A 113,313-nucleotide genomic window follows, 5' to 3' on the forward strand; every position below is an offset into this window, starting at 1 on the left:
GACCGTGAAGCGCTCACTGACGAACTGCGTGGACGGCACACGCGCGCGTGCCGCCACCGCTTGCGCGGCGCTCACCATCGCGGGCGGACCGCAAACGTAGAGATCGGGCGCCGCGCGTCCCTCTGCAAGTGCGGCGGCGAGCGCGTCGACGGGGGTGCTGTGCGAGCCTTGCCAGCCATCCCCCGCTTCGCGCACGCAAAGCTCGACGTGCAGTTGCGGCAGCGCCGCCCGAAGCGCGTCCAGTTCGTCGAGCAGGAACAGCTCGCTCTCGCGATTCACGCCGTAAAAGAGCCGCGCGTCGTTCATTTCGCCGAATTCGGCCATGCGGCGCAGCATCGAGAGCACGGGAGCGAGACCCGTGCCGCCCGCCACGAACCAGCGCGGGCGCAGGCTGTCGGCGATCAAACCGAAGCCGCCCTGCGGGCCGTGAACGGTGAGCACGTCGCCCGGCTGCGCCCGCTCGCGCAGATACGCCGAAAATTCGCCTTGCGGCCGCAGCCGGATAAGGAACTCGAGACGCCCTTTCCAGTTGCTCGTGTTGGCAAGCGAGAACGGGCGCTTCACGCCGCTCTCCGGCAACTCCAGCTCCGCGAACTGGCCCGCTTCGAATTCGGCGGCGCTGCCGCTCGTGTCGTCGGCGTCGAGCAGCAGTTCGAGACGGCGCGTGTCGTCGGCGATCGTTTCCAGCGCGGCGATGCGCGCGGTGCGCGCGGCGACCGGCTGCAGCAGCACCTTCGTGCCGTCGTACGGCGCGGCGACGCGCAAGTCGGCCGAAGGTCTCGTGCGGCACAGCAGAACCGCCTGCGGATCGCCGGACGGCAACGCGTCCGCACTGTGGTCGCCGAGCGTGTACGCCCCTTCGGTCACGGTGGCGTGGCACGCGCCGCAGCTGCCGCGCCGGCACTGCGAGGGCAGCGTGATATCCGCCGCCGCCGCCGCGCTCAGCACGTCCTGCCCCGGCTCGCACGCGAAGCCGAACGCCTGGCCGTCGCGCGTGGTGAGCTCGATTTGATAACTCATGACGTTCTCACCCGCGCTCAAGCGGCCTTGCGTGCGAGCGCCGCGGCGAGGTCCGCTTGCGCCTCGCCGATCGGCGAAATGCCGAACTGCTTGACGAGGATGTCGAGGACGTTCGGCGTGAGGAAGGCGGGCAACGTCGGTCCGAGATGGATATTGCGCAGGCCGAGCGCGAGCAGCGTGAGCAGCACCGCGGCGGCCTTCTGCTCGAACCACGACACGACGAGTGTGAGCGGCAGATCGTTCACACCGCAGTCGAAGGCCTTCGAGAGCGCGATGGCGATCTGGATCGCCGAGTAGCTGTCGTTGCACTGGCCCAGATCGAGCAGGCGCGGAATGCCGCCGATGTCGCCGAACGCGTGGCGGTTGAAGCGGTACTTGTTGCAGCCGAGCGTCATGACGACGGTGTCGTCGGGCGCGCCCTGCGCGAACTCGGTGTAGTAGTTGCGGCCAGGTGCGGCGCCGTCGCAGCCGCCGATCAGGAAGAAGTGGCGGATCTGGCCGGCCTTCACCGCGTCGATCACCTTGTCGGCCACGCCGAGCACCGTGTTGCGCGCAAAGCCGATGGTGATGGTCTCCTCCGGCGCCGTTTCGCGGAAGCCCGGCAGCGCGAGCGCGGCCTGCACGACCGGCGCGAACGCGTGATGTTCGAGATGGCGCACGCCGGCCCAGCCAACCGGCCCCGTCGTAAAGATGCGCTGGCGGTACTGCGGCAGCGGCTCGATCAGGCAGTTGGAGGTCATCAGGATCGGGCCGGGGAAGTTCGCGAAGTCCGATTGCTGGTCCTGCCATGCGCCGCCGTAGTTGCCTGCCAGATGCGGATAAGCCTTGAGCTTCGGGTAAGCATGCGCGGGCAGCATCTCGCCGTGCGTGTAGATCTGCACGCCGATGCCCCGGGTCGCTTCGAGCAGCGCCTCCAGATCGCCGAGGTCGTGGCCCGAGACGAGGATGGCTTTGCCCGCCGCCGGCGTCACGCGCACGGCAGTGGGTTCGGGCACGCCGAATCGCCCCGTGTTCGCCGCATCGAGCAGTTCCATCACCTTGAGGTTCAGGTTGCCGAGCGCGAGCGCATGTTCAAGGATATCGCCGGCCTGCGTGGGCTCGCTCGCGAGAAACACGAGCGCCGCCTCCACGCCCGCGTAGACCTCCTCGCTCTCGTAACCGAGCACGCGCGCGTGATGGGCATAAGCACACACGCCCTTGAGACCGTAGAGCACGAGCGCGCGCAGGCCCACGACATCCTCGCCCACCTTCGGCAGCCCGGCCCTGATGCCGACGAGCGCCGCCTGCGCCTGCAGTTCGGCGAGATCGTTGCCCGGTTGCCAGAGCGCTGCGCCGCCCGGCTGCGCAGCAGCGACGCCTTGCGCGAGCGCGAGCGCCTCGCAGGTCGACTTCACGCGATCGCGGTGTTGCGCGGCCTCGCGCAGCATCGCCACGAAACGGCTGGCGTTGAAATTGACGTTGGTGAGCGTTGTGAACAGCGCGTAGAGCATGAAGCGGTCGGCTTCGCGATCGGGGCTGCCGAGGCCGCGCGCGAGCGCGCCATACTGTGCGATGCCCTTGGCTGCGTAGATCAGCAGGTCCTGCAGATCCGCAGTCGTGGCGTCCTTGCCGCAGTTGCCCCTGGCCGAGGCACACCCCGGTGTGGCCTGGGTGCGGTCGGTCTGTTCACATTGATAGCAAAACACGGCTTTCTCCTTTTCCTTGTGGGGTGACGGCGCGAGCAGTCTTGTAAGATGCAGAGTTAATGCATCTTTTAAATGGTGACGCGCCGGCGGGAGATTTGCCGTGACAAAAATCAGAAAACGTGTCGCTCGAGGCGGAGAAGCGACTGTGTGCGCGAAAACGTCGCAGCGGGTCGGCGCTCGACTCGCCTGGTGCGCTGCGTACGCTCAATTCGCCCGGTCCACACGCACCAATGAAAAGCCCCGGCAAATGCGATCGGACGCCTTAGAACCATTCTGGATACCTTCCTGACGTAACCAGACCTGTGACCCAATCCCAACAAGGCTCACCAGCAGACGTAGCCTTTAGAACGCAAACAAATATCCCGTTTGAGGGCTGCTTGTTTACACCTTCGCCATTGTCTCGCGAACGCCCGCTCAGCGGGTGTTCGAGGCATTTTTGCTGTTGGTTCTGATGCTCTTGCAACCATATCTCTCGCTGGCACGAGGGGGTGCGGGGGAGGCGAGCAGAGCATTTATCCACAGGCGACTGCTTCAAGACACTATCTATCTGCGGATCAATGGGCGAAGTCGCCGTTTAGGTCTTGCTCTTCGTAGTAGTGGTTTGGGAATGCAGCAAGCCGGTGTGCCGCGGCGGCCCAGAGATCGCGGCTCGGCGTTCAAACAAACGGAGCCAATACCGTCGTGGGCTGCCCCATGAAGCCTCGCTTTCGCAAAAATTCACGCTCCCGTCAGCCCAAAAATCACCTTGTTTTTGGTCTATTTTTTGCCCCGTCAGGTCTGAAAAATTGTCCGCATTGAAATGACATAAGTTACGGTATATCACGCATTTAGAAATGGGTATCGATTACATAGCAATGTAAACTTAGGTCGGCATATCAATGTAAACGCATCCCGCTATATCAATGTAAGCCGTCCCGACATGTCAATGTAAAAGCTCGGCGTATTCCAAGGTAATTTTCGCGCCCCACCCCCACGATGTTATCCATGGCCACCTCTTCCAAGACCAAACAGTCCGCCAAGCTCGCGTCTGCACTCAAGGCCCTCAAGAAGCTGCAGGACAAGCACCACGGCGTTGTCGAGCACACGGACCTGACCGACGGGCAGCGCACCCTGCTCGTCGACACTGGCTTTCTGCGCCCGATCATGAAGGGCTGGTACTTCTGCAGTAACCCGGGCGACGGCGACGGCGAGTCGACGAGTTGGTATGCAACGTATTGGGCATTCATCTCGCGCTACCTGGGCAAGCGCTTCGCCAAGCGTTACTGCCTGAACCCCGAAGCTTCGCTGCTGCTGCACACCGGGAACACCACGATACCGGCGCAGGTGGTTGCGGTGGTCAAGGAAGGAAGCTCGTATTACCTCAACTTGCCCGCCAGCAAGTCCGTGTTCGTCTACGCCGACGAAAACCGCGTGCCCAAATCCCGGGTGGAGGTCCGCGGCCTGCAGGTGTGGCCCGTTGCCGAGGCGCTATGTCTGGTCGGCCCGCAGTTCTTCGTGAACAACGCGGCCGATGCGGAAATCGCGCTGATGCTCGTGCGAAATGCGAGTGAGGTTCTGACCACTCTCCTCGCTGACGACGGGAAGACCGCCGCGGCCGCACGGCTGGCGGGCGCGTTCACGTTCATGGGGCGTCCGGAGGAGACGAAACGCATCGTTGACAGCTTCGCCGCGGCGGGCCGGCCCATCAAGCCGGTCAACCCGTTCGAAAGGCAGGAGCCATCCCTCACGCCGAGCCGCCAGCGCTCGCCGCATGTGCTCCGGCTGAGCTCCATGTGGGCGACATGGCGCGGCACGGTGATAGCCGCGTTTCCGCCGCCGCCAGGGATCGGCCAGGACGCCGCTGGCTATCTGGCGCAGGTCGACGAGCGCTACGTCTCTGACGCGTATAACTCGCTGTCCATCGAGGGCTACCAGGTCACGGACGAACTCATCGAGCGTGTCGCCCGTGGAGACTGGGACCCTGAAGGCGATCCGGAACACGAGAAGGAAAAGAACACGCTTGCAGCGCGCGGGTACTTCCTTGCGTTTCAGTCGATCAAGGAGAGTATTGCGCGCCTTTTCGTCGGGGATAACGCCGGCGACATTGTGGAGCACGACCACCACAACTGGTACGCGCAACTTTTCGGGCCGTCGGTACAGGCGGGCATACTCGCAGCGCATCAGCTGGCGGGCTACAGGACAGGGCCGATTTTCATCCGCAACTCGATGCACACGCCTGTGCCGCGCGACGCGATCCTCGACTGCCTTGAGGCGCTCTTCGACCTGATCAGGGAGGAGCCGCACCCGGCGGTTCGAGCGGTTCTCGGGCATCACCTGTTCGTGTTCATTCACCCGTATTTCGACGGGAACGGGCGCATCGGCCGATTCCTGATGAACGTGCTGCTCGCGTCGGGCGGGTACCCGTGGACGGTGGTTCGTGTTGGCCGCCGCGGCGAGTACATGAAGGCGCTCGAACAGGCGGGTGTCGGCGGGGAAATCGCCCCGCTCGCGACGTTCATCGCCGAGGAGATGGCGCAGTGGTCGCTGACGCGCGAGTGACTCGCCGCCGATAGCTGGAGCACGCGGCGGGTCCCCGAACGATATTTGTAAAGTTGCATTCGCCCAGCACCGTATCACTATCGGGATGCTGGATCATCAAATGCAGCGCGTTGTCGGTGCTCATCTGTTGCTCCATGCCCTCGAGTCGGCGCTCCAGCGCAGCGACGGTGTAGAAGTCATCGGCACGCAGCGGCTCCCAGGAGGGCTGCAGATGACTCCGGTTTTTCGAGGTAGTAGGCGAGCAGAGCATTATTGACGTTTCCCGAAGGTAGACGCTTCGATAAACAGTAGGTCACCCGCCAAAAAACGCAAATAAGAGAAAAGCCTGTAACCACGAGGGCTACAGGCTTGTTGTTTACACTCTAAAAAAGGTAACCTTCAGAACGGAATATCGTCGTCCATCTCGTCGAAGCCGCCGCCAGCCGGCGCGTTCGAACGGCCGCCACCGGTGCCGCCGCCAGCACCGCCACCGCTCGAACGCGGCGCGCCGCCGCCCGAAGCGCGGCCGCCACCACGCGGCGCGGACTGCTCACGGCTGTAGCCGCCGTCGTCGCCCATGTCGCTGCCCATCGAGGCGCCGCCGCTGCGGCCGCCCAGCATCTGCATCTGGTCGGCGACGATTTCCGTCGAGTAGCGGTCGGTGCCGTCCTGCGCTTGCCACTTGCGCGTGCGGATGCGGCCTTCGATATACACCGACGAACCCTTCTTCAGGTACTCCGAGACGATCTCGGCCAGGCGCCCGAAGAACGACACGCGGTGCCATTCGGTCATTTCCTTGAACTCGCCGGACGCCTTGTCCTTGTAGCGGTCGGTCGTGGCGAGGCGAATGTTCGCCACCGCGTCGCCGCTTGGCAGATAGCGCACTTCCGGATCGGCGCCGAGGTTGCCGACGAGGATCACCTTGTTCACGGATGCCATGAATTTCTCCTGTTTGATTCCGTTGCGAGGAGCGGCCGCGCGGTGCGCGCCGGCGAGCGCCTGATGTGTCATGCGCCTTCGCCGGTCGCGGACCGCCTCCGCGAATTGCGTTGCTGTGAACCGCTGGTTCTAACTCAGGCTCGCCCGGGTCAAGCCCGCGTGGCTTCTGCCCGCTTGGGCGGCGCCTTCATATTGGCCGCGATTATAAGCCAGCACAAGACGAGCCCCGAGCACGTGTAAAAGACGGCGCTCGCGCCTTCGTGCTTGAGGATCCATCCGCCCACCACGCCGCCGAGCGCGAGCCCGATCGACTGCGTGGTGTTGTACACGCCCGTGGCCGCGCCCTTGCGGTTGCCCGGCGCGAGCTTCGACACGAGCGAAGGCTGCGAAGCCTCCAGGATGTTGAAGCCCAGGAAGTACACGAACAGCACGGCCGACACGATGACAAGTGTATGCGCGAGCGAGCCGAGCAAAAGCTGGCCGATCAGGATAAGACCGATTGCAGAAACGAGCACGGCCTTCATCTTGCCCCGCTTCTCCGCGACGATGATGGCGGGCACCATCATGACGAACGCGAGGCCCATGACCGGCAGATAGATCATCCAGTGCGACGCGACCGGCAGGCCCGCGTCCACGAGCAGGCGCGGCACGACGAGAAAGAGCGCCGTCTGCGTGGCGTGCAGCACGAGCACGCCGAAGTTCAGGCGCAGCAGCTCCACGTTGTGCAACACCTCGGCGAACGGGGCGCGCACGTGCACGGGCTTGCTGGGCGCGTCGGGCACGACCCAGATCACCACGCCCACCGCGAGAATCGAGAACACCCCGACCAGCGCGAACAGGCCGCTCATGCCGACCCAATGGAACACGATCGGCGCGCCGACGATAGCGACGGCGAACGACATGCCGATCGAGCCGCCCACCATCGCCATGGCCTTGGTGCGGTGCTCCTCGGCCGTCAGGTCGGCGATGAACGCCAGCACGGCCGACGACACCGCGCCCATGCCCTGGATCACCCGCCCGACGATGATCCACACCATGTCGTGCGCGCCCGCCGCGACGAAGCTGCCGATCGCGAAGATGACGAGGCCGGTGGCAATGACGGGCTTTCTGCCCACCATGTCCGAAACCCAGCCGTAGAAAATATAGAGAAGCGACTGCGTGACGCCGTATGCGCCGAGCGCGATGCCGACCAGCAGCAGGTTGTCGCCGCCGGGAATGGTTTTCGCGTACACGGAAAACACCGGCATGATCATGAACAGACCGAGCATGCGCAGCGCGAAGATCGCCGCCAGCGAGACGGTCGCGCGCAACTCGGGCGCGCTCATGCGTGAAGATGTAGCGGGTGAATTGGAGGACATCGGAGCGTTATGTGTTCGGACCGCAAGTGCCCGCACGTTTGTTGACCGGGACGCCCCCTGACGCGCCTCTTTCGAGGCCCTTGCACTTGCCGCTCCGGGCCCTTTCAAAGACCGTCAGCAAGCCGTAACGGCGGTCTGGAAAAGTCGTTATAGTAGCAGGTTTGGTTTCCCTTTCTCCCGCAGGTTCATGGAACAGATCCGTATCCGTGGGGCCCGAACCCACAACCTGAAGAACGTCAATCTGGACCTGCCGCGCCACAAGCTCGTGGTGATCACCGGGCTTTCGGGCTCGGGCAAGTCCTCGCTGGCGTTCGACACGCTCTACGCGGAAGGCCAGCGCCGCTACGTGGAAAGCCTGTCAGCCTACGCGCGCCAGTTCCTGCAGCTCATGGAGAAGCCCGACGTCGACCTGATCGAGGGTCTGTCGCCGGCGATTTCCATCGAGCAGAAGGCCACGTCGCACAACCCGCGCTCGACTGTCGGCACCGTCACCGAGATCCACGACTACCTGCGGCTGCTTTACGCACGCATCGGCACGCCCTACTGCCCGGATCACGAGATTCCGCTGGAATCGCAAAGCGTCTCGCAGATGGTGGACGCCGCGCTCGCCCTGCCCGAAGAAACGAAGCTGATGATCCTCGCGCCCGTGATCGTGGACCGCAAGGGTGAGCACGCCGAGCTGTTCGACGACATGCAGGCGCAGGGTTTCGTGCGCTTTCGGGTGCGCTCGGGCGGCGGCACGGCCAACGAAGGGGAAGCGAAGATCTACGAGGTGGAGTCGCTGCCCAAGCTCAAGAAGAGCGAGCGCCACACCATCGACGTGGTGGTCGACCGCCTGAAGGTGCGCCCCGACATGAAGCAGCGCCTCGCGGAGTCGTTCGAAACCGCGTTGCGTCTCGCCGACGGCCGCGCCATCGCGCTCGAAATGGACACGAGCCGCGAGCACCTGTTCAGCTCGAAGTTCGCCTGCCCGATCTGCTCGTATTCGCTGCCGGAGCTGGAGCCGCGCCTCTTCTCGTTCAACAACCCGATGGGCGCATGCCCCGAGTGCGACGGTCTGGGCCAGATCACGTTCTTCGATCCGAAGCGCGTGGTCGCGCACCCGTCGCTGTCGCTCGCGGCGGGGGCCGTGAAGGGCTGGGACCGGCGCAACCAGTTCTACTTCCAGATGCTGCAGAGTCTCGCGGCGTTCTACGACTTCGACATCGACACCGCATTCGAAGACCTGCCCGAGAAAGTGCGCAAGATCCTGCTCTACGGCTCCGGCAAGCAGGAGATTCCGTTCTCGTACATCAACGAGCGCGGCCGCACTTCGGTGCGCGAGCACGTGTTTGAAGGGATCATCCCGAACCTCGAGCGCCGCTACCGCGAGACCGACTCGGCCGCCGTGCGCGAGGAGCTTTCGAAGTACCAGAACAACCAGGCCTGCCCGCACTGCGAAGGCACGCGCCTGCGCCGCGAAGCGCGCTTCGTGCGCATCGGCGCGGGCGAGGAGGCGCGTGCCATCTATGAAGTGAGCGGCTGGCCGCTGCGCGACACGCTCGGCTACTTCCAGACGCTGCACCTCGAAGGTGCAAAGCGCGAGATCGCCGACAAGGTGGTCAAGGAAATCGTCGCGCGCCTCATGTTCCTCAACAACGTCGGGCTCGACTATCTCTCGCTCGAGCGCAGCGCCGAGACGCTGTCCGGCGGCGAGGCGCAGCGCATCCGCCTCGCCTCGCAGATCGGCTCCGGCCTCACGGGCGTGATGTACGTGCTCGACGAGCCGTCCATCGGCCTGCACCAGCGCGACAACGACCGCCTCATCTCCACGCTCAAGCATCTGCGCGACCTCGGCAATTCGGTGATCGTCGTCGAGCACGACGAGGACATGATCCGCATGGCCGACTACGTGGTCGACATGGGTCCGGGCGCGGGCGAGCACGGCGGCATGGTGATTTCGCAAGGTACGCCAGGGGAAGTCGAACACGATCCGGCCTCGATGACGGGCCAGTACCTCTCGGGCGCGCGCCGCATCGACTATCCCGACGAGCGCATCGAGCCCGGCGAGCGCCGCCTGCGCATCGTCGAGGCGCACGGCAACAACCTCAAGCACGTCACGCTCGACCTGCCCGTCGGTCTTTTGACCTGCGTGACGGGCGTTTCGGGCTCGGGCAAATCCACGCTCATCAACGACACGCTGTATCACGCCGTGTCGCAGCATCTGTATGGATCGTCGGCGGAACCGGCGCCGTTCGAGGCGATCGAGGGCCTCGAGCACTTCGACAAGGTCATCAACGTGGACCAGTCGCCGATCGGGCGCACGCCGCGCTCGAACCCGGCCACCTACACGGGCCTCTTCACGCCCATCCGCGAACTGTTCGCGGGCGTGCCGGCCGCCAAGGAACGCGGCTACGAGTCGGGCCGCTTCTCGTTCAACGTGAAGGGCGGCCGCTGCGAAAGCTGCCAGGGCGACGGCGTGCTCAAGGTGGAAATGCACTTCCTGCCCGATGTGTACGTGCCCTGCGACGTCTGCCACGGCAAGCGCTACAACCGCGAGACGCTCGAGATTCAATACAAGGGCCGGAACATCAGCGAAGTGCTCGACATGACGGTGGAAGCCGCCTACGAGTTCTTCAAGGCGGTGCCGGTGGTGGCGCGCAAGCTGAAAACGCTGCTCGATGTCGGGCTGGGCTATATCCGCCTCGGCCAGTCGGCCACCACGCTCTCGGGCGGCGAGGCGCAGCGCGTGAAGCTTTCGCTCGAGCTTTCCAAGCGGGACACGGGCCGCACGCTGTATATACTCGACGAGCCGACCACGGGCCTGCACTTCCACGACATCGCGCTTTTGCTCGAAGTGATTCACCGGCTTCGAGATCAGGGCAACACGGTGGTCATCATCGAGCATAATCTCGATGTAATCAAAACCGCCGACTGGGTCGTGGACATGGGACCGGAAGGCGGCGCGGGCGGTGGGCAGATCGTGGCCCAGGGGACGCCCGAACAGGTGGCGAAGTCGAAGGCAAGCTTCACGGGCCGCTATCTCGCGCCGCTGCTCAAGCGCCAGATCGCCGCGCTGGACACGGCCTCGGGCAAGTAACCCGCCAGGCGCTCTGACAACCGGGCCGGAAATTTAGCAGTAGAAATAGCTGCAGCAACAACGGGTCGGGGGCGCGTGCGCCCCCGAAGTTTGGAGACGGAAAATACCCAACATGGTCAAGCGCAACGAAGCGACCGAAGATAAACAGGTGCGCGACCTGCGGCCACGCCCGGTCAGGCTCACGAGCGACATGAGCCTGCCGAAGCTTTCGGCAGTGGAAATCGGCAGCTATGTGGCCGCGCTCGCCGGCATGCTGGCGGTGCTGCACCTGAACCTGCTCGGCGCACTGCTCGCGGGTATGCTCGTCTTCCAGCTCGTGCATACCATTTCGCCGCTCATCGAGCGGCGCATGTCGAGCAGCCGCGCCCGCTGGCTCTCCGTGGTGCTGGTTTCCATCGTGATCGTGGGCGTGCTCACGGGGCTCACCGTGGGCGTCATCGAACAGTTCGAAAGCGACGTGCCGAGCGTGCAGAAGGTCATGGCGCAGATGATGACGTTCGTCGACCAGGCGCGCGGGCGCATTCCCGAGTCCATCGCCGCCTATCTGCCCGTGGACGTCGCCCAGATGAAGCTCAAGGCGCTCGCGCTCATGCACGAGCACGCCACCCAGCTCGGCCAGGGCGGCAAGAACGCTGCGCGCATCTTCGGGCATATCGTGATCGGCATGATCATCGGCGCGATCATCGCCATTGGCGCGCAGAAGAACGCCACGCGGCTGCCGCTTTCCACGGCGTTCGTCGCGCGCGTGTCGCGTTTCGCCGACGCGTTCCGCCGCATCGTGTTCGCGCAGGTGAAGATTTCCGCGATCAACACGGTGTTCACCGGCCTCTTCCTCCTGCTCGCGCTGCCGTTGTTTCACGCGCCGCTGCCGCTCGCGAAGATGCTGGTCGTGGTGACCTTCGTGGTGGGCCTGCTGCCCGTGATCGGCAACCTGATCTCGAACACGCTGATCGTCGCCATCGCGCTCACCGTGAGTCTGCCCGCGGCGGTCACCGCGCTCGTGTTTCTCATCCTGATCCACAAGCTCGAATACTTCCTGAACGCGCGCATCGTGGGCGGCCAGATCGAGGCGCGCACGTGGGAGCTGCTGGTAGCGATGCTCGTGATGGAAGCCGCGTTCGGCATTCAAGGCGTGATCGCCGCGCCGATTTTCTACGCGTATATCAAGCGCGAACTGATTTATCTGCGGCTCGTCTGAGCCGCTTTCGCCAGGGCCCGCGCGCGGACTTCAACGCCCGCGCGGCTCGCCGGACACGTCGGTCATGCCGTCGTGCCCCATGGCGTAGATCGCCACCTGCACGCGGCTCGTGAGATTGAGTTTGCGCAGAATGTTGCGCACGTGAATCTTCACCGTGCTCTCCGCCAGGTCGAGCGTACGCGCAATCTCCTTGTTGCTCGCGCCGCGCGCCAACTCGCGCACGATGTCGCGCTCGCGCGCCGTGAGCGTCTCCGCGCTCGCGCGCGCGGTGCCGGTCGTGCCGGTCGACTGCGCGGGCTTGCGCATCTGCTCCACGAGCTTCGCCGTCATGTGCTCGGTAATGACCGGTTGGCCGCTCGCGGCCTTGCGGATCGCCCTGACGAGCGCGTCGGCGTCGATGTTCTTGAGCAGGAAGCCGCGCGCGCCCTCGCGCATCGCGGCGGTGAGCTCGTCGGCTTCCTCGGAGACGGTGAGCATCACGACCGCCGTGTCCGGCAGGTCTTCCACCAGCAGTTGCAGCGTTTCGAGCCCCGAGAGGCCCGGCATGTTCAGGTCGAGCAGGATGACGTCGGGCAAATGCTGCTTCGCGCGCTTGACGCCTTCCACGCCGTCCGACGCCTCGCCGACCACCTCCAGGTCAGGCTGGCGCTGCAGGAGCGCGCTCACGCCCGAGCGAAAGAGCGTGTGGTCGTCGATGAGCAGAATGCGTATGGTCATGGGGATCGTTGTCTTGTCGCGATGTCTTCCGGTTCTGATCGTAACGCCGTCGGCCAGGTTCGTTGGCCGCATTCACGCGGCCATGCGGCTCGCGGCGGGCAGCACCAGTTCGACGCGTGCACCGCGGCCCGGCGCGCTCTGCAGCGTGAGCACGGCGGCAAGACGTCTCGCGCGCTCATGCATGATGTGAAAGCCCACGTGCGATTCGCCGCGCGAGGCGATATCGGCGGGATCGTAGCCCACGCCATCGTCTTCGACCGTGAGGCGGAAGTCACGCGCGTTCACGACACTCACCTGGACGTGCAGCGCCTCCGCATGCTTGCGCGCATTCGAGAGCGCCTCCTGCAGCACGAAGAGTACCTGCAGCTGCTGGTCAGGCGGCAGCGGCGGCCCGTCTTCGTCGCGATAGTCGAGCGTCAGCTCGGCGTCCGACTGGCGGCGAAAGCGCGCCACGGTGTCCTCCACGGCGAGGCGCAGCTTGCCCGGGCCGAGCTTCGTGCGGAAATTCAGCAGCAGTTCGCGCACGTCGTCATAGCTTTCCTCGACGCCGCCCGCGAGCAGCGGCACGATCTCGCGGATCTCGTCGAGGTCGCCCTGCTGCGCCGCCCCATCGAGCAGGTGTACTTGCATCTTCAGGAAGCTCAGCCCTTGCGCGATGCTGTCGTGCAGCCCCTGGGCGACGAGATTGCGCTCCTCGGACACGGCGAGCTGGCGCCCGAGCGCCACGAGCCGCCGGTTCATGAGCGCGACGCCCAGGTGGCGGCCGAGCGTCTGGAGCAGCTGGACGCCCGACGGCGGAATCTCCCGCTCGCGCCGAAAGTGCAGCGAAAACGTGCCGAGCGTTTCGTTCTGCGCGACGATGGCCGACACCGCGACGCTCACGAAACCCGCCTTCAGGCAGCGCTGCGTAAAAGCCCCGCTCAGGCCGCTTTCTCCGCTTTCTCCGCCGGCCGTGTGCGCGCCTTGCTGCGCCATCAGGCCGAATACGACCGGCGCCTCGGCCGTGGCGCCCCCGCACGCACAGTCCGCCGCCGGCATGCACTGCTCCGCGCGCGTGATCGTTTCAGGCATGCCTTCCGAGACGAGCAGATGCAGATTGCCGTCGTCGGGTGAAACGACGCGCACCGTGCCGCCGTCGGCGTCGAATTCGCGCATCACGCGCGTGAGGAAATCGTGGCACAGGCTTTCCGCCGGGCCCGGCGTGTTGAGAAACGCCGCCATCTCGTAGAGCGTGGCGAGTTCGCGGTTCTGCGCTGCCAGTTGCGCGGTCTTGGCGTCCACGCGCTCGGCGAGGTCCTGATAGAGCGCCTGCAGCTCCGCGACCATGCGGTTGAACCCTTGCGTGAGATGACCGAATTCGTCGTACGTTTCGACCGGCAAGCGCGTGTCGAACTCGCGCGCCTCGATGCGCGCGAGCCCTTCCTGCAAACGCTGCACGGGCGCCACGAACCACTGGTAGAGCAAATAGACGATCGCTAGCGTGCCCACACACGAAAGCGCCGCGAGCGCGACCTGCGAAATGCGCAGCCAGGCGGTCTTGCGCGCGTTCTCGCGCTCGATCAGGCTGACGAGCCGGTTCGCCTCGTCGACGAAGCCGGGCAACAGGCCGATGTACGTCGAGGGCTCGCCCCCGCTGCCCGCGAGGTCGCTCAGCGCAGCGGGCTTGAGCGCCTGGTTCCAGGCGGTCGCGACGCGATCGAACTGTGCGTGGATGCCGGCATCGGCGGGAAGAAAGAGCGGCCGCGCCGGATCGCCGTCGCGCAATTCGCGCAGCGTCTCGTCGAGCTGGCGCATCTGGGCGTCGACTTGCGAAGGCTTGCCGGTGCGGCCTTCCCACAGTGCGATCGCCACCGCGTTCGCGCGCATGCGCAGGCTGCCCGCGTCGTTGATCGCGGCCGCGCCGCCCTCGAGCTGCCAGGAAAGCCAGAGCGTGCCGCTGATCATCGCGAGCACGAGCGCGAGGGCGACCGTGGAAAGCACAACGATGCGCGTAGAGAGCCGCTTCGGGAACGGCGCTTCCTGCGCACCGGAAGATCCGGCTGAGGCGGTTGCGGAATCGGAAGACGGAGTCATGGCCGGGACCGGGAATCGGCTGCGCCGAAACGGCGGCGCCTATACCGACATTATCTGACGGAGCGCCCCCGATCGCGCCCTATGTCGCGGTCTGCATGGCCAACTGCGACACTATGCGTCAGACGCGTGACTCCCGGGCGAGTCACGGTGAACTATATTGCGCGCCACGTGGCCTGCGCACATCGTGAAAAAAGCGGGGAAGGCGAGCGTGCTCGCTCCCCGCGAAGAACGGCCATCCCCACGGCCGTCCAGAGGCAAACGATGGCCGCTAGCGGCTGCGCACGAGCTGCCAGGCACGCGAGAGATAGGTGATCGAGGCGAACCCGCTCCACACGTGGACGAGCCGCGTGAACGGGAAGATCACGAATAGCGTCATGCCCATGAAGAGGTGCATGCGGAAGATCAGCGGCGCGTCTGCCACGAAGCTTGCGGCGTCGCCGCGGAACGTAACGATGTGCTGCGCCCAGGTCATGAGCCGCACCATCATCGCGCCGTCCATGTGGCTAGCCGATTCGCCGATGGTGCCCAGCCCGAGCAGCAGCGTGACGAGCAGCCACAACAGCAGCACCTTGTCGCCCACGCGCGTCACGGCCGAAACGCGCGCGTTCGAAAGCCGCCGGTGCAGCAGGATCGCGAGGCCCACCAGACACATCGAGCCCATCACGCCGCCCGCGACCATCGCCACGAGCTGCTTGACCGCGTGCGGCACGCCGAGCCAGTCCCACACGGCGACGGGCGTGAGCAGACCGAACAGATGCCCGAAGAAAAGCCCGAGCACGCCGACGTGAAAGAGGATATTGCCAAGCCGCAAATGCCCGCGATAGAGCAGCTGCGAGCTGTCCGCCTTCCACGTGTACTGCTCGCGCTCGAAGCGTGCGAGGCTGCCGAACAGGAAGATGGCGGCGGCGATATACGGATAGATGCCGAACAAAAACTGATTGAACGTGTTCATGGCGATTCCTTTGCGCAGGCAGCCAGAGTGGTCGCAGTGGTCGCGGCAAACTGCGCTCGCGGGTGGAATTGAACGACCTGCGGCGAGTTGCTCGCGCCGAACGCGTGCACGAGCGGCTCCACGCCGTCCGCGCCGGTGCCGAAGCGTTCGAGCGCCTCGTCCATGTCGCGCACGGGCGCGCCCACGAGCGGCAGCGGTTCGACATCGGTCAGCTCGCACAGCACCGTGAAGATGCCCGCGTAGGGGCTTTCACTTTTCTCGAGCTGATTGCCGAGCGCCGCGAGTACGTGAATCGCCTCGCCGAGCAGCGCGCTCGCCTCTTCCTCGCCAATCAGGCCGAGCACTTCGAGAAAGAGCGGCACGTAGTCGGGCAACTCGCTCGTCGCGACGTCGAGGCCATGGTTGCGGTATTCGTCGAGCAGATCGACCATCGCCTGGCCGCGTGCGCGGCTCTCGCCGTGCACGTGCTCGAACAAATGCAGCGAGTGGCGCGGATTGCGGTCGAACGTGGCCACGTACGTCTCCTGCGACTCGACGAGCGACTGCTCGCGCAGCGCCGCGATGAGCGGCGCCAGTTCGCGCACCGCGAATGTGCCGTTCGGCAGGGCTTCGAGCGCGGCTTCGATCTCGTCGAGCGCGTCGAGCAAGGGCTGCTCGGGATAATCGAGCAGCGCAGAGAGAACCGGATAAATCGACATGATGGCGTCCTCCCGCTCAAGCTTCAGACGGCGTTTTGCGACGCGACTTCGGCATATCGACATACACCACGCTGCCTTCGACCTTCGAGCCGAACAGCGAGCCTTCGGAAACGCCGCCCGAACACCCGTTGCCGAACGAGAAGCCGCAACTGCCCTTCTCGTTGAACGAGTCCTCGACCATTTCCTTGTGCGACGACGGCACGACGAAGCGGTCCTCGTAGTTCGCGATCGCCATGGTGCGGTACATGTCCTCGACCTGTTCGGGTGTGAGGCCCGCGCGCGCGAGAACCGCGTTGTCGTTCACGCCGTCCACGGCCTGGGTGCGCTTGTAGGCGCGCATCGCCAGCATGCGGTTGAGCGCCGAAATCACGGGCTTTTCGTCGCCGGCGGTGAGCAGGTTGGCGAGATAGCGCATGGGAATGCGCAGGCTCGCCACGTCGGGAATCACGCCGTCCATGCCGATATGGCCCGCGTCCGCGGCCGACTGGATCGGCGAAAGCGGCGGCACGTACCAGACCATCGGCAGCGTGCGATACTCGGGGTGCAGCGGGAACGCGATCTTCCACTCGACCGCCATGCGGTACACGGGCGAGCGCACGGCAGCGTCGAGCCAGCTCTGCGGCACGCCCTGGCGGCGCGCCTCGGCCTGGATGGCGGGATCGTGCGGATCGAGGAACACATCGAGCTGCGACTGATACAGATCCTGCGTCGATTCGACCGAGGCCGCCTCGCTGATGCGGTCCGCATCGTAAAGCATCACACCGAGATAACGGATGCGGCCCACGCACGTTTCCGAGCAGACTGTCGGCTGCCCCGCCTCGATGCGCGGATAGCAGAAGATGCACTTCTCGGCCTTGCCGCTCTTCCAGTTGAAGTACATCTTCTTGTACGGGCAGCCCGAGATGCACATGCGCCAGCCGCGGCACTTGTCCTGGTCGACGAGCACGATGCCGTCGTCTTCGCGCTTGTACACCGAGCCCGAGGGGCACGACGCCACGCACGCGGGATTCAGGCAGTGCTCGCACAGGCGCGGCAGATACATCATGAAGGTGTTCTCGAAGGTCGAGTACATCTCCTTCTGCACGTTCTCGAACAGCTTGTCGCGGCTGCGCGAGGCGAACTCGCCGCCCAGATCGTCTTCCCAGTTAGGACCCCAACGGATCTTGTCCATCTTCTTGCCGGTGATGACGGACACGGGGCGCGCGGTGGGCGGCGTCTGCGAGAGGCGCGCCTTCTGCAGATGCTCGTAGTCGTACGTGAACGGCTCGTAGTAGTCGTCGATGCCGGGCAGGTTCGGGTTGGCGAACAGGTTGGCCAGCACCTTGAGCTTCGGGCCCTGGCGCGGCTCGATCTTGCCGTTCGGGTTACGCACCCAGCCGCCGTTCCACTTTTCCTGGTTCTCCCATTCCTTCGGATAGCCGATGCCGGGCTTCGTCTCGACGTTGTTGAACCATGCGTACTCGACGCCATCGCGCGACGTCCACACGTTCTTGCACGTGACGGAGCACGTATGGCAGCCGATGCACTTGTCGAGGTTCAGGACCATCGCCACCTGGGCGCGGATTTTCATGATGCTGCTCCTTCCTTCATCGGGCCTTCCAGCCACTCGACCTTTTTCATCTTGCGCACGATCACGTACTCGTCGCGATTGCTGCCGACGGTGCCGTAGTAGTTGAAGCCATACGCGAGTTGCGCGTAGCCGCCGATCATGTGCGTGGGCTTGAGCACCGTGCGCGTGACCGAGTTGTGAATGCCGCCGCGCATGCCGCTCGTTTCCGCGCCCGGCACATTGATGATCTTTTCCTGTGCGTGATACATGAGGCACATGCCGCGCGGCACGCGCTGGCTCACCACGACGCGCGCCGTGAGCGTGCCGTTCACGTTGAACACTTCGACCCAGTCGTTGTCGACGAGCCCCGCTTCCTTCGCCTCGGCTTCCGAGACCCAGACGTGCGGGCCGCCACGCGAAAGCGTGAGCATGCGCAGGTTGTCCGTGTACGTGGAGTGGATGCCCCACTTCTGGTGCGGCGTGATCCAGTTCAGCACGAGTTCGTGCTCGCCGTTGGGTTTCGCGCCGAGCATCGGCGAGGTCGTCTTCGTGTCGATGGCGGGCTTGTAGTTGCAGAGGCCCTCGCCGAAGTCGAGCATCCAGCGGTGATCCTGATAGAACTGCTGACGGCCCGTGAGCGTGCGCCAGGGGATCAGCTCGTGCACATTCGTATAGCCGGCGTTGTAGCTCACCTCTTCCGATTCGAGCCCCGACCACGTGGGCGCGGAGATGATCTTGCGCGGCTGCGCCTGCACGTCGCGAAAGCGGATCTTGTCGTGCTCGCGGCCTTCGGCCAGATGCGTGTGATCGCGGCCCGTGATCTTCGAGAGCGCGTCCCACGCCTTCACCGCTACGTGGCCGTTGGTTTCCGGCGCGAAGGTGAGGATCATCTCGGCGGCGTCGATAGCCGTTTCCAGCCGCGGGCGTCCCTCGGCCACGCCGCGGTTCTGCTGGATGCCCGTGAGCTGTGCGAACTCGCCCACCTCGTGCACGGTGTTCCAGTTGATGCCCTTGCCGCCGTTGCCCAGCTTTTCGAGCAGCGGCCCAACGGAGGTGAACTTGTTGTAGATCTCGCGATAGTCGCGCTCGACGAGCGTCATCGAAGGCGCGGTCTTGCCCGGGATCAGATCGCATTCGCCAAGACGCCAGTCCTTCGGCTCGAACGCCTGGCCGAGTTCGCCCGGCGTGTCATGCATGAGCGGCGTGCACACGAGGTCCGTGCGCGTGCCCAGATGCGCGCCGCCGATCTCCGAAAACTTCTTCGCGATGGCCTTGTAGATCTCCCAGTCGGTCTTGCTCTCCCACAACGGCTGCACCGCCTCCGAAAGCGGATGGATGAACGGGTGCATGTCCGACGTGTTGAGGTCGTCCTTCTCGTACCACGTGGCCGAGGGCAGCACGATGTCGCCGTACAGGCACGTGGTGCTCATGCGGAAGTCGAGCACCGTGAGCAGGTCGAGCTTGCCTTCGGCCGCTTCGCGCACGTTCACTTCGGAAGGCCTGATCGCGTCGGCTTCGTCGCCGAACAGCGCGTTCTGCGTGCCGAGCAGGTACTTGAGGAAGTACTCGTGACCCTTGCCCGAGCTGCCCAGGATGTTCGAGCGCCACACGAACATGTTGCGCGGGAAGTTCGCAGGGTTGTCGGGGTCGTCGCAGGCGAAGTTCAATGCGCCCGACTTCAGCTGATCGACGGTGTACTGCACCGGCGGCACGCCCGCGCGCTGCGCAGCGTCCACGACGTCGAGCGGATTGGCGCCCAGTTGAGGCGCCGAAGGCAGCCAGCCCATGCGCTCGGACTTCGCGTTGAGGTCGAGCATCGACAGGTTCTTGTAGCGTTCGCGGTCCGCGCCCGGGCCGAGGATCTCGTCGAGGCTGACCTTCTCATGGCGCCACTGGCTCGTGTGGTTGTAGAAGAACGACGTACCGTTCATCTGGCGCGGCGGGCGCGACCAGTCGAGCGCGAACGCGAGCGGCGCCCAGCCGAATTGCGGACGCAGCTTTTCCTGGCCCACGTAGTGCGCCCAGCCACCGCCGCTCTGGCCGATACAGCCGCACATCATCAGCAGATTGATGATGCCGCGGTAGATCATGTCGTTGTGGTACCAGTGATTGAGGGCCGCGCCGACGATCACCATGCTCTTGCCGCGCGTGCGGTCGGCATTGTCGGCAAACTCGCGCGCCACCTGGATCACGAGCTTGCGCGGCACCGTGGTGTGCTTCTCCTGCCATGCGGGCGTACAGGGGACGTCGTCGTCATACGACGACGCGACGTTCGGGCCGCCAAGCCCCTGGTCGACGCCGTAGTTGGCCATCTGCAGGTCGTAGACGGTGGCGACCAGCACGCTCGTGCCGTCCGCCAGCGCCACGCGCTTCACGGGCACGCGGCGCGCGAGCAGCGCGCCATGTTCGCCGCCGAAGTACGGGAAGCCCACCTCGACCACTACGTCATGCTTGTCGATGAGCGACAACAGTGGATCGATTTCGCGGCCGCTGCCGCCGTCCTTCATTTCGAGGTTCCAGCGGCCCACCTTCTTGCCGCCGTCGTGCTCGCCTTCGCCCCAGCGGAAACCGATCGAGCCGTTCGGCGCGACGATGTCGCCCGTAGTCGAATCGATCGCGAGCGTCTTCCACTGCGGGTTGTTCGCTTCGTCGAGATTCGCGGCGAGTTGCGACGCGCGCAGGAACTGGTCCGGCACGAGCGAGCCATCGCGCTTCGCGAGCGTGACGAGCATCGGCATGTCGGTGTACTGCTTCACGTAGTCGCGGAAGTACGCGGACTTCGCCGTTGCGTGAAACTCCTTGAGCACCACGTGGCCCATCGCGAGCGCGAGCGCCGCGTCGGTGCCCTGCTTCGGCGCGAGCCAGATATCGCCGAACTTCACCATCTCGCCGAAGTCGGACGACACCGCCACCGTCTTCGTGCCCTTGTAGCGGACCTCGGTGTAGAAGTGGGCGTCGGGCGTGCGCGTTTGCGGCACGTTCGAGCCCCACACCATGAGATACGTGGAGTTGTACCAGTCGGCCGATTCGGGCACGTCGGTCTGCTCGCCCCACACCTGCGGCGAGGAAGGCGGCAAGTCGCAATACCAGTCGTAGAACGACAGACACGCCCCGCCGATCAGGCTCAGGTAACGCGCGCCCGCGGCGTACGAGACCATCGACATTGCCGGAATGGGCGAGAAGCCCATTACGCGATCGGGACCGTACTTGCCGATGGTGTAGGCGTTGGCCGCCGCGATCATCTCGGTGGCGGTGTCCCACCCGGCGCGCACGAAGCCGCCCTGGCCGCGCGCGCGCTTGTAGTGCGCCGCCTTCTTCGGGTCCTCGACGATCGAAGCCCATGCCTTGACCGGGTCGAGCGTCTTGCGCGCCTCGCGCCACATTTCGATCAGGCGCCCGCGGATCATCGGGTACTTCACGCGCTGCGCCGAATACACGTACCAGCTATACGATGCGCCACGCGGGCAGCCACGCGGTTCGTGATTGGGCAGGTCAGCGCGCGTGCGTGGATAGTCGGTCTGTTGCGTTTCCCACGTGATCAGGCCGTTCTTCACGTAAACCTTCCACGAGCACGAGCCCGTGCAGTTCACGCCGTGGGTCGAGCGCACGATCTTGTCGTGCTGCCAGCGGCTGCGATAGCCGTCTTCCCACTTGCGGTCCTCGTTCATTACCGCGCCGTGACCCTTCGAAAACGTCGACTTCACGCGCGACATGAACTTCAACCGGTCCAGAAAATAACTCATCAGGTTCTCCGGGACTGCTGCTGGAATCGATCGATCACGCCTGTCGCCGCCCGCTTGCGTGGCACGCCTGGCGACAGGCAGCCGTATCGTTCCGAGTATGGCGGGCAGGCGCGTGCCTGCCCATTCATCAACGGGAGAGTTCGCACTACTCCCAAAGGACTAGTTCGCTTCAGCAAGGTGTGGATGCGTTGCGGCGCGCGTAGAAGAACCACGTCACCACCGCGCACACCACATAAAAGCCGATGAAGCACACGAGCGCGCCGACCGGTGAGCCGGTCATTTCGAGCGACGAGCCAAAGCTCTTCGGAATGAAGAAGCCGCCGTACGCGCCCATTGCGCCCGCGAAGCCGAGCACCGCCGCCGACTCCTTGCCCGCTTCGGCGAGCGCGCTGCGCTGCACGTCATCACCGTTGCCCTTCGCGGCGCGTTGATGGTGCGTCAGGAAGATCACGGGAATCATGCGGAAGGTCGAACCGTTGCCGATGCCGGTGAGCGCGAACAGCACGACGAACATCGCGAGGAAGCCGGCGAAGCTGCCCTGTGCGCCGCCCAGCGCGCCGCCCGGCAGGAACGCAATCACGCCCATCACCGCGACGATCATCGCGAGGAAGGTCCAGAGCGTGACGCGCGCGCCGCCGAGCTTGTCCGAGATCCAGCCGCCGACGGGGCGCGTGAGTGCGCCGGCGAGCGGCCCGAGGAAAGCCCATGCAGTCGGGTTGATGGCGGGAAACTCCGCCTTCGTGAGCAGCGCGAGGCCGGCCGAGAAGCCGATGAACGAGCCGAACGTGCCGACATAGAGAAAACACATGATCCAGTTGTGCGCGCGGCGGAAGATCACGGCCTGCTCGCGGAACGAGGCCTTCGCATCGGCGATGTCGTTCATGCCGAACCACGCGGCGAACGAAGAGACGACGATGAGCGGAATCCACACGAAGCCCGCGTTCTGCAGCCAGATGCTGTGTTCGACGCCGTCCTTCACCCAGGTCTGGCCGTCGCCGAGCAGGCCGGCGAACACGGCCGTCGAGATGACGATCGGCGTGACGAACTGCACGAGCGAGACGCCGAGGTTGCCGATGCCCGCATTGAGGCCGGTGGCGAAACCCTTGCGCGCCTTCGGAAAGAAGAAGCTGATGTTCGCCATCGACGAGCTGAAGTTCGCCCCGCCAAGACCGCACAGCAGGGCGAGCACGAGCAGCGTCGTATACGAGGTGGACGGATCGCGCAGCGCGAAGCCCATGCCGAAGGCCGGGATCAGCAGGCTCGCCGTGGAGATCGCCGTGAAGCGGCGGCCGCCGAAAATCGGCACGAGGAACGAATAGAAGATGCGCAGCGTGGCGCCCGAAAGCGCAGGCAGCGCCGTGAGCCAGAAGAGTTCGTTCTTGGTGAAGTGAAAGCCGCCCTTGTCGAGATTGACGACCGTGACGCTCCACAGCGACCACACCACGAACGCCAGCATCAGCGCGGGAATCGAAATCCACAGGTTACGGGTGGCGATCTGCTCGCCGGAAGCCTGCCAGAACCGGGTGTTCTCGGGCTCCCATTGGGTCAGGAGATACTTGGACATGATTGTGCTCGTTCAGTAGGCGCCGCACATGCGGCGCGAGTTGGATCATTCGGAGTACGTGGTTTCCTGCGGCGCCGGCGTCGCGGCGCGAACCTTGCGCGCAAGCTTCGCGCTGCCGTGGGCGAGCGCTTCGGGGCGGAACGAGAAGTGCATGAACAGCAGGCTCACGAGGGTGGCGCCGAACATCAGCATGAAGCAGGTGGTGCGCACGCCCGTGAGGTCGACGAGCAGGCCGAACAGGATCGGCAGCACGAAGCCCGCGAGACCGCCCGCCAGCCCCACGACGCCGGAGACGGCGCCGATGTTGTCGGTGTACTCGTCGCCGATGAACTTGAAGACCGAGGCCTTGCCCACCGCCATCGCAATGCCGACGACGAACATCAGCACCGTGTAGAACACCGGTCCCGTGCTGATATGCAGACCGAGCGGGCCATGCGCGCTGTGGATCGTGAAGTCGGTCGGCGGGTAGCTCAACAGGAAGAAGCACGCGAGCGCGACCCACATCACGGCCCACGTCGTGCGATAGGCTCCGTAGCGGTCGGAGAGCCAGCCGCCTACCGCACGCAGCACGCCGCCGGGCAGCGAGAAACACGCGGCGAGAAACGCGGCATGCTCGATATCGAAGCCGTACTGGTTCACGTAGTACTGCGGCATCCACAGCGACAGGCCGACATAGCCGCCGAACACCACCGAGTAGTACTGCGCATAGCGCAGCACGCGCGGGTCGGCGAGCACGCGCAGCTGGTCCGCTACGCTCTCCTTGCCGGGCACGCGGTGCGCCGGGTTGCTCGCGGAGAACATCCAGAACAGCAGCGCGGTCGCGAGCATCGCGACGGCGTAGACCTTCGGTACGATGGTCCACGTGCCGGCCGCGACGATCAGCACCGGCGCCACGAACTTGTTGAGCGCGGCGCCCGAATTGCCCGCGCCGAAGATGCCCATGGCGAGACCCTGGCGCGACTTCGGGAACCAGCGCGCGACATAGGGCGTGCCGACCGAGAACGATGCGCCGGCGAACCCCACGAACAGGCCGAGCGTGAGGAATTGCCAAAGTTGCGTCGCGTACGAGACGAGCCAGATCGGCACGACGGTCACGAGCATGGTGATGAAGAAGACGATGCGCCCGCCGAAGCGGTCGGTCCAGATGCCGAGCGGAACGCGGGCGAGCGAGCCCGTGAGCACGGGCATCGCGGCAATCAGGCCGAACTCGGTATCGGTGAGGTGAAGCTGTTTTTTGAGCGGAATGCCGAGGATCGCGAACATCATCCAGACGGCAAAGCAGATCGTGAACGCAAAGGTACTCGAACCCAGCACGCGCCAGGCACGGCTATCGGCTACGGGTTCCGCCTGCGGGGATAGGGCGGCTTTCATGAATTTCCCTCTTGTCGTTTAGTTGACGTGACAAGAGTAGGAAAGACGAAAGGTGCGGACTATTCTCCGCAGGGAGTGCGTGACGATGCGCCACTAGAACTTAAGGAGTAGTACCGCGGGAGCGAGTTGGCGCAGAAGAAAAATCGCATGCATGCGAACGCGCCGGAGAGCAATAAGAATAGTTCGAAAAGCCGTAGCGTGTCATGAAACACGCTACGGCATGGTGTCGCACGTGACCAATCAATGATCAGCGGAACACGACCGTCTTGTGCCCGTTGAGCACGATGCGATGCTCCACGTGCCACTTCACCGCGCGCGCGAGCGTCACGCACTCCACGTCACGGCCAATGGCGGTGAGCTGGTCCGGCGTCATGTTGTGATCCACGCGTTCGACTTCCTGCTCGATGATCGGGCCTTCGTCGAGATCGGACGTCACATAGTGCGCCGTCGCGCCGATCAGTTTCACGCCACGATCGAACGCCTGGTAGTACGGCTTCGCGCCCTTGAAGCTCGGCAGGAACGAATGATGGATGTTGATCGCGCGGCCTTCGAGCGACTTGCAGAGCTGCGGCGAGAGGATCTGCATGTAGCGTGCGAGCACCACGAGATCGGCGCCTTCGCGGTTCACCACTTCGAGCACGCGTGCTTCCTGCGCGGCCTTGTCGGCCTCGGTGCCGCCGAGCAGCGGGAAGTGATGGAACGGAACGTTGTAGCTCGCGGCGAGCTGATAGAAGTCCTTGTGATTCGAGATGATCGCCGGAATCTCGATAGGCAGCTGGCCGGTGCGATAGCGGAACAACAGGTCGTTCAGGCAATGGCCGATCTTCGAGACCATGATGACGACGCGCGGCTTCACGTTCGCGTCATGCATCTCCCAGCGCATGCCGAACTCCTGCGCGAGCGGCTCGAACGCGCTGCGCAGGCCGTCGAGGCCCGGGTCGCCGCCCACTTGCTGGAAGTGCACGCGCATGAAGAACTCGCCCGTGTGGCTGTCGCCGAACTGGGCCGAGTCGAGGATATTGCTGCCGCGCTCGAACAGAAAGCCGGACACGGCATGCACGATGCCAGGCCGGTCGGCGCACGACAGTTTGAGGATGAAGCTGTGATCGGTCGACATGACCTTGGTAACTCCCGTCAATACTTTGGTGTTTCTAAAAGGGCTTTGGGGCTTTGCTAAAAGAACCGGCGCCCTTTCACAGCGTCGGCGGTTCGAAGATCGCGGCAATGCCCTCGCACGCGTCTTCGTCGATCCATTGGCGGCGCAACAGGCAGTCGAGCGTCGCGAGGCTCGCGTCCACCGTCATCTCGCCCTCCTCGATCCAGCGCGCGGCTTCGTCGATGCGCGCGAGGCGATGCTCGCCCACTTCGCCGTCCTGGTTGTGCGGCACGAAGTCGGCCGGGAGCACGAGATCGTAGATGAAGATCTGCTCGGCCTGCGTGCCTTCCGGCAGCGACTGCAGCACGTGCACGGTGCGGCCCGCGCGCGCCTCGCGCGCCAGCTCCTCGGCAATGCCCGCCTCTTCCCAGCATTCCTTCACGAGCGTGGCCTCGATGCCGAGGCCCCAGCCGATGCCGCCCGCCACGACGTTGTCCAGCATGCCGGGGTCGGTGGCCTTGGTGTCGCTGCGCCGCGCGATCCACAATTGCGGCGCGCCGGGCGCACCTACGCCGGCCGCACCGGAATCTGCGTATTCTACGACGCCGTTCAGATGCACCGCGTACGTCATCGTGCCGAAAAAGCGCGAGGCCGCGCGCTCGATAAAGGCGAGCGGCGGCGCATCGAAGGCGTTGCGGATCGCGTAGGTTTCGTTGCGCCAGCCCGGAATGTGCCCTTCCGCCGCGAGCGCGCCGATCACCGAGCCGAGCGCCGCGCTGCGCGTCGTGACGTTGTCGAAGTGCGGGGCGAGCGTCACGCGCGCGATGTGCGCATCGCCGTCGATTTCGAACACGTCGGGCCAGCGCGCGAGCAGCGCCACGTCGTTCTCGCGTATCCAGCCCACGCGCTCGTCGCCGATATGAAACGGCCGATGGGCGCCGGCATCGAAGCGCCGCGCGTCGGTAATGCAAGGCAAGGTCATCGATCAGGACTCCGTAGATCAGTCACGCAAGGCGACGCGAATGCCGATGGCGATGAAGGTGACACCGGCGAGGCGGTCGAGCCACACGCCCGCGCGCGGGCGGCGCTTCAGCCAGCCGCCGATCGTCCCCGCGCACAGCCCGAAGAGGGAGAACACCACGACCGTCTGCGCCATGAACACGAGACCGAGCTCGAGCATCTGCAGCGTGACGGGCTGCGCGCCATGCGGGTCGACGAACTGCGGCAGGAACACGACGAAGAACAGCGTCACCTTCGGGTTCATGATGTTGCCGAGCACGCTCTGGCGAAAGATCGCGGAGAGCGGCTGGCGCGGCTTGTCGCCGGCGGCGGCGAGGCCCTGGCTGCGCAGCGCCTTCACGCCGATCCACACGAGATACGCGGCGCCGGCGAGCTTGAGGATCTGGAACGCGAGCGGCGAAGAGCGCAGCACGGCGGCCACGCCGAGTGCCGCGAGCGTGGTGTGGAACGTCACGCCCGCGGCGAAACCGAGCGCGGCCACGAGACCGGCGGCGCGACCCTGCGAAATGCCGCGCGCGAGCACCTGGAGATTGTCGGGACCGGGCGCGAACGTGATGGCGATGGAGGTGGCGAGAAAGAGCGCGAAATTCGGCATGAGATCGACTCGTGACGGTGGGCGTTCGGGTTGTTTCAGTGGCCGCCGAAGGCGGTCACGGTGAAGAGCGGCAGGCCGGCATCGGTGAGCAGCTTCGAGCCGCCCAGATCCGGCAGGTCGATGATCGCGGCGCCCTCCACCACGCTCGCGCCGAGGCGTTCGAGCAGCAGCTTGCCGGCCATCATGGTGCCGCCGGTGGCGATCAGGTCGTCGACGATCACGACGCGGTCGCCCTTGCCGCAGGCGTCCTCGTGAATCTCGACGGTCGCTTCGCCGTATTCGAGCTTGTAGGTCTCGGAAACCGTCTTGTACGGCAGCTTGCCGATCTTGCGGATCGGAATGAAGCCCACGTTCAGCTCGTACGCGACGATCGGCCCGATGATGAAGCCGCGCGCATCGAGCCCTGCCACGTAGTCGAGCTTCGCATCGACATAGCGCTCGACGAACAGGTCGATCAGCACCCGCAGGCCCTTCGGATGGCCGATGAGCGGCGTGATATCGCGGAACTGCACTCCCGGCGCAGGCCAGTCGGGCACCGTGCGAATCAGGCTTTTCACGAACTGGGCGGCTTCGGCGCTCGGGTTCGCAGGTGCGTTGGACATGATTTCTCCGGGTAGTGGCTAGATAAAGAACGGCAGAGTGTTTTGAACGGGGCGCGAACCTTTGGCGCGGTCTCGCGATTGCGCCGACGACGGCGTATCAGGCCGCCGCCGCACCCGCGCCCGCCGCACCGGGCTTGCGATGCCGCGAAAGCCGCTCCTCGGCCTGCGCGAGCTGCTCGGGCAGACCGCGCAGCACGACGATGTCGGCCTCGCGCAGCCTGGTCGATGGGTCCGGTTCCACGCCGCGAATACCGTGGCGGCGGATCGCCGTCACCTCGACGCCGAGCTCGTACAGGCCCAGCTCGGCGAGCGTGCGGCCCACGGCGTCGGCGCGCTCGTCGACCGGTACGGATTGTAGCCGCACCTGCTCGTGACCGTCCTCGCCCACATCGTCGGTGCCGTGGAAGTAGCCGCGCAGGAGGCTGTAGCGCTCGTCGCGCAGTTCCTCCACGCGGCGCACCACGCGCCGCATCGGCACGCCCATCAGCACCAGCATGTGCGAGGCGAGCATCAGGCTGCCTTCCACGATCTCCGGAATCACCTCGGTCGCGCCCGCGGCGAGCAGGCGTTCGAGATCGGCGTCGTCCACCGTGCGCACGATCACGGGCAAGGTGGGCTCCAGCTCGTGAATGTGATGGAGCACGCGAAACGCCGATTGCGTATTGGCATACGTGATCGCCACCGCGGCCGCGCGGTGGATGCCCGCCGCGACGAGCGACTCGCGCCGCGCGGCGTCGCCGAACACCACCGATTCGCCTGCCGCCGCGGCCGCCGCCACGCGGTCGGGGTCGAGGTCGAGCGCGACGTACGAAAGGCCTTCGTATTCGAGCATGCGCGCGAGGTTCTGCCCCGCGCGGCCGTAGCCGCACACGATCACATGGCCGCTTTGCTTGATGCTTTGCGTGGCGATGCGCGTCATCATCAGCGACTGCTGCATCCATTCCGTCGAGGAGAGGCGCAGCACGATGCGGTCGGCGTTCTGGATCAGGAACGGCGCGGCGAGCATCGACAGCAGCATGGCCGCGAGGATCGCCTGGAGCAGCGTGGCGTCGACCAGATGCTTGTCGAGAATGAGGTTCAGCAGCACGAAGCCGAATTCGCCCGCCTGCGCGAGGCCGAGACCCGTGCGCATGGCCACGCCCGGCGAAGCACCGAAGATGCGCGTGAGCGCGGTGATGAGCACGGCCTTGAGCACGACCGGCCCGAGGAAGAACGCCGCCACCATGATGGGGTGCTGCCAGATCACGTGCGGGTTGAGCAGCATGCCCGTGGTCACGAAGAAAAGGCCGAGCAGCACGTCGCGAAACGGCTTGATGTCCTCTTCCACCTGGTGCTTGTACGGCGTTTCGGCGATCAGCATGCCCGCAATGAAGGCGCCGAGCGCGAGCGAGAGGCCGAACTTGTCGGTGATGAACGCGGCGCCCAGCGTGACAAGCAGCACGTTGAGCACGAACAGCTCCTGCGAGCGGCGGCGCGCGACCACGGTGAACCAGCGCGTCATGAACTTCTGCCCGACGATGAGCAGAATGCCGAGCGCGAGCACGATCTTCACGGCCGCCGTGCCGAGCGACTCGACGAGCGACGCCGACGAGCCGCCGAACGCCGCGATCACGATCAGAAGCGGCACCACGGCCAGATCCTGGAACAGCAGCACGCCGAGAATGTTGCGGCCATGCTCCGATTCGATCTCGAGCCGCTCGGAAAGCATCTTGCTGACGATGGCCGTCGACGACATGGCGAGCGCTCCGCCCAGCGCCACGCAGGCCTGCCACGTGATATGCACCCACGGCTCCAGCACGAGCCCGAGCAGGAGCGCCACCACGATCGTGCCCAGCACCTGCGAAAGCCCGAGGCCGAACACGGCGTGGCGCATGGCGCGCAGCTTCGAGAGCGAGAACTCGAGGCCGATGGAGAACATCAGGAACACGACGCCGAACTCGGCCAGGTTCTGCGCGCCATGCGTGTCCGGCACGATGCCGAGCGAGCGCGGGCCGACCAGGATGCCCACCGTGAGGTAGCCGAGCATCGGCGGCAGATTCAGATAACGAAACAGCACGACGCCAACTACCGAGGCGAGCAGCAGGAACAGCGTCATTTCCAGCGGGGAGATCATCGTGTGAAGCGTCCTCGTTCGTCTGCGTCGTTACGGGCGATGCAAATTCTGCCCCGCGCCGTGTCAATCATCGACGCAGGGGCGGCTAGGGCCTGTTTACATTAACAACGGGCTAATTGGGAAGGGCTACGGAGAAACGGCTGGGCAAGCCAGGCGGCTCGCGCACGGGTTTTGGGCGCTGGGGGCGCTGGCGCGGCGCGCAGACGCCTTTGCTATACTCCGCGGATGATAGCGAAAATCAATGGCGACCGGGCGCTGAAGCTCGCTCGCAACGTGCTCGACATCGAAGCGGACGCCGTGCGCGGGCTTCGCGACCGGCTCGACGACAACTTCGTCGGCGCGGTCGACCTCATCCTCAGCTGCCGCGGACGCGTGGTCGTTTCCGGCATCGGCAAATCGGGCCATATTGCCCGCAAGCTCGCGGCCACCCTGGCCTCCACTGGCACCCCCGCGTTCTTCGTGCATCCGGCGGAAGCGAGCCACGGCGACCTCGGCATGGTCACCGCCGACGACGTCTTCATCGGCCTGTCGAATTCCGGCGAATCCGAAGAACTCGTGGCGATCCTGCCGCTCGTCAAGCGCATTGGCGCGAAGCTCATCGGCATGACGGGCAATCGCCCGCAGTCGACGCTCGGCCAGCTCTCCGACGTGCATCTGGACGCCGGCGTGGAGAAGGAGGCCTGCCCGCTGAACCTCGCGCCCACCGCCAGCACGACGGCGGCGCTCGCGCTCTCCGACGCGCTCGCGGTCGCCGTGCTCGACGCACGCGGCTTCGGCGCCGACGACTTCGCGCGCTCGCATCCGGGCGGCGCGCTCGGCCGGCGCCTGCTCACCTACGTGCGCGACGTAATGCGCACGGGCGACGAAATTCCGAAGGTGCGCGACAACGTGACCGTGCGCGACGCCCTCTTCCAGCTCACGGCCAAGCGCATGGGCATGACGGCGGTCGTCAACGCCGACGACCACGTGCAGGGCATCTTCACGGATGGCGACCTGCGCCGTGTGCTCGAGCGCGTGGGCGATTTCCGCGACCTGCCGATCGCGCAGGTCATGACGAAAGGCCCGCGCACGATCGGCCCGGACCAACTTGCCGTCGAAGCTGTGGAACTGATGGAGCGCCATCGCATCAATCAGATGCTGGTCGTCGATGCCGAGGGCACGCTGATCGGCGCCCTCAACATGCACGACCTGTTCTCCAAGAAGGTGATCTGATGGCTACCCCACTCGACGCAACCGCGCGCGCCGCGCGTGTGCGCTTGATGATTTTCGACATCGACGGTGTGCTCACCGACGGTGGCCTGCTCTTCACCGGCGCGGGCGACACGATGAAGGCGTTCAACTCGCTCGACGGCCACGGCGCGAAGCTCCTGCGCGAAGCCGGCATCGACACGGCCATCATCACCGGGCGCCGTTCGGAGATCGTCGCCGTGCGCGCGAAGGAACTGAAGATCACGCATCTGTGGCAAGGCGTGGAAGACAAGCGCGTCGCGTTTGCCGAGCTGCTCTCGCAAACGGGCATTGCGCCCGAAGCGTGCGGCTACATGGGCGATGACTGGCCTGACCTCGGCGTGATGCTCCAGTGCGGGTTCGCGGCCGCGCCCGCGAACGCCCACCCGGACGTGCTCTCGCGCGCCCACTGGGTGTCCGACAAGGTGGGCGGCCACGGCGCCGTGCGCGAAGTCACCGACCTGATCCTGCGCGCGCAGAACCGCTACGACGCCCTGCTCGCCGCGGCCTGCGCGCCGCTCGCCGGGATGCCGCGATGAACCACCAGAAGTTCCGCCTCACCTCGCTCGTGCCGCTCGTGTGCGTCGCCGCGCTCGCCGGTTTCACGTGGTGGCTGCTGCAGGCCGTCCAGCCGCGCGAGAAGGAGGCGGCGCCGCGTCCGCTCACGCATACGCCCGACTATTTCGCCGACAACTTCTCGGTGTCCGAGCTCGACCAGTCGGGCGCCACGCAGTACCGGCTCACGGCCACGCACATGGTTCACTACGAGGACGACGAGAACAGCGACCTCACGAACCCGGCCGTGCGCGCGTTCCAGCCCGGCAAGCCGATCGTCACGGCCACCGGGCTGCGCGGCACGGTCAACGCCGACGCCTCGATCGTCAATCTGTACGACAACGCGCGCATTCTGCGCGCGGCCGGCGCCGGCGACCCCGAAATGCAGGCTGATTCCGAGCATTTCAAAGTGCTCGTGAACGACGATGTGATCCTGACCGAAAAGCCGGTTAAACTTCGACGCGGCCAGTCGGTCATGACGGCCACCAGCGGCATGAACTACAACAATGTCTCCCGGGTCATCCAGCTCTTCGGCAACGTCCGTGGAGCCATCGCCCCGGCAGACTCCGGCGGCTCGTCCTGAACGCCGGGCCGTCCACGCAAGGCACGATTGCATGAACGATTCGCTCCCCCGTCCACTGAACGGCCGTTCGCCCGACGCGCGCCGCGCACGCTTCGCGGCGCTGATGGCGCTCGCCAGCGCGCTGCTGTTCGCCGGCCTCGCGCCCGCGGCCCACGCCGAGCGCGCCGACAAGGACAAGCCGCTCAATATCGAAGCGGACAACATGACCTATGACGATCTGAAGCAGCAGACCGTCTTCACGGGCCACGTGGTCGCCACCAAGGGCACGATCCTCATCAAGGCCGACAAGCTCGTCGTCACGCAGGACCCGCAGGGCTACCAGTTCGCGACCGGCACCGTCGCGCCGGGCACGCCCGCCGACAAGCTCGCCTACTTCCGCCAGAAGCGCGAAGGCCTCGACGAATACGTCGACGGCACGGCCGAGCGCATCGACTACGACGGCAAGCAGGACCTCACCACGCTCACGACGCGCGCCACGGTGCGCCGCCTGCAGGGCCTCTCGACGGTGATGGATCAGGTCCACGGCAGCGTCGTCACGTACGACGGCCAGAACGACTTCTATACGGCACGCTCCGGCAAGGACGTCGCAGGCCCCGGCAACCCGGGCGGGCGCGTTCGCGCGATGCTCTCGCCGCGCAACACCACCACCGGCGCACAGCCGCCCGCCGGCGCCCCGGCCGCCCTCACGCCGTCCACCAAGCTGCAGGAAGCGCCGCCACAGTGAATACCGTCACCGCCACCCAAAGCTACGGCCGCCAGCTGGCCGGCAAGACGAGCACGCTCGTCGTGCGCAACCTGAAGAAGCGCTATGGCTCGCGCACCGTCGTCAAGGACGTGTCGCTCGACGTGAAGAGCGGCGAAGTGGTCGGGCTGCTCGGGCCCAACGGCGCCGGCAAGACCACCTCGTTCTACATGATCGTGGGTCTCGTGCCGCTCGACGCCGGCGAGATCGACCTCGACGGCCGCTCCATCAGCCTTCTGCCGATCCACAAGCGCGCGGCGCTCGGTCTTTCGTACCTGCCGCAGGAAGCCTCGGTGTTCCGCAAGCTCACGGTCGAGGAGAACATCCGCGCGGTGCTCGAACTGCAGGTCGACGGCAACGGCAAACGTCTGTCGAAAGACGTCATCACCGAGCGCACCGAAGCGTTGCTCGACGAGCTGCAAATCGCGCATCTGCGCGAGAATCCGGCCCTGTCGCTGTCGGGCGGCGAACGCCGGCGCGTCGAAATCGCGCGCGCGCTCGCTACCGACCCGAGCTTCATCCTGCTCGACGAACCGTTCGCGGGCGTCGACCCGATCGCCGTGCTGGAAATCCAGAAGATCGTGAAGTTCCTCAAGCAGCGCAACATCGGCGTGCTGATCACCGACCACAACGTGCGCGAGACGCTCGGCATCTGCGATCACGCGTACATCATCAGCGACGGCAGCGTGCTCGCGGCCGGCGCGCCCGGCGAGATCATCGAGAACGAGAACGTACGCCGCGTTTATCTCGGCGAGCACTTCCGCATGTAAGCCCCCGGGCGCGCCTCGCGCGCCCGTTCACCGCAGTCCCGCAGCGCCCACCCGGGCGCGCGCGACCGGCTGTCGCGTTTTTCCGGCCTCATCTTTCGCATTTCCCCGTGTAACTCCGCGGTATCGACCGTGCCCCCAAAACGGTGCATGGCAGGCCGGGCAGCGTCCCTGTTTGCGCACCAAATTCCGGGCACGCACCGGCGTGGCGCACGCTCGTTTTTGCGAATGCCCCGTGGTTTCGTCCGCGTGGCAAACTCTTTACAATGGTTCGCACACCGCCATGAAAGCCAGCCTCCAACTCCGCCTTTCGCAGCATCTTGCGCTCACGCCACAACTGCAACAGTCCATCCGGCTGCTGCAGCTGTCGACGCTCGAACTGCAGCAGGAGGTCGCGACGGCGATCTCGCAGAACCCGCTGCTCGAGAACGAGGACGACTGGATCGCGAGCCCGCTGCGCGTGGCCGCGGACGGCTCGGTCATCGCGCAGCCGCCCACGCCCTCCGGCGCCGAGCCGATGCAGGGCGCGAACAGTTCCACCTCGGCGTCCAACGGCAGTGGCGAGAACAGCGAGAGCGAGCCGCGCGGCGTGGACGAATACGACGGCCTTGGCAGCGACGCGAACGGCGACGCGAGCCAGTGGAACCTGGACGACTACGGCCGCTCGGGCAACGCCTCCGACGACGACGACCTGCCGCCGCTGCAGATCCACGAATCGACCACCACGCTGCGCGACCATCTGATGGCGCAGCTGCGCGAAACGAACGCGAGCCAGCGCGACCGCGCGCTCATCACCTTCCTGATCGAATCGCTCGATGAAGACGGCTACCTCAGCGCGACCTGCGAGGAAATTCTTGCCGACATTCCCGAAGAACTCGAAGTCGACGCCGACGAATTCAATGCGGCGCTCGCGCTGCTGCACAGCTTCGACCCTGCGGGCGTAGGCGCGCGCTCGGCCTCCGAGTGCCTCAAGCTGCAGCTGCTGCGCGTCAATGCGTCGCCCACGCGCACGCTCGCGCTCGAGATCGTGTCGAACTATCTCGAATTGCTCGCGGCGCGCGACTTCACGCGGTTGCGCAAGCAACTGAAGACGGGCGACGACGAGCTGCGCGATGCGCATGCGCTGATCCGTTCGCTCGAACCGTTCCCGGGTGCGTCGTATGGCAAGGCCGAAGCCGATTACGTGGTGCCCGACATCATCGTGAAGAGGGCCGGCCAGAACTGGCATGCGGAGCTGAACCCCGAGGTGGTGCCGAAGCTGCGCATCAACCACCTGTACGCGAATATCCTGCGCAACAACCGTGGCGATCCGGGCAGCGGTTCGCTGCGCCAGCAGCTGCAGGAAGCGCGCTGGCTCATCAAGAATATCCAGCAGCGCTTCGAGACGATCCTGCGTGTCGCGCAGGCTATCGTCGAGCGTCAGAAGAACTTTTTCGTGCACGGCGAAATCGCCATGCGCCCCTTGGTTTTGAGGGAGATTGCTGATACGCTGGGCCTACACGAATCTACTGTCTCGCGTGTGACAACCGGTAAATACATGCTGACTCCATTCGGGACACTTGAATTTAAGTACTTCTTCGGATCGCATGTATCGACGGACACCGGAGGCGCTGCATCGTCCACCGCCATCCGCGCCCTCATCAAGCAACTCATAGGAGCCGAGAACACCAAATCTCCTCTTTCAGACAGCCGCATAGCCGAACTGCTGGCGGAACAGGGCTTCGTGGTCGCGCGACGTACCGTTGCGAAGTATCGCGAGGCGCTGAAGATTCCGGCGGTCAATCTGCGCAAGTCTCTTTAGCCTGTTCCGGCTTTTACGGAGCAGGCGTTTTCCGGCCGCTACGCCCGTTGGCGGACATGGCCGGCCGAGTTAGCCCGCCGTCGCAGGCCTTTCGGGGAGCCGCGCACAGGCAGACAGTCGACCGGCATTGCCGCACTTCACGCGTCACGCGGCCATTAGCCTGGAGAAGCACTATGAATCTGAAGATCAGTGGACACCATCTCGAAGTAACGCCAGCGTTGCGAGAATACGTGATCACCAAACTGGACAGGGTGCTAAGACATTTCGATCAGGTAATCGATGGCAATGTGGTCCTCTCGGTCGACAACCATAAGGAAAAGGATAAGAGACAGAAGGTCGAAGTGAACCTTCATCTGAAAGGCAAGGACATATTTGTGGAGAGCGCGAACGGCGACATGTACGCCGCCATCGATCTCGTGGTCGACAAGCTGGACCGCCAGGTCGTACGTCACAAGGACCGCGTGCAGGGACATCAACATGAGGCGATCAAGCACCAGCCTGCGCCCATCATCGAAATCCCGCCGCAGTGATCCCACAGTGTCCTGTGTGGCGATTCACGCCATGAACCGGGGCTGGAGTCGATAGTTCATCCTCCGCCCCTCGAAGCGAAGCCGCCCGAACCGGGCGGCTTTTTCGTGAGTACGCGCAATGCAGGGTTTTACCGCTGGGTGCAACCGGGCAACGAGGGTTGCGCTCATGCGTGGCGCATCGCACCATCGGCGTGGACGCTTGTTCTATAATGATCCAGTCGTATTACGGGGTCTAACGCGCCAACAGGTCCCCACGGTCCCGGCACCGGGCTTCGTCGCCAGATCCAAAGCTTCCGCCAAAGCGGGCAGCTGTCGGGGTGTGGAGCATTCAGGCCACGTTTTCGCCTGCCAACATGAATCGTTTAGCCAAAATACTTCCCATCGAGAACGTCGTCGTCGGCCTGTCCGTCACCAGCAAGAAACGCGTCTTCGAGCAGGCTGGCCTGATCTTCGAAAACCAGAACGGCATCGCCCGCAGCACGGTTACCGACAATCTTTTCGCACGCGAGCGTCTCGGCTCCACGGGCCTCGGCGAAGGCGTCGCGATCCCGCACGGCCGCATCAAGGGCCTGAAGCAGCCGCAGGCCGCCTTCGTGCGCCTCGCCGAGCCGATCGCCTTCGAAGCGCCAGACGGTCAGCCCGTCTCGCTCCTGATCTTCCTGCTCGTGCCCGAACAGGCCACGCAGCAGCACCTTGAAATCCTGTCCGAGATCGCACAGCTACTGTCGGATCGCGAAACGCGTGAGCGGCTCCATACGGAAGAAGACCGCGAAACGTTGCATCGCCTGCTCACCCAGTGGCAACCTTGATGTAATGTGTGGCGTCTTGCGTTGCCCGGCCGCGGTACGCGCGGCCGAACAGCGCGCGCTCGACGCTCGTTGCAGGGGTGAAGCGTAAGGCGCCGGCAGCCGTTAACTACCCAGGTAGCGCACCCAGGTCACGCGGATTATTTAGCCAGCAATTCAGTCAGCCGTTAAGCGAGCCATCTCGCGGAGTCACCGACTCATGGACACTTCCAGCATCAACGCCCAAAGCATCTTCGACGACAACGCCACCACGCTGAAGCTCAGCTGGCTGACGGGGCACGAAGGCTGGGAACGCGGCTTTTCGACCGAGACGGTGGCCACGGCCACGGCGAGCGCGGACCTCGTCGGCCACCTGAACCTGATCCACCCGAACCGCATCCAGGTGCTCGGCGACGCCGAAATCCACTACTACCAGCGCCAGACCGACGAAGACCGCTCGCGCCACATGGCCGAGCTGATCGCACTCGAACCGCCGTTCCTCGTGGTCGCCGACGGCATGACCGCGCCGCCCGAACTGGTGCTGCGTTGCACGCGCTCTTCCACGCCGCTCTTCACCACGCCGATGTCGGCGGCCACCGTCATCGACAGCCTGCGCCTCTACATGTCGCGCATTCTCGCGCCGCGCGCGACGCTGCACGGCGTGTTTCTCGACATTCTCGGCATGGGCGTGCTGCTCACGGGCGACTCGGGTCTCGGCAAGAGCGAGCTGGGTCTGGAGCTGATCAGCCGCGGCCATGGCCTCGTGGCCGACGATGCCGTGGACTTCGTGCGCCTCGGCCCCGATTTCGTCGAGGGCCGCTGCCCGCCGCTGTTGCAGAACCTGCTCGAAGTGCGCGGCCTCGGTCTGCTCGACATCAAGACGATCTTCGGTGAAACGGCCGTGCGCCGGAAGATGAAGCTCAAGCTCATCGTGCAGCTCGTGCGCCGCCCGGACGGCGAGTTCCAGCGTCTGCCGCTGGAGAGCCAGACCGTCGACGTGCTGGGCCTGCCCATCAGCAAGGTCACGATCCAGGTGGCCGCGGGCCGCAACCTCGCCGTGCTGGTCGAGGCCGCCGTGCGCAACACGATCCTGCAATTGCGCGGTATCGACACCCTGCGCGACTTCATGGACCGCCAGCGTCTCGCCATGCAGGACCCCGACAGCCAGTTTCCCGGCAAGCTGATCTGACGCTCGTAGGCGCGCGGCTTCGAAACGGGCGCTGCGGCCCGGAGAGCCAATACAGGTGCGCGGATCGGATGCTATGATGACCCAATCGGGTTCATCGACTCTCCCATGCGTATCATCCTGATCACCGGCATTTCGGGTTCCGGCAAGTCAGTGGCGCTCAACGCGCTCGAAGACGTCGGCTACTATTGCGTCGACAATCTGCCACCGCGCTTTCTACCGCAACTCGCCCAATATCTCAGCGACGACGGCTACGAACGCCTCGCCGTCGCTATCGATGCGCGCTCGAGTTCGTCGTTCGACGACATGCCGGAGATGATCCGCGACCTGGCTCTTCGCCACGACGTGCGCGTGCTCTTCCTGAACGCGAGCACGCAGTCGCTCATCCAGCGCTTCTCGGAAACGCGGCGCCGCCATCCGCTGTCGGGCTCCGCCGCGCACGACGCGAACGTGGGCATGCTCAAGTCACTCGAAGAAGCGATCGAGCACGAGCGCGAACTCGTCTCGAATCTCGCCGAGTTCGGCCATCAGGTCGACACGAGCAACCTGAGTTCCAACGCGCTGCGCCAGTGGGTGAAGGTGTTCGTCGAAGGCGAGCGCGGCTCGCTCATGCTCACGTTCGAATCGTTCGGCTTCAAGCGCGGCGTGCCGCTCGACGCGGACCTCGTGTTCGACGTGCGCACGCTGCCGAACCCGCATTACGACGCCCGCCTGCGTCCGCTCACCGGGCTCGATCAGCCCGTGATCGACTTTCTGAATGCGCAGCCGGCCGTCCACGAAATGATCGACGATGTCTATGCGTTCGTCGCGAAGTGGCTGCCGCATTTTCGCGCCGACAACCGCAGCTATCTCACCGTTGCGATCGGCTGCACGGGCGGACAACATCGATCGGTGTATATCGCCCAGACGCTCGCCACGCGCTTTGCCGGCGAGTCGAACGTTATCGTGCGTCACCGCGACGCGCCTCTCGATGTCGGAGAGTCGTCACGGCTGATCGCCTAACCGGCTGCGCATCGCGCGGCCCTTAACCGAAAGCGTTGCGCCATGTCCTCGTCTCCTGCCGTGCTTGCCGATTTACCGTTGTTCCCGCTGCATACGGTGCTGTTCCCCGGCGGCCTGCTGCCGCTCAAGATCTTCGAAGCGCGATACCTGGACATGGCGAGCGAGTGCCTGCGCGAGCACACGCCGTTCGGCGTGTGTCTGCTCAAAAGCGGCGCGGAAGTCGCACAGCCCGACGAGACGACTGCCGTGCCCGAATCCGTGGGCTGCCTCGCGCTCATCGAGCAATGCGATGTCGAAACTGTCGGCATGCTGCACATCCAGGCTCATGGCACGCAGCGCTTTCATCTGCTCTCGCATCGCGTGGAAGCCGACGGCCTGCTCGTGGGCATGGCCGAGTTGATCCCCGAAGATATTCCGCTGGAAGGCGGCAAACAGCTCGCGCAATTCGGCGCGTGTGCGGAAGTGCTCGAGCGCATCATCGCGACGATCCGCGAGCGCGACCCGGCGAGCCTGCCGTTTGCGGAGCCGTTCCGCTTCGACGATCCCTCGTGGGTATCGAACCGTCTGGCCGAGGTGCTGCCGATCGCGTTGCGCGCGCGTCAGAAGCTCATGGAGTTGAACGACGCGGGCGCACGTATCGAAATCGTCCATCACTACATGCAGCAGCACCAGTTGCTTTGAGGCGCCGATGCGGCTCTCTTGCTGACTCAGACGAGCGGTCCACGCAAACCGTCGAGCAGCTTGCGCACCGGCGCGGGCACGCCATACGCGTCGATATTGCCGAGCGACACCCACGCGGTCTGTCCATCGTTGGCTTCGAGCGGCGCGGCATCGTGCTTGAGTTCGATCACGCGCGGCTCGATGTCGAGCTTGAAATGCGTGAACGTATGCGCGAGCGGCATGAGTGCGAAGCTCGACGCCGCGCCCTCCGGCGTCACGCCGAAATCTCTCGCGCGCTCGGCGAGCGCGGGTTCGTCCGCGGCTTCGGGCAAGCTCCACAAGCCGCCCCAGATACCCGATGGCGGACGCTTCTCCAGCATGACCGCATCGCCGTCGAGCAGCACGAGCATCCATGTGCGCCGCGTGGGCACGGCCTTCTTCGGGCGCGCGGCAGGCAGTTCGCGCTGACGTCCCGTCGTCTTCGCCACGCAGTCGTCCGCGAACGGGCAGCGCGCGCAGTCGGGCTTGCCGCGCCCGCACAGCGTCGCGCCGAGATCCATCAAGCCTTGCGTGTACGCGCTCACGTCGGCGTCGCTCGCTGCGGGACCCGGCACGAGCGTCTCGGCGAGCGTCCACATCGCGTTCTCCACGCGCTTTTCGCCAGGAAAGCCTTCCACGCCGAACACGCGCGCGAGCACGCGCTTCACGTTGCCGTCCAGGATCGTCTCGCGCGCGCCGAACGCGAACGACGCGATCGCCGCCGCCGTCGAACGGCCGATGCCGGGCAACTCCGCGAGCGCCTCGACCGTCGACGGAAACTTGCCGCCGTGGGTATCGGCCACGACCTGCGCACAGCGGTGCAGATTGCGCGCGCGCGAGTAATAGCCGAGGCCGGCCCAGAGCGCCATCACATCGTCGTCGGGCGCCGCGGCGAGCGCTTCGACCGTGGGAAAGCGCTCGAGAAAACGTGCGTAGTACGGAATCACGGTCGAGACCTGGGTCTGCTGCAGCATGATTTCCGAGAGCCAGATGCGGTACGGGTCGCGCGTGTTCTGCCACGGCAGGTCGTGACGGCCATGCTCGCGCTGCCAGGCGATCAGGCGCGGCGCGAAACCGGTGAGCAGTTCAGCGGGATACGCGCCAGCCGGTAGCGGCGCGGAAGTGGACGAAGTTCGGTACATGGAAAAGCTGGTCGCTCAGCGCTGGCAGCGCGGACAGAAATAAGTGGAACGCTGGCCCTGCACGATCTGTTTGATCGGCGTGCCGCACACGCGGCAGGGTTGGCCCGCGCGGTCATATACGAAGTATTCCAGCTGGAAATAGCCGCTTTGGCCGTTGCTGCCGACGAAGTCGCGCAGCGTGCTGCCGCCCTTCTCGATGGCCGAGGCGAGCACGGCGCGCACGGCGTCCGCGAGCAGTTCGTAACGCGCAAGCGAAACGCGGCCCGCCGGGGTCGTCGGCCGGATGCCGGCGCGGAACAAGCTTTCCGACGCGTAGATATTGCCAACGCCCACCACGATATCGCCCGCGAGCAGCGCCTGCTTGACGGCGACCTTGCGGCCGCGGGTCTCGCGAAACAGCAGCGCGCCGTCGAAGGCCGGCGTGAACGGCTCGATGCCGAGGCCCGCCAGCAGCGGATGGCCGAGCACGTCGCCGGCCTCGCGCGGGTGCCAGAGCACGGCGCCGAAGCGGCGCGGGTCGCGAAAGCGCAGCGTGAAGTCGTCGAAGAACCAGTCGACGTGATCATGCTTTTCCGCAGCCGGCGGCTTCGGCAGATTGCGCAGCACGCGCAGCGTGCCGGTCATGCCGAGATGCACGATGAACCAGCCCTCGTCGACCTCGAACAGCAAATATTTGCCGCGCCGCCCGACCGAACGTATCGTGCGGCCGCGCAGCGTACGGGCGAGCGTGGCCGGCACGGGCCAGCGCAATGCGGGGTTGCGCACCTCCACACGCTCGACGCGGCGGCCCGCGACCCACGGTTCGATCCCCCTTCGGGTAACCTCAACTTCTGGCAACTCTGGCATATCTGACGGCCTGATTCGGATGCTGGTCCGGGTTGGTCTGCAACTTGCGTAAACGTGTGTGCGCGTTGTGCGCGTATTGTAGCCAGCGCGTTACAATCGACCGAAACATTCGACGGAATTCCATGGAACTGTCTTTCGTTAAGCTGTTCGCGAAGCGTCGCGCGACGCCCCGCGTACCTGCAGCCTTCGCGCGTCGCCTCATTGGCGCCGCGGTTCTCGCCGCCTGGGCATTGACCACGTCGAGCGCGTATGCGCAGGATCCGTCCCCCGACACGGACGACACTTCCGTCACCATGCCGGACGCTTTCGGTCCCGCCTCGCCCGACGAGAAGAAGGCTCTGCCGGGCGTTCCGCTGTCGAGCCAGATCGTCTTCCAGGTGCTCGCCGCGGAGATCGCGCTGCAGCGCGACCAGCCTGCACCGGCCTTTCAAACGTATCTCGCGCTCGCGCGCGACACGCACGACCCGCGCATGGCGCAGCGCGCGACCGAAATCGCGCTCTCGGCGCAAAGCCCGTCCGACGCCCTGACTGCTGTCCAGCTCTGGCAGCAGTACGCACCCGATTCCGAGCGCGCCGCGCAACTCGACGCGTCGCTGCTCGTGCTCGCCGGCAAGCCCGACGACGCCCAGCCGCTGCTCGCGCGCGAGCTGGCGAAGGTACCGGCCGACAGCCGCGGTCAGGCCATCCTCTCGCTGCAGCTTCTGCTTTCGCGCGGCCCCAATCGCGTGGGCGGCCTGAATGTCCTCAAAGCACTGCTCAAGGACGACATGAACCGTCCCGAGGCGCAGCTCGCGATCGGCCGCCAGCAACTGCTCGCCGACGACGCGCCCGGCGCGCGCAAGTCGTTCGAGCAGGCGCTCGCGCTCAAGCCCGACTACCTTCCCGCCGCGCTGATGCTCGCGCAGATGGGCCCGGAGGAGCGCGCCGAAGGCATTGCATCGATCGAAAAGTACGTCCAGCAGAACCCCAAGTCGCGCGAAGGCCGTCTTGCGCTCGCACAGACCTATCTCGCTGCCGACCGCCTCGACGACGCGCAGAAGCAGTTCGAGACCTTGCACAAGGACAACGCGACCGACCTGATGCCGCTCATGGCGCTCGCGCTCATCAGCGTGCAGCAGAAGAAGCTCGACGCCGCGCAGAAGTATCTGACGCAATACGCGCAGATTGCCGAGAAGAATCCGGCCGCCGACCCCGGCCAGGCCTATATCTACCTCGCGCAACTGTCGGTCGAGCAGAAGGACGACGCCGGCGCGCAGAAGTGGCTCGACAAGATCCAGCCGAGCAGCCAGCAGTACGTGCCGGCCCAGATCACGCGCGCACAAATCCTCGACAAGGAAGGCAAGACCGACGACGCGCGCCGCCAGCTCGCGAGCATCCAGGCCGACGATCCGCGCGACCAGGCGCTGATCGCGCGCACCGACGCCGCGATCCTGTTCGACGCGAAGCGCTACCCGGAAGCCGAGGCACGGCTCGCGAAGGCGACCACCGACTTCCCGGACGACCCGGATCTCACCTACGACTACGCAATGGCAGCGGAGAAAACCGGCCATTACGACGTCATGGAAGCGCAGTTGCGCAAGCTGATCAAGACGCAGCCCGACAATCCGCAGGCCTACAACGCGCTCGGATACTCGCTCGCGGACCGCAACCAGCGCCTGCAGGAAGCCGACAAACTGGTCGAAAAAGCCTCGTCGCTCGCCCCGGACGACGCGTTCATCATGGACAGCGTGGGCTGGGTGAAATATCGCCTGGGCGACAATGCCGACGCGATCAAGCTCTTGCGCAAGGCCTACAGCCTCCAGCCGAACGCGGAAATTGGCGCGCATCTCGGCGAAGTGCTCTGGAAAAACGGCGACCAGGACGGCGCACGCGCTGCCTGGCGCGAGGCCCGCAAGCTCGAACCCGACAACGACACGCTCCTGAAGACGCTCAAGCGCCTCCAGGTCAACGATCTCTGATGGCAGATTTTTTCACTTCGGTTTCCCCCAAGGCCCTCCCCGTTGCGCCCGCCACCCGCCTTGTACGGCGCGCGTCGCTTGGCGCAGCGGCGGCCGCGCTCCTCGTGCTCGCGGGCTGTGCGACACAACAGCCACCGCGCCAGCCGTCCACCTCGAACGCGACGACCTCGCTCAGTACGCAGACGAACCGCGCCTATCATGGCCGCTTCGCCGTGCAGTACGTCGACCAGAACGGCCAGCAGCGCAACGCATACGGCAACTTCGACTGGCACGAGACCGATTCGACGGTGACGCTGCAACTGCTCAATCCGCTCGGCCAGACGCTCGCGCTCGTCACCTCCGCACCGTCGCAAGCCACGCTGGAACTGCCCAACCGCCAGCCGCTCACGGCCGACAACGTGAGTACGCTCATGCAGCAGGCGTTCGGCTTCGCACTACCCGTGGAAGGGCTGCGCTACTGGCTGCAGCCATCGGTTGCGCCCACCTCGCACGCGCGCACCACGCCCGACCCGCAGAATCCGCAGCGGCTTTCGCAGATCGAGCAGGACGGCTGGACCATCGATTACGTCGCCTACACGGAAGCGCCGGCCAATGGCGTGAAGCGCGTCAATCTCACGCGCGATGTCCCGCCGCTTCAGATCAAGCTCGTGCTCGACCAGTAAGCGGGCCGGTTGCGGCCTCACATCAGCAATATCTGGCCGGCACGCGCCGGCCAGGATCCAGGCACCATCCCAAAAGCATCATGATCGAAACCCAGGACTCGCTGCGCGACTGCCTCGCGCCCGCGAAACTCAATCTCTTCCTGCACATCACGGGCCGCCGTCCCAATGGCTATCACGATCTGCAGACCGTGTTCCAGTTGCTCGACTGGGGCGACACGCTGCATTTCACGCGCCGCCACGATGGCCGCATCACGCGCACCGTGGAAGTGGAAGGCGTACCTGCCGAGCACGACCTCACCGTGCGCGCCGCGACGCTGCTCAAGGAACACACGGGCACGAGCGAGGGTGTCGAGATCGATATCGAAAAGCGTCTGCCGATGGGCGCGGGTCTGGGCGGCGGCAGCTCCGACGCCGCCACGACGCTGCTCGCGCTCAACCGCCTCTGGAAGCTCGATCTGCAGCGCGAGGAATTGCAGGCGCTCGCACTCAAGCTGGGCGCGGACGTGCCCTTCTTCGTGTTCGGAAAAAATGCGTTCGCGGAGGGTGTTGGCGAAGCTCTCGAGGCTGTACAATTGCCCCCGCGTCATTTTTTGGTCGTGACGCCGCGGGTTCATGTTCCGACTGCCGAGATTTTTTCGGAAAAGTCATTGACAAGGGACACAAAGACCTGCACAATAGCAGTCTTTCTTGCACAGCAAGCAACGCAGCAGGGATGGCCAGACAGCTTCGGTCATAACGATATGCAAGCGGTTGTCGCAGGAAAATACGCGGAAGTAGCGCAGGTGCTTCGATGGTTTGAAAGTGTTTCGAACAGCATCGCACCAGCGCGGATGACCGGATCGGGTGCCAGCGTTTTTGCAGCATTCGCCAGTCGGTCCGAAGCAGAATCGGCACGAGCCAGACTGCTTGCGGAACAACCGGACTGGAGGAGCGCGATAGCCTCGAGTCTGAACAAACATCCACTCTTCGCTTTCGCGGCATAGTTTTGCGTGGCTGATCGTCCTACCGGTCAGTCAGGCTCAAAGTTGAGTGTAGGGGAGTCGCCAAGTTGGTTAAGGCACCGGATTTTGATTCCGGCATGCGAGGGTTCGAGTCCTTCCTCCCCTGCCAAAAATTCCAGGCAGTTCGCTCTGTGGGTTACCCAGGGCAGTTCGCCTAAGTAGTTCCTCTCGCCCCCTCAAAGTCCGCAGCAGGTGCATGATGAGCAGCCATGACGGCCTGATGGTTTTTACTGGCAACGCAAATCCCGCGCTTGCCCAGGAAGTCGTCAAGATCCTCGGTATTCCCCTCGGTAAGGCTATGGTTAGCCGCTTTTCCGATGGTGAAATCCAGGTCGAAATCCAGGAAAACGTGCGCGGCAAGGACGTCTTCGTCCTTCAGTCGACTTGCGCGCCGACCAACGACAACCTGATGGAACTGATGATCATGGTCGATGCGCTCAAGCGCGCATCCGCAGGCCGGATCACCGCAGCTATTCCCTACTTCGGCTATGCCCGTCAAGACCGCCGCCCCCGTTCGGCGCGCGTCGCCATCTCGGCGAAGGTCGTGGCGAACATGCTGGAAATCGCCGGTGTCGAGCGGATCATCACGATGGATCTGCACGCCGACCAGATTCAGGGCTTCTTCGATATTCCCGTCGACAACATCTACGCAACGCCCGTGCTGCTCGGCGATCTGCGCAAGCAGAATCACGAGAACCTGCTGGTCGTTTCGCCGGACGTCGGCGGCGTGGTGCGCGCCCGTGCGCTCGCCAAGCAACTGAATTGCGACCTCGCCATCATCGACAAGCGTCGTCCGAAGGCGAACGTCGCCGAAGTGATGAACATCATCGGTGAAGTCGAAGGCCGCACCTGCGTGATCATGGACGACATGGTCGACACCGCCGGCACGCTCTGCAAGGCAGCGCAAGTGCTGAAGGAACGCGGCGCGAAGAAGGTGTTCGCTTACGCCACGCACCCGGTTCTCTCGGGTGGCGCAGGCGAGCGTATCGCCGCTTCGGCTCTGGACGAGCTCGTCGTGACCGACACGATTCCGCTGGGCGCCGAAGCGCGTTCGTGCGCGAAGATCCGCTCGCTCACGAGTGCAGGCCTTCTCGCCGAAACGTTCTCGCGTATCCGTCGCGGCGACTCGGTGATGTCGCTGTTCGCGGAAAGCTAACAAGAATTGACGCGCAAGGCGCGGTGTTCGCAAGGACGCCGCGCTTTTGCACGTAATCGGCGCGACCGGACGATGGTTTGCGCTGCATCGCTGGGGGCCCAAAGGCAGGCATTCTGCTGAAAAGGCCCCGTTTTACTGCCTGGTCGCGGGCAGTGCATTGGAGAATCAAATGAAAGTCATCGCTTTCGAGCGTAACCTGCAAGGTACGGGTGCGAGCCGCCGCCTGCGCATTGCTGGCAAGACCCCTGGCATCGTTTACGGTGTCGGCGCCGAGCCGCAACTGATCGAAATCGATCACAACGCGCTGTGGCACGCCCTCAAGAAGGAAGCCTTCCACTCGTCGATCCTCGACCTCGAAGTGGCCGGCAAGTCGCAGCAAGTGCTGCTGCGCGACGTGCAATACCACCCGTTCCGTCAGCTCGTGCTGCACGTGGACTTCCAGCGCGTGGATCCGAGCAAGAAGATCCACACGAAGGTGCCCCTGCACTTCATGAACCAGGAAACCAACCCGGCTGTGAAGACGGGTGGCGCGATCATCTCGCACGTTCTGGCTGAAATCGAAGTCCAGTGCCTGCCGGGTCAACTGCCGGAATTCCTCGAAGTCGACCTCGCGAAGATCGAAGCCGGTCAATCGCTGCATGCCAAGGACATCACCCTGCCCGCAGGCGTGACGCTGGTTCAGCACGTTGAAACGGAAAATCCGGTCATCGTGTCGGCACCCGTGCCGGCTGGCGCCCAGGCGGCAGCTGAAGGCGAAGAAGCACCGGCTGCAGAGTAATCGCAGCGGCTTCAAAGAGCCGATCCTCTCGATCCGTTTCCCTGAAACGGACGACGTGACCCGCCGCGGTTCGCCCCGGCGGGTTTTTTTTCGCACTTTTTCGTACACTTGCGGGTCAGTTCATCGATTTACGCAGGCGGAACACCACAATGATCAGGTTGATCGTCGGGCTCGGCAATCCGGGCGCCGAATACACGGCGACGCGCCACAACGCGGGCTTCTGGCTCGTGGACCAGCTCGCGCGCGAAGCCGGCACGACGCTGCGCGACGAGCGGCGCTTCCATGGCCACTATGCGAAGGCCCGCCTCTACGGCGAGGAAGTGCACCTGCTCGAACCGCAGACCTATATGAACCGCTCGGGGCAATCGGTCGTCGCCCTCGCGGCGTTCTTCAAGATCCTGCCCGACCAGATCCTCGTCGCGCACGACGAGCTCGATCTGCCGCCCGGCACCGTCAAGCTCAAGCTCGGCGGCGGCAGCGGCGGCCACAACGGCCTGAAGGACATCTCCGCGCATCTGTCGACCCAGCAGTACTGGCGTTTGCGCATCGGCATCGGCCATCCGCGTGACCTGATCCCCGAAGGCGCGCGCGCCGGTGCGAAGCCCGACGTCGCGAACTTCGTGCTCAAGCCGCCGCGCCGCGAGGAGCAGGAGGTGATCGACGACTCGATCGAACGCGCGCTCGCCGTGATGCCGACGTTCGTGAAGGGCGAGGCCGAACGCGCGGTGATGCAGCTGCATCGCAATGGTTGAAACAAGGAGAGCGTCTTGAGTCGTTACTGGAGTGACATCGTCAACCGGCTCGTACCCTACGTGCCGGGCGAACAGCCCGCGCTCGCGAAGCCGGTCAAGCTCAACACCAACGAGAATCCGTATGCGCCCTCTCCGCGCGTGCTCGAGGCGATCCGCCACGAGCTCGGCGAGACGGGCGAATCGCTGCGCCGCTATCCCGACCCCGTCGCGAAGCGTCTGCGCGCCGCCGTGGCCGCGCACCACGGCATTCGCGCGGAGCAGGTGTTCGTCGGCAACGGCTCGGACGAGGTGCTCGCTCACGCATTCCAGGCGCTGCTCAAGCACGACCAGCCGATCCTCTTTCCCGACATCACCTACAGCTTCTACCCGACCTACGCGCGGCTCTACGAGGTCGAGTACCGCACCGTGCCGCTCACGGAGCAGTTCACGATTCGCATCGACGATTACCGCCAGCCCAATGGAGGTGTGATCTTCCCGAATCCGAATGCGCCCACGGGTCACGCGCTGCCGCTCGCGGAAATCGAGCGGCTCGTCGCGGCGAACACGGAATCCGTGGTGGTGATCGACGAAGCGTATGTGGATTTCGGCGCCGAATCGGCGATCGCGCTGATCGACCGCTATCCGAACCTGCTGGTCGTGCACACGACTTCGAAATCGCGCTCGCTCGCGGGCATGCGCGTGGGCTTCGCGTTCGGTCACCCCGATCTCATCGATGCGCTGAACCGCGTGAAGGACAGCTTCAACTCGTACCCGCTCGACCGCCTGGCGCAAGCCGCGGCGACCGCCGCTTACGAAGACGGCGAGTGGCTGAAGACGACGAGCGCGCGCGTGATCGCCAGCCGCGAGCGCCTGACGGCCGCGCTCACGGCGCTCGGCTTCGAAGTGGTCCCTTCGGCGGCGAATTTCGTGTTCGCGAAGCATCCTGCGCACGATGCGGCGGCAATTGCGGCCAAGCTGCGCGAAAAAGAGATCTTCGTGCGCCATTTCAACGCGCCGCGCGTGAACCAGCATCTGCGCATCTCGATCGGCACCGATGCCGAGTGCGACACGCTCGTCGATGCGTTGAAGGCCATCGTCGCGTAAGGAAACAGCAAGTTGAAATAAAAAACGCGCCAGTTGGCGCGTTTTTTATTTCCCGGAGAATCCCGCGATTCAGGCGTTGTTCTTCGCCGCCGTCAGCGCGTGGTACTTCTGCATCAATTGCTCGGGCGACTCGACATGCTCCGGATTCCTGGGAATGCACTCCACCGGGCACACCTGGATGCACTGCGGCTCATCGAAATGGCCGACACATTCGGTGCACTTCTTCGGGTCGATCACATAGATTTCCGGGCCCATCGAGATCGCGTCATTCGGGCACTCGGGCTCGCACACGTCGCAATTGATGCACTCGTCGGTAATCATCAGGGCCATGCTGTTCTCACTTCCCGCCGGCGCGAAGGCCGGCTCACACATCTTAGCCTTATAGTTTACGCTGCTTTCGCCGCGCGTTCACGCCTTCTAAACCGGGCCGCCCATCGAGGCCACCTTGTCCTGCAAGCGCTTTTCCACGGACGGGAACACGAATTTGCTCACATCGCCGCCCAACTGGGCGATTTCGCGCACGATCGTGCCCGAAATGAACTGATACTGGTCCGAAGGCGTCATGAACATCGTCTCGACGTCGGGCAACAGGTAGCGATTCATGCCCGCCATCTGAAATTCGTACTCGAAGTCCGACACCGCGCGCAGCCCGCGCACGATCACGCGTGCGTTGTTGGTGCGCACGAAGTCCTTCAGGAGCCCCTTGAAGCTCATGACCTGCACGTTCGGATAGTGGCCGAGCACCTCGTGGGCAATCTCGAGCCGCTCGTCGAGCGAGAAGAAAGGCTTCTTGTTGCGGCTGTCCGCAACGCCGACTACCAGCGTGTCGAAAATGCTCGACGCGCGCCGCACGAGATCTTCGTGGCCGCGCGTGAGCGGGTCGAAGGTACCGGGGTACACGGCGACTACCATGAGGCTTCTCCTCTCAACAGAAATGGGGCGCAATGCAGTGCCGTGGCGACGCATGCACACGTGCGTGCGTGACGGCCAGGCCGCCCGCCGCTTCTTATCGAACGCGCATTATTCCTCATTTTCGCGCTGCAGCAAATGATAGTGAACCGCACCCGCCCGGCCCTCGCGCACGACACTCCAGCCCGTCAGCGCGGGCCGCGCAGCCGGTTCGATACGCTCGCCCGACTCGACGTAAAGCCAGCCGTCCGGAGCGACGAGCGGCGCAGCCAGTTCGAGCGAGCGCTCGAGCAGCGCGGTGTCGCCGAACGGCGGATCGAGGAACACCACATCGAACGAGCCTGGCGCCAGATTGGCCGCGAGGCGCAGTGCGTCGGCTTCCGCGATTTCGATCGTGCGCGCGCCAAGGCGCGCCTGGTTCGAGCGCAGTTGCGCGGCGGCGCGCGCGCTGCGCTCCACCATCACGACGCGTGCGGCGCCGCGCGAGGCCGCCTCGAAGCCAAGACCGCCGCTGCCCGCGAACAGGTCGAGGCAACGCAGGCCGTCGAGACGCTGGCCGAGCCAGTTGAAGAGCGTCTCGCGCACGCGGTCGGGCGTCGGGCGCAGACCATCGAGGTCGAGCACCGGCAGCGGCGTGCGCTTCCAGTCGCCGCCGATGATGCGGATCGTGTGCGCGCCACCGCCGCCACGTGCGCGGGGATCGGGCTGATGGGTGCGGCCGCCTTGGCCACGTGAAGGTGAGGAACGGGTCATGCGTTGGGTCGTACGGCTGCGTGCATTTGACCGCTGGCAGTCAACCTGCCGGCGGAACTCGACTGTGGGGTTCGACGCTTTCGCATCGCGCCCTCCAATGCGCGCACGTTACCACAGGGCCGCGCAGGTGCCGCGTGCGCGCCGCAACGCTCCCACGGCAATGCCGCAGCGACTCCGGCTATCGCGCCTGATAAAATGTCGTGTTTTCCGCGCGTTACCTCTTCCCATGCCGTCGCTGACCGCCCCTCGGTCCGACCCGCAGCGCGCCTGACCTCCCCCAGACCATGTTCAGTTTCTTCAAACGATTCCGCGGCTCGAAGGACGCCGAGAACGCGCCGGCCGAGAACGCGCAGGACGAAGCCACCCTCGAGGCGCCGGACGAGGCCGTTGACGAACCCACCAGTGCGGTGCGCGAAATGCCGCCTGCGCCGTCCGTTCGACCGGCCGTGGCCGCTCCGATCACGCCGCAGCGAGCCGCCAACGACAACGACGACGAACCGGAAGCCGTCGAAATCGTCCCGCCACCCGCACTCGAGCCCGAAGCCAGGCAATCGTGGCTCAAGCGCCTGAGGTCGGGGCTCTCGAAAACCGGCTCGAACATCCAGAGCATCTTCGTCAACGCGAAGATCGACGACGATCTCTACGAAGAGCTCGAAACCGCGCTGCTGATGTCGGATGCGGGCGTCGACGCGACCGAATATCTGCTCGAAACGCTGCGCCAGAAGGTGCGCGCCGAGCGCCTGACCGACGCTCAGCAGGTCAAGAACGCCCTGCGCGAGCTGCTCATCGGCCTGCTCAAGCCGCTCGAGAAGTCGCTCATGCTCGGCCGCGCACAACCGCTCGTGATGATGATCGCGGGCGTGAACGGCGCGGGCAAGACCACCAGCATCGGCAAGCTCGCCAAGCATCTGCAAAGCTTCGACCAGAGCGTGCTGCTCGCCGCCGGCGACACCTTCCGCGCCGCCGCGCGCGAACAGCTCGCCATCTGGGGCCAGCGCAACAACGTGACGGTCGTGCAGCAGGAAAGCGGCGACCCGGCGGCGGTGATCTTCGACGCCGTGAGCGCCGCACGCGCACGCCGCATCGACGTGGTGATGGCCGACACCGCGGGCCGCCTGCCCACCCAATTGCACCTGATGGACGAGCTGAAGAAGGTCAAGCGCGTGATCGGCAAGGCGTTCGACGGCGCGCCGCACGAGGTGCTGCTCGTGATCGACGCGAACACGGGCCAGAACGCGCTCGCCCAGGTCAAGGCCTTCGACGACGCGCTCGGCCTCACCGGCCTGATCGTCACGAAGCTCGACGGCACCGCCAAGGGCGGCATTCTCGCCGCGATCGCGCGGCAGCGGCCGATTCCCGTGTATTTCATCGGCGTGGGCGAAAAGGTCGAAGACCTGCAGCCGTTCGTGGCCGAAGAATTCGCCGACGCGCTGCTTGGCAGCTGATAGCGCGCTTTACCCGGATTTAGTTTCACGAAGGGCGTCGTTCTCGCGAACGACGCCCTTTCCATTGATGCGGCCAGCGTTAGCCGGTCAAACACTCATTCCGTATCCGGCTGCACGCCCGGCGCGGCGCGCGCGAACGCGTCGAGCGTGAGCGCGTAGTCGTTGATGCGCTGAATGGTCGGGTAACGCGTCGTGTCGATCTTGAAGCGGTTCGCGTTGTAGACCTGCGGCACGATGCAAAGATCAGCGACGGTCGGCGTGTCGCCGAAAGCGAGCTTGCCGGTGCGCGAATCGCTGGCGAGCCGCTGTTCGAGCGTCGCGAAACCCGCCTCGATCCAGTGGCGGTACCACGCGTCTTTCATCGCGTCGTCCGCTCCCACGGTGTGCTTCAGGTACTTGAGCACACGCAGGTTGTCCACCGGATGGATCTCGCACGCCACCTGCAGCGCGAGCGAGCGCACGTGAGCGCGATCGATGGGCGACTTCGGCAGCAGCGGCGGCTCGGGATGCGTCTCTTCGAGATACTCGATGATCGCGAGCGACTGCTGGAGCGTGTGCCCTTGGTCGTCGACGAACGACGGCACGATCGCGTCGGGATTCACCTGGCGGTAGGCGGGCTTGAGCTGCTCGCCGCCGTCGCGCACGAGGTGAACCGGGACGTACTCGTACGACAGGTTCTTCAGATTCAGCGCAATGCGCACCCGATACGACGCCGAACTGCGGAAATAGCTGTAAAGCTTCATGCTCCTCTCTTGCTCCTCTTATCCTGATGCGGGCCGCGCCGCTCAGACGACCCGCACGGCGAATTCGCCGATTCCTGCCACACCGCCCGTCATCAGATCGCCCTTGACCACGGCGCCCACGCCCTCTGGCGTGCCCGTGTAGATGAGGTCGCCGGCCTTCAGCTCGAACAGCGTCGAAAGGAACGCGATCGTGTCGGCAACCGGCCAGATCATCTGCGAGATGTCGGAGCGCTGTTTCTCCTCGCCGTTGACCGCGAGCCAGATTTCGCCCTTCTCGAGCTGACCGATCTTCGACACCGGATGGATCGGGCCGATCGGCGCCGAATGGTCGAAGCCCTTGGCCGTATCCCACGGACGACCAAGCTTCTTCGCCTCGCCCTGCAAGTCGCGGCGCGTCATATCGAGGCCGAGCGCGTAGCCAAACACGTGGTCGAGTGCGCTCGCGACCGGAATGTCCTTGCCGCCCTTGCCGATGGCCGCGACGAGTTCCATCTCGAAGTGCACGTTCTGCGATTGTGCGGGATACGGAAATTCGGCGGTCGAGCCGGGCGCAACGTAGAGCACGGCGTCGGCGGGCTTGGAGAAGAAGAACGGCGGCTCACGGTTCGGATCGTGGCCCATCTCGCGCGCATGCGCTTCGTAATTGCGGCCAACGCAGTAGATGCGCCGCACCGGAAAACGCGTGTCGCTGCCTGCCACCGGCACCGAAGCGAGCGCCGCCGGTTCGAATACGTACGTCATGGAGTTCTCCGTCTTTGTGATGGGGCGTGTACGAAGCACGCGGGCCCGTAAATCGCACGGCTTGCGCCGCCGGAACAATCGCGAGTGTAACGCGCGGCGGTGGGCGTGCACGGCGGCGCCTTCACGCGGCCGGCGAGGCGCGGCCGGCGAGGCGCGGCCGGCGAGGCGCGGCCGGCGAGGCACCGTGTGCTCGTGCGATACTTCCCGCATCCCCATTTCAATACGACGGCGGCCCGCCGCACGCCGTCGAACGAACCGCGCCCGCCCATGACCACCGCCGCCTCCACTGATATCTTCCCGTGCGCCCGCTTCATCAAGGAGATCGGCCGCGGACCGCACGGCGCCCGCTCACTCTCGTCCGAAGACACGCACGCCCTCTACGCCGCCATGCTCGACGGCCGCGTGCCCGAGCTGGAGCTCGGCGCGGTACTGCTCGCCTACCGCCTCAAGGGCGAAACCGCGGATGAACTGGCCGCCATGCTGTCCGCTGCGCATGCCTCGTTCGCGCCGCTCGCGGTGCCGCGAGGCGACTATCGGCCGGTGTCGATCCCAAGCTACAACGGCGCGCGCAAGCAGCCGAATCTCGTGCCGCTGCTCGCCGTGCTGCTTGCGCGCGAAGGCGTGCCGACGCTCGTACACGGCGTCGTCAACGATCCGGGCCGCGTCACGAGCGCGGAAATCTTCGCTGCGCTGAATCGGCCCGAAGCACGCGATCACGCCGAAATCGAGGCGCAACTGGCGTCGGGCCGCGTGGCGTTTGCGTCGATCGAAACGCTCGCGCCCAAACTCGCGCGCCTGCTCTCGATGCGCCGGCGCATGGGCGTGCGCAACTCCACGCATACGCTCGTGAAGCTGCTGCAGCCGTTCGCCGAGCCCGGCCTGCGTCTCGTGAACTACACGCACCCGCCGTACCGCGAAAGCCTGAGCGCCCTCTTCGCGGCGCATCCGGAAGCGGCGGTGGGCGGCGCGTTGCTCGCGCGCGGCACCGAGGGCGAAGCCGTCGCCGATACCCGCCGCCAGGTGCAGGTCGACTGGCTGCACGACGGCATCTGCGAAACCCTGGTCGAACCGGAGCGCTCGTCGCCCGGCGCGCCCGAAATCGATCTCCCCGAAGGCCGCGACGCGCCCACGACGGCCGCCTGGATCGACGCCGTGTTGCGCGGCGAAGCGCCGGCGCCGGATGCGATCACGCGCCAGATCGAGACGATCAAGCGCATCGCGAAGCGCTGACGATCGAACCCGAAACACGTCGCCCAATCCACTGAAAGCCATGCGGGGCGGGCGACCCGCGCGCTCCGCCACTAGCGCATCGGCGCGCTTCGTCGGCCATCTCCACGCATCTTCACGCGGTCAATCTGCAAATTCGCTGTTGACACGCGCGTCCGCCCTGATTTACATTGGACAAATGCGTTCCTACCCGAACACCCTCCGAATTACCCTCGGCCGACTATCGGCCCTATCGCTACGCCTGGCCTAAAGCTGGTGTAGCGCCGCAACGACCTCCTCCTCCGGTCACCGCGGTCCTCCCAAAGCAGTTCTCGCAGTACCCCAAATCCGCAGTATCTCTACAACCTGTCGTCTGCATTCGTCCGCTTACCGTTCGGACGAGTCGCGAGGTCAAAATGCACGTTGCATGGGCATCGTTCACGTCCGCTTTCGCCGCGCCGGTTACCGCCGTCACCGTGGCCGTCTTCTTCGCGTCCGAGGTTGCCGCCCGTACGCGTGAAGTTTCGCGCATCGTGCTCCGTCGCCAGCCCGCCAACCGCCCGCTGCCGACCGCCATCGCAAACGACACCATGAAGAACGAGGCTCGTCATGTTGCGTAATCCCGCCGAGAAGTACCGCCCCTTCCCCGCCATCCGTTTGAACGGCCGCAAATGGCCGACGCGCACCGTCGAGCGCGCGCCGATCTGGATGAGCACCGACCTGCGCGACGGCAACCAGTCGCTGATCGAGCCGATGAGCATCGAGCAGAAGACCGAATTCTTCGAAATGCTCGTCGCGACCGGTTTCAAGGAAATCGAAGTCGGCTTTCCGTCCGCTTCGCAGACCGACTTCGATTTCGTGCGCAAGCTGATCGCCGAAAAACGCATTCCCGACGACGTGACGATCGAAGTGCTCGTGCAGTCGCGCGAAGAATTGATCGCGCGCACGTTCGAAGCGCTCGAAGGCGTGCCGCGCGCCATCGTCCACCTCTACAACGCGATCTGCCCGTCGTTCCGCAAGATCGTGTTCGGCCAGTCGAAGGAGGAAGTGAAAGCGCTCGCAGTCGAAGGCACGCGCATCATCCGCGAACATGCCGATAAAAACCCGCAAACTCACTGGACTTACCAGTATTCGCCCGAAACCTTCAGCATGACCGAGCTGACTTTCGCGCGCGAAGTCTGCGACGCGGTGGCCCAGACGTGGCGCCCGACGCGCGATCACAAGATGATCGTGAATCTTCCGGCGACCGTCGAAGCGGCGATGCCCAACGTCTACGCCGACCAGATCGAGTGGATGGACCGCAATCTCGCCTACCGCGACAGCATCGTGCTGTCGGTGCATCCGCACAACGACCGCGGCACGGCGGTGGCCGCCGCTGAAATGGCGCTGCTCGCGGGCGCGGACCGGATCGAAGGCTGCCTGTTCGGCAACGGCGAGCGCACCGGCAACGTCGATCTCGTCACGCTCGCGATGAACCTCTACACCCAGGGCATCGACCCGGGCCTCGACTTCTCCGACATCGACGCCGTGCGCCGCGTGGTCGAGCGCTGCAACCAGTTGCCCGTGCATCCGCGCCACCCGTACGCGGGCGACCTCGTGTTCACCGCGTTCTCGGGCTCGCACCAGGACGCGATCCGCAAGGGCTTCGCGCAGCAGCAGCCCGACGCCGTCTGGGAAGTGCCGTATCTGCCGATCGATCCCGCCGACCTCGGCCGCAGCTACGACGCGGTGATCCGCGTGAACAGCCAGTCGGGCAAGGGTGGCGCGACCTATCTGCTCGAGCGCGGCATGGGCTTCACGCCGCCGCGCCGCGTGCAGATCGAGTTCAGCCACGCCGTGCAGAGCGTCGCCGATACGTCTGGCGAGGAAATCACGGGCGATGCGGTCTGCACACTGTTCGCGCGCGAGTACTTCGAGACGCGCGGGCCGGCTGCCAACGCCGGTTCGGGTCGCGTGCGCTGGGAAGGCCGTGATGTGGCCATGCCGGCTGCCACGAGCAGCGACGAAGCACATGCGCAAGCTGTTGCCGCTGCCATCGCGGCACTCGCCGGCGAGCGCATCGAAATCACGTCGTTCGAGACCGAGCGCACCTCGCAGGGCAGCACGGCCGTGTTCGTCGGCGCGCGCGTGGGCGGCCAGCCGTTGCGCCACGGTGTGGGCGTGGGCGAAGACGCGGTCCATGCGTGCGTCGCGGCAGTCGTCAGCGCGGTGAATCGCGCGACCTGGCCGCAAATGGATCGGCGCGCGGCGGCCTGACGCCTTCCGCACGCGGTGCGCGAAGCAGTTTGAGTTTGAGCAGGGAAATCGGCGGCATTGTTGAGCGCCGGCGGCAAAACGGGCCGCCGGCGTGCGCCTGAAGCGCCTACGCGGCGTTTCAGCGAGCGGACTTACCGGTCGTCACTCGATCGCGCAACGCGTCGCCTGCCACGCGAGCAGACGCCAGTGGCCCCCTTCCTGCGTCTGGATCGCCGTATAGGCAATCGGAAAGAGCAGCGCACCGTTGTTCGCCTCCATCTCGATGAGCACGCGGCCGGAGACCACGCAGGCCTCGTTGCCCGCGTGCAGCACGTCCTGCGACTGGATCTCGATCTGGCGGTAGCGGCGGCGGCCCGCCGTGATCGCCTCGATGAACTGCTGCTTGGTCTCGCGTTTGCCGTTGGTGTGCACGAAGGTCGCTTGATCGGACAGCAACTGGTCCAGCGACGTGCCGTCGCCGTCGACCATCGCGCGAAAGCGCTCGCGCTCAAGTCCGCGAATCGCATCGATTAGTTTTGCCGCCATCGCTCGAGCCCCTTGCGCGTCGGTCCGCGCCTGAGCGCAGATCTACGCCGAAGATTTTCTGCATACGTCTGGCTGAAATTTATACCAGGTTTTGGCGCAAGGATACTTGCGATCAAAGACATCGCCTCCATGTATGCTGCATACGCCACGCGCCCGGTGAAAACCGCGCGTGGCGACAGCGACATTCCGGCGGCCGCGCCCGGATGTCGCAGCGCAGCACTTTCGTCTTTGTCCGATGTCTATTTGTCAGATTCCGTGGCAAGGTCCAGGCGCTCCGCGGTCCTTCGAGCGTCGCTGATTCCACCCTTTATTTTCCGCGCCCTCGCGCTGGACTGCTGCCCTGTTCTAGAGTGTTCCTTCGGCCTGCCCCCTGCGCGGGCCTGCGCCGGGCGCCAGGCCCCGCCCTGCTTGACCGCCGGCGTTTAGTGTAATCTATCGATACAACCATTTCGATAGGAATCAAGGAACCTTGAAGCCCCTACAGACTCCAAGTGTTAGCACTCGGGGATTCAGAGTGCTAACATCCACCGTGGAGTCGGTGTCTGACTTTTGCAAGATTCTGAGGAGTTCGCTACGTGAGCAACGCAATGACCATGACCCTTCCGAGTACGCTGAGCCCGTCGTCGGCCAAGGCCGGGGGCTCATTGGCGCTCGCGAATGCTTCCCTGTTGCCCGGCCAGCTGGGCAACATCGACGCCTATATTCAGGCCGTGAACCGGATCCCGATGCTGACGCCGCAAGAAGAGCGTCAGTTCGCGACCGAGTTTCGCGAGCAGAACAATCTTGAAAGCGCGCGCCGCCTGGTGCTGTCGCACCTGCGTCTCGTGGTGTCGATCGCGCGCAATTATCTCGGCTACGGCCTGCCGCACGCCGACCTGATCCAGGAAGGCAACATCGGCCTGATGAAGGCCGTGAAGCGCTTCGACCCCGAGCAGAACGTGCGCCTCGTGTCGTACGCCATGCACTGGATCAAGGCTGAGATCCACGAGTACATCCTGCGCAACTGGCGCATGGTGAAGGTCGCCACGACCAAGGCGCAGCGCAAGCTGTTCTTCAACCTGCGCAGCCACAAGCAGGGCCTGCAGTCGTTCACGCCGGAGGAAATCGACGGCCTCGCGCAGGAACTGAACGTGAAGCGCGAAGAGGTCGTGGAGATGGAAACGCGCCTCTCGGGCGCCGACATCGCGCTCGAAGGCCAGACCGAAGACGGCGAGGAGTCGTTCGCCCCGATCGCCTGGCTGGCCGACTCGCACAGCGAGCCGAGCGCCGTGCTCGCCGCGCGCTCGCGCGACCGCCTGCAGTCGGACGGCATTGCGAGCGCGCTGGAAGCGCTCGACGCACGCAGCCGCCGCATCATCGAGGCGCGCTGGCTCAACGTGGACGACGACGGTTCGGGCGGCTCGACCCTGCACGAACTGGCCGACGAGTTCGGCGTTTCGGCCGAGCGCATTCGCCAGATCGAGGCGAGCGCCATGAAGAAGATGCGCACCGCGCTCGCCGACTACGCATAAGCGTCGCCAGGTCTTCACGCCACACCGAAAACCCCGTTCCCGCGAACGGGGTTTTTCTTTTGCGCGCACCACACGCTGCGCACCTTCGTACCGGCCTCGCTGATTCCACCCTAAGATGATTTCGAGGTGGTGAGCCAGACGCCGCGCCGCGGCCTGGCCTCGTAACGCGTTCGAGGGCACCCGTCGTCATGATCCCGGCATCCGGTCAACGCCAGCGCACATCGTCGCTGCTGCGCACGCGCATCCTCCAGTGGATGCGCGGCCCCACCTTCGCGCGCGATATTGCCCTCGTTCTCGCCATCAAGCTCGTCCTCTTGATGGCACTCAAATACGCGTTCTTCAATCACCCGCAGGCAGAAGACATGAACATGCCGCCTGCCGCTGTCGCGCACGCCATCCTGGCCGTGCCCGAGTCTACGGCGCTCAAGCCGTCAGTTTCCCAATCCCAGACCATGCCGCCCCCGCGAGGAGACCGTCATGCCCACGATTGAATCGGTGGAACTCTCGCGTCTTCAGTTCGCCATTACCGCGCTCTACCACTTCCTGTTCGTGCCCCTCACGCTCGGCCTCTCGTGGCTGCTCGTCATCATGGAGTCCGTCTATGTGATGACCGGCAAGGAGATCTACAAGGACATGACGCAGTTCTGGGGCAAGCTCTTCGCCATCAATTTCGCGATGGGCGTCACCACCGGCCTCACGATGGAGTTCCAGTTCGGCACCAACTGGTCGTACTACTCGCACTATGTAGGCGACATTTTCGGCGTGCCGCTCGCCGTGGAAGGGCTCGCGGCGTTCTTCCTCGAATCGACCTTTGTCGGGGTGTTCTTCTTCGGCTGGAATCGGCTGTCAAAAGGCGCGCACCTCTTCACCACGTTTCTCGTCGCGCTCGGCTCGAACCTCTCGGCGCTGTGGATTCTCATTGCCAACGGCTGGATGCAGAACCCCGTGGGCGCATCGTTCAACTACGAAACCATGCGCATGGAACTCACCAGCCTGTTCGCGGTGATCTTCAACCCCGTCGCGCAGGTGAAGTTCGTGCACACGGTTTCGGCCGGCTATGTGACGGCGTCGATGTTCGTGCTCGGCATTTCGTCGTGGTACCTGCTGCGCCGGCGCGACGTCGAGTTCGCGCTGCGCTCGTACGCGATCGCCGCGGGCTTCGGCCTTGCGTCCACGCTATGCGTGCTGATCCTCGGCGACGAATCGGGCTACACCGATGGCGTCGTGCAGCAGGTCAAGCTCGCCGCCATCGAGTCTGAATGGGAGACCGCGCCCGCCCCCGCGCCGTTCACGCTGTTCGGACTGCCGAACCAGAAGGAAGAACGCACCGACTACGCGATCCGCATTCCCTGGCTGATGGGCATCATCGCCACGCGCTCGATCGACACGCCCGTAATCGGCCTGAAAGACCTGATGGGCCGCGCCGAAGTGCGCATCCGCAATGGCATGCTCGCCTACGCCGCGCTGCAAAAGATGAAGGAAGGCACCGCCGACACCGAAACGCGCGACGTGTTCGAGGCGCACAAGGCCGATCTCGGCTACGGCCTGCTCTTGAAGCGGTTCACGCCGAACGTGGTCGACGCGACTTCCGAGCAGATCAGGGCCGCGTCGCGAACGGCGATTCCGGCCGTGGCGCCTGTGTTCTGGTCGTTCCGCGTGATGGTGGGTCTCGGCATCCTCTTTCTCGTGACCTTCGTACTCGCCTTCTGGTTCTGTGCGCAGCGCTCGCTGCTCAAGAACAGCCGCCGCTGGTTCCTCGGCTGGGCGCTGGTGGCGATCCCGCTGCCGTGGCTCGCCGCCGAGTTCGGTTGGGTCGTCGCGGAGACCGGCCGCCAGCCGTGGACCATCGCGGAAGTGCTGCCCACGCGTCTTTCGGCATCGAGCCTCGCACCCGGCGACGTGATGCTGAGCATCGCGGGATTCGTGATCTTCTACACGCTGCTCTTCATCATCGAGATCACGCTGATGTTCAAGTACGCGCGCCTCGGGCCTTCGTCGCTGCATACCGGCCGCTACTTCCACGAGCAGACGGCCGCGCTGGCCACCAGCGGCAAGGTCTCGTGATCGCTGCAGGACACCGAAAGACGCGAGGAAACACGCCATGGACTACGCAACGCTCAAGTTGATCTGGTGGGTGCTGATCGGCGTGCTGCTGATCGGCTTTGCGCTCACCGACGGCTTCGACATGGGTGCGGCCGTGCTGCTGCCCTTCGTCGGCAAGACCGACGAGGAGCGCCGCATCGTCATCAACGCGGTCGGCGCGACGTGGGAAGGCAACCAGGTCTGGTTCATCACGGCGGGCGGCGCGATGTTCGCCGCGTGGCCGCTCGCCTATGCGGCGTCGTTCTCGGGCTTCTACTTCGCCATGCTGCTCGTGCTGTTCTCGCTGTTTTTCCGTCCCGTGGGCTTCGACTATCGCGGCAAACGCGTGGACGTGAGATGGCGCCAGGGGTGGGATTGCGGTCTTTTCATCGGCGGCTTCGTGCCCGCGCTCGTGTTCGGCGTGGCGTTCGGCAATCTGCTCCAGGGCGTGCCGTTCGCCTACGACACGGACCTGCGCGTGACGTATCACGGCAGCTTCTTCGCATTCCTCAATCCGTTCGCGCTGATCTGCGGGCTGGTGAGCCTGTGCATGCTCACCGCCCACGGCGCGGCGTTCCTGAAGAGGAAAACCGATGGCGTCGTCGCCATGCGCGCTTCGAAGGCGCTACGGCTTTTCTCGGCGCTCACGATCGTGTTGTTTCTCGTGGCGGGGGCGCTCGTGGCGACAGTCATCGGCGGCTATACGATCACGTCGCCGGCGCCGCTCGATACGGTGGCCAACCCGCTCCTGAAGAGTGTCGATTCGGGGCCCGGGTTCTGGCTCGCGAACTACGGGCTCTATCCGTGGATGGCGCTCGCCCCTGCCGTGGGCGTGCTCGGCGGCGTGCTCGCATTCGCACTCGCGGGCTCGCGCTTCGAGCGGCTCGCGTTCGTGAGCACGGGGCTGCAGATCGTCGGCGTGATTCTGACTGCGGGCTTTTCGATGTTCCCGTTCATCATGCCCTCCTCGCTCGACCCGCGTTCGAGCCTCACGGTCTGGGACGCGACCTCGAGCAAGATGACGCTCGAGATCATGCTGGTGGCCGTCATCATTTTCCTGCCGATCGTGCTCGGCTACACCGCGTGGGTCTATCGCGTGATGCGCGGCAAGATCACCGCCAGCGCGATACAGGACAACCACCATACGCTTTACTGAGCGCCCAGGTGACTGAGCGGCGCGGGAAACAAAGACGCCGCGGCAAATGCCGCGGCGTCTTTCACGGGCATACAGCGAATCGGTTAAGCCGGCTGGAGCGCCAGCTCGCGTGCATAGCGCGGCGCGGCGTCGCCGACCACGATGTGCAGCGTATCCGCCGAAGTCCACACCACGTCGAGCGCACCGAGCTTCTCGCGATCCACGGCCGCCGGGTCGCGCACGATCACGCGCAGGCGCGTGGCCGCCACCGCATCGAGCGAGACGATGTTGGCAACGCCGCCGAACACCGCGAGCCAGCGCGACGGATTCGGATCGAGCGGGCCCTGCGCAACATCCGCGCTCGCCTGAGCAGCCTGAACGGCCTGAACCGCAGGCTGCGCCGCGGGTGTCGCCTTGCCAGCGGCCGCACCGCCGCGTGCGATCTCACCGCGAATCTCATCGGCGATGATGTCCGCCTCCGGCCCGATGACCACCTGCACGCTTTCGCCGCCGCGCTTGAGCACGCCGCGCGCGCCGATCGCCTTCAAGGCCGGCTCGGAAACATGTGCCGGATCGGCCACCGTGAGACGCAGACGCGTCGTGCAGGCATCGACCACCTTGAGGTTGGCCGCGCCGCCCAGCGCATCGATGTAACGCGCAGCACGCGAGAGCGATGCCGCGGCCGCGCCGCCGGCTGCCACCGCAACGCCCGACATCGACGAGGCGATTGCCGTATCGCCCGCCGAGGCTTCACGGCCCGGCGTGGGCAGATTGAAGCGGCGGATGAAGAAGCGGAACAGTCCGTAGTACACGACCGCATAGACCGCGCCGAGCGGAATCGCATACCAGCCGTGCGTGGAGAGCCCGTAGTTCAGCACGTAGTCGATCGCGCCCGCCGAGAAGGTGAAGCCGAGCTTGATACCGAGCAGCGAGCAGATCGCGAGCGACAGCCCCGTGAGCACCGCGTGGATCGCGTAGAGCACCGGCGCGAGGAACATGAACGTGAACTCGATCGGTTCGGTCACGCCCGTGAGGAACGAGGTGAGCGCCATCGAAAACAGCAGGCCGCCCACCATCGCGCGCTTGTCCTTCGGGGCTTCGTGCAGCATCGCGAGGCAGGCTGCCGGCAGGCCGAACATCATCACCGGGAAGAAGCCGGCCATGAAGCTGCCCGCCGTGGGGTCGCCCGCGAAGAAGCGGTGCAGGTCGCCCGTGACGGCCGCGCCGCCGGCTGCCGGCGTGAACGAGCCGAACACGAACCACACGAGCGAGTTGAGGATGTGGTGCAGACCCGTGACGAGCAGGAGCCGGTTGAGCAAGCCGTACACGAAGGTGCCGATCGCGCCCGCCGTGGTGAGCCAGTGGCCGGCGCTGTCGATCACGCCCTGCACCGGTCCCCAGACGTAGCCGAATACGATCCCCAGCACCAGACACGTGAGCCCGGTAACGATCGGCACGAAGCGTTTGCCGCCGAAGAACGCGAGGAACTCGGGCAGCTTGATGTCCTTGAAGCGGTTGTACAGCATGCCCGCGACGACACCGGCCACCACGCCAGACAGCACGCCCATGTTGAGCTTGTCGTTGATGTCCTTCATCACGGCGGTCTGGACCAGATAGCCCAGCGCGCCCGCGAGACCGGCGACGCCGTTGTTGTCTTTCGCGAAGCCCACCGCAATGCCGATCGCGAACAGCAACGGCAGGTTATCGAAGATCGCGCCGCCCGCGTCGGCGATGATCTTGATGTTGAGCATGTCGGCCTGGCCGAAACGCAGCAGGATGCCGGCGACCGGCAGCACTGCGATGGGAAGCATCAGCGCGCGGCCGAGGCTTTGAATCTTGAGAAACGGATTGCCATCCATTGAACTGCCTCCAGTCTCTATTTCTTGCTTGACGTGTGTGGGTGAGAGAAGCCGGCGTGCGATCGCTGCGCACGCCGGCGTGTTTCTAAGGATTACTCAGGGTGGGTGAAACAGAAATCATCAATCGAGCGGCCAGCTTTCGCGGCTTGCCGCACGCACGGCTTGCGCCGATTCGAGTGCGAGGGCGTTCTGCGCGCGCTGGCGACAGTCGTTGTAATCGAGCTTGCGCACGCGCGCCTTGATCGACGGCACCGAAACCGGATCGACGGAAAGCTCCGTCACGCCGAGGCCGACGAGCAGCGGCACCGCGAGCGGATCGCCCGCCAGCGCGCCGCACACGCCGACCCACTTGCCGTGCTTGTTCGCGCCTTCGACCGTCGCTGCCACGAGACGCAGCACGGCCGGGTGCAGCCCGTCGGCCTGCGCCGCGAGGTCGGGCTGGCAACGGTCCATCGCGAGCGTGTACTGCGTGAGGTCGTTGGTGCCGATCGAGAGGAAATCGGCGTGGCGCGCGAGCTGGTCCGCGAGCAGCGCCGCCGAGGGCACCTCGATCATCACGCCCACCTCGATCGGCTCCGAGCGGCCCGCTTCGCGTGCGAACGTGTCGATGCGCTCGCGCAGACGCACGAGTTCGCCCACGTCGGTCACCATCGGCAGCAGGATGCGCACCTTGCCCGCCGGCTTCACGGCAACGAGTCCGCGCAGCTGGTCGTCGAGCAGATCGGGCCGCACCTGCGCGAGGCGGATGCCGCGCAGACCCAGCGCCGGATTCGGCTCGGGCGGCAGCGTGAGATAGTCGACTTCCTTGTCCGCGCCCACGTCGAGCGTGCGGATGATCGCCGTGCGGCCCGCCAGTGCGTCCGTGATGGCCTGGTAGCTCTGAAGATGCTCTTCCACCGTCGGCGCGGCCTGGCGATGGATGAAGAGCAGCTCCGTGCGCAGCAGGCCCACGGCGTCCGCGCCGTTTTCCACCGCCGTGCTGGCGTCTTCCAGCGTCGCGATGTTCGCGGCGACTTCCACCGCGTGGCCGTCGCGCGTGGCTGCAGCTTCGTGCGACGTGCGGCGGTTCGCTTCGCGCACGCCGGCCTGGCGCTGCTTTTCGCTGCGCGCGCGTTCGATGTCGAGCGCGCTCGGCGTGTACGCAAAGCGGCCGGCGCTCGCATCGATGACGACTTCGGTGCCCTCGGGCACCGCATGCAGCGCGTCGCCGAGCGCGACGAGCGCGGGAATGCCGGCCTGGCGCGCGATGATCGAAGCGTGCGAAGTCGCACCGCCGCGCGCCATCACGAGCGCCATCACACGCTTGCGGTCGAGCGAAGCGAGATCGGAAGGCGTGAATTCGTCGGCGGCAAGCACGGCTTCTTCGGGCAGCGTACGCGCGGCCGCGTTCGACAGACCGAGCGCGCGCAGCACGCGCTTTTCGAGGTCGCGCAGGTCGGCGGCGCGCTCCGCGAGCAGCGGATCGTCCACCTTGCCGAGCACCGCGATCTGCGCGCGGATCGCCTCGCGCCACGCGTAGCCCGCGCTCTTGCCGAGGCTGATCGCGTCGCGCGCGGCGTCGACGAGCGTCGGGTCTTCGAGCAGCACGCGGTGCATCGTGAAGATACCCGCCTCGCCGATCGCGCCGCGCTGCGAAGCCGTGCGCACGCTCTGGTTCAGCTCGGCGTCCACCGCGGCGATCGCCTTGTCGAGCAGGCGGCTTTCCGCGGCCGACGTGCCGCTCGCGAGTTCGGGCGGCGTCAGTTCGGCTTCGTCCCAGCGCACCAGCTTGCCCACCGCGACGCCCGGCGCCGCGCACACGCCCGCGAGCACGCCCGGCTCGGCGGACGACGCCACAGCGGCCGCGGCTTCCTGCATCACGGGCGCGGGCGACTGCTGCCGCGCCGGCGCTTCGCCGCCCTCGCCGGGCGCTTCGCGCAGGAGCTCGTTCGCGACGGCGTCCACGGCGCGTTGCGCCTCCAGGCCGATGCCGACGAGTTCGATGGTCGCGCCCTCGCCCGCGCCGAGGCTCAACAGGCCGACGACGCTCTCGATGGCGGACTTGCGCTCGCCAAAGCGGACCTCGACGCGCGCGTCGATGCCGCGCACCGCTTCGCGCGCCCGCGCCGCGGGCCGCGCATGCAGACCGCCCGCATGCGTGAGCGTGACGTTGCGGCGTACTTCGTTCGCAATCAATTCGTGGGCGGCCGCGATCTCCGCGCCGTCGCGCACGCGCAGCACGAGCAGCGCGGACTTGCCCGCTTCGACGTGACCCGCGCCCGCGCGCTCGATCACTTCGAAGGCATCCGAATTGGCGATCGCGACGACCGAAACGAGGCTCGGCGCATTGCACGCCACCACGTCGAGATCGAACTCGATCAGCGTGTCGCCGAGCCGCACCTGGGCGCCCTGCACAACCTTCGGCGTGAAGCCCTTGCCGTTGAGCTCGACGGTGTCGATGCCGACGTGCACGAGCACCTGTGCGCCTTCGGCCGATTGCAGCGTGACCGCGTGGCCGGTGCGCGCGAGATGCACGACGATGCCGTCGCACGGCGCGACGACGCGGCCGACGAGCGGATCGACGCCAATGCCGTCGCCGAACAACCCTTCCGAGAACACCGGATCGGGCACCGACGCGAGCGGCACGATCGGCCCGGTGAGCGGAGAGACCAGTACGATGTGCCCCTCGACGCGAGTGTGCGGATCCATCAGGCGAGACTCCTCGATGCGTTCCATTCGCTTTCCAATCTAGTGGGTTTCGGTGACTTTGTTCAGGTAACGCGGCTCGTCAGGATTGCGGCCGCGCGCGGCGGCAAGGCCCGCCGCCATCACGTAGAACGACAAAATGGCCGCGATGGGATCGAGTGCCGCATCGGCAGCCGTTTCGAGCGGCAGCGCCGCGCCGGCCACGTCGGCGGGCGCCGCGAGCAGCACGCGCGCACCGCGCTTTTCCATGTCGCGGGCGAACTCGATCAGACCCGACTGCTCCGGCCCGCGCGGAGCGAACACGAGCAGCGGGTAATCGCGGTCGATCAACTCCATCGGGCCGTGGCGCACTTCGGCGCTCGAAAACGCTTCGGCCTGAATGCCCGAGGTTTCCTTGAGCTTGAGCGCAGCCTCCTGCGCAACGGCGAGGCCCGGACCGCGGCCGATCACAATCATCTGTTTCACGTCTCGCAATTCTTCGACGGCCTTCGACCAGTCGAGCGTGCCCGCGCGATCGAGCGCGTCGGGCAGCGCGCGCACGGCGTCGAGGAACGCGGCGTCGCGCTGCCAGAAGCCGACGAGCTGCGCCGACATCGCGAGCATCGCGATATAGCTCTTGGTGGCCGCCACGCTCAGCTCGGGACCGGCGAGGAGCGGCAGCTCCGTGCCGGCGGCCTCGGCGAGCGGCGAGCCCGCGACGTTGACCATCGCCGCCGTCAGCGCGCCGGCTTCGCGCAGCGCCTTGATCGTCGCGACCAGATCAGGACTCCTACCCGATTGCGAGAAAGCAAGGGCAAACTGGCCACGTACACGTAAGGGCGCCTGCTGGAGCGTCGCGATCGACATCGGCAGCGTGGCCACCGGGATGCCGATGCGGCTCATGGCGAGCGCCGCAAAGTAGCTCGCCGCGTGGTCCGAACTGCCGCGCGCGACGGTGAGCGCGACGTGGCGCGGTTCGGCCTCCAGCGCGCGGGCGAGCGCCTCGACACGCGAGGTGTCCGCGAGCTGCGCGGCGACGACGCTGGCCGAAGCCAGCGCTTCCTTAAGCATATTCGACAATCGATTCTCCTTCGACGTAGGTCGCGGTGAGCGCCAGCTCGCGATCGAACACGTTGACATCGGCCCATGCGCCGCGCGCGAGGCGGCCACGGTCTTCGATGCCGAGGTAGTCGGCGGCATAGCGCGACAGGCGCGCGGACACGTCCGCGATCGGCAGGCCGATCGAGACGAGGTTGCGCAGCGCCTGGTCCATGGTGAGGGTGCTGCCCGCGAGCGTGCCGTCGGCGAGACGCACGCCGCCAAGGCACTTCGTCACGTGCTGGCTGCCGAGGCGGTATTCGCCGTCGGGCATGCCGGTGGCCGAGGTGCTGTCGGTCACCACATAGAGGCGCGGAATGGCGCGCAGCGCGGCGCGGATCGCGCCGGGATGCACGTGCAGCAGGTCGGGAATGATCTCCGCGTACTCGGCATGCGCGAGCGCCGCGCCGACCACGCCCGGGTTGCGATGATGCAGCGGCGACATCGCGTTGAAGAGGTGCGTGAAGCCGCAGGCGCCGTGCTTGAGCGCGGCCACGGCGTCGTCGTAGGTCGCGAGCGAGTGGCCGATCTGCACGCGCACGCCGCGCGCCGCCATCTCGCCGATGATCTCGATATGGCCCGCGATCTCGGGCGCCACGGTCACCACGCGGATCGGCGCGATCGAGAGGTACTTGAGCACTTCGTCGAGCACGGCCGAAACGGCGGCGTCGGGCTGCGCGCCGAGCTTGCCCGGGTTGATGTACGGGCCTTCGAGGTGCACGCCCAGCACGCGCGCGCCGCCCGCCGTGCGATTGCGCGTGACGTTGCCGAGGCCCGCGACGACGTTCATCAGCTCGTCGCGCGGGGCGGTCATGGTGGTGGCGAGCAGGCTCGTGGTGCCGTAGCGGGCGTGGGTGCGCGCGATGGTTTCGATCGCGTCGCCGGCTTCCATCACGTCGGCGCCGCCGCCGCCGTGCACGTGCAGGTCGATGAAGCCCGGCAGGATGTAGGGCGCGTCGTTGTTCGCCGGATCGGTGGCCTCGCCCGTGATCGCGGTGATGCGTCCGTTCTCGAACGACAGCGTGCCGTGGATCCAGCCTTCAGGGGTGAGTATGTTTCCGCTCAGCATGAGAGTTTTCCGATGAGGCGCATCGAAGCGCGGTAGGACGTTTCGGTGACGTACGTGAGAGAGACTGCGGCGGCACTCACTGGCGCAGCTCCGCAACGAAGTCGTAATAGCCGTCGCGGCAATAGGTGTCGGTCAGCTCGATGGCACGCTGATCGGCGGAAAAGCCCACGCGCGTGATGACGAGCAGCGCCGCGCGCGGCTCGACGCCCATCAGCGCGGCGATCTCGCCCGTCGCGTTGACCGCGCGAAAGTGCTGCAGGGCGCGTACCACGGGCACGCGGTGCTGCTCCAGATACGCATACAGCGAGCCCTCGATGGCTTCCGGGTCCGGCACGATCGACACGGGCAGCGCCGAATGCTCGACGGCCATCACGGTACCGTCGGCGCGGCGCAGGCGGCGCAGGCTCGCGACCGAGGCGCCGGGCGAGAGGCCGAGCTGCACGATCTCCTCGCGGTGCGCCGGCCGGACCTCGCGCGCGAGCCACACCGAGTCGGGCGTGAAGCCGCGCTGCTCCATTTTCTTCGTGAAACCCGTGAGGCGCGAAAGCGGATCTTCCACGCGCGGCGTGATGAAGCTGCCCGCGCCGCGTGCGCGCCGGATCAGCCCCTGCTCCACGAGCAGCTCGATGGCCTTGCGCGCGGTGATGCGAGACACGCCGATGGCGTCCGACAGCGTGCGCTCCGAGGGCAGCGCCTCGCCGGCCGACCACACGCCGCAGTGAATGGCCGTGGCAAGGTTGCGCGCCAGCTGCAGATAGAGCGGCGTCACATTGCGCGCATCGGGCATCAGGGCAGACCAACGGGTTTCCATGGACTTGGCGCCAACGGTTGGACGATCGTGGGGGGCCGGACGGGCATGCTGCGTGGCAGTGCCGGTTGCGCAGACTCGTCCGGTGCGAAAGCGAGCCCATTATATAACCACAATAAGACCAGTCAACAGATGCCACCTCGCCGCGGGACATCGAAAATTATCGTTAAAAATCAAAGTATTGCACGAACACATAAGGCTCCAGCGAGGTGCAGTTCGGCATCAGGATTTACCCTGAGCGGTATCCGGGGCCCCACAATGGGACCAAAGTGGCATCAACAGGTTATCTGACATAGCCCACCGTAGTACCGCCGCAGGACCAGCACGCGACTTCGCCAGGAAACATCGCGCGGCTCCCGAGAGTGCACGCGCAATAAAAAAAAACGCCGTGGCGATAGCCACGGCGTTCGGGTCCTGCTGGGCTCCCGCGTCAATTGGACGCAGACAGCCGCTTCTCGAGGTTCCTTAGAACGACGGAACCATCGAGCCCTTGAACTCGTTCTTGATGAACTGGCGCACGTCTTCCGACTGGTAGGCGGCAACCAGCTTCTTCACCCACGGCTTGTCCTTGTCCTGGGTACGAACGGCGATCAGGTTCGCGTACGGGCTGTGGATGTCCTCGATGGCGATCGCGTCCTTGGTCGGCTGCAGGCCGGCCGCGAGCGCGTAGTTCGTGTTGATCACGGCGGCGTCCACGTCGCCGAGCGCGCGCGGAAGTTGCGCGGCGTCGAGTTCGACGAGCTTGATCTTCTTCGGGTTTTCGGCGAGGTCGAGCGGCGTCGCGTTGTTGCCGTTGACGCCCGCGCCAGCGCGCAGTTTGATCAGGCCCTTGCTTTGCAGAAGCAGCAGCGCGCGGTTTTCGTTCGACGGGTCATTCGGCACGGCGACCTTCGCGCCTTGCGGCAGATCGTTCAGCGATTTGAGCTTCTTCGAGTACACGCCGATGGGCGAGATGTACGTGAGGCCTGCGTTCACGAGCTTGTAGCCGCGCTGCTTGATCTGGCTGTCCAGATACGGGCCGGTCTGGAAGCTGTTGGCGTCGAGGTCGCCGGCGTCGAGCGCGGCGTTCGGCTGCACATAGTCGTTGAATTCGACGACCTTGACGTTCAGGCCTTCGCGCTTGGCGACCTTCTGGACGACGGCCCAGACTTGCGCGTCCGGACCCGAAACGGTACCGACCTTGATGATCTGGTCGTCGGCGCGTGCGCCGAAGCTGGCTGCGAGCGTGGTGGCGGCTACGCCGGCGAGGAGGGCTTTAATGAGATTTCTGCGCTGCATGGAGATGATGTTCCTGCGTGGTTTTGGTATTGCTCCGGTTCCGCGGCGTTGTGCGCCGTCTGCCGGACGATATAAATCGTCTCATATGGAACCGGTTGCCGGAAATAATGAATTCGCATACTGGTATGCGCGCGCAGCCCTGAAGCGCGCGGCGCGTGCTCGCCTCTCGAGGCGAACACACCGGGCTTCCCTTAGTCGGAATTCGAGCCGAGGAGGATCTTCAGATCGTGCAGCCAGGGCGTGACGCCCTGCCCGTCGCGCGCGAAGAGGCGCAGCTTGCCGGTCGTGTCGAACACATAGCTCGCGGCGGTGTGGTCCATCGTGTAGCTATCCGGCGTGTTGCCGGGCACCTTCGCGTAGTACACGCGGAAATCCTTCGCCACCTGCTTGAGCTGGTCCTCACTGCCCGGACGCAGTCCGATGAAGGTCGGATTGAACGCGGCCGTGTAGTGACCCAGGATCTGCGCGGTGTCGCGCTCGGGATCGACGGTGACGAACAGCACCTGCACGCGCTTCGCCGCATCCGGCCCCAACTGCTGGAGCGCCTGCGAAAGCTCGGCCATGGTGGTCGGGCAAACGTCCGGACAGTGCGTGTAGCCGAAGAACAGCACGACCACCTTGTCCTTGAAGTCGGCGAGCGTGCGCGTCTTGCCGCTGGTGTCGGGCAGTGCGAAGTCCTTGCCGAACTGGGTATTGCCGGTGATGTCGAGGTTCGAGAACGCGGGCGGCTGCTGGCCGCAGCCCTCGAGAACCAGCGTGCCGCCGAGTGCGCCTGCAGCGGCAAGCGCGACGACCGTGGCGCGCACGAAGCGCGCAAGCGTGCGGTGGGCCATGTCGTTACGCGGCGATGAGCGCATGCACGTAATGGTCGACGAGCAACGCCACGAACAGCAACGAGAGGTAGACGATCGAATAGCGGAAAGTCTTGCGCGCCAGTGCGTCGGAATACTCGACGTAGATCTTCCACGCGTAGGCGAGGAACACGGCGCCGAGCAGCACAGCCGAAGCCAGATACAGCACGCCGCTCATGCCCGAGATGTACGGCATCAGCGTGACCGCGAACAGGATCACGGTATAGAGCAGGATATGCAGACGCGTGTACTTCTCGCCGTGCGTGTTGGGCAGCATCGGCAGGCCGGCGTTTTCGTAGTCCTTGCGGCGGTAGAGCGCGAGCGCCCAGAAGTGCGGCGGCGTCCACACGAAAATGATCAGCACGAGAATCCAGGCGTCGCCGGGCACGTGGCCCGTCACCGCGGCCCAGCCGAGCGCCGGCGGCATGGCGCCCGAGGCGCCGCCGATCACGATGTTCTGCGGTGTGGCCGGCTTGAGCAGCAGCGTGTAGATGATCGCGTAGCCAATGAAGGTCGCGACCGTGAGCCACATGGTGAGCGGATTGGTGAACGTGTACAGCACCCACATGCCGAGGCCGCCGATCACCGCCGAGAAGATCAGGATCTGCGTGCTCGTGATCTCGCCGCGCGCCGAAGGACGCCAGGCAGTGCGACGCATGCGCGCATCGACCTTTTGCTCGACGAGACAGTTGATCGCGAAGGCCGCGCCGGCCGTGAGCCAGATGCCGACGGTGCCGCCGATCAGCTGCTTCCAGGGCACCATGCCCGGCACGGCGAGGAACATGCCGATGACGGCGCAAAACACGGCGAGTTGTGTGACGCGCGGCTTGGTGAGCGCGAGATATTGGGAAATCCGGCTACCGGGCGTCTGGGATAGGGTTGTACTTTCCATAGGGCGGGATCACACCGCAGCGGTGTCGCGCGCAGGGAGAACGGCGCGGCCGGGGCGGCTACAAGCAATTCGAAAGTTTAGCACGACGACCAAAAGCAGCAGGATCGCCGCGCCACCGTTGTGCGCCACTGCCACGGGCAGCGGCCACTGCAGCACGATGTTGGATAGCCCAGTCAGAAATTGGATAAAGATCACGATCATGATCCAGTTTGCCGGGCGTCGCAGCGAGGCATAGCGTCGCAACTTGAGGGCGAACCATACCAGATAAGCGATCACGACGAACGCGAACGTGCGGTGCGTCCAGTGGATCGCGACGAGCGCGTCCTGCGTGATGACGTCGCCGTTGCCGTCCATGCCGAGCGCGCGCCACAGGTGGAAGCCGTGATGGAAGTCCATCGGCGGAATCCACGCGCCATTGCAGGTCGGGAAGTCGGTGCAGGCCAGCACCGCGTAGTTCGTGCTCACCCAGCCGCCCAGCGCGATCTGCAAAACGAGCAGCACGAGCGCCGCCAGCGCGGCCGTGCGCCAGCGCGCGGCATCGGGCTCGTATGCGGGCAGCGGCGTCATGCGCGCGGCGAGCCACGCGAGCGAGCCGAGCAGCGTGAGGCCGAGCAGGAGGTGCGTGGTGACGATGATGGGCTGCAGCTTCATCGTCACCGTCCACGCGCCGAACACGCCCTGCACGAGGATCAGTCCGAGCAGCGCGGTGGGCCACCACGGCGAGACATGCAGCGGCAGGCGCTTGATGCGCGCGCGCCAGGCAATCGCCATCTGCGCGATGATCAGGACACCGATCGCCATGGCGAAATAGCGGTGGATCATCTCGATCCATGCCTTCGTCATGCTCACCGGGCCGCTCGGCATGGCGAGATGCGCCGCGGCAATCTGCACGTGCGCGATGAACGGCGACGACGTGCCATAGCAGCCCGGCCAGTCAGGACAGCCGAGGCCCGAGTCGGTCAGGCGCGTAAAGCCGCCGAACATCACGAGGTCGAGCGTCATGAACGTCGTGAGCCACACGAGCTTGCGAAACTTGTTGTCGTCGGCCTTCACCCAGACCCACGAGAGCGGCAGCAACGCGATGCACAGGCCGATCAGGCCCAGCTCCAGGATAAACATCTCTCTTACTCTTTCTCTGTCAGACTCGCGCTGCGCACCTTAACCGATGCGGGACCACTTGAGCAGTTTAGTGACGTCTTGTTTGATTTTCGACGGATCGGCTTGCGCCGGGAAACGCATCATCAGGTTGCCGTTCGGATCGACCAGATAGATGTGGTCGGTGTCGTTCGTCGTCTGCGTCGCGGGCAACCACGCGGCGACAGCGACCGGATCGGCGCGCAGCATGCGAGTGTCCGCGTAGGCGCCCTTCACTTTCGCGGGGACGCCCGCGTCGTCGGTGCGCAGCCAGACCGTGACGACGCGCTCGCGCTCCGGGCCCTGGGTCGCGCGCACCTGGCGCATGAAATAGAGCTTCGTCGCGCAGGCTTCGTCGCAGGCGCCGCCATCCACCGAGATCATCAGCCAGCGGCCCTTGAGCGAGGCGAGCGGCACTTCATGGCCGTCGTCGCCCGTCACCGTGAGCGCGCCGGGAATGGGCCGCTGCGGCTCGATGAGCGTGCCATAGCTCGTCGTGCCGCCCTTCGGCTTGATCACGTAGTACGTGAAGTATGAAATCGCGATCGGTGCGCCGCAGATGAGCATGATGATGAGCAGCGTCCAGCGGCCACGCCGCTTCGCGTTCTGCTGCGCGGACGTGGCGGCCGGCCTGGCGACCTGGGCGGAACGGGGGGATTGCGTCGACACTCTCGTGGATCCTCGCTTCTGTCGCTTTCAGTTGTCCATGTGCTGCATGCGCAGCGCCGTTGTCCGGATCATGTCGGGATCGCATTGATTCGTCCGACGGATCATCAGGCGTCCTTCGCGCTGCCTGCGTCTTGCCCTTCGGGCTCTTCGGCTTGCCGCCCGGCTTCGCCTTCGGTGCGCGCTTTTGTCGCAGCGCTTTTCGCAGCTTTACGGGCCGCAAACAGACCGAAACCGAGGGCCGCGAGCGCCATGCCCCACCACTGGAGCATGTAGCCGTAGTTGCGCTCGACATCGGTATCCGGCACCGGCCAGTCGCGCACGAGCCCGTCCTTGAAGGCCGGCACGAAGCCGGTTTGCTGGATCACGAACGGTTGCAGCGGCAACCCGGTTTCCGCTGCGTAGGAAGCGACGCCGAGATTCTGCCGTATCTTCTGATGCGCCGCAGAGCCGCCCGCACCGAGTTCGAACGCGCGCGAGGCGTCCGCGCGCGCAATGCCTTCCACGACGACCGGCCCGGGCGGCGTGACATAGGGCGCGATCTCGGTACGGTCCGCGATGTTGCGCGGCAGCCAGCCGCGATTGACCAGCACGTAGCCGCCGCCTTCGAGTTTAAGCGGCATCACGACATAAAAACCCGGTTGGTCGTTATACGGACGATTGTCGAGATACACCACGCGCTCGGGCAGCAAGGTGCCCGTCGCCCGCACGCGATGGAACTCGATCTCCTTCAGCGCGAGCGGCGCGGCGCCCACCGGTTGCGGCGCAGACGATTCGTACTGCGTGATTTGCGCCTGCAGCGCCTCCTTCTGATGCGCGCGGTCGCGCTGCCAGAAGCCGAGCCGGATCGTCACGGCCATCACGATCAGGATCAGCAGCGTGGGGACGAGCCGGATTTTCATTGGGCACGTCCGATGCAAGAGATACGGGTGATCGAACCCCGCGCCACGCGGCGTGGTGCGATAATGAGACAGACGTTTTCAGGCATGCCAAATTCCGTGAACTTCATGCACATACTCGTCCCCGTTGCGTTCGCGCTGATCATCGCGAGCATGATCTCCGCGCTCTACTTCATGATGCACGACCGGGGCCGCACCAAGCGGATGGTCTGGTCGCTCGCCACGCGCGTGGGCCTTTCCATCTCGCTCTTTCTGTTCATCCTGTTCGCGCACTGGATGGGCTGGATCCAGTCCACCGGGATTCCTTACGGTCGCTGAGCGCCGCTGAGCATCACCGAACTCCGCCGCGCAAACCGCATTCCGGAAAACACAAGGCGCCGCGCCGACGAGGTCGGGCGGCGCCTTGTTGCATTCTCTTCTCAAACGCTGCGGCCTGCGCGGCGCGCCACGCATCACAGCCAGTACACGACGACGTAGAGTCCGAGCCACACCACGTCGACGAAGTGCCAGTACCATGCCGCGCCTTCGAAGGCGAAGTGATGCTCCGCGGTGAAGTGGCCGCGAATGAGCCGGATCATCACGACCGTGAGCATCGTGCCGCCCAGGAACACGTGGAAGCCGTGGAAGCCCGTGAGCAGGAAGAACGTCGAACCGTAAATGCCCGAAGCCAGCGTGAGGTTCAGTTCGCCGTACGCGTGGATGTATTCGAACGCCTGCAGGAACAGGAAGCACACGCCCAGCACGATCGTCGCGGCGAGCCAGGCGATGGCCTTCGAGCGATGGTTGTCGCGCAGCGCGTGGTGCGAAACGGTGAGCGTCGCGCCCGAAGAGAGCAGCAGCGCCGTGTTGATGGTCGGCACGGGCCACGGCGTCATCGAGCGGAAGTGCGAGACCAGCGCCGCGGGGCCGTTGTTCGGCCACACCGCCGAGAAGTCCGGCCAGATCAGCTTGTAGTCGAGGCTGCCGAGCTGATGCAGGGCGATCGCGCGCGCGTAGAAGAGCGCCCCGAAGAACGCGCCGAAGAACATCACTTCGGAGAAGATGAACCAGCTCATGCTCCACCGGTACGACACGTCGACACGCTTGCCGTACATGCCGCCTTCGGATTCGGCGATGGCGTCGCCGAACCAGTGCCACAGCGTGAAGAGCAGCCATAGCAGGCCGACGAGCACGCCGATCGGCCCCCACGACTCGCCGTTGATCCACGAAGCGAGCGACGCGAGCATGACCAGCAGACCAATGGACGCGCTAATCGGGTGCCGCGACGGGTGCGGTACGAAGTAGTAGGGGCTATCGTTTTGGCCGCTCATGCCTGTTTCTCCAGTTTCCAGTTGCTCCGGACATCGCCGGCTGCATTTGTCCGAGTGTGTCCTCGTTATTCACTGCCTGGCGCGCGGCGTTGCGCGCACTCGCTCATCCCACCACTGCGTGCACGATCAACAGGAGCACGACGATGAACAGCACCGCACCGACGATCCCCGCGATGATCAACTGCACGGGGTGCAGGTTCGCGGCGTCGTCTTCGAGGTCGGCGCGCTTGCGCACGCCGAGGAAGGACCACGCCACCGCTTTCATCACCTGCAGGATGCCGCCTTTCTTCTTCGCCGGCCTCTTAACGCCGCCGTCGCGTTCGTCGCTCATGCTCCTTTCGCCTCCTGGCATCGTTGACCCCGGCGCCGAAGCCTCATGCGCCCGCCGGCTGTTTCGGCGGCGGCGGCACGGCCGGCTTGTTCAGCTCGAAGAACGTGTACGACAGCGTGATCGTCTTCACGTCCTTCGGCAGCTTCGGATCGATCACGAACACCACCGGCATGCGCTTCGTCTCGTTCGCCTTCAAGGTTTGCTGCGTGAAGCAGAAGCACTCGATCTTGCGGAAGTACTCCGTCGCCTGCTTCGGCGCGTAGCTCGGAATCGCCTGGGCGTCGACCGTGCGTCCTTCGTTGTTCGAAATGTCGTACATCACCGTCATGACTTCGCCCGGGTGCACGTCGAGGCTCGTTTGCTCCGGCTTGAAGCCGAGCAGCCCGCGTGCGTTCGCATCGAACTCCACCGAGATCGTGCGCGTCATGTCCACCTGCGTGTTGCGCGCCTCGCGCTCGGTGGCGTCGCGTTGCACCAGGTTGTTGATGCCCGTGACCTGGCAGATCGCGCGATACATCGGCACCAGCGCGAAGCCGAAGCCAAACATCAGCAGCGCCACGACGACGAGCTTGACGAGCATCGACCGGTTGAACGCGCGATCATTTCCAGCTTGCGTGGACATCGAACTTCCTCGAACGATCTTCCGGCAAACGCCCTGCGCGTCAGTGACCGGGGAAATACACCTGCTTGACGACGGCAGCCACAAAAAAACCGACTACGACGGCCAGCAAGATGAGGCCGAGCCGCAGATTACCCGCGCGGATCTGCTCGGGCGTGCGTCTTTTTTGTGGATCCCGGGTCATGCGTTCAGCGCGGCTGGCCGCGGCTTCTCCTTGCATCGTCAATCGCCTCTCGTACGTGCTCCGATGAAGACTGCGTGAAGACCGCGGACTTCGCTCGCGTCCGGCTGCGCACAGCGGGTCGCCACAGACTCAACAGCTCACTCGACCGTCGGCGGATTCTCGAACGTGTGGAACGGCGCCGGGCTCGGCACGGTCCACTCGAGGCCCGTTGCACCGTCCCACGGCTTGTCGCCGGCCTTTTCCAGCTCGCCGCCGCCGCGATACGCGGGCAGCGCGACAAAGAACAGGAAGTACACCTGAGAAAGCCCGAAGCCGAAGGCGCCGATCGTGATCACCTGGTTCCAGTCGGTGAACTGGGCCGGATAGTCGGCATAGCGTCGCGGCATCCCGGCGAGGCCGACGAAGTGCATCGGCAGGAACGCGAGGTTGAAGAAGATGAGCGAGCACCAGAAGTGGATCTTGCCGCGCGTCTCGTTGTACATCCAGCCGGTCCATTTGGGAGACCAGTAGTACCACCCTGAGAACAACGCGAATAGTGATCCCGCCACCAGCACGTAATGGAAGTGCGCCACCACGAAGTAAGTGCCGTGATACTGGATGTCGAGCGGCGCCATGGCGAGCATGAGGCCCGAGAGACCGCCGAACGTGAACACGATCAGGAAGCCCACTGCCCACAGCATCGGCGTTTCGAAGGTGAGCGAGCCGCGCCACATCGTGGCGACCCAGTTGAACACCTTCACGCCAGTCGGCACGGCGATCAGCATGGTCGCGTACATGAAGAAGAGCTGGCCCGTGACCGGCATGCCGGTCGCGAACATGTGGTGCGCCCAGACCATGAACGAGAGAATCGCGATCGACGCCGTCGCGTACACCATCGAGCTATAGCCGAACAGCGGCTTGCGCGAGAACGCCGGAATCACCTGCGAGACGATCCCGAACGCCGGCAAGATCATGATGTAGACCTCGGGGTGCCCGAAAAACCAGAAGATGTGCTGGTACATGACCGGGTCGCCGCCGCCGGCCGCGTTGAAGAAGCTCGTGCCGAAGTGGCGGTCGAACAGCAGCATCGTGATCGCGCCTGCGAGCACCGGCATCACGGCGATCAGCAGGTACGCGGTGATGAGCCACGTCCACACGAACATCGGCATCTTCATGAGCGTCATGCCCGGCGCGCGCAGGTTCAGGATGGTCACGACGATGTTGATGCCCCCCATGATCGACGAGGCGCCCATGATGTGCACCGCGAAGATCGCGAAGTCCATGCCGGGGCCCATCTGCGTGGAGAGCGGCGCGTAGAGCGTCCAGCCCGCGGCAGTCGCGCCGCCCGGTGAGAAGAACGAGCCGACCAGCAGGCACGCGGCGGCGGGCAGCAGCCAGAAGCTGAAGTTGTTCATGCGCGCGAACGCCATGTCCGAGGCGCCGATCTGCAGCGGAATCATCCAGTTCGCGAAGCCCACGAAGGCCGGCATGATCGCGCCGAACACCATGATGAGACCGTGCATCGTGGTGAGCTGGTTGAAGAACTCGGGGCGCATGATCTGCATGCCCGGCTCGAACAGCTCCGCACGAATGGCGAGCGCCATGACGCCGCCCGAGAGGAACATCACGAACGAGAAGAGCAGATACAGCGTTCCGATGTCCTTGTGATTCGTCGCGAGCAGCCAGCGGCGCCAGCCGTGGGGCGTGGCGTGCGCGTGGTCGCCGTGCACGTGGCCGTGCCCGCCAGCTACATCGTGTCCGATGCTAGACATGTCTTATCTCCTGTCGGTCCGGAGTTGGCGCTTTGGCGCCTGACTCCAGCCCCATGCAATTGAAATGCTGAAGCGAATTGCTTTTGCGTCTCTTGCTGCTTGTTCTTATGGCGCCGGCCCGCTCAGGCCGCCGCGCTGATCTCCACCCGGCGCGCTTCTTTCGCGTTTGCGCCGCCCGTGATCGTTTCCGGCTTCTTCAGAATGATGTGGTCTTCGGCAATGCCTGCCGCCTTCATCGCGTCGCGCACCGCTTGCGCGCGGCGCTTGGCGAGGTCGGCGTTGGTGCTGGCATTGCCGCTCGAATCGGTGTAGCCCGAGAGCGTGAACTTCGCGTCCGGGTGCGCCTTCGCGTAGTCGGCTGCCGCCTGGATGGCGTCCTTCGCGTCGGCGGGCAGCGTGCTCTTGCCCACTTCGAAGTAGACGCTCGCCGGCAACGCGGCCGCGCTCGGCGCCGCTGCGCCCGACGCCTGATCCGCGCCGCTTGCGGGCGCCGCACCACTCGCCGCGCTCGCTTCGGCCGCGCCGCTGGCGGCTTCCGCGCCGCTCGCCGCGGCCGCGCCACTCGCGCCGCCTTCGCCCGCTGCCGCCGTCGTGCCGCCGCCCTCGGGCATCTTGCCGTTACGCGCGTCGGCCACCTGACGCGGCTGCAGAATGTCGCCGGTGTGGTTGCCCCACGAGTTGCGCTCGAACGTGATGACCGACGCGATCTCGACGTCGTTGAGCGTAGGCGCCCACGAAGGCATGGCGTTCTTGCCGTGCAGGACGATGCTCACGTGCCCGGCGAGCGGACCCTGAACGACCTTGCTGCCATCGAGCGCCGGGAACGCGCCCGCGCCCTTGCCGGTGGGCTGGTGGCACACCGCGCAGTTCGAGTTGTAGACCTTCTCGCCGCGCTCCTTGAGCTCGGCCAGCGTGTAGGTCTTGTTCGGGTCGTCGTTGGCGGCGGCCATCTTCGCCTTTTGCGTATCGACCCACTTTGCGTAGTCTTCGTCGGAGAGCACTTCCACGACGACCGGCATGAACGCGTGCTCCTTGCCGCATAGCTCGGTACAGAAGCCGCGATAGGTGCCGACCTTGTCGGCCCTGAACCACGTGTCGCGCACGAAGCCCGGAATCGCGTCCTGCTTCACGCCGAACGCGGGCACGTACCACGAGTGCACGACGTCGTTGGCCGTGGTGATGACGCGGATCTTCTTGTTGACCGGCACGACGAGCGGATTGTCGACTTCCTGCAGGTACGTATCGGTGATCGGCACGCGGTTGTTCACCTCGGAGCGCGGCGTGCTGAGCGTGGAGAGGAAGTTGATGCCCTCGCCCGGCCCCTTCACGTAGTCGTAGCCCCATTTCCACTGGTAGCCCGTGACCTTCACCGTGAGGTCGGCGTTGGAGGTGTCCTTCATCGCGACGACAGCCTTGGTGGCGGGCAGCGCCATCAGCACGACGATGATGAACGGCACCACCGTCCAGATGATTTCGACCGTGGTGCTCTCGTGGAAGTGAGCGGCCTTGTGGCCCTTCGATTTACGGTGCGCGTAGATCGAATAGAACATGACGCCGAACACGCCGACGAAAATCACGGCGCACAAGAGCAGCATCATCATATGGAGGCTGTAAAGCTCTTCGGCGATGCGCGTGACGGGTGGCTGGAAATTGATCTCGTTTACCGCAGGGCCGCCTGGGCTGTCTCCGACTGCGAGTGCCGCGCCGGCGACGAGGAATCCGCTGCACGCCAGCACGCCCTGGAGGGCTCGCTTGATTGTTTTCATAGCTTCCTTACCCATAATTTCCATTCAAACCCTCGACCCCGCAGGAAGGTTTTGCAACCAGGGCGCCCCCTGGGACGCTCGTAGCGCCGACCGGCAAACTCACGCGCCGCGCATCAACCCGCGCGCGCAAGCCAGGTACGCAGTTCCCGCGCGAACTGCGCACGCCGATATTGCGGCAGATGCAACCCGACAGCGACCGCCTGACCGCGGGACACGAGGCGCACCGGGTCGCGTGGGGTCGCGCCCGGCTCGACCCGGACCCAGCGGGGATTGAATTCGAACTGCGTGAGCGCGGCGGCGCTCATCTGTTCGATCACCAGCCGGTTCGGATAAAGCCTGATACGTTCGTAATCGACAGCATGGCGCGCATGAATGACAAAAGCGCCGCCCACGACCAACAGATCGATACCGGTAAACGGCAAAACCAGCCAGGCGCCGTGGATCAACAACAGAACGGCGATCGCGATGGAAACCAGCGCCAGCGAAACATAGAAGAACACGAATTGCCTGGGCGAAACCGAGCAGTTGCGCTTCATGGTCCAGTCTTTCAGGACCGGCTCCGGACTCGCCAGCAGATCAGACGCCTGCATCGCTCGCTTCCCCCACTTGCAACCTCGCCAGACTATCGCCGCGTCGCGCCTCGCACAACTACGGGAACATCTGGACTTGCCACAATGGATTTTGGGGACCCTTCCGTGCAGCAAACTGACGCATTATAGGCGCGATCCCCAGCCCTCACAAGCAAGGCCCAATCGCCTGCAAACCCATACCAGACGGGCCTTGCAGCGATTTTTCAGGCATTTTCCCCGGGGGCTTTTCAGGCGCTAATTTCAGGCATAACGAAAGCCCCCTTACCACGTTACCGATTCCTTGCCGGACCCCGGCCGATGTCTTCGATGCGCACGATGCCATGGCCTTCGGCTGTCGTACGCGGCACAGCCTTCCACGCGTGGCCGTAGATGATCTCGAAGGTCAGCGGGATCGTGCCCGCGTGCGGACCGTCCGTATGGCGACGCGCCTCGAGCGCGGTCACGAGCGCACGGTGCAGGCGCCGCGCGCCGTGCGTGCCGCCGTTGTCACCCACTCCATCGCCGTTGCGCTCGAACGGATACGCCCCCCAGCGGCGCACGTCGGCGAGCAGCTTCTCCGGCGTCTTGTAGGTGATGGTGAGCGTTTCCTGGTCCATCACCGGAATCTCGAAACCGTTCTCGACGAGCATGTCGCCCAGATCGTGCATGTCGACGAAATCGATGACGTGCGCGCGCGTCGGCACGCCGTGCGCGGCCTCGACTTCGGCAAATGCGCCGCGCAGCTCCTTGAGCGTGTAGGGCCCGAGCGTGCTGAACATGAGCAGGCCATTGACCTTGAGCACACGCTGCCACTCACCGAACACGAGGTCGGGGCGCGGATGCCAATGCAGCGCGAGATTCGACCACAGCAGTTCGAACGCGCCGTGCGCGAACGGCAGCTCGGCAAAGTCGGCCTGCGCAACCCGCGGGCCGCGCGAACCGAGCGCGCGGCCAACCGATGCGGGCAGAAAACGCCGCCAGCTCGTGTCGGGGGCGTCGTGCTCGCGGGCACGGCGCAGCATGGCGAGGGAGAGATCGGTGCCGAACACGGGCGCTTCGGGAAAGCGCTCGCGCAAGCCGGGCAGGTCGTCGCCCTGGCCGCACGCGATGTCGAGCACGGCCGCAGGTTTCACCTTGATGTACTCGAGGCGTTCGCGCATGCGTTGCGCGATTTCACGCGGCAGGAAGGCAACGTCGTCGAAAGTCGCCGCACGGCGATCGAAGATGCGCCGAAGGTGCCGGGTGTCATAGTCCGGACGGCCAGTTCTTGCGGGAGACGGGGACATGTCGGTCGTATTGGCGAAGTCTGCGAAGTATACTCGCTCACTCCTTTCCTTTCAGTCACGCGAGCCCGCTGCCCGGGCCGTCCTTCGATGCCGCCGCGCCCTTCTTCACGCGATGCACGCAATGCAGCGCGCGTCACACCGCCCGCTTCGCACCGCACTCGTCTTGCGGGCGTTGCGCGCGTCTGTCGAAAAGCGCGGGCGCTGCCGTCACAGCTTGCCCACTTCGTGCTGCCCAATCTGTGCCCATTATGCGGCAATTTGTCGCGAGCCACGCTCTGTGTGTGCTGCGATGCCGCGTACTGGAATGAGCCGCGCCTGCGCTGCACGGTCTGCGCGCTGCCGCTCGCGCACAGGCGCGGTGCGGCGGGACGCGCGCGCTACCGCTGCGAGGCCTGCGCCGACGCGCCGCCCGCATTCGACGCCGCGCTCGCGCTCGCCGATTATCGTGCGCCGCTCGACCTGCTCGCACGCGGCCTGAAGTTTCGCGCGCGCCTTGCGCTCGGCGAGGAATTTGCGCGGCGCCTCGCGCTGGCTGCACAAGATATGGGCGATGAGCACGGCATGCCGGAGCTCATCGTGCCGGTGCCGCTCTCGCGCGAACGCCTCATCGAGCGCGGCTACAACCAGGCGTGGCAGATCGCGCGGCCGCTCGCACGCCGGTTGGGCACGCATGCGGACGCCACGCTCGTACAACGCATCCTGCATACGGCGCCGCAATCGAAGCTCGATCGCGAGACGCGCCGCCGCAACGTCGGCCGGGCGCTCGCGTTCACGCGTCCGCTTGCCGGCCAGCACGTAGGCGTGGTCGACGATGTGATGACCTCGGGCGCCACGCTCGACGCGCTCGCGCATACGCTCAAGGCCGCGGGCGCACGGCGCGTGACGAATTTCGTCGCGCTGCGCACGCCGAAGGACTGATCGGCCTCACCCTGTTCAAGCCATCGAGAGAGTTTCATCGCCATGTTCAACGTCGTTCTCGTCGAACCCGAAATTCCGCCGAACACCGGCAACGTGATCCGCCTGTGCGCGAACACCGGTGCGCGGCTTCATCTGATCGAACCGCTCGGCTTTCCCCTCGACGACGCGAAGATGCGCCGCGCGGGCCTCGATTACCACGAGTACGCGCAGATGCACGTGCACGCCGACTGGAATGCCTTCATCGCCAAAGAAGCACCGGACCCGTCGCGGATGTTCGCGTTCACGACGCGCGGATCGGGCCGCTTTCATGCGCATGCGTTCCAGCCCGGCGACTGGTTCGTGTTCGGCGCGGAAACGCGCGGCCTGCCCGATGCGGTACTCGAGCGCTTCGAGACGCCACAGCGCGTGCGCCTGCCGATGCGGCCCGGCAATCGCAGCCTGAATCTCTCGAACACGGTCGCGGTCGTGGTGTTCGAAGCGTGGCGTCAGGCGGGGTTCGAAGGCGGCGAATGAAGCGAGCGCGTTGTTACGCTTTGCCCTACGCCTTGCCGCGCGCCGCCAGCTCACGCTCATAGCGCGTGAGCATCGCATTGTCGAAGCAAGCGAAGATCACGTGCTCGAGCGTCGGGTATTTCGATAGCTCGTCAATCACGGTCGATACCGCAATCGCCACCGCGTCGTCGGCAGGAAAACGGTAGACGCCGCAACTGATTGCCGGAAACGCGATGCTCGTCACGCCCGCCTCGCGCGCGCACTCGAGCGAGCGCCGGTAGCAGGAAGCGAGCAGATGCGCTTCGTCACGGCCGCCGCCGTACCAGACGGGGCCCACGGTATGGATGACGTGTTTTGCGGGCAGGCGATGGCCGGCGGTGATTTTGGCGTCGCCGGTCGGGCAGCCGTTCAGCGTCTCGCATTCGCGCAGCAGGTCCGGCCCGGCGGCGCGATGAATCGCGCCGTCCACGCCGCCGCCGCCGAGCAGCGATTCGTTCGCGGCGTTGACGATCGCATCGACCTTCAACGTGGTGATGTCGACGGCCTGCGCTTCGATGCGGCAGTTTCCGATGGTCAGCATACGGTCCTCCTTTGCGCTCCGGTCCCACGCAAAGCGTGCGAGCTTCCAGCCAGGCGCAGCAGGACCGAAGCGCCCTACTCCGCCTTCGCGTCGCGCCGGAGCAGCGCGCTCACGGCGTCGCGCGGCGTGACACCGTCGAACAGCACGGCGCATACCGCCTGGGTGATCGGCATGTCGATGCCATGTGCGCGCGCGAGCGCCAGCACGGCCTGCGCGCAGCGCACGCCTTCGGCCACGTGGCCGAGTGCGCCGAGGATGTCGTCGAGCGTGCGGCCGCTCGCGAGCTGCTTGCCCACGGTGCGGTTGCGCGAGAGGTCGCCCGTGGCGGTAAGGATGAGGTCGCCGAGGCCGGTCAGTCCCGTGAAGGTCTCGGCGCGCCCGCCGAGCGTGACGCCAAGGCGCGTCATCTCGGCGAGGCCGCGCGTGATGAGCGCCGCGCGTGCGTTCAGGCCGAGGCCCAGGCCGTCGGCGATGCCGGTCGCGATCGCGAGCACGTTCTTGACCGCACCGCCCACCTCCACGCCGACCACGTCGTCGCCGGTATAGATGCGCATCGCGCGGTGATGGAACGCCGCGAGCGTGCGCTCGCGGCAGTCGGCGGAGGCGCTCGCCACCGTCAACGCGACGGGCAGGCCCTCGCCGACTTCGCGCGCGAAGCTCGGCCCCGAAAGCACGCCGTTGCTCGCGTGGCCCGGCAACTCGGCCGCCACGACCTGGTGCGGCATCAACTGCGTTTCGGCTTCAAAGCCCTTGCAGAGCCAGACGAAGTGCGCGGGCACGCGGCCCATGTCGCGCAGTGTGCAAAGCATGCCGCGCAGGCCCGCCACGGGCGTGGCGAGCACGACGAGATCCGCCTCGCCCGACGCATGGTCGAGCGCGGCGGCGAGATCCGTTTCGTATTGGAGAGTTTTGGGCAGCGCGACGCCCGCGAGGTAGCGGGCGTTTTCGTGCGTCTTGCGCAAGGTGTCGACGAGCGCGCCATCGCGCGCCCACAACAGCGTGTGATGCGCCTGGGCGAGATGCCCCGCCAGCGCGGTGCCCCACGCTCCGGCGCCGAGAACGGCGATGTTCATTCCGATACTCCGCACCGGTAGTTCGTGGAAACGATCAACGTACGCTTTAGTGCGTGGCGCTGCTTGCGCCGTCTTGCTGGGCGAGTTGCTGCAGGCGTTGCTCGTAGAGCGCCTGGAAGTTGATCTCGGCCAGGTGGATCGGCGGGAAGCCCGCGCGCGTGATCGCGTCGGCGATGTTCGAGCGCAGGTACGGGAACAGGATGGTCGGGCATGCGATGCCGACGAGCGGATCGACCTGTTCGGCCGGGATGTTGCGGATGTCGAAAATGCCGGCTTGCTTGGCTTCGATCAGGAACGCAACCTTCTCCTTGACCTTGGCCGTGACGGTCCCGGTGACGATGATCTCGAACACCGATTCGGCGAGGCGCTCGGCCTTGACGTCGACTTCCACTTCGACCGAAGGCATGTCCTGCTCAAGGAAGATGGCCGGCGAATTCGGCTGCTCGAGCGACATGTCCTTGAGGTAAATGCGCTGGATATTGAAGAACGGCTGGTTGTTCTCGTCAGACATGGTGTATGGCTTCCCTGATTGAATGGATCGCGGCGCCATTCTCGTGACATCTCAGCGTCCCGAAAATGCGCCGCGCTACGGCAATGAACGGCAACAGGCCCGCGCGAGCCTCACTGGCTCGCGCGGGCCGAAACCCTGCGTCGCTACGTCACGCTGCGCAGCCCGCCTGCGGACCGAGGCCGCCGGCTATCGGGCTGCGAATCAGGCCTTGAATCCGCCTGTAACCTCAGGCGGCTTCGAGCAGCGGCATCAAGCCGCCCGCACGGTCGAGCGCGGAGAGGTCATCGTAACCGCCCACATGCGTCTCGCCGATGAAAACCTGCGGCACGGTACGCCGGCCGGTGCGCGTCATCATCTCTTCGCGCCGCGCCGGATCCCGGTCGATCAGCACTTTCTCGATGTGTTCGACGCCGCGCGACTTTAAAAGACGCTCGGCCATCTGGCAATACGGGCACACCTGGGTGCTGTACATGACCACTTTGCTCACTTCGAACCTCCTTGTTTCACGACCGGCATGCCGGCCTGCTGCCAGGCGTTCACGCCGCCGTCCAGCACGTGGACTTCGGCAAAACCGGCGTCCTTCACGAGGCGCAGCGCCTTGTGCGACTGCTGGCCCGTCTGGCAGACCAGCAACACCGGGTTGCTCTTGTTCTTCACGAGCTGGCCGATCTTCGTCTCGAGTTCGCCAAATTCGACCTGGCGCGCCGAGGGCAGATGACCCTTCGCGAATTCACCCGCGGGGCGCAGGTCGACCACCACCGCGTTGCGGCGGTTGATGAGCTGCGTCGCCTCGGCGGTGGAAACCCCGCCGCGCCCGCCGCGCTTGAGCGTCGGCCACAGGAGCAACCCTCCTGAGATGAGGACGATCGCGATGAGTACAAGGTTGATGTAGTTGGTGAAGAACGTCACGGAGGGTCCGCCGGAAAAAGGGAAAGTCGGAGAAATCGTGCGAAATCGGATTCGGACAATCCGCTCATTATAAAATAACCGTTTGTCGCAGGGTTACCGCCCCCCAGCCCGGGCGTGCAGCCCGCCGGACTGGACTGCCGCCACGGCGCTGCTGCCGTGTTGCGTCCTCCGTCCCCGATTACCGCTTCCTTCACTACCGACCGGCATCCTCATGTACAAACTCGTACTCATCCGCCACGGCGAATCGACGTGGAACAAGGAAAACCGCTTCACCGGCTGGGTGGACGTCGACCTCACCGAGCAGGGCAACCACGAAGCGCAGCAGGCAGGCCAGCTGCTCAAGGAGTCCGGCTACACGTTCGACATCGCCTACACCTCCGTGCTCAAGCGCGCGATCCGCACGCTCTGGCACGTGCAGGACCAGATGGACCAGATGTACCTGCCCGTGGTCCACTCGTGGCGCCTGAACGAGCGTCACTACGGTGCGCTTTCGGGCCTGAACAAGGCCGAAACGGCGGCCAAATTCGGCGACGAGCAGGTGCTGGTCTGGCGCCGCAGCTACGACACGCCGCCCCCGGCGCTCGAGCCGACCGACTCGCGCACGGCGTACAACGACCCGCGTTACGCGAAGGTGCCGAGCGAGGAACTGCCGCTCACAGAGTGCCTGAAGGACACGGTCGCGCGCGTGCTGCCGATCTGGAACGAGTCGATCGCGCCGGCCATCAAGGCGGGCAAGAAGGTGGTGATCGCCGCGCACGGCAATTCGATCCGCGCGCTCGTGAAGTACCTCGACAACATTTCGGATGACGACATCGTCGGCCTGAACATCCCGAACGGCGTGCCGCTCGTCTATGAGCTGGACGAGAACCTCAAGCCCATCAAGCACTACTATCTGGGCGACGCGGAAGCCATCGCGAAGGCGCAGGCCGCCGTGGCGAACCAGGGCAAGAAGGCGGGCTGACGCTAAGCGCCGCCCGGCATCGGCTGCCACGTGGCCGTGCCTTGTCGATTCAGGCAGCCGCCGGTCCGTCGGGCGGCGGCTGTGCGCGGGCCAGCCCTGCGGCCACGCGGGCGCCGTGCGGGTTCGCCCTGGCCGCCCCGGAAATTCGTTGCACATTCCCCTTTTCTGCCTGTTTCCGGGCCTGGCTGGCAGGATTGCCAGCGCCCTGCCAGCACCGTGCCAGAAGTGAAATTGCGGCACACGGTTTGCGAACCAGGCGGCTGCAGCACTGTCTTAGTCCCATCGTACGCGCCATATACACAGCCACGGCGGGTGTGCAGTTATACTTGTCCGTCGCTTTTCCAATAGACGCTGCCACGCGCCTTTTCGACCGCACGCAACATACTCTATGCGAAAGAACCTGAAAAACATCGGCCTGATCGCCGCTGGCCTCGCGACCGGCGTATTTGCCACCCTGCAGATTTCCGCCGAGGCGCAGCAAACCCAGCAGACGGTCGTAGAACCGCTGCCGCTCGACCAGCTGAGGCTCTTCGCCGAAGTGTTCGGTCAAATCAAGCATGAGTATGTCGTGCCGGTGGACGACAAGAAGCTCCTCACCGCCGCCATCAAGGGCATGGTGTCGAGCCTCGACCCGCACTCGTCGTATCTCGACAAGACCGATTACCAGGAGCTCCAGGAGCAGACCAAGGGTCGCTTCGCGGGCCTCGGCATCGAAATCTCGTCGGAAGACGGCCTGATCAAGGTCATCTCGCCGATCGAGGATACGCCCGCGTATCGCGCCGGCATTCGTCCGGGCGACCTCATCACGCGCATCAACGACAAACCGGTGCGCGGCATGACGCTCGACCAGGCCGTCAAGCAGATGCGCGGCGACCCGGGCACCAAGGTCACGCTGACGATCTTCCGCAAGACCGACGACCGCACCTTCCCGCTCACCATCACGCGCGCCATCATCAAGGTGCAGAGCGTGAAGTCGAAGATCCTGCAGCCGGGCTACGCGTATATCCGCATCACGAGCTTCCAGGAGCGCACGGTCCCCGACCTCGCCCAGAAGCTGCAAGATATCGCGCGCCAGGAGCCGAACCTCAAGGGCATCATCCTCGACCTGCGCAACAACGGCGGCGGCCTGCTGCAAAGCGCCGTGGGCGTGGCGGGCGCGTTCCTGCCGCCGGATTCGGTCGTCGTCTCGACGAACGGCCAGATCCCGGACTCGAAGCAGGTCTACCGCGACACCTACGAGAACTACCGCCTGCCGTCGTTCGACGGCGACCCGCTCAAGGGCGAGGCGGCCGAGTTCAAGACCGTGCCAATGGTCGTGCTGACCAACGCCTACTCGGCGTCGGCCTCGGAAATCGTCGCGGGCGCGCTGCAGGACTCCAGGCGTGCGCTGATCGTCGGCAAGACGACGTTCGGCAAGGGCTCGGTGCAGACCGTGCGCCCGATGACGGCCGACACGGCGCTGCGCCTGACCACGGCGTACTACTACACGCCGAGCGGCCGCTCGATCCAGAACAAGGGCATCCGTCCTGATATCGCGGTCGACCAGTACGCCGACGGCGATCCGGACGACGCACTCGTCACGCGCGAAGTGGACTACCAGAACCACCTCGCCAACACGCAGGATCCGGACGAGAAGAAGGAGCAGGACGTGCGCGAGCAGGAGCGCATGGACATGCTGCGTCAGCTCGAAGAGCAGAACGACAAGAAGACGTCGGAGCAGCGCCAGAAGGATCGGGAGCGCAAGCCGGTCGAGTTCGGTTCCACCGACGACTACATGCTCCAGCAGGCGCTGAACAAGCTCCAGGGCAAGCCGGTGGCCGAATCGAAGTCGCCGATGGAGCGCCGCCTCGCGCAGCAGAAGCCGCCTACCTCGGCTTCCGCGCCGATCGCCGTGAAGCCGGGCGCCCTCATCATGGCGCCGGCTCCGGGCTCCGCGGCCGCGCCGGCCTCCGCTCCGGCACCGGCGAAGTAACACGCCGACCCGCCTCGCGACTCGCGCGCCTCGTGCGCCGGTCGCGAGGCCGCCCCTCCTCCAGCCGCTGGCGTCGTTACAATAACGGCACGGTATTTCCCCGGCGCGCGCTCCCCCATTCAGGCCATCGAGGCTCTCGAGGTCCATCGCAGCGCCATCGAACCAGCGCATCGCGATGAACGACGACCAACTCCTCCGCTATTCCCGCCATATCCTCGTCGACGAGATCGGCATCGAGGCGCAGCAGCGCTTTCTCGACGCGCATGCGATCGTCGTGGGCGCGGGCGGCCTGGGATCGCCGGCGGCGATGTATCTCGCGGCCTCGGGCGTGGGCACGCTCACGCTCGTCGACAACGACACCGTCGACCTCACCAACCTGCAGCGGCAGATCATGCACGAGACGGCGTCGGTCGGCCGCGCGAAGGTCGAGTCGGGCCGCGAGGCCATCGCGCGCCTGAATCCCGAGGTGAAGGTGAACGCGCTGCAAACACGCATCGACGATGCGTGGCTCGGCGCGCAGGTGCCGGGCGCGACGGTCGTGCTCGACTGCACCGACAACTTCGCCACGCGCCACGCCATCAACCGCGCATGCGTGAAGCACGGCGTGCCGCTCGTCTCGGGCGCGGCGTTGCGCTTCGACGGACAGATCAGCACGTTCGATTTCCGCGACGACGCCTCGCCCTGCTACGCCTGCGTGTTCCCCGAAGATCAGCCATTCGAGGAAGTGGCGTGCTCGACGATGGGCGTGTTCGCGCCCACGGTGGGCATCATCGGCGCGATGCAGGCGGCCGAGGCGCTGCGCGTGATCGGCGGCATCGGCGCGCCGCTCGTCGGGCGGCTCATGATGCTCGACTCCCTGCGCATGGAGTGGAACACGATGCGCGTGGCGCGGCAGCCGGATTGCCCGGTGTGCGGCGAGCGTCACAGGCACGCCTGAAGCCCGCGCGAGCAAAAGCAAAAAAAACAGCCCCGGACATGCCGGGGCTGTTTTTCATTTTCGCGTATGCGTGGGTAGGCGCTCAGGCCTGGGCCACACGCTGCAGCGCGGCCTGCAGTTCCTCGGGCTCGTAAGCGGCCAGCACCTCCGCCACCGGCTTTTCCAGCGTCTTGAGCTGCGAGCGCAGGATCTCCTGCTTCACCACGAGCAACTGGCTCGGGTGCATCGAAAACTCGGTGAGACCCATGCCGAGCAGCAAACGCGTGAACGACGGGTCGCCCGCCATCTCCCCGCACACCGAAACCGGCACGCCCGCGCGCTTCGCCTCGCGCAGCGTATGCGCGATCAGTTGCAGCACGGCCGGATGCAGCGGATCGTACAGGTCGGCCACCGCATTGTCGGCGCGGTCGATGGCGAGCGCATACTGAATCAGGTCGTTGGTGCCGATCGAGAGGAAGTCGAGCCGGCGCAGGAACATCGGCAGCGCGAGCGCCGCCGCCGGAATCTCGATCATCGCGCCGACCTGGATGTTGGGATCGTAGGCGAGACCGGCGTCGTCAAGCTGACGCTTCGCCTCGCGGATCAGGTCGAGCGTCTGGTCGATCTGCTGCGCGTGCGCGAGCATCGGAATCAGGATCTTGACCGAACCGAACGCCGAGGCGCGCAGGATCGCCCGCAGCTGCGTGAGGAACATCTGCGGCTCGGACAGGCTCCAGCGGATCGCGCGCAGGCCGAGTGCCGGGTTCGCGGCCGTCTCGTAACCGTCGCCCGCATTCATGGCGTCGAGCGGCTTGTCCGCGCCCACGTCGATCGTGCGGATCGTCACGGGCAGCCCGTTCATGAGCTCCACCGCGCGGCGGTAGGCGGCGAACTGCTCGTCCTCCTCCGGCAAGTGGTTCTTGTGGTTCATGAACAGGAACTCGGTGCGAAAGAGGCCCACGCCGGTCGCGCCCGAGTCGAGCGCGGCCTGCGCGTCGTCGGGCAGTTCGATGTTCGCGTAGAGCTGGATCTTCGCGCCGCACAGCGTTTGCGTGGGCGAGAACTTCAGGCGCTGCAGCTTGCGCCGCTCGAGCGCCATCTCGCTTTGGCGGTAGGTGTACTCCTCGAGCACGATCGGCGCGGGATCGACGATCACGACGCCATGGTCGCCGTCGACGATGATGAGATCGTCCTGGCGGATCAGCGCGCTCGCCTGCTGCACGCCCACCGCCGCCGGAATGCCGAGGCTGCGCGCGACGATCGCCGTATGCGAGGTGCGCCCGCCCAGATCGGTGACGAACCCCTGGAAGGTTTGCCCCTTGAACTGCAGCATGTCGGCCGGCGCGATGTCGTGCGCGACGACGATCATCTCGTCGCAGCCGCCGTGCAGCGAAGGGGGCATGGCGCCCGCGAGCGACTTCAGCACGCGCTCCACGACCTGCTCGATATCGGCCTTGCGCTCGCGCAGGTACTCGTCCTCGACGTCGTCGAAGTGACGCGAGAGGCGTTCGAGCTGTTCGGTAAGCGCCCACTCCACATTGAAGCGGCGCGTGCGGATGAGGTCGATGGTCTCCTGCACGAGCATCACGTCGTTCAGGATCATGAGGTGCACGCCGATGAATGCGCCCATTTCGGAAGGGGCGTCGGCGGCGAGGTCGGCGCGCAGCGCGTCGAGTTCCTGCTCCACGGCCTGCAGCGCCGCGCGAAAGCGCTCGATTTCGTCTTCGATCTGCGCGTGCTCGATGAGGTAATGGTCGACGTCGAGTGCAGCCGGGGCGATCAGATACGCTCGCCCGATGGCTATACCGCGTGATACGGGAATTCCATGCAGCGTGAACGGCACGCGCACCTCCTCTGGTTATTTGATGCTGCGGCAAACCGCTGCAATGCGCTCTCTCAGACCCCGGCGATGATTATAAATTCCAGCGCGGCGGAATGTAGCCATGCGCACCTGTCCACGCATGACTGCGACCTTGTGCAGCAGTCGCCGCCCACAAATGAAAACGCCGCGGCAAACCGCGGCGTTCCGGGCAAGGCGCGTTGACTGCGCGCGTCTTACTGGCCTTCGCCGAACTTATCGGCGATCAGCTTGAGCAGCGCGCTCATGGCGTCAGCCTCGTCCGGGCCTTCGGTTTCGATCATCACCGTGCTGCCGATGCCTGCGGCCAGCATCATGACCCCCATGATGCTCTTGGCGTTGATGCGGCGGCCGTTGCGGCTCATCCAGATTTCCGACTGATAGTTGCCTGCGAGCTGTGTCAGCTTCGCCGACGCCCGCGCGTGCAGGCCGAGTTTGTTCACGATGGTCGTTTCTTGTTGCAGCATAGGTCGATCCGGACGCGGTGTGTGGAAGTGTGACTGGATTGTTTCGCTGTGCCTTGTTGTTGGCTTTCGCTGGCGCGCCGCCAGTTCAGGTGCTGCCAGCCGGCCTGAACACGCCGGCCGCTACGCCGCCGGTGCAAGCCGCGCCCCGCGTCGCGGCGGCGGGCTGGCTCGCGCCCTGGCCGGCTACCGGATTCGCGGCCTGCTTTGTCGCGTCGGCGGTGGCTTCGGTGCAGGGCGTGGGCTGGCAAGCGCATTCGCTCGCGGGCGCAGCGGCCTGCATGGTCGGGCCGATGGTCTGGACGCCCTTGCTCGCGCCGGCCAGCGCCTTTTCGACCAGCGTGTCGAGCGGCGTTGCGCGGTAGCACACGGCCCGCACCAGCATCGGCAGATTCACGCCGGCCAGCACGCGCACCTCGGGCACCGTGGCGAGGCGCGCCGCGATGTTCGAAGGCGTGGCGCCGAACATGTCGGTCAACACGAGCGCGCCGTTGTCTTCGCGCAGGCGCTCGATCTCCGAATTCGCCTTGGCGACCACTTCAGCCGGGTCGCTGTCGGGGAGCACGTCGAGCGCGCCGATGCGCGCCGGACAACCGCCATAGATATGCGCGATGCACTCGCGTAGCGCGGTGGCGAGCGGTGCGTGCGCAATGATCAGAATCCCTGCCATGTCAGCTTGACTGCAAAAAACGGCTCCGGTTGATGCTCGGACGACCCGTAGATCGCGTCCTGCAGCGCCGACCCCGCAGCCAGCCGTGAGCTCGCAGGGTCGGAACACGCGCCGCGCGGCAGCCGGAACGTCTTGTCGACGCCCGCTTGCCAGCCCGGAACGCGGGCTCGCGGCATTGTAGCAGGGTCATTTTCGCGCACGCGAGGCGGTTCTGCTCACAGCGGCGACAGATGTCGCGCGCGATCTACAGGCTCCGCGCAAGCGCTCGACCTTTCGTGGTCCGAAACTGCCCGCCAGTCAAGGTCTCGGTGGGGCGCCCACCCTGCAAGGCGCCCACATCCCGCAAATGCCGCCATACACGCGGCTTTCAAGTCAGCGCTCCAGGTGCGGGCCTCAAATGCGCCCGGTCCCCGTTTCGAAGCCTGACTCCGGCCGGACTCAGGCCGCCGCGCGCTCCAGCGCGTCGATGAACATCGCGGCGACGTCGAAGCCCGTCTGCTCCATGATTTCGCGGAAACACGTCGGACTCGTGACATTGACCTCCGTGAGCCAGTCGCCGATGGCGTCGAGCCCCACGAGCAGCAGGCCGCGTGCCGCGAGCGTCGGGCCGAGCGCTTTGGCGATCTCCATGTCGCGTTCGGTGAGCGGTTGCGCGACGCCGAGTCCGCCCGCCGCCAGATTGCCGCGCACCTCATTGCCCTGAGGAATACGCGCGAGCGAAAACGGCACCGGCTCGCCGCCGATCAGCAGAATGCGCTTGTCGCCGGCCTTGATTTCGGGGATGAACTTCTGCGCCATCACGCTGCGCGCCCCGTCGTGGCTCAGCATCTCGATGATCGAGCCGAGGTTCATGCCGTCCGCCTTCACGCGGAACACGCCCATGCCGCCCATGCCGTCGAGCGGCTTGAGGATCACGTCCTGGTGCTCTTCATGGAACTGGCGCAGACGCGCCGCGCTGCGCGTGACGAGCGTCGGCGCGACGAACTGCGGGAATTCGCCGATGGCGAGCTTCTCCGAGTGATCGCGAATCGACTGCGGCTTGTTGAAGATCTTCGCGCCCGCGCGCTCGGCGATCTCCAGCAGCCACGTCGAGGTGACGTACTCCATGTCGAACGGCGGGTCCTTGCGCATGACGACGGCGTCGAAGCCGGTGAGCGCGCGCGAATCGGCCGTGGCTTCGAACCAGGTTTCGCGATGCAGGTCCGCCGTATCGCCGATGATCGTGAAGCGCCGCACGTCGGCCTCCACCTGGCCGTTCACCCATGCGAGGTGCTGGGGCTCGCACGCGAAGAGCCGGTGGCCGCGCTTCGCGGCCTCGGCCATCATCGCGTAAGTCGAGTCCTTGTAGATCTTGAACCGCTCGAGCGGATCGGCGATGAAGAGAATGTCCATATCGTCTCTGCCTTGTCCCTGTCCTGTCGCTGCGTGGCGCCTGGTGACGCGCCTGCTTTCATGACGGCAACGCCCGCACGGTGGCGGGCGCTGCGTTCGATTGTGTGAATGACGACGGCCGGATCAGACCTGGATCGCCTCGGGATCGGTCTTCTCCAGCTCGACCGAGGCCGCCAGCAAGCCGAGCCGCGCCACCACGCCGTACATGTAAAAGCGGTTCGGCGGCGCCGCACCCGCTTTCGCGCGCGTGTCGGGCAGCGCCGTGTGCTCGAAGCCGAGCGGCACGAAATGCATGCCCGGCGCGTTCAGGTTCTGGTCGCGCTCGCGGCTGCCGTGCGCGCGGTAGAAGCCGCCCACCACATAGCGGTCGATCATGTACACGACCGGCTCGGCCACTTCGTCGCCGATGTGCTCGAACGTGTAGACGCCTTCCTGCACGATCACGTCGTGCACTTCGAGCCCGTCCTTCGTGGCCGACATCTTCGCACGTTCGCGCTTCGTGAGTGCGGCGACCTCCGAGGCGTCGTGCACCGTCATCACGCCGCGGCCGTCCGTGCCGGCATCGGACTTGATGACGACATAGGGCTTTTCGGTGATGCCGTACTCGCGATACTTCTTCGCGATCTTCTTGAGCACGGCGTCGATGGCGGTCGCGACTTGCTCTTCGCCCGTGCGCGCCTCGAAGTCCACGCCTTCCACGTGCGCGAAGTACGGATTGATCATCCACGGGTCCACGCCCACCATCTTCGCGAACTTCTTCGCCACGTCGTCGTAGCAGGAGAAGTGCGTGGACTTGCGGCGCACCGCCCAGCCCGCGTGCAGCGGCGGCAGCACGTACTGCTCGTGCAGGTTTTCGAGCACGGGCGGGATGCCGCCCGAAAGATCGTTGTTCAGCAGGATCGAGCAGGGGTCGAAGTTCTTCAGGCCCAGGCGCCGCTGCGAGCGCTCGAGCGGTTCGAGCACGATCTTCTGGCCGTCGGCGAGCGAGATCGTCACCGGCCCGGCGATCGTTTCGTCGAGCGTGCCGAAGCGCACGTTCAGGCCCGCCTGGCGCATGATCGTGGCGAGGCGCGCGACATTCTCCAGATAGAACGCGTTGCGCGTGTGCATCTCCGGAATCACCAGCAGGTTCTTGGCGTCCGGGCAGATCTTTTCGATGGCGGCCATGGCCGCCTGCACGGCGAGCGGCAGCACTTCCTGCGGCAGGCAGTGAAAGGCGCCGGGAAACAGGTTGGTGTCGACCGGCGCAAGCTTGAAGCCGGCGTTGCGCAGGTCCACCGAGGCGTAGAACGGCGGCGTGTGCTCCTGCCATTCGAGGCGGAACCAGCGCTCGATGGCCGGCGTCGCATCGAGGATGCGCTGCTCCAGTTCGAGGAGCGGGCCGTTCAACGCCGTAACCAGATGCGGGACCATAAGGGGTGACTCGCGGACGAAATGCTTTGATTGTAGGGAAACCGGTCGTTTATCTGGGGACGATTGCGCCAGTTGCAAGACGGGATTGCCCTCATGAATCTGGGTCGTGAAATCCCTTGAGCGCGTTAGGGTCAATGAGCGTACCGCGCACGGATATTCACGCCGGATATCCATTCTGGACCGCCCGCGGCGCCCGGCGCAATTGGGCCCACGCACTGAAGGGGCACTATGCGAACGCGCCGGCGAGGTGCTTATTCCGCCCTGGCCCCCTCCCTGGCGCGAGAGCAAGGCCCACACCCGGCACCCGGGCGCGCAAAAAAGAAAAGGGCCCGCCGAATCGGCGGGCCCAGGTCGCTGCTTGCTGCCCTGCTAGATCAAACCATCAAGTGCGGCGCGCTTATTCCACGCGCTCGCCATGCAGAACCACGTCGAGACCTTCGCGCTCTTCTTCTTCCGAAACGCGCAGGCCCATCACCATGTCGATCACCTTCAGCAGGACGAAGCTCACCACGCCGCTGTAGATGAGGGTCGTGAGCACGCCCTTGGCTTGCAGGATGAGGTTGCCATCCGCGCCGCCGATGTCCTTCACCGCGAACACGCCAGTCAAGAGCGCACCGATGATGCCGCCGATGCCGTGCACGCCGAACGCGTCGAGCGAGTCGTCATAGTTGAACTTGTGCTTGAGCCACGTCGCCGACCAGAAGCAGACCACGCCCGCCACCACGCCGATCACGATCGCGCCCAGCACACCGACGAAGCCCGATGCCGGCGTCACGGCCACGAGACCCGCCACGGCGCCCGAGGCGATGCCGAGCACCGACGGCTTGCCCTTGGCGATCCACTCCGCGAACATCCAGCCGAGCGCGGCGCAGGCGGTAGCGACCTGCGTCGTGAGCATCGCGAAGCCGGCACGGCCGTCGGCCGCGACTGCCGAACCCGCGTTGAAGCCGAACCAGCCCACCCACAGCATGGCCGCGCCCATCAGCGTGAGCACGAGGTTGTGCGGCGCCATCACTTCGCGGCCGTAACCCACACGCTTGCCGAGGACGATACAGCACACGAGGCCCGCGATACCGGCGTTGATGTGCACGACCGTGCCGCCCGCGAAGTCGAGGATGCCAGCTGCAGCGAGCCAGCCCGTCGGCTCCCACACCATGTGCGCGATCGGCGAGTAGACGATGATCGACCACAGCGACATGAACACGAGCATCGCCGAGAACTTCATGCGGTCGGCAAACGCACCGGTGATGAGCGCCGGCGTGATGATCGCGAACGTCATCTGATAGACGAAGTACACGGTCTCCGGGATGGTCGGCGCGAGGTGGCTCACGGTGAGCGTCGTCGCCTTGTCGCCCTTGATGTAGTTCATGCCCTCTAGGAAGATGCGCGAGAAGCCGCCGATGAACGAGCCGCCCGGCGTGAACGCGATCGAGTAGCCAACCACCGTCCAGATCACCGTGACGACGCAGGTGATCGCGAAGCTCTGCATGAGCGTCGAGAGCACGTTCTTCTTGCGGACCATGCCGCCGTAGAAGAGCGCGAGGCCCGGGATCGTCATGAACAGCACGAGCGCGGTTGAGGTCAGCATCCACGCGGTGTCGCCGGAGTTGATCTTCGACGAATCGACCGAGAACGGCGCGGTCGGTGCGGCGGGCGCGGCGGCGGCGGCGGCAGCCGATGCGTCGGCCGGGGCGCTTGCGGCGGCGGCCGGGGCGCTGGCTGCTGCTGCCGGGGCCGAAGCCGCGTCGGCTGCGGGCGCCGAAGCCGGAGCGGCTGCGGACGCATCGGGCGCCGACGCGGTGGTGGCCGGCGCGGAGGCCGCGGCGGGCGCGGATGCGTCGTCCGCCAGCGCGGCGCCGACGCCGCCGGCCAGCAGCGAGCCGGCCATCATCAGGGACATCAAAAGTTTGCGCATCTCGGTTTCCTCTTTCCTCTTGTCTCGGTCTCTTTAGGCCTTACAGCGCGTCGGCGCCGGTCTCGCCGGTGCGGATGCGGATCACTTGTTCGATCGGGGTGACGAAAATCTTGCCGTCGCCGATCTTGCCCGTGCGGGCCGCGCGTTCGACCGCCTCGATGGCCTGCTCGACAATGTCGTCGGCCACGGCGGCTTCGATCTTCACCTTCGGCAGGAAGTCGACGACATACTCCGCGCCGCGGTACAGCTCGGTGTGCCCCTTCTGGCGACCGAAGCCTTTCACCTCCGTCACCGTGATCCCCGAAACGCCGATTGCCGAAAGGGCTTCGCGCGCCTCATCGAGCTTGAACGGCTTGATGATTGCTGTAATGAGTTTCATGTAGTCCTCGCTGTGGTTTGCTTCATTCCTTTGTCTGCTTCTGCAACGGAGCGCCCGGCGAACGGCGCGTGATGCTTCGCCGCGTCGCTGGCACACCGTGAGCCAACCGTCGTTCAGTGCGCGGGGCAGTATTAGCAACACCCGTGCCAATTTGCTGTAGCCCGCTGCGCAAAGCCGCTGTGACGGACTTCGATGCAGGCGCGCCCAAAGCCGTGGACAATGCGGTCCGCGCCTTGATGGGCGCGGCGCGCAAGGCCCTGGCCGAACGGCCAGCGTGGCGCGCGCGCGGTGGCGTGGCGGGGGGAACGTTGCTACAGTGTTCTCAGGCATCGCTGGCGCGCCGGGCGCCGCATGGCGGCTGAAAGTGGACCGCCGCGCCACAGCGCGAAGCACACCGGCCCGCGGTGCGCACCAGATGCGCGCACACCTGGCCGTGGCCCTGCGAGTTCGCACCAAGATCGATCACGGTCCGTCGCGGGGCGCAGGCGAAACAAAACTTGCACATTTTTTGTGCAGCAAGGGGAATCGAATGAAGCAACCAAACGACGTATTCAATGATCTGCAGTCGCGCGTGAGCGACCTGCTCAAGAACTCGCCTGCGCGCGACGTTGAACGCAATGTTCGCGCAATGTTGTCGCAAGGCTTTTCGAAGCTGGACCTCGTCACGCGCGAGGAATTCGACGCACAAACGCAGGTGCTCGTGCGTACGCGCCAGCGCCTCGAAGAACTCGAGCGCCGCGTCGCCGAGCTCGAGCAGAAGCTGCCGGTGACCAGCCAGTCCTCCTGATCAATTCCTTGCGCACTCCTGTGCGCAATCGAGTGCAGCCCCCATGCCGCACCGCCGCAAGCGATCCGTAGCGTGATCGCAATGGAACCGTAAAGGGGCATACGCCTCACCAGCCTGGCGCATGTACGGCGCGCGAAACATGTACGAAGCCCGGACCAAAGCTTCGTACCACGCGCGCCACTCCCCGCATTCGAGCCTTCCGGAGAATCCCATGTCGCTTGCCGTGGTGCGCAGCCGCGCGCCGGCTGCTGGCCGCGCGCCCGAAGTCACTGTCGAAGTTCATCTCGCCAACGGGCTGCCGTCGTTTTCCATCGTCGGGTTGCCCGATCTCGAAGTGCGCGAAAGCTGCGAGCGCGTGCGCGCCGCGCTCTCGAACTGCGGCTTCGATTTCCCGGTGAGGCGCATCACCGTCAATCTCGCGCCCGCCGATCTGCCCAAGGAATCCGGCCGCTTCGATCGGCCGATCGCGCTCGGCATTCTTGCGGCGAGCGGGCAGCTTCCGGTTGCGGCGCTCGCGCACCGGGAGTTCGCGGGCGAGCTTTCGCTCACCGGCGCCGTGCGGCCCATGCGCGGCGCGTTTGCCATGGCTTGCGGCACGGCACGCGCGCATAGGGAGCGCGTAGCGCGTGCCGACGAAGCGGCAGCCTCCAGCCCTCGGGCCATTGGCGCGAGCGACATTCTTCGGATTCCTGATGCTGAGACCGGCGAAGCCACACGCTCGCGCATGCCCGAGCTTTATCTGCCTGCGCAGAACGCCGCCGAAGCGGCGCTCGTGCCCGATGTCGCGGTGTACGGAGCGGCAGATCTGCGCTCCCTGTGTGCCCACCTTGCGGGCGTCGATCCCGAGGCGCGCCTCGCCCCCGTGCGCGCGAGCGCCCTCGACGCCGCACCGGCCGCCGCGCCACCCGACATGGCCGACGTGGTCGGCCAGCGCGGCGCGCGCCGGGCGCTCGAAGTCGCGGCGGCCGGCGGCCACCATCTGCTGATGGTGGGGCCGCCAGGCGCGGGCAAGTCGATGCTCGCCGCGCGCCTGCCCGGGCTCCTGCCACCCATGACGGACGACGAGGCGCTAGCCTCCGCCGCCCTGCCCTCCGCCAGCGCAGTCGGCTTCACGCCGCAGCAGTGGCGCAAGCGGCCGTTTCGCGCGCCGCATCATTCGTCGAGTGCCGCCGCGCTGATCGGCGGGCGCAATCCGCCGCAGCCGGGCGAGATCACGCTCGCACATTTAGCGGGCTATTTCTGGATGAGCTGCCCGAGTTCGATCGCCACGTGCTCGAGACCCTGCGCGAACCACTCGAAGTGGGTGCGATCACGATTTCGCGCGCCGCCTGGCAAACCGACTTTCCGGCCGCGTGTCAGCTCGTCGCCGCGATGAATCCCTGCCCGTGCGGCTGGCGCGGCGACCCCGCCGGTCGCTGCCGCTGCACGCCAGAAAGCGCCGCGCGCTACTTGCGCAAGCTGTCGGGGCCGCTGCTGGTCCGCATCGACATCCAGATCGAGATTCCGGCGCTGCCGGCCGCCGAACTGGCCGCACGCGCGAGCGCGAACGCCGAACCTAGCGCCGCGATCGCCGCTCGCGTGCTGGCGGCACGCGAGCGCCAGCTGGCGCGCCAGGGTAAAACCAATCGCGCATTGACCGGCCGCGGAACCGATGCAGTCTGCCAGCCGGACGCCGCCGGAGAAGCGCTGCTGCGCGAAGCGGGCGAGCGCTTCGGCTGGTCGGCGCGCGCGCACTACCGGGTGCTCAAGGTCGCGCGCAAGATTGCCGATCTCGCGGGCGCCGCGATGCCCGAAGCCGCGCACGTGGCGGAGGCCGTGCAGTACCGGCGTGTGTTTGCCGAGCGATAGCCATGCACAGCGCTTTTTTCGCGAAAAACGCCGCCACTTTGCGTTGCGGCGAATGTGAATAGCGCCAATAAGTCGAAGTCAAGACTTGACTTATGCACATTTCGTCGTGTTGACCCCGGTTCTGTGCATGGTTCGCATTACGCCGGGGCCACTTTAGTAACCCATTGATTCTTCTACCCTTCTGGATTTACAGAAAAGCGGCCAAAACTAACAGAAAGCCCACAGGACGGCCCTTTCCGGCCAACGCGGCGCTGTTTTCCACAAAGTTACCCACAGGTCCTGTGGGTAACCAGTAAACCCTCAATCAAATCCGGTAATTAGCGTGTTTACCTGCAGCGCAACCTTCACTTCGTCGCGCAAACGCCCGCAGCTGCGTGAGCGAAACATGGCGGCGCGAGGCGTACTGCGGAGTCCCAAAACTCAGTACAGCTTGAAAGATCCGAAGAACTGGTCGATCTGCTCGACCGGCGGCTCGCTGCGCCCGACGATCGCCACCTGGTAGGCCCGCGCGCCCTTGGCGACGAGCCGCGCGTGGATCGTGCGCGTCTCGCCGTGGGCGCCTGCCTTGCCGGCCATGCGCATCTCCACGCCCTCGATCGACCCGCCCGTCGCAAGCGGCACCGCCACCGCGTGCGCCTCGGCCGGCGCGCCCACGTTGCGCGCGAGGCCCGCGCGCAGGAACTCGAGCGCCTTTTGCTGCGTCGCGGGCTGCGCGTCGGGCAGATCGAGCGTGCCGACCACGAACACGTCGTCGGCGACTTCGGCCGTCTGCACGCGCATGCGCATCGGCGTGCCGTTCACGTCGATACTGCGCTCGTCCTTGTCGGGCTTGGCCGGCAGATCGATCGTGTAGCCGCTCGCATCGTTCGAAATCGTGCGCCAGTCGTAAGTGGGCGAGCAGGCGGCCAGCGCGAACGCGGCGGCGAGTACGCCCAGCGCCGCCGCGCGGGCCGGAACGAAGGCGGCCATCGGCAGATGCAACGGGAGCCGGGCACGGCGAAGGATGTCCAGGACCATGGGGCGCGGTTCGTCACGGAAGTGAAAGGTGCGCGATATTATCCGTCGGCGCATACCCGGATGTTGTCCCGCAACCGCTATGCCGGGAAATTCGGCGCTACAATATTTGCGCTCAACACCCGCGTCCTTTGGCGCACGAGGCAAGGCTCATGACCGCTGCATCCCCGAATTCCTCGAACAAGCGTTCCGGCGCGCTCATGCGCATCGGCGCAGCGGTGGTCGTCGTCGCGATCGCCGTGGCCGGCTACTTCGCGTTCTTCGGCAGCCAGCAGCGCGTGCCCGACGCGACTTTCACGCTGCTGTCCGGCCAGAAGGTCTCCACGCACGACCTCAAGGGCAAGGTCTATCTCGTCAACTTCTGGGCGACGAGCTGCACCACCTGCATGGCGGAAATGCCGAAGATGGTCCAGACCTATAACCGCTTCAAGGGCGAAGGTCTCGAGTTCGTCGCGGTGGCGATGAACTACGACGCGCCGATGTACGTCGCCAACTACGCGCAGACGCGCCAGCTGCCGTTCAAGGTGGCAATGGACGACGGTTCGGCGGCCAGGCAGTTCGGCAACGTCCAGCTCACGCCGACCACCTTCGTGATCGGCCGCGACGGCAAGATCCTCAAGCGCTACGTGGGCGAGCCGCAGTTCGCCGAACTCGACCAGTTGCTGCAGAAGGCGCTGGCGACCTGATAGGCGACACGCGTAGCCAGTAAAAAAGCAGCGGAAATCCCGCTGCTTTTTTTATGCCTCGTTGTGCCGCTTTACGCCTCGCCGCGCGCCACCAGCCCATAGCGGCGGATCTTCTCGTACAGTGTGGCCTTCGCCATCTGCAGCCGCTCGGCGGCCTGGGCAACCGCACCGTTGCTCTGCTGCAGGGCGTCGGCGATCAGCGCGCGTTCGTACTGCTCCACGCGCTCCTTGAGCGGCAACGCGTCGTCCTCGCCGGCCGCCGCGCTGGCCGTCAGATCGTCCGGAATCCCGAGGACCCGGCGGTCCGCCGCATTGCGCAGCTCGCGCACGTTGCCGGGCCAGTCGCGCTGCGCGAGCCGCATGCGGTCGCGCTCGGTGAGCAGCGGCGCGGGACGCTGGTAGCGCACCGCCGCGTCGAGCAGGAAGTGTTCGAAGAGCGGCACGATGTCCTCGCGGCGCTCGGCCAGCGGCGGCAGCGCGATCGTCACGACGTTCAGCCGGTACAGCAGGTCGCGCCGGAAGGTCCCCGCCGCCACGTGCTCGCTCATGTCGCCCTTGGCCGCCGCGACCACGCGCAGGTCGGCGCGCACCGGCTGGTTCGAACCGAGGCGCTCCAGCACGCCGTCCTGCAGCACGCGCAGCAGCTTCACCTGCAGCGAGAGCGGCATGCTCTCGATCTCGTCGAGAAAGAGCGTGCCGCCGCTCGCGTGCTCGAGCTTGCCGATCCGGCGCTTGGCCGCGCCCGTGAACGCGCCCGCCTCGTAGCCGAACATCTCCGATTCGAACATCGGCTCGGGCAGCGCGCCGCAGTTCACGGCGACGAACGGTTTGTCGTGGCGCGGCGAAAGCTCATGCAGGCTACGCGCGATCAGCTCCTTGCCCGCGCCGGTGTCGCCGTTGATGATCACCGAGGCGTCCGTCGGCGCGACGTTCGCGATGAGCTTGCGCACCTGTTCGATCGCCGGGCTCTTGCCGATGATGCGCGGCGCGAGCGTGTCATGCCCCGCCAGTTCGCGGCGCAGCGCGAGATTTTCGAGTACGAGCATGCGCCGCTCCAGCGCGCGCCGCACTGTTTCGATGAGGCGCTCGGAGGCGAACGGCTTCTCGATGAAGTCGTAGGCGCCGTCGCGCATGGCCTGCACGGCCATCGAGATATCGCCATGGCCCGTCACGAGGATGATCGGCACCTCGGGCGCGCGCTCGTGGCATTGCGCGAGCAGATCGAGCCCGCTCATGCCCGGCAGGCGGATATCGCTCACCACGACGCCCGCGAAGTCGGCATCGACGAGCGGCAGCGCGCCTTCCGCGTTGGTGAAACCGGCGGCGTCGAAGCCCGCGAGCTGCAGGCTTTGTACGCCCGCGCGGCGCACGAGTTCGTCATCCTCTACGTAGAGCACCCGGCCGGGCGCGGTATTGACCATGCGTTCACCATGTTCGTTCGTCATCCTGATTCAAAAGCCAGCCTCACAACCCCGCGTCACAACCCGGCGGCACGCGCCGCGCTCGCGGCATCCGCGCGCGAGCGGCGCAACGTCAGCACGAAGCGTGCGCCGCCCTCCGGCACGTTGCTCGCCGTGAGCGAGCCGCCGCAGTCGCGTGCGATCGACGAGGAAATCGCGAGTCCGAGGCCAAGCCCCTGCCCTATTTCTTTCGTCGTGAAAAACGGCTCGAAGAGGCGCGGCAGCACATCGTCGGGGATGCCCGGCCCATTGTCGCTCACCGCGATGGCGAGCGTCGCGGCGCTCGCCTGCACGTCGATCGCGATGCGCGGCGACGGCCGGCCCGCCACGGCGTCGAGCGCATTGCCGAGCACGTTGATGAGCACCTGTTCGAGCCGCAGGTCGTCGCTCTGCGCGCTCAGGTCCGGGTACTCGGCGTCCACGTCGAGCGGCACGGTCGGTGCGCCGTCTTCCGTCAACGTGAGATCGATGCGCACGCCGTCGAGCCGCTTGCCGAGCAGCGCGAGCGAGTTGCGCAGCGCGCGGGCGACCGGTGCGCGCGCGCTCCTGGGCCGCGCACGTCCGACGAACAGCTTGAGCTGATTGACGATCTTGCCCATGCGCTCGGTGAGCGAGCCGATCGCCTCGAGGTTTTCGGTGGCGGCCGCGTACTGGCCGCGCTCCAGAAACACGCGCGTGTTGTCCGAGAAGCTGCGCAGCGCCGCTAGCGGCTGGTTCAGTTCGTGCGTGATGCCCGCCGCCATCTGGCCGAGTGCGGCGAGCTTGCTCGCCTGGATCAGCTCGTCCTGGGTCGCGCGCAGTTCCGCCTCGGCGCGCGTGCGCTCCGCCACCTCGCGCTGCAGGCGCTCGTTGGCCTGCGAGAGATCGGCGGTGCGCTCGGCCACGCGCTCGTTGAGCATCGCGTAGGCCTTTTGCAGCATCGCGCGGCTGCGCATCACTTCCCTCACGCGGGCGCGCCGCATGCGCCAGTAGAAACCGAACAGGCACAGCGAAACGTAGCCGAAGCCCGTCATGATGGTCGCGTTGCGCGAGGCTTCGAGCACGGGGTCGATCGACGACATGGTGACGAGATGCCAGTCGGGCTCGCCGAGCGAGCGGCGCGTTTCCAGGTAGCGCGGCGCGCGGATGCCCGCGCCCATGCGCACGATGTCGGCTCCGCCTTGCAACACGCGTTCGACGCTCGCCGGCAGCGGCGCGATCGGCTCGCTCGCATACTGGCGCGTGGCGTCGATCGAGGCCACCACGGCCGGCGGCAGCGGGCGCACCGTGCGGTACTTCCACGCGGGCACCGAGGAGAGAAAGATCACGCCGTGGTCGTCGGTGACGAGCAGAGGCTCCGAGGCATCGGTGCCCGGAAACCATTCGAGATTGAGCTTCACCACGGCCACGCCGACGATCTTGCCGTCGCGCCGCACGGGCTGCGACACGTAGTAGCCCGGATCGTGCGAGATCGTACCGATGCCGAAGAAGCGCCCCACGCGGCCGTTCATCGCGTCGATGAAATACGGCCGGAAGCGGTAATCCGCGCCCACGAAGCTATCGGGGTCGCGCCAGTTACTGGCCGCGATACTCATGCCGTCGGCGCGGATGATGTAGGTCGTCGTGGCGCGCGCGTGGCGGTTCACGTCTTCGAGATAGCGGTTGGCGGCGGCCACCCACTCGGGTCGCTGATCGACCAGCACGTCCTGCACGAGTGGATGCTCGCCGACGATATAAGGCAGCGAGTCGTAGCGCTCCAGCGTGCTCTTGAGCGAAGCCGCGGTGCGGTCGCCGCGCACGGCGGCGTTGCGGCGCAGCGCGTCGATGCCGGCCTGCCACGCGAGCGCCCACGTCAGCGCGCAGACCGCGACGAGGCCGGCTGCGAGCGCGAAGAGGATGATGAGGCGGCGCGTCACGTGAGCGGCTTCCAGACGGTCGGGGGGATGAGGGAGATTGTGGCACACGGCCGCGCCGGGGCGTCCGGGTCGGACAGCGCGCTTCGGGCCCACCCAGCCAGACTGCGGCCAGGTCAGACGGGAAAAACAAAAACGGACGGCGCTCGCGCAGGGGAAACGCTCGCGCCGCCCAGCGGCGATGGCCGCGAAACATCGAGAGAACAGACATCGGCGGGCGGCACGCCTCTCACGGCCTGCGCGCGCCCGCCCAGCGCGGCTTACGCGCCTGCGCTTTCCTTCATTTCTTCGACCTCGCCGGAGAGCACGGCGCGCAGCTTGTTGCGGTCGAGCTCCTTCTCCCATGCCGAGACCACGACCGTCGCGACGCCGTTGCCGACGATGTTGGTCAGCGCACGGCACTCGCTCATGAAGCGGTCGATGCCGAGGATCAGCACCATGCCCGAGAGCGGAATGGTCGGCACCACGGCGAGCGTAGCCGCCAGCGTGATGAAGCCCGCGCCGGTCACGCCGCTCGCGCCCTTCGAGGTGAGCATCGTCACCGCGAGCAGCGTGAGCTGCTGCGTCCACGTGAGGTCGGTGTTGGTCGCCTGGGCGATGAAGAGCACCGCCATCGTCATATAGATGTTGGTGCCGTCGAGGTTGAACGAGTAGCCGGTCGGCACGACGAGGCCCACGACCGAGCGCGAGCAGCCAAGGCGCTCGAGCTTCTGCATCAGTTGCGGCAGCGCCGATTCCGACGAGCTGGTGCCGAGCACGATCAGCAGCTCTTCCTTGATGTAGGAAACGAAGCGGATGATCGAGAAGCCCGTGAAGCGGGCGATCGCGCCGAGCACGACGAGCACGAACACGATCGACGTGAGGTAGAACGTGCCGATGAGCTTGAGCATCGGAATGAGCGAGCCCACGCCGTACTTGCCGATGGTGAACGCCATCGCGCCGAACGCGCCGATCGGTGCGAGCTTCGTGACGATCTTCACGACGCCGAACAGCACGCCCGAGATGCTGTCGATGAACTCTGTCACCACGCGGCCGCGCTCGCCCAGTTGCGTGAGCACGGCGCCGAACAGCAGCGCGATCAGCAGGATCTGCAGGATTTCGCCCTGCGCGAACGCCGAGGTGATCGTGTCCGGAATGATGTGCATCAGGAAGTCGACGCTGCTCTGGCCATGGGCCTTTTCGGCGAAGCTGGCCACGGCCTTGGCGTCGAGCGAATGGACGTCGACGTTGAAGCCCGCACCCGGCTTCAGCACGTGCGTGGCGATCAGGCCGAGCACGAGCGCGAAGGTCGAGACGATCTCGAAGTAGAGCAGCGCCTTGCCGCCCACGCGGCCCACCTTCTTCATGTCCTCCATGCCGGCGATGCCGGTCACGACGGTACAGAAGATGATCGGCCCGATCACCATCTTGATGAGCTTGATGAAGGCGTCGCCGAACGGCTTCATGTCGATGCCGATCGCAGGCCAGTAGTGGCCGAGAATCACGCCGATGACGATCGCCACGATCACCTGGACGTAGAGGACTTTGTGGAGAGGTTTCTTCACGATGGTTCCTGCAAATGAGTTAAGCCAATGGCCGAACGAAGCGAGTTCGGGCCGCGACAGGTCGAAACTGGGGATCAGCGAAACCGGAAGATGGGATCGGACATCGGCTGTCTCCTGTCGACGGGACTTGGCGCTTTAGCGCTTAGTCCCGTCCCATGCAATGCATAGATTTTTTTTGTCGCGGCCGGGGTGGCCGCGCGTTCTTAATTGCAAGGAGAATGCCAGCTAGCGCAATCGCGCATGCCATTGATTTATAAGGACTTTCATCCAGCGAACAAAGGCGCGAATCTGGTTTTCCAGAATCGCGCCCTATGAGCGTTCGGATTTCCAGAAAGACGGGGGCCGCCTTAGCCGCGTCCCTTCCACGGCACGATGCGCCGTTCGAGCGCACGCATGCCCAGATCGAAGCCCCAGGCAATCAGCCCGATCAGCACGATGCCCATCACCACGACGTCGGTGCGCAGGAAGCTCGACGCGTTGAGCACCAGCTGGCCCAGGCCCGCCGTGGCGGCGACCATCTCGGCGGCCACGAGCGTGGTCCAGCCAAAGCCGATGGCGATACGCAGGCCTGTGAGAATCTCCGGCAATGCGGCGGGCAGCACGACGAAGCGCACGATCTGCACGAGGCTGCCGCCCAGCGAAGCCGCCGCGCGGATCTGCTCGACGCTCGCGCTCTTCGCGCCGGCGCGCGCGGCCATGGCGATGGGCGCGAAACAGGCGAGCCAGATCACGACGATCTTGGCCGTCTCGTCGATGCCGAACCAGATCACCACGAGCGGCAGATAGGCGAGCGGCGGCAGCGGCCGGTAGAACTCGAGCGGCGGGTCGAGCAGGCCGCGCGCGATGCGCGACACGCCCATCAGAATGCCGACGGGCACGGCCGTCACCACCGCCAGCAGGAACGCGCCAAATACGCGCAGCGCGCTCCAGAACAGATGCTCGGAGAGCGGCAGGCCGCCCTGGATGCGCCCGTGCAGCGCATCGGTGAAAGCTTGCCAGACGGCTTCGGGTGTCGGCAGGAAGAGCGGCGGCAGCCAGTGCAGGTGCGTCGCCAGCCACCAGAGCAGCGCGAGCGCCGCCACCGACGCCGCGCTCAGCGCCGCCGTCGGGCCTTCGCCGGGCATGCGCCAGACTTTCGAGCGCGCCGGTTGCGCCTCGCGCGCGGCGGGTGCATCGACGTGGCGTGCCTTCAGCGCGACCTCTCTCAACGATTCGTGCGGCACGCTCATACCGGCTCCTCGTGTGCGTGTGCGTCCGCGTGCAGCAAACCCACCAGCCGCTCGCGCCACGCGATGAATTCCGGCGACGACTTTACGGCGCGCGCGTCACGCGTGGCGAGATACTGGCGCGCGAACGGCACCTCGTACTCGCGCTCGATGCGGCCCGGCCCCGGCGTCATCACGACGATGCGCGTCGCCAGAAAGAGCGCCTCCTCCACGCTGTGCGTGATGAAGAACACCGTCTTCTGCGTGCGCGCCCAGACGTCGAGCACGAGCGTCTGGACCTGCTCGCGCGTCATGGCGTCGAGGGCGCCCATCGGCTCGTCCATCAGCAGGATCTGCGGATCGCTCGCGAGCGCGCGCGCAATGCCCACACGCTGCTGCATGCCGCCCGAGAGCGCATACACGCGTTCGCGCGCCTGGGCTTCGAGGCCCACGAGGGCAAGCTGCTCGCGCGCGATGCACTCGCGCTGCGCCTTCGCCACGCGCCGAAAGCGCAAGCCGAGCGCGACGTTGTCGAGCACGTCGAGCCACGGCAGCAGCGCGTGCTTCTGGAACACCACGCCGCGCTCGGCGCCCGGCCCCTTCACGCGCGCGCCGTTCACGCGCACCTCGCCAAGCGCCGGCTCGATGAAGCCGGCGATGCAGTTGAGCAATGTGGTCTTGCCACAGCCCGAAGCGCCGAGCGCCACGACGAACTCGCCGCTCGCCACGTCGAGGTTCACGTTCGCGAGCGCGACGTTCGGCGCAGCGTCACGCCGCGCGCCTTCGTAGATGACGGTGAGATCGCGGATCGCGAGCGCGCTCATGCGTAGCTCCTTGCGTTCAGTGCGCAGCGGCGCGCTGCACGTATTGCGGATCGACGCCCACCGAGTAGTCGGGCAGCACGTTCTGGATCGTGCCCTGCTCCTTGAGGAAGGTCGCCGTGGCGAGCAGCGACTGCGCCGCGCCCGACTGCGCGCCACCGCCCAGCCAAACCTTCGAGGCCTGCTCGGCGGGCGTGGGGAACGCGTAGAGCGCGAGGCTCGCGGGCACTTCGGCGGCATTCGCGCCCGACTCCTTCGCCACCGCCAGCACCTGCGGCGAGGCCGCGTTCCATGCCGGGCGATGCGCGCTGTAATCGGCGTCGGCGGCAGCCAGCACCTTCACGAACTTCGCGACGAAATCGCCGTTGTCTTTGGCGAACTTGCGGTCGACCACGAAGCCGTCGAAGGTCGCCTTGCCCGTGGCCTTCGCCACCTGGCCCGAAGTCACCAGCACCTTGCCGTTCTTCTTCACCTGCGCGAGCACGGGGTCCCAGATGTAGGTCGCGTCGATGTTGCCGCGCTGCCAGGCGGCCGCGACCTCGGGCGGACGCAGGTTGACGATCTTCACGTCGGCGGGATTCACGCCCGCGTTCTGCAGCGCGACGAGCGCGTGAAAGTGCGAGGTCGAGACATACGGCACGCCGATCGTCTTGCCCTTCAGGCCCGCGATGCTCGTCACGCCCGAACCGTCGCGTGCGACGAGCGCTTCGGCGTCGTTGATGTTGTCGAGAATCCAGAACAGCGAGAGATCCACGCCCTGCGAGAGGCCCGCCGCGATCGGGCTCGAACCGGCCTCGCCGAGCTGCACCGAGCCCGAGGCGAGCGCGCGGATCACATCGGCACCGCTCGCGAGCTTGCGGTAGGTGACCTTGTAGCCCGTTTCCTTCTCGACTTCGCCCGTTGCCTGCGCGTAGCGCCACGGCACCACCATGTCCTGATACGCGATCACGACCTCGCGCGTTTCGGCGTGCGCGCGCGGCGCGCCGATCGCGCTGGCGAGGCAGGCGGCGGCGAATGCGACGGCGGCGATGTGCGGGCGGCGTGCGAATGCAGGGAGAGCGCGAGGGTTCATCGGGAGACTCCGGCGGAACGACGTTCGAGTGAATGAAGGTTCCGACTATAGGGAGTCTGGCGGCGGCCGGTTCTAACTTATCCGCGTTAGCTAATGACGCTGCTGGAGCATTGCTTTTCGCGTTGAGGTGGATGGTGCGGGAATCGATGCGTGCATCGCGCTGTTCGAGCGCAGCGTGAAGCAAGAAAGCAAAAAGCCCGCTTTTCAGCGGGCCTTTCGACTGCGTGCTGGCGCGAAGCGGGGGTTGTTTACACCACCCCTGCCCCATGCGCCTGCAGATCGGCGTGATAGCTCGAACGCACCATCGCGCCAACGGCTGCGTGCGTGAAGCCCATCTTGTACGCCTCTTGCTCGTACATCTTGAAGGTGTCGGGATGCACGTACGAACGCACCGGCAGGTGGTGCTCCGAGGGCTGCAGGTACTGGCCGATCGTCAGCATGTCGACGTCGTGCGCGCGCAGGTCGCGCATCACCTGCAAAATTTCCTCTTCGGTTTCGCCGAGACCCACCATCAGGCCCGACTTCGTCGCGACGTCGGGATGCAGCGCCTTGAAGTCCTTGAGCAGCTTGAGCGAGTGCGCGTAGTCCGAACCCGGGCGCGCTTCCTTGTAGAGGCGCGGCACCGTTTCGAGGTTGTGGTTCATCACGTCCGGCGGCGCGGCGTTGAGGATCTGCAGCGCGCGGTCGAGACGGCCGCGGAAGTCCGGCGTGAGAATCTCGATGCGCGTTTCGGGCGACTGCTCGCGCACCTGGCGGATGCATTCCACGAAGTGGCCGGCGCCGCCGTCACGCAGGTCGTCGCGGTCCACGCTCGTGATCACGACGTACTTGAGCTTGAGCGCGCCGATGGTGCGCGCGAGGTTGGCCGGTTCGTCCGGATCGAGCGGATCGGGGCGGCCGTGGCCCACGTCGCAGAACGGGCAGCGGCGCGTGCACTTGTCGCCCATGATCATGAACGTCGCGGTGCCCTTGCCGAAGCACTCGCCGATGTTCGGGCAGCTCGCTTCCTCGCACACCGTGTGCAGGTTGTGCTCGCGCAGGATGTTCTTGATTTCGTAGAAGCGCGAGTTGCCCGTG

At 65.6% G+C, this 113,313-nt stretch carries 101 protein-coding genes, 1 tRNA gene and 1 pseudogene (2 of these 103 running past the window's edge); 39 read left to right on the top strand and 64 right to left on the bottom strand.

Annotated features, from left to right (window positions below):
- Both AB4Y44_RS00270 and hcp read right to left on the bottom strand, forming a co-directional pair.
- A protein-coding gene (locus AB4Y44_RS00270) for a 2Fe-2S iron-sulfur cluster binding domain-containing protein (protein ID WP_368698397.1) crosses the window boundary here: on the bottom strand, positions 1 to 1,020 show its 5' portion. The gene continues 3 nt to the left of window position 1, outside the view; 1,020 of the gene's 1,023 nt are visible here — the first part of the coding sequence; its start codon is at positions 1,018 to 1,020; its stop codon lies off the left edge, out of view.
- Positions 1,021 to 1,037: 17 nt separating this feature from the next.
- Positions 1,038 to 2,705 carry a hydroxylamine reductase gene (gene hcp, locus AB4Y44_RS00275; protein ID WP_368698398.1) on the bottom strand — a complete coding sequence of 556 codons (1,668 nt, stop codon included), beginning with the start codon at positions 2,703 to 2,705 and terminating at the stop codon, positions 1,038 to 1,040.
- 984 nt (positions 2,706 to 3,689) lie between these two features.
- On the opposite strand from hcp, the gene AB4Y44_RS00280 reads away from it, so the two are divergent.
- Positions 3,690 to 5,243, top strand: coding sequence for a Fic family protein (locus AB4Y44_RS00280; protein ID WP_368698399.1), 1,554 nt, complete (start codon positions 3,690 to 3,692; stop codon positions 5,241 to 5,243).
- A 378-nt stretch (positions 5,244 to 5,621) separates the two neighbouring features.
- Here AB4Y44_RS00280 and AB4Y44_RS00285 read toward each other — a convergent pair whose 3' ends face one another.
- Complete coding sequence (locus AB4Y44_RS00285) at positions 5,622 to 6,161, bottom strand: single-stranded DNA-binding protein (RefSeq protein ID WP_342919431.1); 540 nt, start codon at positions 6,159 to 6,161, stop codon at positions 5,622 to 5,624.
- 149 nt (positions 6,162 to 6,310) lie between these two features.
- Positions 6,311 to 7,486 carry an MFS transporter gene (locus AB4Y44_RS00290; RefSeq protein ID WP_342919586.1) on the bottom strand — a complete coding sequence of 392 codons (1,176 nt, stop codon included), beginning with the start codon at positions 7,484 to 7,486 and terminating at the stop codon, positions 6,311 to 6,313.
- Between the two features lie 220 nt (positions 7,487 to 7,706).
- Between AB4Y44_RS00290 and uvrA the strand changes: the two genes are divergently transcribed.
- Together uvrA and AB4Y44_RS00300 are read left to right on the top strand one after the other, a co-directional pair.
- Entirely contained in the window at positions 7,707 to 10,598 is a 2,892-nt protein-coding gene (gene uvrA / locus AB4Y44_RS00295) for an excinuclease ABC subunit UvrA (protein ID WP_342919432.1), read from the top strand.
- A 112-nt stretch (positions 10,599 to 10,710) separates the two neighbouring features.
- Positions 10,711 to 11,796, top strand: coding sequence for an AI-2E family transporter (locus AB4Y44_RS00300; protein ID WP_342919433.1), 1,086 nt, complete (start codon positions 10,711 to 10,713; stop codon positions 11,794 to 11,796).
- Between the two features lie 30 nt (positions 11,797 to 11,826).
- Here the strand turns inward: AB4Y44_RS00300 and AB4Y44_RS00305 are convergent, their stop codons facing one another.
- The 13 genes from AB4Y44_RS00305 to AB4Y44_RS00365 all read right to left on the bottom strand — a co-directional run bounded on the left by AB4Y44_RS00305 (position 11,827) and on the right by AB4Y44_RS00365 (position 29,889).
- Positions 11,827 to 12,513 (bottom strand): response regulator, encoded by a 687-nt coding sequence (locus AB4Y44_RS00305; RefSeq protein ID WP_368698400.1) that lies wholly within the window; start codon positions 12,511 to 12,513, stop codon positions 11,827 to 11,829.
- 72 nt (positions 12,514 to 12,585) lie between these two features.
- Positions 12,586 to 14,586, bottom strand: coding sequence for a type IV pili methyl-accepting chemotaxis transducer N-terminal domain-containing protein (locus AB4Y44_RS00310; RefSeq protein WP_368698401.1), 2,001 nt, complete (start codon positions 14,584 to 14,586; stop codon positions 12,586 to 12,588).
- Between the two features lie 268 nt (positions 14,587 to 14,854).
- Positions 14,855 to 15,538 (bottom strand): respiratory nitrate reductase subunit gamma, encoded by a 684-nt coding sequence (gene narI, locus AB4Y44_RS00315; RefSeq protein WP_368698402.1) that lies wholly within the window; start codon positions 15,536 to 15,538, stop codon positions 14,855 to 14,857.
- Positions 15,535 to 16,236, bottom strand: a complete 702-nt coding sequence (gene narJ / locus AB4Y44_RS00320; RefSeq protein ID WP_368698403.1) for a nitrate reductase molybdenum cofactor assembly chaperone — start codon at positions 16,234 to 16,236, stop codon at positions 15,535 to 15,537. Before narJ ends, narI begins: the two co-directional genes overlap by 4 nt.
- 16 nt (positions 16,237 to 16,252) lie before the next feature.
- Positions 16,253 to 17,806: a nitrate reductase subunit beta gene (narH, locus tag AB4Y44_RS00325; protein ID WP_368698404.1), complete on the bottom strand. Its 1,554-nt coding sequence runs from the start codon at positions 17,804 to 17,806 to the stop codon at positions 16,253 to 16,255.
- The gene (locus tag AB4Y44_RS00330; protein ID WP_368698405.1) at positions 17,803 to 21,528 is read right to left on the bottom strand and encodes a nitrate reductase subunit alpha; all 3,726 of its coding nucleotides are present in this window, start codon (positions 21,526 to 21,528) and stop codon (positions 17,803 to 17,805) included. The genes narH and AB4Y44_RS00330 overlap by 4 nt, the downstream gene beginning before the upstream one ends.
- Before the next feature lie 169 nt (positions 21,529 to 21,697).
- The gene (locus tag AB4Y44_RS00335; protein WP_368698406.1) at positions 21,698 to 23,092 is read right to left on the bottom strand and encodes a NarK family nitrate/nitrite MFS transporter; all 1,395 of its coding nucleotides are present in this window, start codon (positions 23,090 to 23,092) and stop codon (positions 21,698 to 21,700) included.
- Positions 23,093 to 23,137: 45 nt separating this feature from the next.
- A complete protein-coding gene (locus AB4Y44_RS00340) occupies positions 23,138 to 24,463 on the bottom strand; it encodes a nitrate/nitrite transporter (protein WP_368698407.1) in 1,326 nt (441 codons plus the stop codon).
- A gap of 247 nt (positions 24,464 to 24,710) precedes the next feature.
- Entirely contained in the window at positions 24,711 to 25,580 is an 870-nt protein-coding gene (gene purU, locus AB4Y44_RS00345; RefSeq protein WP_342919435.1) for a formyltetrahydrofolate deformylase, read from the bottom strand.
- Between the two features lie 76 nt (positions 25,581 to 25,656).
- On the bottom strand, positions 25,657 to 26,541 hold the full coding sequence (locus AB4Y44_RS00350; RefSeq protein WP_368698408.1) for a DUF4743 domain-containing protein: 885 nt from the start codon (positions 26,539 to 26,541) through the stop codon (positions 25,657 to 25,659).
- A gap of 18 nt (positions 26,542 to 26,559) precedes the next feature.
- Positions 26,560 to 27,174 carry a LysE family translocator gene (locus AB4Y44_RS00355; RefSeq protein WP_342919437.1) on the bottom strand — a complete coding sequence of 205 codons (615 nt, stop codon included), beginning with the start codon at positions 27,172 to 27,174 and terminating at the stop codon, positions 26,560 to 26,562.
- A 35-nt stretch (positions 27,175 to 27,209) separates the two neighbouring features.
- Positions 27,210 to 27,776 (bottom strand): adenine phosphoribosyltransferase, encoded by a 567-nt coding sequence (locus tag AB4Y44_RS00360; RefSeq protein ID WP_342919438.1) that lies wholly within the window; start codon positions 27,774 to 27,776, stop codon positions 27,210 to 27,212.
- 97 nt (positions 27,777 to 27,873) lie between these two features.
- On the bottom strand, positions 27,874 to 29,889 hold the full coding sequence (locus AB4Y44_RS00365; protein ID WP_342919439.1) for a cation:proton antiporter: 2,016 nt from the start codon (positions 29,887 to 29,889) through the stop codon (positions 27,874 to 27,876).
- A gap of 225 nt (positions 29,890 to 30,114) precedes the next feature.
- Between AB4Y44_RS00365 and kdsD the strand changes: the two genes are divergently transcribed.
- From kdsD to AB4Y44_RS00420, 11 genes are all read left to right on the top strand, one after another.
- Entirely contained in the window at positions 30,115 to 31,101 is a 987-nt protein-coding gene (gene kdsD, locus AB4Y44_RS00370; protein WP_342919440.1) for an arabinose 5-phosphate isomerase KdsD, read from the top strand.
- A complete protein-coding gene (locus AB4Y44_RS00375; RefSeq protein WP_342919441.1) occupies positions 31,101 to 31,655 on the top strand; it encodes an HAD family hydrolase in 555 nt (184 codons plus the stop codon). Before kdsD ends, AB4Y44_RS00375 begins: the two co-directional genes overlap by 1 nt.
- Positions 31,652 to 32,254: an LPS export ABC transporter periplasmic protein LptC gene (lptC, locus tag AB4Y44_RS00380; protein WP_321923231.1), complete on the top strand. Its 603-nt coding sequence runs from the start codon at positions 31,652 to 31,654 to the stop codon at positions 32,252 to 32,254. Before AB4Y44_RS00375 ends, lptC begins: the two co-directional genes overlap by 4 nt.
- A 31-nt stretch (positions 32,255 to 32,285) precedes the next feature.
- Positions 32,286 to 32,978, top strand: a complete 693-nt coding sequence (gene lptA, locus AB4Y44_RS00385; RefSeq protein ID WP_368682783.1) for a lipopolysaccharide transport periplasmic protein LptA — start codon at positions 32,286 to 32,288, stop codon at positions 32,976 to 32,978.
- Positions 32,975 to 33,766 carry an LPS export ABC transporter ATP-binding protein gene (gene lptB / locus AB4Y44_RS00390; RefSeq protein ID WP_342919443.1) on the top strand — a complete coding sequence of 264 codons (792 nt, stop codon included), beginning with the start codon at positions 32,975 to 32,977 and terminating at the stop codon, positions 33,764 to 33,766. Before lptA ends, lptB begins: the two co-directional genes overlap by 4 nt.
- A gap of 280 nt (positions 33,767 to 34,046) precedes the next feature.
- Entirely contained in the window at positions 34,047 to 35,564 is a 1,518-nt protein-coding gene (locus AB4Y44_RS00395) for an RNA polymerase factor sigma-54 (RefSeq protein ID WP_368698409.1), read from the top strand.
- A gap of 173 nt (positions 35,565 to 35,737) precedes the next feature.
- Positions 35,738 to 36,094, top strand: coding sequence for a ribosome-associated translation inhibitor RaiA (gene raiA, locus AB4Y44_RS00400; protein WP_028201861.1), 357 nt, complete (start codon positions 35,738 to 35,740; stop codon positions 36,092 to 36,094).
- A 353-nt stretch (positions 36,095 to 36,447) separates the two neighbouring features.
- On the top strand, positions 36,448 to 36,903 hold the full coding sequence (gene ptsN / locus AB4Y44_RS00405; protein WP_028201860.1) for a PTS IIA-like nitrogen regulatory protein PtsN: 456 nt from the start codon (positions 36,448 to 36,450) through the stop codon (positions 36,901 to 36,903).
- Between the two features lie 196 nt (positions 36,904 to 37,099).
- The gene (gene hprK, locus AB4Y44_RS00410; RefSeq protein ID WP_028201859.1) at positions 37,100 to 38,068 is read left to right on the top strand and encodes an HPr(Ser) kinase/phosphatase; all 969 of its coding nucleotides are present in this window, start codon (positions 37,100 to 37,102) and stop codon (positions 38,066 to 38,068) included.
- Between the two features lie 105 nt (positions 38,069 to 38,173).
- Positions 38,174 to 39,067: an RNase adapter RapZ gene (gene rapZ / locus AB4Y44_RS00415; RefSeq protein ID WP_342919445.1), complete on the top strand. Its 894-nt coding sequence runs from the start codon at positions 38,174 to 38,176 to the stop codon at positions 39,065 to 39,067.
- A 42-nt stretch (positions 39,068 to 39,109) separates the two neighbouring features.
- Positions 39,110 to 39,748, top strand: coding sequence for an LON peptidase substrate-binding domain-containing protein (locus tag AB4Y44_RS00420; protein WP_342919446.1), 639 nt, complete (start codon positions 39,110 to 39,112; stop codon positions 39,746 to 39,748).
- A gap of 26 nt (positions 39,749 to 39,774) precedes the next feature.
- Here the strand turns inward: AB4Y44_RS00420 and mutY are convergent, their stop codons facing one another.
- Both mutY and mutM read right to left on the bottom strand, forming a co-directional pair.
- Positions 39,775 to 40,908, bottom strand: a complete 1,134-nt coding sequence (gene mutY / locus AB4Y44_RS00425) for an A/G-specific adenine glycosylase (RefSeq protein WP_342919447.1) — start codon at positions 40,906 to 40,908, stop codon at positions 39,775 to 39,777.
- Between the two features lie 15 nt (positions 40,909 to 40,923).
- Complete coding sequence (gene mutM, locus AB4Y44_RS00430) at positions 40,924 to 41,754, bottom strand: bifunctional DNA-formamidopyrimidine glycosylase/DNA-(apurinic or apyrimidinic site) lyase (RefSeq protein WP_158756862.1); 831 nt, start codon at positions 41,752 to 41,754, stop codon at positions 40,924 to 40,926.
- 122 nt (positions 41,755 to 41,876) lie between these two features.
- Here mutM and AB4Y44_RS00435 point away from each other — a divergent pair, with 122 nt between their 5' ends.
- The 8 genes from AB4Y44_RS00435 (at position 41,877) to hisC (ending at position 49,144) form a co-directional block, all read left to right on the top strand.
- Positions 41,877 to 43,712 carry a tetratricopeptide repeat protein gene (locus AB4Y44_RS00435; RefSeq protein WP_368698410.1) on the top strand — a complete coding sequence of 612 codons (1,836 nt, stop codon included), beginning with the start codon at positions 41,877 to 41,879 and terminating at the stop codon, positions 43,710 to 43,712.
- On the top strand, positions 43,712 to 44,374 hold the full coding sequence (gene lolB, locus AB4Y44_RS00440) for a lipoprotein insertase outer membrane protein LolB (RefSeq protein ID WP_368698411.1): 663 nt from the start codon (positions 43,712 to 43,714) through the stop codon (positions 44,372 to 44,374). The genes AB4Y44_RS00435 and lolB overlap by 1 nt, the downstream gene beginning before the upstream one ends.
- A gap of 80 nt (positions 44,375 to 44,454) precedes the next feature.
- Complete coding sequence (gene ispE / locus AB4Y44_RS00445) at positions 44,455 to 45,357, top strand: 4-(cytidine 5'-diphospho)-2-C-methyl-D-erythritol kinase (RefSeq protein WP_342919450.1); 903 nt, start codon at positions 44,455 to 44,457, stop codon at positions 45,355 to 45,357.
- 50 nt (positions 45,358 to 45,407) lie between these two features.
- Positions 45,408 to 45,484: transfer RNA gene (locus tag AB4Y44_RS00450), tRNA-Gln, on the top strand.
- A gap of 90 nt (positions 45,485 to 45,574) precedes the next feature.
- Positions 45,575 to 46,531, top strand: a complete 957-nt coding sequence (locus AB4Y44_RS00455) for a ribose-phosphate pyrophosphokinase (RefSeq protein ID WP_069265235.1) — start codon at positions 45,575 to 45,577, stop codon at positions 46,529 to 46,531.
- Between the two features lie 169 nt (positions 46,532 to 46,700).
- The gene (locus tag AB4Y44_RS00460) at positions 46,701 to 47,309 is read left to right on the top strand and encodes a 50S ribosomal protein L25/general stress protein Ctc (RefSeq protein ID WP_342919451.1); all 609 of its coding nucleotides are present in this window, start codon (positions 46,701 to 46,703) and stop codon (positions 47,307 to 47,309) included.
- A 149-nt stretch (positions 47,310 to 47,458) separates the two neighbouring features.
- Positions 47,459 to 48,061 carry an aminoacyl-tRNA hydrolase gene (gene pth / locus AB4Y44_RS00465; RefSeq protein WP_368698412.1) on the top strand — a complete coding sequence of 201 codons (603 nt, stop codon included), beginning with the start codon at positions 47,459 to 47,461 and terminating at the stop codon, positions 48,059 to 48,061.
- A 15-nt stretch (positions 48,062 to 48,076) separates the two neighbouring features.
- The gene (hisC, locus tag AB4Y44_RS00470) at positions 48,077 to 49,144 is read left to right on the top strand and encodes a histidinol-phosphate transaminase (RefSeq protein WP_342919452.1); all 1,068 of its coding nucleotides are present in this window, start codon (positions 48,077 to 48,079) and stop codon (positions 49,142 to 49,144) included.
- 69 nt (positions 49,145 to 49,213) lie between these two features.
- On the opposite strand, the gene AB4Y44_RS00475 is transcribed toward hisC, so the two are convergent.
- The 3 genes from AB4Y44_RS00475 to rsmD all read right to left on the bottom strand — a co-directional run bounded on the left by AB4Y44_RS00475 (position 49,214) and on the right by rsmD (position 50,806).
- Entirely contained in the window at positions 49,214 to 49,474 is a 261-nt protein-coding gene (locus AB4Y44_RS00475) for a YfhL family 4Fe-4S dicluster ferredoxin (RefSeq protein ID WP_342919453.1), read from the bottom strand.
- A gap of 87 nt (positions 49,475 to 49,561) precedes the next feature.
- Complete coding sequence (gene coaD, locus AB4Y44_RS00480; protein ID WP_133185293.1) at positions 49,562 to 50,056, bottom strand: pantetheine-phosphate adenylyltransferase; 495 nt, start codon at positions 50,054 to 50,056, stop codon at positions 49,562 to 49,564.
- A gap of 108 nt (positions 50,057 to 50,164) precedes the next feature.
- On the bottom strand, positions 50,165 to 50,806 hold the full coding sequence (gene rsmD / locus AB4Y44_RS00485; RefSeq protein ID WP_368698413.1) for a 16S rRNA (guanine(966)-N(2))-methyltransferase RsmD: 642 nt from the start codon (positions 50,804 to 50,806) through the stop codon (positions 50,165 to 50,167).
- Between the two features lie 284 nt (positions 50,807 to 51,090).
- Here rsmD and ftsY point away from each other — a divergent pair, with 284 nt between their 5' ends.
- A complete protein-coding gene (gene ftsY / locus AB4Y44_RS00490; RefSeq protein WP_368698414.1) occupies positions 51,091 to 52,251 on the top strand; it encodes a signal recognition particle-docking protein FtsY in 1,161 nt (386 codons plus the stop codon).
- Between the two features lie 95 nt (positions 52,252 to 52,346).
- Here ftsY and maiA read toward each other — a convergent pair whose 3' ends face one another.
- A complete protein-coding gene (maiA, locus tag AB4Y44_RS00495; RefSeq protein ID WP_368698415.1) occupies positions 52,347 to 52,994 on the bottom strand; it encodes a maleylacetoacetate isomerase in 648 nt (215 codons plus the stop codon).
- 42 nt (positions 52,995 to 53,036) lie between these two features.
- Positions 53,037 to 53,735 (bottom strand): fumarylacetoacetate hydrolase family protein, encoded by a 699-nt coding sequence (locus AB4Y44_RS00500; RefSeq protein WP_368698416.1) that lies wholly within the window; start codon positions 53,733 to 53,735, stop codon positions 53,037 to 53,039.
- A gap of 267 nt (positions 53,736 to 54,002) precedes the next feature.
- Here AB4Y44_RS00500 and ybiB point away from each other — a divergent pair, with 267 nt between their 5' ends.
- The 3 genes from ybiB (at position 54,003) to leuA (ending at position 57,197) form a co-directional block, all read left to right on the top strand.
- Positions 54,003 to 54,965 carry a DNA-binding protein YbiB gene (gene ybiB / locus AB4Y44_RS00505; protein WP_368698417.1) on the top strand — a complete coding sequence of 321 codons (963 nt, stop codon included), beginning with the start codon at positions 54,003 to 54,005 and terminating at the stop codon, positions 54,963 to 54,965.
- A gap of 392 nt (positions 54,966 to 55,357) precedes the next feature.
- On the top strand, positions 55,358 to 55,561 hold the full coding sequence (locus tag AB4Y44_RS00510) for a hypothetical protein (RefSeq protein ID WP_110854400.1): 204 nt from the start codon (positions 55,358 to 55,360) through the stop codon (positions 55,559 to 55,561).
- Positions 55,551 to 57,197 (top strand): 2-isopropylmalate synthase, encoded by a 1,647-nt coding sequence (leuA, locus tag AB4Y44_RS00515; RefSeq protein WP_368698418.1) that lies wholly within the window; start codon positions 55,551 to 55,553, stop codon positions 57,195 to 57,197. Before AB4Y44_RS00510 ends, leuA begins: the two co-directional genes overlap by 11 nt.
- Positions 57,198 to 57,338: 141 nt before the next feature.
- Here leuA and AB4Y44_RS00520 read toward each other — a convergent pair whose 3' ends face one another.
- Positions 57,339 to 57,722, bottom strand: a complete 384-nt coding sequence (locus AB4Y44_RS00520) for a nuclear transport factor 2 family protein (RefSeq protein WP_342919460.1) — start codon at positions 57,720 to 57,722, stop codon at positions 57,339 to 57,341.
- Between the two features lie 575 nt (positions 57,723 to 58,297).
- Here AB4Y44_RS00520 and rpoH point away from each other — a divergent pair.
- The 4 genes from rpoH (at position 58,298) to cydB (ending at position 62,471) form a co-directional block, all read left to right on the top strand.
- The gene (gene rpoH / locus AB4Y44_RS00525) at positions 58,298 to 59,233 is read left to right on the top strand and encodes an RNA polymerase sigma factor RpoH (protein ID WP_342919461.1); all 936 of its coding nucleotides are present in this window, start codon (positions 58,298 to 58,300) and stop codon (positions 59,231 to 59,233) included.
- Positions 59,234 to 59,421: 188 nt separating this feature from the next.
- Entirely contained in the window at positions 59,422 to 59,724 is a 303-nt protein-coding gene (gene cydP / locus AB4Y44_RS00530; RefSeq protein ID WP_342919462.1) for a cytochrome oxidase putative small subunit CydP, read from the top strand.
- Entirely contained in the window at positions 59,711 to 61,297 is a 1,587-nt protein-coding gene (locus AB4Y44_RS00535; RefSeq protein ID WP_368698419.1) for a cytochrome ubiquinol oxidase subunit I, read from the top strand. The genes cydP and AB4Y44_RS00535 overlap by 14 nt, the downstream gene beginning before the upstream one ends.
- 37 nt (positions 61,298 to 61,334) lie before the next feature.
- Positions 61,335 to 62,471: a cytochrome d ubiquinol oxidase subunit II gene (gene cydB, locus AB4Y44_RS00540; RefSeq protein WP_368698420.1), complete on the top strand. Its 1,137-nt coding sequence runs from the start codon at positions 61,335 to 61,337 to the stop codon at positions 62,469 to 62,471.
- An 83-nt stretch (positions 62,472 to 62,554) separates the two neighbouring features.
- Here the strand turns inward: cydB and nagE are convergent, their stop codons facing one another.
- The 11 genes from nagE to AB4Y44_RS00595 all read right to left on the bottom strand — a co-directional run bounded on the left by nagE (position 62,555) and on the right by AB4Y44_RS00595 (position 75,671).
- Entirely contained in the window at positions 62,555 to 64,309 is a 1,755-nt protein-coding gene (gene nagE / locus AB4Y44_RS00545; RefSeq protein ID WP_368698421.1) for an N-acetylglucosamine-specific PTS transporter subunit IIBC, read from the bottom strand.
- 120 nt (positions 64,310 to 64,429) lie between these two features.
- On the bottom strand, positions 64,430 to 67,024 hold the full coding sequence (ptsP, locus tag AB4Y44_RS00550; RefSeq protein WP_368698422.1) for a phosphoenolpyruvate--protein phosphotransferase: 2,595 nt from the start codon (positions 67,022 to 67,024) through the stop codon (positions 64,430 to 64,432).
- Positions 67,025 to 67,036: 12 nt separating this feature from the next.
- Positions 67,037 to 68,044 (bottom strand): SIS domain-containing protein, encoded by a 1,008-nt coding sequence (locus AB4Y44_RS00555; protein ID WP_368698546.1) that lies wholly within the window; start codon positions 68,042 to 68,044, stop codon positions 67,037 to 67,039.
- Positions 68,037 to 69,140 carry an N-acetylglucosamine-6-phosphate deacetylase gene (gene nagA / locus AB4Y44_RS00560; protein ID WP_254314609.1) on the bottom strand — a complete coding sequence of 368 codons (1,104 nt, stop codon included), beginning with the start codon at positions 69,138 to 69,140 and terminating at the stop codon, positions 68,037 to 68,039. Before nagA ends, AB4Y44_RS00555 begins: the two co-directional genes overlap by 8 nt.
- Positions 69,141 to 69,216: 76 nt before the next feature.
- Complete coding sequence (locus AB4Y44_RS00565; RefSeq protein ID WP_324148451.1) at positions 69,217 to 69,951, bottom strand: GntR family transcriptional regulator; 735 nt, start codon at positions 69,949 to 69,951, stop codon at positions 69,217 to 69,219.
- 462 nt (positions 69,952 to 70,413) lie between these two features.
- Positions 70,414 to 71,226, bottom strand: a complete 813-nt coding sequence (locus AB4Y44_RS00570) for a MetQ/NlpA family ABC transporter substrate-binding protein (protein ID WP_368698423.1) — start codon at positions 71,224 to 71,226, stop codon at positions 70,414 to 70,416.
- A gap of 191 nt (positions 71,227 to 71,417) precedes the next feature.
- The gene (locus tag AB4Y44_RS00575) at positions 71,418 to 72,059 is read right to left on the bottom strand and encodes an SCO family protein (protein WP_368698424.1); all 642 of its coding nucleotides are present in this window, start codon (positions 72,057 to 72,059) and stop codon (positions 71,418 to 71,420) included.
- Between the two features lie 4 nt (positions 72,060 to 72,063).
- Positions 72,064 to 72,969 carry a heme o synthase gene (gene cyoE / locus AB4Y44_RS00580; protein WP_368692553.1) on the bottom strand — a complete coding sequence of 302 codons (906 nt, stop codon included), beginning with the start codon at positions 72,967 to 72,969 and terminating at the stop codon, positions 72,064 to 72,066.
- 9 nt (positions 72,970 to 72,978) lie between these two features.
- A complete protein-coding gene (locus AB4Y44_RS00585; protein WP_368698425.1) occupies positions 72,979 to 74,088 on the bottom strand; it encodes a heme A synthase in 1,110 nt (369 codons plus the stop codon).
- 39 nt (positions 74,089 to 74,127) lie between these two features.
- Positions 74,128 to 74,772 carry an SCO family protein gene (locus AB4Y44_RS00590; protein ID WP_368698426.1) on the bottom strand — a complete coding sequence of 215 codons (645 nt, stop codon included), beginning with the start codon at positions 74,770 to 74,772 and terminating at the stop codon, positions 74,128 to 74,130.
- 104 nt (positions 74,773 to 74,876) lie between these two features.
- Positions 74,877 to 75,671, bottom strand: coding sequence for an SURF1 family protein (locus tag AB4Y44_RS00595; protein WP_368698427.1), 795 nt, complete (start codon positions 75,669 to 75,671; stop codon positions 74,877 to 74,879).
- Positions 75,672 to 75,776: 105 nt separating this feature from the next.
- Between AB4Y44_RS00595 and AB4Y44_RS00600 the strand changes: the two genes are divergently transcribed.
- Positions 75,777 to 75,986 carry a twin transmembrane helix small protein gene (locus AB4Y44_RS00600; protein ID WP_028201826.1) on the top strand — a complete coding sequence of 70 codons (210 nt, stop codon included), beginning with the start codon at positions 75,777 to 75,779 and terminating at the stop codon, positions 75,984 to 75,986.
- Positions 75,987 to 76,120: 134 nt separating this feature from the next.
- Here AB4Y44_RS00600 and AB4Y44_RS00605 read toward each other — a convergent pair whose 3' ends face one another.
- From AB4Y44_RS00605 to AB4Y44_RS00640, 8 genes are all read right to left on the bottom strand, one after another.
- Positions 76,121 to 76,978: a cytochrome c oxidase subunit 3 gene (locus tag AB4Y44_RS00605; protein WP_342919473.1), complete on the bottom strand. Its 858-nt coding sequence runs from the start codon at positions 76,976 to 76,978 to the stop codon at positions 76,121 to 76,123.
- Positions 76,979 to 77,081: 103 nt separating this feature from the next.
- Positions 77,082 to 77,309 (bottom strand): DUF2970 domain-containing protein, encoded by a 228-nt coding sequence (locus AB4Y44_RS00610; protein WP_342919474.1) that lies wholly within the window; start codon positions 77,307 to 77,309, stop codon positions 77,082 to 77,084.
- A gap of 43 nt (positions 77,310 to 77,352) precedes the next feature.
- Complete coding sequence (locus AB4Y44_RS00615; RefSeq protein ID WP_368698428.1) at positions 77,353 to 77,931, bottom strand: cytochrome c oxidase assembly protein; 579 nt, start codon at positions 77,929 to 77,931, stop codon at positions 77,353 to 77,355.
- 40 nt (positions 77,932 to 77,971) lie between these two features.
- The gene (locus AB4Y44_RS00620; RefSeq protein ID WP_208867222.1) at positions 77,972 to 78,112 is read right to left on the bottom strand and encodes a cytochrome oxidase small assembly protein; all 141 of its coding nucleotides are present in this window, start codon (positions 78,110 to 78,112) and stop codon (positions 77,972 to 77,974) included.
- Positions 78,113 to 78,249: 137 nt separating this feature from the next.
- Complete coding sequence (gene ctaD, locus AB4Y44_RS00625; RefSeq protein ID WP_342919476.1) at positions 78,250 to 79,863, bottom strand: cytochrome c oxidase subunit I; 1,614 nt, start codon at positions 79,861 to 79,863, stop codon at positions 78,250 to 78,252.
- 122 nt (positions 79,864 to 79,985) lie between these two features.
- Positions 79,986 to 81,653, bottom strand: a complete 1,668-nt coding sequence (coxB, locus tag AB4Y44_RS00630) for a cytochrome c oxidase subunit II (protein WP_342919477.1) — start codon at positions 81,651 to 81,653, stop codon at positions 79,986 to 79,988.
- An 89-nt stretch (positions 81,654 to 81,742) separates the two neighbouring features.
- A complete protein-coding gene (locus AB4Y44_RS00635; protein WP_368698429.1) occupies positions 81,743 to 82,219 on the bottom strand; it encodes a DUF2244 domain-containing protein in 477 nt (158 codons plus the stop codon).
- A gap of 269 nt (positions 82,220 to 82,488) precedes the next feature.
- The gene (locus AB4Y44_RS00640; RefSeq protein WP_368698430.1) at positions 82,489 to 83,484 is read right to left on the bottom strand and encodes a methyltransferase domain-containing protein; all 996 of its coding nucleotides are present in this window, start codon (positions 83,482 to 83,484) and stop codon (positions 82,489 to 82,491) included.
- Between the two features lie 87 nt (positions 83,485 to 83,571).
- Between AB4Y44_RS00640 and AB4Y44_RS00645 the strand changes: the two genes are divergently transcribed.
- Positions 83,572 to 84,402, top strand: coding sequence for a ComF family protein (locus AB4Y44_RS00645; protein WP_368698431.1), 831 nt, complete (start codon positions 83,572 to 83,574; stop codon positions 84,400 to 84,402).
- 42 nt (positions 84,403 to 84,444) lie between these two features.
- A complete protein-coding gene (trmL, locus tag AB4Y44_RS00650; protein WP_342919481.1) occupies positions 84,445 to 84,915 on the top strand; it encodes a tRNA (uridine(34)/cytosine(34)/5-carboxymethylaminomethyluridine(34)-2'-O)-methyltransferase TrmL in 471 nt (156 codons plus the stop codon).
- A 25-nt stretch (positions 84,916 to 84,940) separates the two neighbouring features.
- Here the strand turns inward: trmL and AB4Y44_RS00655 are convergent, their stop codons facing one another.
- From AB4Y44_RS00655 to AB4Y44_RS00675, 5 genes are all read right to left on the bottom strand, one after another.
- The gene (locus tag AB4Y44_RS00655; protein ID WP_342919482.1) at positions 84,941 to 85,474 is read right to left on the bottom strand and encodes an O-acetyl-ADP-ribose deacetylase; all 534 of its coding nucleotides are present in this window, start codon (positions 85,472 to 85,474) and stop codon (positions 84,941 to 84,943) included.
- 74 nt (positions 85,475 to 85,548) lie between these two features.
- Complete coding sequence (locus AB4Y44_RS00660; RefSeq protein ID WP_342919483.1) at positions 85,549 to 86,547, bottom strand: NAD(P)H-dependent glycerol-3-phosphate dehydrogenase; 999 nt, start codon at positions 86,545 to 86,547, stop codon at positions 85,549 to 85,551.
- 46 nt (positions 86,548 to 86,593) lie between these two features.
- Positions 86,594 to 87,058, bottom strand: a complete 465-nt coding sequence (gene secB, locus AB4Y44_RS00665; RefSeq protein ID WP_342919484.1) for a protein-export chaperone SecB — start codon at positions 87,056 to 87,058, stop codon at positions 86,594 to 86,596.
- Between the two features lie 226 nt (positions 87,059 to 87,284).
- Complete coding sequence (grxC, locus tag AB4Y44_RS00670; protein WP_042270085.1) at positions 87,285 to 87,545, bottom strand: glutaredoxin 3; 261 nt, start codon at positions 87,543 to 87,545, stop codon at positions 87,285 to 87,287.
- Positions 87,542 to 87,967 (bottom strand): rhodanese-like domain-containing protein, encoded by a 426-nt coding sequence (locus AB4Y44_RS00675; RefSeq protein WP_042270087.1) that lies wholly within the window; start codon positions 87,965 to 87,967, stop codon positions 87,542 to 87,544. Before AB4Y44_RS00675 ends, grxC begins: the two co-directional genes overlap by 4 nt.
- A gap of 211 nt (positions 87,968 to 88,178) precedes the next feature.
- Here AB4Y44_RS00675 and gpmA point away from each other — a divergent pair, with 211 nt between their 5' ends.
- The 3 genes from gpmA to AB4Y44_RS00690 all read left to right on the top strand — a co-directional run bounded on the left by gpmA (position 88,179) and on the right by AB4Y44_RS00690 (position 91,837).
- Entirely contained in the window at positions 88,179 to 88,928 is a 750-nt protein-coding gene (gene gpmA, locus AB4Y44_RS00680; protein ID WP_368698432.1) for a 2,3-diphosphoglycerate-dependent phosphoglycerate mutase, read from the top strand.
- Positions 88,929 to 89,316: 388 nt separating this feature from the next.
- Positions 89,317 to 90,900, top strand: a complete 1,584-nt coding sequence (locus tag AB4Y44_RS00685; RefSeq protein WP_368698433.1) for a S41 family peptidase — start codon at positions 89,317 to 89,319, stop codon at positions 90,898 to 90,900.
- Positions 90,901 to 91,075: 175 nt separating this feature from the next.
- Complete coding sequence (locus tag AB4Y44_RS00690; protein WP_368698434.1) at positions 91,076 to 91,837, top strand: ThiF family adenylyltransferase; 762 nt, start codon at positions 91,076 to 91,078, stop codon at positions 91,835 to 91,837.
- An 82-nt stretch (positions 91,838 to 91,919) separates the two neighbouring features.
- On the opposite strand, the gene ptsP (AB4Y44_RS00695) is transcribed toward AB4Y44_RS00690, so the two are convergent.
- The 7 genes from ptsP (AB4Y44_RS00695) to AB4Y44_RS00725 all read right to left on the bottom strand — a co-directional run bounded on the left by ptsP (AB4Y44_RS00695) (position 91,920) and on the right by AB4Y44_RS00725 (position 99,907).
- A complete protein-coding gene (gene ptsP / locus AB4Y44_RS00695) occupies positions 91,920 to 93,659 on the bottom strand; it encodes a phosphoenolpyruvate--protein phosphotransferase (RefSeq protein ID WP_342919488.1) in 1,740 nt (579 codons plus the stop codon).
- A gap of 212 nt (positions 93,660 to 93,871) precedes the next feature.
- Positions 93,872 to 94,141 carry an HPr family phosphocarrier protein gene (locus AB4Y44_RS00700; protein ID WP_042270095.1) on the bottom strand — a complete coding sequence of 90 codons (270 nt, stop codon included), beginning with the start codon at positions 94,139 to 94,141 and terminating at the stop codon, positions 93,872 to 93,874.
- A gap of 85 nt (positions 94,142 to 94,226) precedes the next feature.
- Positions 94,227 to 94,808: a PTS sugar transporter subunit IIA gene (locus tag AB4Y44_RS00705; protein ID WP_368698435.1), complete on the bottom strand. Its 582-nt coding sequence runs from the start codon at positions 94,806 to 94,808 to the stop codon at positions 94,227 to 94,229.
- 438 nt (positions 94,809 to 95,246) lie between these two features.
- Complete coding sequence (gene gshB, locus AB4Y44_RS00710) at positions 95,247 to 96,200, bottom strand: glutathione synthase (protein WP_342919490.1); 954 nt, start codon at positions 96,198 to 96,200, stop codon at positions 95,247 to 95,249.
- Between the two features lie 123 nt (positions 96,201 to 96,323).
- Positions 96,324 to 97,613, bottom strand: coding sequence for a glutamate--cysteine ligase (gene gshA / locus AB4Y44_RS00715; RefSeq protein ID WP_028201806.1), 1,290 nt, complete (start codon positions 97,611 to 97,613; stop codon positions 96,324 to 96,326).
- A 397-nt stretch (positions 97,614 to 98,010) separates the two neighbouring features.
- A complete protein-coding gene (locus AB4Y44_RS00720; RefSeq protein WP_342919491.1) occupies positions 98,011 to 99,528 on the bottom strand; it encodes an ammonium transporter in 1,518 nt (505 codons plus the stop codon).
- A 40-nt stretch (positions 99,529 to 99,568) separates the two neighbouring features.
- Positions 99,569 to 99,907, bottom strand: a complete 339-nt coding sequence (locus AB4Y44_RS00725) for a P-II family nitrogen regulator (protein ID WP_028201804.1) — start codon at positions 99,905 to 99,907, stop codon at positions 99,569 to 99,571.
- Between the two features lie 529 nt (positions 99,908 to 100,436).
- On the opposite strand from AB4Y44_RS00725, the gene AB4Y44_RS00730 reads away from it, so the two are divergent.
- Together AB4Y44_RS00730 and AB4Y44_RS00735 are read left to right on the top strand one after the other, a co-directional pair.
- Positions 100,437 to 100,694 (top strand): accessory factor UbiK family protein, encoded by a 258-nt coding sequence (locus AB4Y44_RS00730; protein ID WP_028201802.1) that lies wholly within the window; start codon positions 100,437 to 100,439, stop codon positions 100,692 to 100,694.
- Between the two features lie 211 nt (positions 100,695 to 100,905).
- Positions 100,906 to 102,542 (top strand): annotated as a pseudogene (locus AB4Y44_RS00735) (YifB family Mg chelatase-like AAA ATPase).
- Between the two features lie 420 nt (positions 102,543 to 102,962).
- Here AB4Y44_RS00735 and AB4Y44_RS00740 read toward each other — a convergent pair.
- The gene (locus tag AB4Y44_RS00740; RefSeq protein WP_368698547.1) at positions 102,963 to 103,511 is read right to left on the bottom strand and encodes a hypothetical protein; all 549 of its coding nucleotides are present in this window, start codon (positions 103,509 to 103,511) and stop codon (positions 102,963 to 102,965) included.
- Positions 103,512 to 103,708: 197 nt separating this feature from the next.
- Between AB4Y44_RS00740 and AB4Y44_RS00745 the strand changes: the two genes are divergently transcribed.
- Positions 103,709 to 104,242 carry a TlpA disulfide reductase family protein gene (locus AB4Y44_RS00745; RefSeq protein WP_254352569.1) on the top strand — a complete coding sequence of 178 codons (534 nt, stop codon included), beginning with the start codon at positions 103,709 to 103,711 and terminating at the stop codon, positions 104,240 to 104,242.
- A gap of 71 nt (positions 104,243 to 104,313) precedes the next feature.
- Here AB4Y44_RS00745 and AB4Y44_RS00750 read toward each other — a convergent pair whose 3' ends face one another.
- The 7 genes from AB4Y44_RS00750 to lipA form a co-directional block, all read right to left on the bottom strand.
- Positions 104,314 to 105,663, bottom strand: coding sequence for a sigma-54-dependent transcriptional regulator (locus tag AB4Y44_RS00750; protein ID WP_368698548.1), 1,350 nt, complete (start codon positions 105,661 to 105,663; stop codon positions 104,314 to 104,316).
- Between the two features lie 56 nt (positions 105,664 to 105,719).
- The gene (locus AB4Y44_RS00755; protein WP_368698436.1) at positions 105,720 to 107,645 is read right to left on the bottom strand and encodes an ATP-binding protein; all 1,926 of its coding nucleotides are present in this window, start codon (positions 107,643 to 107,645) and stop codon (positions 105,720 to 105,722) included.
- A 209-nt stretch (positions 107,646 to 107,854) separates the two neighbouring features.
- Positions 107,855 to 109,141, bottom strand: coding sequence for a dicarboxylate/amino acid:cation symporter (locus tag AB4Y44_RS00760; protein ID WP_165979442.1), 1,287 nt, complete (start codon positions 109,139 to 109,141; stop codon positions 107,855 to 107,857).
- Between the two features lie 344 nt (positions 109,142 to 109,485).
- Positions 109,486 to 110,367, bottom strand: a complete 882-nt coding sequence (locus AB4Y44_RS00765) for an ABC transporter permease subunit (RefSeq protein WP_368698437.1) — start codon at positions 110,365 to 110,367, stop codon at positions 109,486 to 109,488.
- The gene (locus AB4Y44_RS00770; protein ID WP_368698438.1) at positions 110,364 to 111,167 is read right to left on the bottom strand and encodes a taurine ABC transporter ATP-binding protein; all 804 of its coding nucleotides are present in this window, start codon (positions 111,165 to 111,167) and stop codon (positions 110,364 to 110,366) included. The genes AB4Y44_RS00765 and AB4Y44_RS00770 overlap by 4 nt, the downstream gene beginning before the upstream one ends.
- A gap of 16 nt (positions 111,168 to 111,183) precedes the next feature.
- Positions 111,184 to 112,236 (bottom strand): taurine ABC transporter substrate-binding protein, encoded by a 1,053-nt coding sequence (gene tauA, locus AB4Y44_RS00775; protein ID WP_342919497.1) that lies wholly within the window; start codon positions 112,234 to 112,236, stop codon positions 111,184 to 111,186.
- Positions 112,237 to 112,484: 248 nt separating this feature from the next.
- Positions 112,485 to 113,313: the 3' portion of a lipoyl synthase gene (gene lipA, locus AB4Y44_RS00780; RefSeq protein ID WP_368698439.1), read on the bottom strand. 173 nt of this gene lie beyond the right edge of the window; the window shows 829 of its 1,002 coding nt (coding positions 174-1,002); its start codon lies beyond the right edge, outside the window — the gene reads right to left on this strand; its stop codon occupies positions 112,485 to 112,487.

It is taken from the genome of Paraburkholderia sp. BR10937 (assembly GCF_040965695.1).
Lineage (GTDB): Bacteria > Pseudomonadota > Gammaproteobacteria > Burkholderiales > Burkholderiaceae > Paraburkholderia.

Bases quoted from the DNA above. Each gene is read 5' to 3' on its own strand.
- AB4Y44_RS00535 (WP_368698419.1), top strand. From the start codon at position 59,711: ATGCCCACGATTGAATCGGTGGAACTCTCGCGTCTTCAGTTCGCCATT.
- AB4Y44_RS00605 (WP_342919473.1), bottom strand. From the start codon at position 76,978: ATGAGCGGCCAAAACGATAGCCCCTACTACTTCGTACCGCACCCGTCG.
- lptC (WP_321923231.1), top strand. From the start codon at position 31,652: ATGAACCACCAGAAGTTCCGCCTCACCTCGCTCGTGCCGCTCGTGTGC.
- AB4Y44_RS00640 (WP_368698430.1), bottom strand. From the start codon at position 83,484: ATGTCCCCGTCTCCCGCAAGAACTGGCCGTCCGGACTATGACACCCGG.
- AB4Y44_RS00435 (WP_368698410.1), top strand. From the start codon at position 41,877: ATGGAACTGTCTTTCGTTAAGCTGTTCGCGAAGCGTCGCGCGACGCCC.
- coaD (WP_133185293.1), bottom strand. From the start codon at position 50,056: ATGGTAGTCGCCGTGTACCCCGGTACCTTCGACCCGCTCACGCGCGGC.
- AB4Y44_RS00365 (WP_342919439.1), bottom strand. From the start codon at position 29,889: ATGATCTCCCCGCTGGAAATGACGCTGTTCCTGCTGCTCGCCTCGGTA.
- ptsP (WP_368698422.1), bottom strand. From the start codon at position 67,024: ATGGAACGCATCGAGGAGTCTCGCCTGATGGATCCGCACACTCGCGTC.
- mutY (WP_342919447.1), bottom strand. From the start codon at position 40,908: ATGTACCGAACTTCGTCCACTTCCGCGCCGCTACCGGCTGGCGCGTAT.
- AB4Y44_RS00520 (WP_342919460.1), bottom strand. From the start codon at position 57,722: ATGGCGGCAAAACTAATCGATGCGATTCGCGGACTTGAGCGCGAGCGC.
- AB4Y44_RS00725 (WP_028201804.1), bottom strand. From the start codon at position 99,907: ATGAAACTCATTACAGCAATCATCAAGCCGTTCAAGCTCGATGAGGCG.
- AB4Y44_RS00585 (WP_368698425.1), bottom strand. From the start codon at position 74,088: ATGTTTATCCTGGAGCTGGGCCTGATCGGCCTGTGCATCGCGTTGCTG.
- AB4Y44_RS00290 (WP_342919586.1), bottom strand. From the start codon at position 7,486: ATGAGCGCGCCCGAGTTGCGCGCGACCGTCTCGCTGGCGGCGATCTTC.
- AB4Y44_RS00705 (WP_368698435.1), bottom strand. From the start codon at position 94,808: ATGGCAGGGATTCTGATCATTGCGCACGCACCGCTCGCCACCGCGCTA.
- AB4Y44_RS00645 (WP_368698431.1), top strand. From the start codon at position 83,572: ATGCCGCCGCGCCCTTCTTCACGCGATGCACGCAATGCAGCGCGCGTC.
- narH (WP_368698404.1), bottom strand. From the start codon at position 17,806: ATGAAAATCCGCGCCCAGGTGGCGATGGTCCTGAACCTCGACAAGTGC.
- AB4Y44_RS00350 (WP_368698408.1), bottom strand. From the start codon at position 26,541: ATGACCTTGCCTTGCATTACCGACGCGCGGCGCTTCGATGCCGGCGCC.
- rsmD (WP_368698413.1), bottom strand. From the start codon at position 50,806: ATGACCCGTTCCTCACCTTCACGTGGCCAAGGCGGCCGCACCCATCAG.
- AB4Y44_RS00570 (WP_368698423.1), bottom strand. From the start codon at position 71,226: ATGCAGCGCAGAAATCTCATTAAAGCCCTCCTCGCCGGCGTAGCCGCC.
- ptsN (WP_028201860.1), top strand. From the start codon at position 36,448: ATGAATCGTTTAGCCAAAATACTTCCCATCGAGAACGTCGTCGTCGGC.
- lolB (WP_368698411.1), top strand. From the start codon at position 43,712: ATGGCAGATTTTTTCACTTCGGTTTCCCCCAAGGCCCTCCCCGTTGCG.
- lptA (WP_368682783.1), top strand. From the start codon at position 32,286: ATGAACGATTCGCTCCCCCGTCCACTGAACGGCCGTTCGCCCGACGCG.
- pth (WP_368698412.1), top strand. From the start codon at position 47,459: ATGATCAGGTTGATCGTCGGGCTCGGCAATCCGGGCGCCGAATACACG.
- ctaD (WP_342919476.1), bottom strand. From the start codon at position 79,863: ATGTCTAGCATCGGACACGATGTAGCTGGCGGGCACGGCCACGTGCAC.
- AB4Y44_RS00765 (WP_368698437.1), bottom strand. From the start codon at position 110,367: ATGAGCGTGCCGCACGAATCGTTGAGAGAGGTCGCGCTGAAGGCACGC.
- trmL (WP_342919481.1), top strand. From the start codon at position 84,445: ATGTTCAACGTCGTTCTCGTCGAACCCGAAATTCCGCCGAACACCGGC.
- AB4Y44_RS00745 (WP_254352569.1), top strand. From the start codon at position 103,709: ATGACCGCTGCATCCCCGAATTCCTCGAACAAGCGTTCCGGCGCGCTC.
- AB4Y44_RS00600 (WP_028201826.1), top strand. From the start codon at position 75,777: ATGCACATACTCGTCCCCGTTGCGTTCGCGCTGATCATCGCGAGCATG.
- AB4Y44_RS00475 (WP_342919453.1), bottom strand. From the start codon at position 49,474: ATGGCCCTGATGATTACCGACGAGTGCATCAATTGCGACGTGTGCGAG.
- AB4Y44_RS00460 (WP_342919451.1), top strand. From the start codon at position 46,701: ATGAAAGTCATCGCTTTCGAGCGTAACCTGCAAGGTACGGGTGCGAGC.
- narJ (WP_368698403.1), bottom strand. From the start codon at position 16,236: ATGTCGATTTATCCGGTTCTCTCTGCGCTGCTCGATTATCCCGAGCAG.
- AB4Y44_RS00740 (WP_368698547.1), bottom strand. From the start codon at position 103,511: ATGGCCGCCTTCGTTCCGGCCCGCGCGGCGGCGCTGGGCGTACTCGCC.
- kdsD (WP_342919440.1), top strand. From the start codon at position 30,115: ATGATAGCGAAAATCAATGGCGACCGGGCGCTGAAGCTCGCTCGCAAC.
- ftsY (WP_368698414.1), top strand. From the start codon at position 51,091: ATGTTCAGTTTCTTCAAACGATTCCGCGGCTCGAAGGACGCCGAGAAC.
- AB4Y44_RS00310 (WP_368698401.1), bottom strand. From the start codon at position 14,586: ATGACTCCGTCTTCCGATTCCGCAACCGCCTCAGCCGGATCTTCCGGT.
- tauA (WP_342919497.1), bottom strand. From the start codon at position 112,236: ATGAACCCTCGCGCTCTCCCTGCATTCGCACGCCGCCCGCACATCGCC.
- ispE (WP_342919450.1), top strand. From the start codon at position 44,455: ATGATCGAAACCCAGGACTCGCTGCGCGACTGCCTCGCGCCCGCGAAA.
- AB4Y44_RS00615 (WP_368698428.1), bottom strand. From the start codon at position 77,931: ATGTCCACGCAAGCTGGAAATGATCGCGCGTTCAACCGGTCGATGCTC.
- AB4Y44_RS00285 (WP_342919431.1), bottom strand. From the start codon at position 6,161: ATGGCATCCGTGAACAAGGTGATCCTCGTCGGCAACCTCGGCGCCGAT.
- AB4Y44_RS00660 (WP_342919483.1), bottom strand. From the start codon at position 86,547: ATGAACATCGCCGTTCTCGGCGCCGGAGCGTGGGGCACCGCGCTGGCG.
- AB4Y44_RS00510 (WP_110854400.1), top strand. From the start codon at position 55,358: ATGCACGTTGCATGGGCATCGTTCACGTCCGCTTTCGCCGCGCCGGTT.
- AB4Y44_RS00355 (WP_342919437.1), bottom strand. From the start codon at position 27,174: ATGCCGAATTTCGCGCTCTTTCTCGCCACCTCCATCGCCATCACGTTC.
- secB (WP_342919484.1), bottom strand. From the start codon at position 87,058: ATGTCTGACGAGAACAACCAGCCGTTCTTCAATATCCAGCGCATTTAC.
- AB4Y44_RS00690 (WP_368698434.1), top strand. From the start codon at position 91,076: ATGAACGACGACCAACTCCTCCGCTATTCCCGCCATATCCTCGTCGAC.
- AB4Y44_RS00720 (WP_342919491.1), bottom strand. From the start codon at position 99,528: ATGCGCAAACTTTTGATGTCCCTGATGATGGCCGGCTCGCTGCTGGCC.
- AB4Y44_RS00770 (WP_368698438.1), bottom strand. From the start codon at position 111,167: ATGAGCGCGCTCGCGATCCGCGATCTCACCGTCATCTACGAAGGCGCG.
- AB4Y44_RS00280 (WP_368698399.1), top strand. From the start codon at position 3,690: ATGGCCACCTCTTCCAAGACCAAACAGTCCGCCAAGCTCGCGTCTGCA.
- AB4Y44_RS00655 (WP_342919482.1), bottom strand. From the start codon at position 85,474: ATGCTGACCATCGGAAACTGCCGCATCGAAGCGCAGGCCGTCGACATC.
- gshB (WP_342919490.1), bottom strand. From the start codon at position 96,200: ATGGACATTCTCTTCATCGCCGATCCGCTCGAGCGGTTCAAGATCTAC.
- cydB (WP_368698420.1), top strand. From the start codon at position 61,335: ATGGACTACGCAACGCTCAAGTTGATCTGGTGGGTGCTGATCGGCGTG.
- AB4Y44_RS00595 (WP_368698427.1), bottom strand. From the start codon at position 75,671: ATGAAAATCCGGCTCGTCCCCACGCTGCTGATCCTGATCGTGATGGCC.
- AB4Y44_RS00750 (WP_368698548.1), bottom strand. From the start codon at position 105,663: ATGGTCAATACCGCGCCCGGCCGGGTGCTCTACGTAGAGGATGACGAA.
- coxB (WP_342919477.1), bottom strand. From the start codon at position 81,653: ATGGAAATTATGGGTAAGGAAGCTATGAAAACAATCAAGCGAGCCCTC.
- rapZ (WP_342919445.1), top strand. From the start codon at position 38,174: ATGCGTATCATCCTGATCACCGGCATTTCGGGTTCCGGCAAGTCAGTG.
- mutM (WP_158756862.1), bottom strand. From the start codon at position 41,754: ATGCCAGAGTTGCCAGAAGTTGAGGTTACCCGAAGGGGGATCGAACCG.
- AB4Y44_RS00305 (WP_368698400.1), bottom strand. From the start codon at position 12,513: ATGACCATACGCATTCTGCTCATCGACGACCACACGCTCTTTCGCTCG.
- purU (WP_342919435.1), bottom strand. From the start codon at position 25,580: ATGTCGACCGATCACAGCTTCATCCTCAAACTGTCGTGCGCCGACCGG.
- AB4Y44_RS00340 (WP_368698407.1), bottom strand. From the start codon at position 24,463: ATGAAAGCCGCCCTATCCCCGCAGGCGGAACCCGTAGCCGATAGCCGT.
- AB4Y44_RS00555 (WP_368698546.1), bottom strand. From the start codon at position 68,044: ATGCTTAAGGAAGCGCTGGCTTCGGCCAGCGTCGTCGCCGCGCAGCTC.
- AB4Y44_RS00565 (WP_324148451.1), bottom strand. From the start codon at position 69,951: ATGGAAACCCGTTGGTCTGCCCTGATGCCCGATGCGCGCAATGTGACG.
- cydP (WP_342919462.1), top strand. From the start codon at position 59,422: ATGATCCCGGCATCCGGTCAACGCCAGCGCACATCGTCGCTGCTGCGC.
- AB4Y44_RS00360 (WP_342919438.1), bottom strand. From the start codon at position 27,776: ATGTCCAACGCACCTGCGAACCCGAGCGCCGAAGCCGCCCAGTTCGTG.
- AB4Y44_RS00335 (WP_368698406.1), bottom strand. From the start codon at position 23,092: ATGTCCAAGTATCTCCTGACCCAATGGGAGCCCGAGAACACCCGGTTC.
- leuA (WP_368698418.1), top strand. From the start codon at position 55,551: ATGTTGCGTAATCCCGCCGAGAAGTACCGCCCCTTCCCCGCCATCCGT.
- ybiB (WP_368698417.1), top strand. From the start codon at position 54,003: ATGACCACCGCCGCCTCCACTGATATCTTCCCGTGCGCCCGCTTCATC.
- gpmA (WP_368698432.1), top strand. From the start codon at position 88,179: ATGTACAAACTCGTACTCATCCGCCACGGCGAATCGACGTGGAACAAG.
- AB4Y44_RS00420 (WP_342919446.1), top strand. From the start codon at position 39,110: ATGTCCTCGTCTCCTGCCGTGCTTGCCGATTTACCGTTGTTCCCGCTG.
- gshA (WP_028201806.1), bottom strand. From the start codon at position 97,613: ATGGTCCCGCATCTGGTTACGGCGTTGAACGGCCCGCTCCTCGAACTG.
- hprK (WP_028201859.1), top strand. From the start codon at position 37,100: ATGGACACTTCCAGCATCAACGCCCAAAGCATCTTCGACGACAACGCC.
- AB4Y44_RS00500 (WP_368698416.1), bottom strand. From the start codon at position 53,735: ATGACGTACGTATTCGAACCGGCGGCGCTCGCTTCGGTGCCGGTGGCA.
- AB4Y44_RS00685 (WP_368698433.1), top strand. From the start codon at position 89,317: ATGCGAAAGAACCTGAAAAACATCGGCCTGATCGCCGCTGGCCTCGCG.
- AB4Y44_RS00610 (WP_342919474.1), bottom strand. From the start codon at position 77,309: ATGAGCGACGAACGCGACGGCGGCGTTAAGAGGCCGGCGAAGAAGAAA.
- uvrA (WP_342919432.1), top strand. From the start codon at position 7,707: ATGGAACAGATCCGTATCCGTGGGGCCCGAACCCACAACCTGAAGAAC.
- nagA (WP_254314609.1), bottom strand. From the start codon at position 69,140: ATGCTGAGCGGAAACATACTCACCCCTGAAGGCTGGATCCACGGCACG.
- maiA (WP_368698415.1), bottom strand. From the start codon at position 52,994: ATGAAGCTTTACAGCTATTTCCGCAGTTCGGCGTCGTATCGGGTGCGC.
- AB4Y44_RS00575 (WP_368698424.1), bottom strand. From the start codon at position 72,059: ATGGCCCACCGCACGCTTGCGCGCTTCGTGCGCGCCACGGTCGTCGCG.
- AB4Y44_RS00635 (WP_368698429.1), bottom strand. From the start codon at position 82,219: ATGCAGGCGTCTGATCTGCTGGCGAGTCCGGAGCCGGTCCTGAAAGAC.
- narI (WP_368698402.1), bottom strand. From the start codon at position 15,538: ATGAACACGTTCAATCAGTTTTTGTTCGGCATCTATCCGTATATCGCC.
- nagE (WP_368698421.1), bottom strand. From the start codon at position 64,309: ATGGATGGCAATCCGTTTCTCAAGATTCAAAGCCTCGGCCGCGCGCTG.
- AB4Y44_RS00730 (WP_028201802.1), top strand. From the start codon at position 100,437: ATGAAGCAACCAAACGACGTATTCAATGATCTGCAGTCGCGCGTGAGC.
- AB4Y44_RS00620 (WP_208867222.1), bottom strand. From the start codon at position 78,112: ATGACCCGGGATCCACAAAAAAGACGCACGCCCGAGCAGATCCGCGCG.
- cyoE (WP_368692553.1), bottom strand. From the start codon at position 72,969: ATGGAAAGTACAACCCTATCCCAGACGCCCGGTAGCCGGATTTCCCAA.
- AB4Y44_RS00300 (WP_342919433.1), top strand. From the start codon at position 10,711: ATGGTCAAGCGCAACGAAGCGACCGAAGATAAACAGGTGCGCGACCTG.
- AB4Y44_RS00375 (WP_342919441.1), top strand. From the start codon at position 31,101: ATGGCTACCCCACTCGACGCAACCGCGCGCGCCGCGCGTGTGCGCTTG.
- raiA (WP_028201861.1), top strand. From the start codon at position 35,738: ATGAATCTGAAGATCAGTGGACACCATCTCGAAGTAACGCCAGCGTTG.
- AB4Y44_RS00330 (WP_368698405.1), bottom strand. From the start codon at position 21,528: ATGAGTTATTTTCTGGACCGGTTGAAGTTCATGTCGCGCGTGAAGTCG.
- AB4Y44_RS00455 (WP_069265235.1), top strand. From the start codon at position 45,575: ATGAGCAGCCATGACGGCCTGATGGTTTTTACTGGCAACGCAAATCCC.
- AB4Y44_RS00700 (WP_042270095.1), bottom strand. From the start codon at position 94,141: ATGCTGCAACAAGAAACGACCATCGTGAACAAACTCGGCCTGCACGCG.
- AB4Y44_RS00395 (WP_368698409.1), top strand. From the start codon at position 34,047: ATGAAAGCCAGCCTCCAACTCCGCCTTTCGCAGCATCTTGCGCTCACG.